At 62.5% G+C, this 115,343-nt stretch carries 90 protein-coding genes, 1 tRNA gene, 2 pseudogenes and 2 riboswitches (2 of these 95 cut by a window edge); of the genes and pseudogenes, 65 read left to right on the top strand and 28 right to left on the bottom strand.

Translation table 11 applies throughout. The annotated features are described in order from the left end of the window. A protein-coding gene (locus LZK81_RS21840; RefSeq protein WP_233954654.1) for a cysteine desulfurase-like protein crosses the window boundary here: on the bottom strand, nucleotides 1-770 show its 5' portion. It extends 508 nt beyond the left edge of the window; 770 of the gene's 1,278 nt are visible here — the first part of the coding sequence; it begins with the start codon at nucleotides 768-770; the stop codon falls past the left edge of the window. A 228-nt stretch (nucleotides 771-998) separates the two neighbouring features. Here LZK81_RS21840 and LZK81_RS21835 point away from each other — a divergent pair, with 228 nt between their 5' ends. Beyond that, the gene (locus tag LZK81_RS21835) at nucleotides 999-1,709 is read left to right on the top strand and encodes a GntR family transcriptional regulator (protein WP_233954653.1); all 711 of its coding nucleotides are present in this window, start codon (nucleotides 999-1,001) and stop codon (nucleotides 1,707-1,709) included. A 42-nt stretch (nucleotides 1,710-1,751) separates the two neighbouring features. Here LZK81_RS21835 and LZK81_RS21830 read toward each other — a convergent pair whose 3' ends face one another. Further along, nucleotides 1,752-2,570: a sugar phosphate isomerase/epimerase family protein gene (locus LZK81_RS21830; protein WP_233954652.1), complete on the bottom strand. Its 819-nt coding sequence runs from the start codon at nucleotides 2,568-2,570 to the stop codon at nucleotides 1,752-1,754. A 401-nt stretch (nucleotides 2,571-2,971) separates the two neighbouring features. Here LZK81_RS21830 and LZK81_RS21825 point away from each other — a divergent pair, with 401 nt between their 5' ends. From LZK81_RS21825 to LZK81_RS21745, 17 genes and pseudogenes are all read left to right on the top strand, one after another. Then, nucleotides 2,972-4,609 carry an ABC transporter substrate-binding protein gene (locus LZK81_RS21825; protein ID WP_233954651.1) on the top strand — a complete coding sequence of 546 codons (1,638 nt, stop codon included), beginning with the start codon at nucleotides 2,972-2,974 and terminating at the stop codon, nucleotides 4,607-4,609. Nucleotides 4,610-4,719: 110 nt separating this feature from the next. Next, nucleotides 4,720-5,733, top strand: a complete 1,014-nt coding sequence (locus LZK81_RS21820; protein WP_046626232.1) for an ABC transporter ATP-binding protein — start codon at nucleotides 4,720-4,722, stop codon at nucleotides 5,731-5,733. After that, nucleotides 5,730-6,713 (top strand): ABC transporter ATP-binding protein, encoded by a 984-nt coding sequence (locus LZK81_RS21815; RefSeq protein WP_046605113.1) that lies wholly within the window; start codon nucleotides 5,730-5,732, stop codon nucleotides 6,711-6,713. The genes LZK81_RS21820 and LZK81_RS21815 overlap by 4 nt, the downstream gene beginning before the upstream one ends. Before the next feature lie 10 nt (nucleotides 6,714-6,723). Next, nucleotides 6,724-7,650 carry an ABC transporter permease gene (locus LZK81_RS21810; protein ID WP_046605114.1) on the top strand — a complete coding sequence of 309 codons (927 nt, stop codon included), beginning with the start codon at nucleotides 6,724-6,726 and terminating at the stop codon, nucleotides 7,648-7,650. Between the two features lie 12 nt (nucleotides 7,651-7,662). Next, the gene (locus LZK81_RS21805; RefSeq protein ID WP_046626234.1) at nucleotides 7,663-8,544 is read left to right on the top strand and encodes an ABC transporter permease; all 882 of its coding nucleotides are present in this window, start codon (nucleotides 7,663-7,665) and stop codon (nucleotides 8,542-8,544) included. A 373-nt stretch (nucleotides 8,545-8,917) separates the two neighbouring features. Further along, a complete protein-coding gene (locus LZK81_RS21800) occupies nucleotides 8,918-9,571 on the top strand; it encodes a TerC family protein (protein WP_233954650.1) in 654 nt (217 codons plus the stop codon). 281 nt (nucleotides 9,572-9,852) lie between these two features. Further along, nucleotides 9,853-10,809 (top strand): VOC family protein, encoded by a 957-nt coding sequence (locus LZK81_RS21795; RefSeq protein WP_046626235.1) that lies wholly within the window; start codon nucleotides 9,853-9,855, stop codon nucleotides 10,807-10,809. A gap of 15 nt (nucleotides 10,810-10,824) precedes the next feature. Further along, nucleotides 10,825-11,553, top strand: coding sequence for a PIG-L deacetylase family protein (locus LZK81_RS21790; RefSeq protein WP_046605118.1), 729 nt, complete (start codon nucleotides 10,825-10,827; stop codon nucleotides 11,551-11,553). A gap of 16 nt (nucleotides 11,554-11,569) precedes the next feature. Next, nucleotides 11,570-12,241, top strand: a complete 672-nt coding sequence (locus LZK81_RS21785) for a 4-carboxy-4-hydroxy-2-oxoadipate aldolase/oxaloacetate decarboxylase (protein WP_233954649.1) — start codon at nucleotides 11,570-11,572, stop codon at nucleotides 12,239-12,241. Nucleotides 12,242-12,293: 52 nt separating this feature from the next. Further along, nucleotides 12,294-13,349, top strand: coding sequence for a 4-oxalomesaconate tautomerase (locus LZK81_RS21780; protein WP_233954648.1), 1,056 nt, complete (start codon nucleotides 12,294-12,296; stop codon nucleotides 13,347-13,349). Nucleotides 13,350-13,364: 15 nt separating this feature from the next. Further along, entirely contained in the window at nucleotides 13,365-14,237 is an 873-nt protein-coding gene (locus LZK81_RS21775; RefSeq protein WP_233954647.1) for an NAD(P)-dependent oxidoreductase, read from the top strand. 181 nt (nucleotides 14,238-14,418) lie between these two features. After that, on the top strand, nucleotides 14,419-15,153 hold the full coding sequence (locus tag LZK81_RS21770) for a GntR family transcriptional regulator (protein WP_370689391.1): 735 nt from the start codon (nucleotides 14,419-14,421) through the stop codon (nucleotides 15,151-15,153). 160 nt (nucleotides 15,154-15,313) lie between these two features. Next, nucleotides 15,314-16,726: a vanillate/3-O-methylgallate O-demethylase gene (gene ligM, locus LZK81_RS21765; RefSeq protein ID WP_046605122.1), complete on the top strand. Its 1,413-nt coding sequence runs from the start codon at nucleotides 15,314-15,316 to the stop codon at nucleotides 16,724-16,726. A gap of 92 nt (nucleotides 16,727-16,818) precedes the next feature. Beyond that, a complete protein-coding gene (locus LZK81_RS21760; RefSeq protein WP_046605123.1) occupies nucleotides 16,819-17,742 on the top strand; it encodes a methylenetetrahydrofolate reductase in 924 nt (307 codons plus the stop codon). 81 nt (nucleotides 17,743-17,823) lie between these two features. After that, on the top strand, nucleotides 17,824-19,074 hold the full coding sequence (locus LZK81_RS21755; RefSeq protein ID WP_233954646.1) for a LysR substrate-binding domain-containing protein: 1,251 nt from the start codon (nucleotides 17,824-17,826) through the stop codon (nucleotides 19,072-19,074). A gap of 96 nt (nucleotides 19,075-19,170) precedes the next feature. Continuing rightward, nucleotides 19,171-19,950: an IclR family transcriptional regulator gene (locus LZK81_RS21750; RefSeq protein WP_233954645.1), complete on the top strand. Its 780-nt coding sequence runs from the start codon at nucleotides 19,171-19,173 to the stop codon at nucleotides 19,948-19,950. 320 nt (nucleotides 19,951-20,270) lie between these two features. Then, nucleotides 20,271-21,137: pseudogene (locus LZK81_RS21745) on the top strand (amidohydrolase family protein); the annotation flags it as partial. Nucleotides 21,138-21,192: 55 nt separating this feature from the next. Here LZK81_RS21745 and LZK81_RS21740 read toward each other — a convergent pair. After that, nucleotides 21,193-21,987, bottom strand: coding sequence for an MBL fold metallo-hydrolase (locus tag LZK81_RS21740; protein WP_233954644.1), 795 nt, complete (start codon nucleotides 21,985-21,987; stop codon nucleotides 21,193-21,195). Between the two features lie 195 nt (nucleotides 21,988-22,182). On the opposite strand from LZK81_RS21740, the gene LZK81_RS21735 reads away from it, so the two are divergent. The 12 genes and pseudogenes from LZK81_RS21735 to pbpC all read left to right on the top strand — a co-directional run bounded on the left by LZK81_RS21735 (nucleotide 22,183) and on the right by pbpC (nucleotide 41,180). Beyond that, nucleotides 22,183-23,262 carry an acyltransferase family protein gene (locus LZK81_RS21735; RefSeq protein WP_233954643.1) on the top strand — a complete coding sequence of 360 codons (1,080 nt, stop codon included), beginning with the start codon at nucleotides 22,183-22,185 and terminating at the stop codon, nucleotides 23,260-23,262. Nucleotides 23,263-23,321: 59 nt separating this feature from the next. Beyond that, nucleotides 23,322-23,903, top strand: coding sequence for a DUF2239 family protein (locus LZK81_RS21730; RefSeq protein WP_233954642.1), 582 nt, complete (start codon nucleotides 23,322-23,324; stop codon nucleotides 23,901-23,903). Nucleotides 23,904-24,066: 163 nt separating this feature from the next. Further along, nucleotides 24,067-24,870, top strand: a complete 804-nt coding sequence (locus tag LZK81_RS21725; RefSeq protein ID WP_233954640.1) for an SDR family NAD(P)-dependent oxidoreductase — start codon at nucleotides 24,067-24,069, stop codon at nucleotides 24,868-24,870. A 325-nt stretch (nucleotides 24,871-25,195) separates the two neighbouring features. After that, nucleotides 25,196-27,052, top strand: coding sequence for a TRAP transporter large permease subunit (locus LZK81_RS21720; protein WP_233956658.1), 1,857 nt, complete (start codon nucleotides 25,196-25,198; stop codon nucleotides 27,050-27,052). A gap of 49 nt (nucleotides 27,053-27,101) precedes the next feature. Then, entirely contained in the window at nucleotides 27,102-28,121 is a 1,020-nt protein-coding gene (locus LZK81_RS21715) for a TRAP transporter substrate-binding protein (RefSeq protein WP_233954639.1), read from the top strand. Nucleotides 28,122-28,156: 35 nt separating this feature from the next. Then, nucleotides 28,157-29,068: an IclR family transcriptional regulator gene (locus LZK81_RS21710; RefSeq protein WP_233954638.1), complete on the top strand. Its 912-nt coding sequence runs from the start codon at nucleotides 28,157-28,159 to the stop codon at nucleotides 29,066-29,068. 16 nt (nucleotides 29,069-29,084) lie between these two features. Next, a complete protein-coding gene (locus LZK81_RS21705; protein ID WP_233954637.1) occupies nucleotides 29,085-30,254 on the top strand; it encodes an acetyl-CoA acetyltransferase in 1,170 nt (389 codons plus the stop codon). After that, nucleotides 30,251-31,879 (top strand): annotated as a pseudogene (locus LZK81_RS21700) (acyl-CoA synthetase); the annotation flags it as partial. The gene LZK81_RS21705 and the pseudogene LZK81_RS21700, both read left to right, overlap by 4 nt. A gap of 135 nt (nucleotides 31,880-32,014) precedes the next feature. Further along, complete coding sequence (locus LZK81_RS29345; protein ID WP_326491515.1) at nucleotides 32,015-32,755, top strand: PCC domain-containing protein; 741 nt, start codon at nucleotides 32,015-32,017, stop codon at nucleotides 32,753-32,755. A gap of 2 nt (nucleotides 32,756-32,757) precedes the next feature. Beyond that, on the top strand, nucleotides 32,758-33,507 hold the full coding sequence (locus LZK81_RS21690; protein ID WP_233954636.1) for an SDR family NAD(P)-dependent oxidoreductase: 750 nt from the start codon (nucleotides 32,758-32,760) through the stop codon (nucleotides 33,505-33,507). 127 nt (nucleotides 33,508-33,634) lie between these two features. Continuing rightward, nucleotides 33,635-39,082: an alpha-2-macroglobulin family protein gene (locus LZK81_RS21685; RefSeq protein WP_233954635.1), complete on the top strand. Its 5,448-nt coding sequence runs from the start codon at nucleotides 33,635-33,637 to the stop codon at nucleotides 39,080-39,082. A gap of 16 nt (nucleotides 39,083-39,098) precedes the next feature. Continuing rightward, nucleotides 39,099-41,180, top strand: a complete 2,082-nt coding sequence (gene pbpC, locus LZK81_RS21680; RefSeq protein ID WP_233954634.1) for a penicillin-binding protein 1C — start codon at nucleotides 39,099-39,101, stop codon at nucleotides 41,178-41,180. Nucleotides 41,181-42,204: 1,024 nt separating this feature from the next. Here the strand turns inward: pbpC and LZK81_RS21675 are convergent. From LZK81_RS21675 to LZK81_RS21655, 5 genes are all read right to left on the bottom strand, one after another. Beyond that, on the bottom strand, nucleotides 42,205-43,059 hold the full coding sequence (locus LZK81_RS21675; protein WP_233954633.1) for a dipeptide ABC transporter ATP-binding protein: 855 nt from the start codon (nucleotides 43,057-43,059) through the stop codon (nucleotides 42,205-42,207). Further along, nucleotides 43,056-43,913 (bottom strand): ABC transporter ATP-binding protein, encoded by an 858-nt coding sequence (locus tag LZK81_RS21670; RefSeq protein WP_233954632.1) that lies wholly within the window; start codon nucleotides 43,911-43,913, stop codon nucleotides 43,056-43,058. The genes LZK81_RS21675 and LZK81_RS21670 overlap by 4 nt, the downstream gene beginning before the upstream one ends. Before the next feature lie 2 nt (nucleotides 43,914-43,915). Further along, complete coding sequence (locus LZK81_RS21665) at nucleotides 43,916-44,782, bottom strand: ABC transporter permease subunit (RefSeq protein ID WP_233956654.1); 867 nt, start codon at nucleotides 44,780-44,782, stop codon at nucleotides 43,916-43,918. A gap of 77 nt (nucleotides 44,783-44,859) precedes the next feature. Further along, on the bottom strand, nucleotides 44,860-45,864 hold the full coding sequence (locus tag LZK81_RS21660; protein WP_233954631.1) for an ABC transporter permease subunit: 1,005 nt from the start codon (nucleotides 45,862-45,864) through the stop codon (nucleotides 44,860-44,862). 157 nt (nucleotides 45,865-46,021) lie between these two features. Further along, entirely contained in the window at nucleotides 46,022-47,617 is a 1,596-nt protein-coding gene (locus LZK81_RS21655; protein WP_233954630.1) for an ABC transporter substrate-binding protein, read from the bottom strand. Nucleotides 47,618-48,147: 530 nt separating this feature from the next. On the opposite strand from LZK81_RS21655, the gene LZK81_RS21650 reads away from it, so the two are divergent. The 6 genes from LZK81_RS21650 to LZK81_RS21625 all read left to right on the top strand — a co-directional run bounded on the left by LZK81_RS21650 (nucleotide 48,148) and on the right by LZK81_RS21625 (nucleotide 54,877). Next, nucleotides 48,148-49,581: a M20 family metallopeptidase gene (locus LZK81_RS21650; RefSeq protein WP_233954628.1), complete on the top strand. Its 1,434-nt coding sequence runs from the start codon at nucleotides 48,148-48,150 to the stop codon at nucleotides 49,579-49,581. Between the two features lie 132 nt (nucleotides 49,582-49,713). Further along, complete coding sequence (locus LZK81_RS21645) at nucleotides 49,714-51,069, top strand: aspartate aminotransferase family protein (protein WP_233954626.1); 1,356 nt, start codon at nucleotides 49,714-49,716, stop codon at nucleotides 51,067-51,069. A gap of 74 nt (nucleotides 51,070-51,143) precedes the next feature. Further along, on the top strand, nucleotides 51,144-52,604 hold the full coding sequence (gene cls, locus LZK81_RS21640) for a cardiolipin synthase (protein ID WP_233954624.1): 1,461 nt from the start codon (nucleotides 51,144-51,146) through the stop codon (nucleotides 52,602-52,604). 63 nt (nucleotides 52,605-52,667) lie between these two features. Next, a complete protein-coding gene (locus tag LZK81_RS21635; RefSeq protein WP_046637333.1) occupies nucleotides 52,668-53,498 on the top strand; it encodes an endonuclease/exonuclease/phosphatase family protein in 831 nt (276 codons plus the stop codon). 87 nt (nucleotides 53,499-53,585) lie between these two features. Next, the gene (locus LZK81_RS21630) at nucleotides 53,586-54,560 is read left to right on the top strand and encodes a threonine ammonia-lyase (RefSeq protein ID WP_046605140.1); all 975 of its coding nucleotides are present in this window, start codon (nucleotides 53,586-53,588) and stop codon (nucleotides 54,558-54,560) included. Between the two features lie 179 nt (nucleotides 54,561-54,739). Beyond that, nucleotides 54,740-54,877: a hypothetical protein gene (locus tag LZK81_RS21625; RefSeq protein WP_233954622.1), complete on the top strand. Its 138-nt coding sequence runs from the start codon at nucleotides 54,740-54,742 to the stop codon at nucleotides 54,875-54,877. Between the two features lie 99 nt (nucleotides 54,878-54,976). Here the strand turns inward: LZK81_RS21625 and LZK81_RS21620 are convergent, their stop codons facing one another. After that, a complete protein-coding gene (locus LZK81_RS21620) occupies nucleotides 54,977-56,140 on the bottom strand; it encodes a M20 aminoacylase family protein (RefSeq protein ID WP_046605141.1) in 1,164 nt (387 codons plus the stop codon). A 433-nt stretch (nucleotides 56,141-56,573) separates the two neighbouring features. Between LZK81_RS21620 and LZK81_RS21615 the strand changes: the two genes are divergently transcribed. Continuing rightward, a complete protein-coding gene (locus tag LZK81_RS21615; RefSeq protein WP_233954620.1) occupies nucleotides 56,574-65,078 on the top strand; it encodes a GH36-type glycosyl hydrolase domain-containing protein in 8,505 nt (2,834 codons plus the stop codon). 106 nt (nucleotides 65,079-65,184) lie between these two features. Here the strand turns inward: LZK81_RS21615 and LZK81_RS21610 are convergent, their stop codons facing one another. After that, the gene (locus LZK81_RS21610; RefSeq protein ID WP_233954618.1) at nucleotides 65,185-66,954 is read right to left on the bottom strand and encodes a glucan ABC transporter ATP-binding protein/ permease; all 1,770 of its coding nucleotides are present in this window, start codon (nucleotides 66,952-66,954) and stop codon (nucleotides 65,185-65,187) included. A gap of 311 nt (nucleotides 66,955-67,265) precedes the next feature. Here LZK81_RS21610 and LZK81_RS21605 point away from each other — a divergent pair, with 311 nt between their 5' ends. Continuing rightward, nucleotides 67,266-68,006 (top strand): helix-turn-helix transcriptional regulator, encoded by a 741-nt coding sequence (locus tag LZK81_RS21605; RefSeq protein ID WP_046605144.1) that lies wholly within the window; start codon nucleotides 67,266-67,268, stop codon nucleotides 68,004-68,006. Between the two features lie 119 nt (nucleotides 68,007-68,125). Further along, nucleotides 68,126-71,587, top strand: a complete 3,462-nt coding sequence (gene pyc / locus LZK81_RS21600; RefSeq protein ID WP_233954616.1) for a pyruvate carboxylase — start codon at nucleotides 68,126-68,128, stop codon at nucleotides 71,585-71,587. A gap of 2 nt (nucleotides 71,588-71,589) precedes the next feature. Here the strand turns inward: pyc and LZK81_RS21595 are convergent, their stop codons facing one another. After that, the gene (locus tag LZK81_RS21595; RefSeq protein WP_233954615.1) at nucleotides 71,590-71,784 is read right to left on the bottom strand and encodes a hypothetical protein; all 195 of its coding nucleotides are present in this window, start codon (nucleotides 71,782-71,784) and stop codon (nucleotides 71,590-71,592) included. 128 nt (nucleotides 71,785-71,912) lie between these two features. Between LZK81_RS21595 and LZK81_RS21590 the strand changes: the two genes are divergently transcribed. The 3 genes from LZK81_RS21590 to hisC all read left to right on the top strand — a co-directional run bounded on the left by LZK81_RS21590 (nucleotide 71,913) and on the right by hisC (nucleotide 75,550). Next, complete coding sequence (locus LZK81_RS21590; protein ID WP_046611086.1) at nucleotides 71,913-73,103, top strand: MFS transporter; 1,191 nt, start codon at nucleotides 71,913-71,915, stop codon at nucleotides 73,101-73,103. 127 nt (nucleotides 73,104-73,230) lie between these two features. Beyond that, the gene (gene ispG, locus LZK81_RS21585; protein ID WP_233954614.1) at nucleotides 73,231-74,481 is read left to right on the top strand and encodes a flavodoxin-dependent (E)-4-hydroxy-3-methylbut-2-enyl-diphosphate synthase; all 1,251 of its coding nucleotides are present in this window, start codon (nucleotides 73,231-73,233) and stop codon (nucleotides 74,479-74,481) included. A 4-nt stretch (nucleotides 74,482-74,485) separates the two neighbouring features. Further along, nucleotides 74,486-75,550 carry a histidinol-phosphate transaminase gene (hisC, locus tag LZK81_RS21580; protein ID WP_233954613.1) on the top strand — a complete coding sequence of 355 codons (1,065 nt, stop codon included), beginning with the start codon at nucleotides 74,486-74,488 and terminating at the stop codon, nucleotides 75,548-75,550. Nucleotides 75,551-75,556: 6 nt separating this feature from the next. Here the strand turns inward: hisC and LZK81_RS21575 are convergent, their stop codons facing one another. Continuing rightward, nucleotides 75,557-76,156, bottom strand: a complete 600-nt coding sequence (locus tag LZK81_RS21575; RefSeq protein ID WP_233954612.1) for a TetR/AcrR family transcriptional regulator — start codon at nucleotides 76,154-76,156, stop codon at nucleotides 75,557-75,559. 87 nt (nucleotides 76,157-76,243) lie between these two features. Between LZK81_RS21575 and LZK81_RS21570 the strand changes: the two genes are divergently transcribed. The 3 genes from LZK81_RS21570 to LZK81_RS21560 all read left to right on the top strand — a co-directional run bounded on the left by LZK81_RS21570 (nucleotide 76,244) and on the right by LZK81_RS21560 (nucleotide 77,930). After that, nucleotides 76,244-76,732 (top strand): cupin domain-containing protein, encoded by a 489-nt coding sequence (locus LZK81_RS21570; RefSeq protein WP_233954611.1) that lies wholly within the window; start codon nucleotides 76,244-76,246, stop codon nucleotides 76,730-76,732. Between the two features lie 10 nt (nucleotides 76,733-76,742). After that, nucleotides 76,743-77,177 carry a DoxX family protein gene (locus LZK81_RS21565; protein ID WP_233954610.1) on the top strand — a complete coding sequence of 145 codons (435 nt, stop codon included), beginning with the start codon at nucleotides 76,743-76,745 and terminating at the stop codon, nucleotides 77,175-77,177. 93 nt (nucleotides 77,178-77,270) lie between these two features. After that, nucleotides 77,271-77,930, top strand: coding sequence for an OmpA family protein (locus LZK81_RS21560; protein WP_233954609.1), 660 nt, complete (start codon nucleotides 77,271-77,273; stop codon nucleotides 77,928-77,930). A gap of 29 nt (nucleotides 77,931-77,959) precedes the next feature. On the opposite strand, the gene LZK81_RS21555 is transcribed toward LZK81_RS21560, so the two are convergent. Both LZK81_RS21555 and LZK81_RS21550 read right to left on the bottom strand, forming a co-directional pair. Further along, nucleotides 77,960-78,601, bottom strand: a complete 642-nt coding sequence (locus LZK81_RS21555) for a LysE family translocator (protein ID WP_046626278.1) — start codon at nucleotides 78,599-78,601, stop codon at nucleotides 77,960-77,962. Between the two features lie 19 nt (nucleotides 78,602-78,620). After that, nucleotides 78,621-79,535, bottom strand: coding sequence for a polyprenyl synthetase family protein (locus LZK81_RS21550; RefSeq protein ID WP_233954608.1), 915 nt, complete (start codon nucleotides 79,533-79,535; stop codon nucleotides 78,621-78,623). A 130-nt stretch (nucleotides 79,536-79,665) separates the two neighbouring features. Between LZK81_RS21550 and mtgA the strand changes: the two genes are divergently transcribed. From mtgA to LZK81_RS21525, 5 genes are all read left to right on the top strand, one after another. Beyond that, entirely contained in the window at nucleotides 79,666-80,412 is a 747-nt protein-coding gene (mtgA, locus tag LZK81_RS21545; protein ID WP_370689838.1) for a monofunctional biosynthetic peptidoglycan transglycosylase, read from the top strand. Between the two features lie 74 nt (nucleotides 80,413-80,486). Beyond that, nucleotides 80,487-81,134, top strand: coding sequence for a glutathione S-transferase family protein (locus tag LZK81_RS21540; RefSeq protein WP_233954605.1), 648 nt, complete (start codon nucleotides 80,487-80,489; stop codon nucleotides 81,132-81,134). Nucleotides 81,135-81,285: 151 nt separating this feature from the next. Continuing rightward, on the top strand, nucleotides 81,286-81,471 hold the full coding sequence (gene rpmF / locus LZK81_RS21535; protein WP_038546808.1) for a 50S ribosomal protein L32: 186 nt from the start codon (nucleotides 81,286-81,288) through the stop codon (nucleotides 81,469-81,471). Nucleotides 81,472-81,611: 140 nt separating this feature from the next. After that, nucleotides 81,612-82,019 (top strand): hypothetical protein, encoded by a 408-nt coding sequence (locus LZK81_RS21530; RefSeq protein WP_046605158.1) that lies wholly within the window; start codon nucleotides 81,612-81,614, stop codon nucleotides 82,017-82,019. A 78-nt stretch (nucleotides 82,020-82,097) separates the two neighbouring features. Further along, nucleotides 82,098-83,050 (top strand): IS630 family transposase gene (locus tag LZK81_RS21525; RefSeq protein WP_233954196.1). Its coding sequence is split into 2 segments (ribosomal slippage): nucleotides 82,098-82,433 and nucleotides 82,436-83,050, totalling 951 coding nucleotides; the frame shifts between segments, so codons are not numbered across the junction. Between the two features lie 30 nt (nucleotides 83,051-83,080). Here the strand turns inward: LZK81_RS21525 and phaR are convergent. Next, complete coding sequence (gene phaR / locus LZK81_RS21520) at nucleotides 83,081-83,656, bottom strand: polyhydroxyalkanoate synthesis repressor PhaR (protein WP_046605159.1); 576 nt, start codon at nucleotides 83,654-83,656, stop codon at nucleotides 83,081-83,083. A gap of 260 nt (nucleotides 83,657-83,916) precedes the next feature. Between phaR and LZK81_RS21515 the strand changes: the two genes are divergently transcribed. Both LZK81_RS21515 and LZK81_RS21510 read left to right on the top strand, forming a co-directional pair. Further along, entirely contained in the window at nucleotides 83,917-85,098 is a 1,182-nt protein-coding gene (locus LZK81_RS21515) for an acetyl-CoA C-acetyltransferase (RefSeq protein ID WP_233954604.1), read from the top strand. 140 nt (nucleotides 85,099-85,238) lie between these two features. After that, nucleotides 85,239-85,967 (top strand): beta-ketoacyl-ACP reductase, encoded by a 729-nt coding sequence (locus LZK81_RS21510; RefSeq protein WP_046612894.1) that lies wholly within the window; start codon nucleotides 85,239-85,241, stop codon nucleotides 85,965-85,967. A gap of 251 nt (nucleotides 85,968-86,218) precedes the next feature. Here LZK81_RS21510 and LZK81_RS21505 read toward each other — a convergent pair whose 3' ends face one another. Together LZK81_RS21505 and LZK81_RS21500 are read right to left on the bottom strand one after the other, a co-directional pair. After that, on the bottom strand, nucleotides 86,219-86,476 hold the full coding sequence (locus LZK81_RS21505) for a YMGG-like glycine zipper-containing protein (protein ID WP_037081355.1): 258 nt from the start codon (nucleotides 86,474-86,476) through the stop codon (nucleotides 86,219-86,221). 41 nt (nucleotides 86,477-86,517) lie between these two features. Continuing rightward, a complete protein-coding gene (locus tag LZK81_RS21500; RefSeq protein WP_007775119.1) occupies nucleotides 86,518-86,673 on the bottom strand; it encodes a DUF3309 family protein in 156 nt (51 codons plus the stop codon). A gap of 725 nt (nucleotides 86,674-87,398) precedes the next feature. Between LZK81_RS21500 and LZK81_RS21495 the strand changes: the two genes are divergently transcribed. From LZK81_RS21495 to LZK81_RS21475, 5 genes are all read left to right on the top strand, one after another. After that, the gene (locus tag LZK81_RS21495) at nucleotides 87,399-90,602 is read left to right on the top strand and encodes a helicase-related protein (protein WP_233956652.1); all 3,204 of its coding nucleotides are present in this window, start codon (nucleotides 87,399-87,401) and stop codon (nucleotides 90,600-90,602) included. Between the two features lie 5 nt (nucleotides 90,603-90,607). After that, nucleotides 90,608-91,021: an RNA-binding S4 domain-containing protein gene (locus LZK81_RS21490; protein WP_046605162.1), complete on the top strand. Its 414-nt coding sequence runs from the start codon at nucleotides 90,608-90,610 to the stop codon at nucleotides 91,019-91,021. 203 nt (nucleotides 91,022-91,224) lie between these two features. Next, complete coding sequence (fdxA, locus tag LZK81_RS21485; RefSeq protein ID WP_046612892.1) at nucleotides 91,225-91,563, top strand: ferredoxin FdxA; 339 nt, start codon at nucleotides 91,225-91,227, stop codon at nucleotides 91,561-91,563. Between the two features lie 387 nt (nucleotides 91,564-91,950). After that, nucleotides 91,951-92,523, top strand: a complete 573-nt coding sequence (locus LZK81_RS21480) for a CarD family transcriptional regulator (protein ID WP_046605164.1) — start codon at nucleotides 91,951-91,953, stop codon at nucleotides 92,521-92,523. A gap of 308 nt (nucleotides 92,524-92,831) precedes the next feature. Beyond that, nucleotides 92,832-93,698, top strand: coding sequence for an RNA polymerase factor sigma-32 (locus tag LZK81_RS21475; protein WP_037081362.1), 867 nt, complete (start codon nucleotides 92,832-92,834; stop codon nucleotides 93,696-93,698). Nucleotides 93,699-93,711: 13 nt separating this feature from the next. On the opposite strand, the gene LZK81_RS21470 is transcribed toward LZK81_RS21475, so the two are convergent. Beyond that, nucleotides 93,712-95,226 (bottom strand): M48 family metalloprotease, encoded by a 1,515-nt coding sequence (locus LZK81_RS21470; protein ID WP_233954603.1) that lies wholly within the window; start codon nucleotides 95,224-95,226, stop codon nucleotides 93,712-93,714. A gap of 324 nt (nucleotides 95,227-95,550) precedes the next feature. Between LZK81_RS21470 and LZK81_RS21465 the strand changes: the two genes are divergently transcribed. Together LZK81_RS21465 and LZK81_RS21460 are read left to right on the top strand one after the other, a co-directional pair. Beyond that, nucleotides 95,551-96,063: a winged helix-turn-helix transcriptional regulator gene (locus tag LZK81_RS21465; protein WP_233954602.1), complete on the top strand. Its 513-nt coding sequence runs from the start codon at nucleotides 95,551-95,553 to the stop codon at nucleotides 96,061-96,063. Continuing rightward, nucleotides 96,060-97,475: an MATE family efflux transporter gene (locus tag LZK81_RS21460; protein ID WP_233954601.1), complete on the top strand. Its 1,416-nt coding sequence runs from the start codon at nucleotides 96,060-96,062 to the stop codon at nucleotides 97,473-97,475. Before LZK81_RS21465 ends, LZK81_RS21460 begins: the two co-directional genes overlap by 4 nt. On the opposite strand, the gene LZK81_RS21455 is transcribed toward LZK81_RS21460, so the two are convergent. From LZK81_RS21455 to LZK81_RS21430, 6 genes are all read right to left on the bottom strand, one after another. Beyond that, nucleotides 97,476-98,183 (bottom strand): ATP-binding cassette domain-containing protein, encoded by a 708-nt coding sequence (locus LZK81_RS21455; protein ID WP_233954600.1) that lies wholly within the window; start codon nucleotides 98,181-98,183, stop codon nucleotides 97,476-97,478. It lies immediately after the preceding gene. Next, a complete protein-coding gene (thiP, locus tag LZK81_RS21450; RefSeq protein ID WP_233954599.1) occupies nucleotides 98,176-99,795 on the bottom strand; it encodes a thiamine/thiamine pyrophosphate ABC transporter permease ThiP in 1,620 nt (539 codons plus the stop codon). The genes LZK81_RS21455 and thiP overlap by 8 nt, the downstream gene beginning before the upstream one ends. 3 nt (nucleotides 99,796-99,798) lie before the next feature. Beyond that, complete coding sequence (gene thiB / locus LZK81_RS21445; RefSeq protein ID WP_233954598.1) at nucleotides 99,799-100,809, bottom strand: thiamine ABC transporter substrate binding subunit; 1,011 nt, start codon at nucleotides 100,807-100,809, stop codon at nucleotides 99,799-99,801. Nucleotides 100,810-100,850: 41 nt separating this feature from the next. Continuing rightward, nucleotides 100,851-100,958, bottom strand: a riboswitch (TPP riboswitch). Between the two features lie 62 nt (nucleotides 100,959-101,020). Next, entirely contained in the window at nucleotides 101,021-101,470 is a 450-nt protein-coding gene (locus LZK81_RS21440) for a response regulator (protein ID WP_038591020.1), read from the bottom strand. 158 nt (nucleotides 101,471-101,628) lie between these two features. Next, complete coding sequence (locus tag LZK81_RS21435; protein ID WP_233954597.1) at nucleotides 101,629-103,449, bottom strand: ABC-F family ATP-binding cassette domain-containing protein; 1,821 nt, start codon at nucleotides 103,447-103,449, stop codon at nucleotides 101,629-101,631. A 3-nt stretch (nucleotides 103,450-103,452) separates the two neighbouring features. After that, on the bottom strand, nucleotides 103,453-104,109 hold the full coding sequence (locus LZK81_RS21430) for a thiamine diphosphokinase (RefSeq protein WP_233956649.1): 657 nt from the start codon (nucleotides 104,107-104,109) through the stop codon (nucleotides 103,453-103,455). 94 nt (nucleotides 104,110-104,203) lie between these two features. Here LZK81_RS21430 and LZK81_RS21425 point away from each other — a divergent pair, with 94 nt between their 5' ends. From LZK81_RS21425 to LZK81_RS21400, 6 genes are all read left to right on the top strand, one after another. Beyond that, nucleotides 104,204-105,043 carry an AAA family ATPase gene (locus LZK81_RS21425; RefSeq protein ID WP_233954596.1) on the top strand — a complete coding sequence of 280 codons (840 nt, stop codon included), beginning with the start codon at nucleotides 104,204-104,206 and terminating at the stop codon, nucleotides 105,041-105,043. Then, nucleotides 105,040-105,480 carry an NUDIX hydrolase gene (locus LZK81_RS21420; RefSeq protein ID WP_046605172.1) on the top strand — a complete coding sequence of 147 codons (441 nt, stop codon included), beginning with the start codon at nucleotides 105,040-105,042 and terminating at the stop codon, nucleotides 105,478-105,480. The genes LZK81_RS21425 and LZK81_RS21420 overlap by 4 nt, the downstream gene beginning before the upstream one ends. 53 nt (nucleotides 105,481-105,533) lie before the next feature. After that, nucleotides 105,534-105,611: riboswitch (SAM riboswitch) on the top strand. A gap of 59 nt (nucleotides 105,612-105,670) precedes the next feature. After that, a complete protein-coding gene (gene metA, locus LZK81_RS21415) occupies nucleotides 105,671-106,591 on the top strand; it encodes a homoserine O-acetyltransferase MetA (RefSeq protein ID WP_046612266.1) in 921 nt (306 codons plus the stop codon). 12 nt (nucleotides 106,592-106,603) lie between these two features. Beyond that, nucleotides 106,604-107,785, top strand: coding sequence for a vWA domain-containing protein (locus LZK81_RS21410; protein WP_233954595.1), 1,182 nt, complete (start codon nucleotides 106,604-106,606; stop codon nucleotides 107,783-107,785). A gap of 84 nt (nucleotides 107,786-107,869) precedes the next feature. Then, a complete protein-coding gene (locus tag LZK81_RS21405; RefSeq protein ID WP_233954594.1) occupies nucleotides 107,870-108,892 on the top strand; it encodes an aldose epimerase family protein in 1,023 nt (340 codons plus the stop codon). Nucleotides 108,893-109,189: 297 nt separating this feature from the next. Continuing rightward, entirely contained in the window at nucleotides 109,190-111,316 is a 2,127-nt protein-coding gene (locus tag LZK81_RS21400) for a methyl-accepting chemotaxis protein (protein WP_233954593.1), read from the top strand. 57 nt (nucleotides 111,317-111,373) lie between these two features. Here the strand turns inward: LZK81_RS21400 and LZK81_RS21395 are convergent, their stop codons facing one another. The 4 genes from LZK81_RS21395 to LZK81_RS21380 all read right to left on the bottom strand — a co-directional run. Then, complete coding sequence (locus tag LZK81_RS21395) at nucleotides 111,374-113,179, bottom strand: PAS domain S-box protein (RefSeq protein ID WP_233954592.1); 1,806 nt, start codon at nucleotides 113,177-113,179, stop codon at nucleotides 111,374-111,376. Nucleotides 113,180-113,407: 228 nt separating this feature from the next. Then, nucleotides 113,408-113,482, bottom strand: a tRNA-Gly gene (locus tag LZK81_RS21390). 193 nt (nucleotides 113,483-113,675) lie between these two features. Then, on the bottom strand, nucleotides 113,676-114,329 hold the full coding sequence (locus LZK81_RS21385; RefSeq protein ID WP_233954591.1) for an Isoquinoline 1-oxidoreductase subunit: 654 nt from the start codon (nucleotides 114,327-114,329) through the stop codon (nucleotides 113,676-113,678). 13 nt (nucleotides 114,330-114,342) lie between these two features. Continuing rightward, nucleotides 114,343-115,343 carry the 3' end of a xanthine dehydrogenase family protein molybdopterin-binding subunit gene (locus LZK81_RS21380; protein WP_233954590.1) on the bottom strand. The gene runs 1,153 nt beyond the window's last position, so the window shows 1,001 of its 2,154 coding nt (coding positions 1,154-2,154); its start codon lies off the right edge, out of view; its stop codon occupies nucleotides 114,343-114,345.

Here is a 115,343-nt window from a genome sequence, read left to right as displayed (position 1 = left end):
TCTTCCTTGAAGGTGGGGAGCTTGACCAGCGCGTCATAGCGCCCCCAGAGGAAGCCCATATGCGGCGAAAAATTCTTGTAGCCGGAGCAGACGAGATAGTCGCAATCCCAGGCCTGCACGTCGATCAGCGCGTGCGGGCCGTAATGCACGCAGTCGAGGAAGACCTCGGCGCCGGCCGCATGCGCCAGCTTGCCGACGGTCGCCACATCGACGATCGTGCCGATCGAATGGGCGGTGACCGTGCAGGCGACGAGACGGGTCTTGTCGTTCAGGAGCGGCTTCAGGTCGTCGGTATGCAGCATGCCGTCTTCGCGCATCCTCCACCAGACGATCTTGGCACCGTCGGCTTCGAGCGCCATCCAGGTGGCGATGTCGGCGTCATGGTCCATGTCGGTGACGATGATCTCGTTGCGCTCCTGCAGCATCTTGGCGATGCCGAGGCTGACGAGGCGGATGAACGAGGTGGCGTTGAGGCCGAAGGAGATTTCCTCCGGACGGTAGGCATTGACCAGCAGGCCCACCGAGACGCGGGCCTCGGCGATCGTGCGGTCAACGCCCTGGCTGTGCAGATAGGGCGCCATGCGCTGCACGTTGCAATCGACGAGATGGGCTGCGACGGCATCAACGACGGCCTGGGGCACCTGAGCGCCGCCGGCATTTTCGAAGAAGATGAAGTCCTTGTATTTCTGGAGGGCCGGAAATTTCAGCCTGAGTTCATCGACCGGAAAGGCCTTGGCGAGGTTGTCGCCTGCCGTGACATGCGTGTTCATGGATTTCTCCCTGGGTGTCGTCGATCGATGAAGAGGGATACCCGTGACACAATAAGCCTCCCCCTATTTATGTTTGCTCACAGCCTAATGAGCATTTGATCAAACTTTCAAATGTTCTATTGTGTCATCGGCATTCGATCAAGGGGAACGCGTCGCGAACAGGAGATGGCCGGACGCCGGGAGACTTGAAGAGCGCGGCCCGTTATGCGAGGCCTGGTTGTGATATGAATGGATCAGAGGACAAGGATGGCGGATAGCGGGCTTTTGAAGGTCACGTCGCGCGTGACTGTTCAGGATACGGTCTACGAACAGTTGCGCCGGGCGCTGATGTGGGGTTCCTTTGCCCCGGCGCAGGCGATCACCATTTCGTCGCTGGCAACCGAGTTCGGCACCAGCCACATGCCGGTGCGCGAGGCGTTGAGACGGCTCGCGGCGGAGAACGGGCTGGAGATCGGCCATAACGGATCGGCGCGGGTGCCGGCGGTTTCCCGTGAGCGGCTCGACGATCTCTGCCAGGCACGCATCGCGCTTGAGGGTCTGGCGACGGAACTCGCCGCCGGGCATATGACCGACGAGGATATCGACCGTTCGGAAGCGCTCGCCCGCGAGCATGACGAGACCGGCAAGGCCGGCGACGTCTACGGCATGCTGCGCAAGAACCAGGAATTCCATTTCGGCATCTACGAGGCATCGCGCTCCGAAGTGCTGCCACAGCATATCGAAATGCTCTGGCTGCGGTTTGGCCCCTATATGCGGATGCTGACCAATTACGTGGAAAAGGAATTCGACAAGGGCGTCGTGTACCCGTTCTCGTCCTATCATTTCAAGATCGTTGCGGCGCTTCGAGAGCGCAATGGCGCGCTCGCGCGGGACATGATGGTAGGGGATATCCTCGCCACCCAGTCGCATCTGCGGGATATGTCCCCGGAACTACGGTAACCCCGGCGCGGTGCGCCGGGGCGTGAGCTTTTAAGGTCCGGCTTACTGGCCGAGGCCGAGCGAAGCGAGATACTCGACCGAAGCCGGGATCTTCGACTTGTCCTTGATCTCGACGATCAGGCGCGGATTGCTGGTGAGATCGGCAAGTGCCTGGAAGACCGACGGCCAGAGGATATTGCCTTCGCCGAGCGCCCAGTGGCGGTCCGCGTAACCGTCGGCATCCTGCAGGTGCACGTGCTGCAGGCGATTGCCGGCCGCCTTCACATAATAATCGACCGGCGGAGCGCCGGTGGAGCCGTGCGCGTAATGGGCATGGCCGGTATCGATCGAAACCGCGACGGCCGGCGAGTTGAAGCTGTCGGCAAGCGCCACGCGGATGTGCTGGTCGATATCCTCGATGTTTTCCAGAACGATCACTGCGCCGATATCCTCGGCCTGCTTGACGGCATCGCGCATCGTCAGATGCACGTGCTCGACGAGGCGCTCGCCCTCGCCCTTGTTGTTGTCGAGGTTGTTGTAGGACCAGGTGGTGTAGGGGCTGTGGGCCACCATCTGGGTTGCGCCGATCGCGGCGCAGACGTCGAGGCCCTGCTTCAGGCGCTTGGCGACGACGGCGCGGATATCCGGATCCTGGGAAGCGATGGTGAAGCCCCAGAACGGGCCGTGGATGCCGAGGCGGCCTTCAAAACCGTCGAGCAGCTTCCTGGCGCGCTCGGCCAGCGGCGCCCAGTCGCCGTTTAGAACGTCACCGGTGGTGAAATCCTGGAGTTCGAGATCGCGCTGTTTTTCGAAAAGCCAGTTGCGGTGAATTTCGAGCTCGCCAAGCGTCATGGCGGCGCCGATCACGGGGAGGGAGGACATGGAAAACTCCATTAAAACAAAGGAAATTTGGGGGAGGAATGCGCCGGAAGAAAATCTACGCGGAGGGTTCCATGCCAGAATTTTGTGTCGCCAATATTACATTTGTAACGCGCGATCATGAAATTTGCATCCGTGTTCAATTTCATCGAATCGCCAAGTTAGCGTCACGGAACTGATACACGGGCTGGCCAAATAGCCCCTGCAAATCAGGGGGTATTCGTGAGCGGCAGCAATACGCTTCTTAACGTTGTCAATCGGGGCGAGCGGCTTTCACGGCTGCAGCCCGAGCGGATGGCGTGCCGTTGGCGGGCCAAGCTCAGCGAACCCCTCAGCCGTCACCGCTCAAGCTCACAGGGGCTGATCGAGCTCGTCCATTAACCCGAAGCCAAAGGACTATTTCCATGGTCAACTTCACCCGCCGCAGCACGCTCGGCCTTGCCGGGGCCGCTGCCGGTTCGCTGATCCTGCCGCGTTTCTCGATCGCCCAGAGCGACAAGCGTCCGTCGATCACCATCGCCGTCCAGAAGATCACCAACAACAATTCGCTGGACGTCTGGCACGAACAGTCGAATGTCGGCGAGCGCGTTTTCTTCCCGAACCTCTGGGAAGGTCTCATCCTGCGCAACTGGATGGGCAACCAGGGTCCGCTTCCGGGTCTCGCAACCGAGTGGAAGCGCATCGACGACAAGACGCTGGAACTGAAGCTGCGCCAGGGCGTCAAGTTCCATAACGGTGACGAGCTGACGGCTGACGACGTCGTGTTCTCGTTCTCCAGGGAACGCGTGTTCGGCAATACGGAGCCGGCCGGCGGCAAGACGATCTTCGAAGCCGAGCACAAGCCGACCACCGTCAAGGAACTGCCGGCTTCCGTTCCCGGCGTTGGCCGCCGTCTGTGGCCGGCTCTTGCCGGCGTCGAGGCCGTCGACAAGTACACCGTCCGTTTCCACAACGCGACACCGGATGTCACGATGGAAGGCCGCCTTTATTCCGGCGGCAGCCAGATCACCAACCGCCGCGCCTGGGACGAAGCCAAGTCCTTTACCGAGTGGTCCCGCAAGCCGGTCACGACCGGCGCCTACATGGTTGCCGAATACAAGCCGGATGTCTCGCTGACGCTCGTCGCCTTCGATCAATACTGGGGTGGCCGTCCGCCGCTCGCCCAGATCCGCTTCGTCGAAGTTCCGGAAGTCGCCTCGCGCGTCAACGGCCTGCTCTCCGGCGAATACGACTTCGCCTGCGACCTGCCGCCGGACCAGATCGCCACGATCAAGGCTGCCAAGGGCTTTGAAGTTCAGAGCTCGACCATCTGGAACCACCGCGTTTCGGTCTTCAACACTCAGAACCAGATCCTTGCCAACCCGCTGATGCGCCGGGCGATGACGCACTCGATCGACCGCAAGGCGATCGTCGATGCGCTCTGGGCCGGCCAGACGGTCACCCCGGCCGGTCTGCAGTTCGAATCCTTCCGGACTTCGGACATGTTCATCGAAGGCTGGGCCGCTCCGGAATTCAATCCGCAGCTCGCCAAGGACCTCATCAAGCAGGCCGGCTACAAGGGTGACCCGATCCCGTATCGCCTACTCAACAACTACTACACGAACCAGACGGCCAACGGCCAGATCATGGTCGAGATGTGGAAGCAGGTCGGCATCAACGTGCAGATCGAAATGAAGGAAAACTGGGGCCAGATCCACGATCCGGCAGGCGTCAAGGGCGTCCGCGACTGGTCGGCTTCCAATACGATCAACGACCCGATCACCCCGCTTGTCGTGCAGTTCGGCCCGAACGGCGAAGTCCAGCAGAAGAAGGACTGGACGAACGCCGAAATGAACAAGCTTGCGCAGGTCATGGAAACCTCCACCGACCGCGCGCTGCGCAAGAAGGCGATCGCCCGCATGCTGGAAATCTGCGAGCGCGAAGACCCCGTCTATCAGGTCCTGCACCAGAACGCCGTGTTCACGGGCATGAAGTCGTCGCTCAAGTGGAAGGCCGCTCCGGCCTTCGCGATGGACTTCCGCTCCTCCAACTGGGCGATCTGACGGGATCGTTCTCCCCTGCTCCGGCGACCATGCGGCCGCCGGAGCATTTGTTTTCAAAAACGGCAATGTCTTCGGTCCGGAAGCGGCGGGAGGCAGGAGTATGGCGGGATATGGATAGGGCATCGTCCAATCTGGTGGAGCTGCGTGACCTGAAGGTCGCCTTCGACGGCGTCCAGGTTCTGCACGGCATCGATCTCAATGTGGGCCGGGGCGAAGCGCTCGGTCTCGTCGGAGAATCGGGGTGTGGAAAGTCGGTGACGTGGCTCGCGGCGCTGGGACTGCTTCCCGGCAAGGCGAGCGTTACCGGTTCCGTGCGGCTTGAGGGGCAGGAACTCGCCGGTGGCCCGCGCGAGGTCTACGAACAGGTGCGCGGCGGCCGGATCGCGATGATCTTCCAGGACCCGTCGAGCTCGCTCAATCCGGTGCTCAGGATCGGCCGCCAGATCGTCGAGGCGCTGTCGCTGCATCGCGGCCTCAGGGGTGACCCGGCTAGAAGGGAGGCGCTGCGGCTATTGGACATGGTCGGCATTCCCGATGCCCGCCGCCGTTTCGATCTTTATCCCCACGAATTTTCGGGCGGCCAGTGTCAGCGTCTGATGATCGCCATGGCGCTTGCCGGCGAACCGGACCTGCTGATCGCCGACGAGCCGACCACGGCGCTCGACGCGACGATCCAGGCGCAGATCCTCGACCTGCTGATCCAGCTCCGGGCCGAGACCGGCATGGCGACGGTGTTCATCAGCCACGATCTCGGCGCCGTTTCTCAGGTCTGCGAACGGGTCTGCGTCATGTATGCCGGCCGGATCGTCGAGGAGGGCAGCGTTGCGCAGCTCTTTTCCGAGCCGCGCCATCCCTATACGCGCGGTCTATTCGACGCGATCCCGCGGATCGACGGTCCCCGCCAGCGGCTGATCCCGATTCCCGGCACGGTTCCGAACCCGAAACATCTCCCCGAAGGCTGTTCCTTCCAGCCGCGCTGTTTTCGCGCGGTCGAAGCCTGTCGCGTCGAGCGCCCTCCGCTCGTCACATCGGCCGATGGCCGGCAGCTCGCCTGCTTCCGGCCGGTGCCGGCAAACGAGCCCGCCGAGCCAAGAACCAGAGTGACCGAGGATATGCTGCTATGACCGCGCTCATCGAAGCGGACAATCTCGTTCGCATCTACCAGATCCGTCGCGGGTTGTTTGCACAGGCGCATCCGGTGCGTGCCGTGGACGGCATCTCGCTGGCGCTGAAGCCCGGCGAGACGCTCGGCGTCGTCGGTGAGTCCGGCTCGGGCAAATCGACCCTCGGCCGGATGCTGCTCGGCATCGACGCCGCACAGGGCGGCGAAGTCAGGTTCGAAGGCAAGCCGATGCCGCAGCTGAAGACGCCGGAATGGCGCGCGCTGCGGGCGAAGATGCAGTTCGTCTACCAGGACCCGCTGGCGGCGCTCGATCGGCGCGTGACGATCGCCAGGCAGATCGGCGAACCGCTGGACATCCACAAGCTCATCCCGAAACAACACCAGCAAGCCCGCGTCGCCGAACTGATGACGGCCGTTGGCCTGCGTCCGGATCAGGCCGGGCGTTATCCGCATGAACTGTCAGGCGGCCAGCGGCAGCGTGCCGTGATCGCCCGCGCGCTTGCCGCACGCCCCAAGCTTCTGGTCTGCGACGAGCCGGTTTCCGCGCTCGACGTCTCCATCCAGGCGCAGGTCGTCAACATGCTGCGGGACCTGCAGGAGCAGAACGGCATCGCCATGGTGTTCATCAGCCACGACCTCAAGGTGGTGCGCAACATCGCCGACCGGGTGGCGGTGATGTATCTCGGCCGGATCGTCGAGGAAGCCTCATCCGACGTGATTTTCCACTCGCCGCAGCATCCCTATACCAAGGCGCTGGTTTCCAGCGTGCCGGTGCCGGGCAAGATCCTCGAAGGACGCGTCATTCTCCAGGGCGAGCCGCCGAACCCGGCCAATCGCCCGTCCGGCTGCGCTTTCCACCCCCGTTGCGCGCTGGCGCAGGACGTCTGCCGCGCTGTCGTTCCGCAGCTTCGCCCGATCGGCAATGGCCGCACGGCCGCCTGTCATGTCGTGGCCGGCGAAGCCGCCGCGATTGCGGCCTGAGGAGCCCCAGATGATCCGCTTCATAGCCGTCCGAATCCTCAGGGCAATGATCACCATCTTTGCCGTCGTCACCTTCGCCTTCGTCGTGCTGCGCATGTCGGGCGACCCGGCGCAGGTCATGCTCGGCCCGGACGTGCCCCAGGAGGCCGTCGATGCGTTCCGTCGCTCCTGGGGGCTCGACCAGCCGCTCTGGATTCAATATCTCGCCTACATCAAATCGATCTTCAGCGGCGATTTCGGCGTGTCGATGCGCGACAAGGCGTCGGCGCTCGATCTGGTTCTGCAGCGCGTGCCTGCGACGCTGCAGCTCACCCTGCCGGCGCTGCTCCTGAAACTGGTATTGGGCATCCCGGCCGGCGTCTATGCGGCGCTGCACCGCCAGAGTTTTGCCGATCGCGGCGTGATCTTGCTCGCGGTCCTCGGCTTCACGATCCCGTCCTTCGTCATGGGTCTCCTGCTGGTGCTGATCTTTGCGGTCACCCTCGGCGTGCTGCCGTCCGGCGGGCAGGACACCTGGGTGCATGGCATCCTGCCGACGGTGACCATGAGCATCGGCGGCATCGGCATCCTCGCCCGCTTTTCGCGTAGCGCGATGATCGAGGTGATGGGCCAGCCCTATATCCGCACCGCCTCCGCCAAGGGCCTGAAATGGCATGACGTCGTCTGGAACCACGCGCTGCCGAACGCGGCCGTGCCGATCGTGACGATCGTCGGCTTCATGGTCGGCTCGCTGATTGCCGGTGCCGTGGTGGTCGAGTCGATCTTCTCCTGGCCGGGCATCGGCCGCCTGCTGATCGTCTCGGTCAGCAACCGCGACCTCGCCGTCGTCCAGTGCATCCTGCTGATCATTGCCGCCGCGATGGTGGTTTCGAACCTCGTCGTCGACCTGCTCTACGGCTGGCTCGACCCCCGCCTTCGCTCCAACGCGGCGCATTGAGGATAAAGAGATATGGCTACGATCAATCTGTCGGAAAGCTCGCGGACGCCCGGCTGGTATGCGACCTTCATCACCCGCCTGCGCCGCAACGTGCCGTTCACCGTCGGTCTCGGCATTCTCTGGCTGGCGGCCGTGGTGGTGGTTGCGGTCTTCGCCGACCAGATCCGCCCCTACAACATCACGGCCATGGACCTGTCGAGCCGTCTTTCCCATCCGGGCGCTCTGAAACATCTGCTCGGCACCGATGAACTCGGCCGCGACGTGCTTTCGCGCCTGCTCCAGTCGGTCCGGGTGTCGCTGATCATCGCCTTCGGCGCGACGATCCTGTCTGCGGTGTTCGGCACGGCGCTCGGCTTCGCGGCGGCGCAATTCCGGGGTGCAGTCGAACATCTCGTGCTGGTGCTTGCCGATTTCCAGGCGGCGCTGCCGTTCCTGATCATGTCGCTCGCGGTGCTCGCCTTCTTCGGCTCGTCCATGGTGCTGCTCGTCTGCCTCATGGGGTTCTACGGCTGGGAGCGTTACGCCCGCATCGCCCGCGGCCTGGCGATCTCGGCGAGCTCGCAAGGGTATGCGGCCTCCGTCGTGCAGCTCGGCGCAACACCGGCGCGGGTCTATTTCCACCACATCCTGCCGAACGTCGCCTCGACGTTGATCGTCTCGATGACGCTGACCTTCCCGGAAATCATCCTGATGGAAAGCGGTCTTTCCTTCCTGGGGCTCGGCGTGCAGCCCCCGGAGACGAGCCTTGGCAACATGGTCGGTTTCGGCCGCGAATACCTGACCCGCGCGCCGTGGATCATGCTCGCTCCGTCGGTCGTGATCATGCTGACCACCCTGTCGATCAGCATTGTCGGTGACTGGCTGCGCGACAAGCTCGACCCCACGCTTTCGTAATCTCGGTGTGGTCGCCGCAAGCCCGGTGGCCACTTCCGTTGACGCAGCTCTTGGCGCTGTGGACGGATTACAACGGATCGTCAACGATCACGGGCGAAAACAGCCCAAAACCAGCTGTTTCATAAACTCGCCACTTGAGTTTCTGCGATCATGCCGCTAAATCTCACGCCACCAGGACCGGGCCCCTCTGACAGTTCATGCTTGAGCTGTGATGTCGGACTGGATTAGTCCAACTTGGGTGCCTGGTGTTCGTGGGAATCATGTGACGACAACGGCGGTGACCTACGACAGGCGGAAATGCAGGTCGTGAGCGTCTCAAGTTCGTCTCGGTCCACACGCGGGCACTCCCGCCTTTTAAGAGATTGGGTGCCAAATGATGGAAATTTTCAGCGCGGAGGCATTGTCCGCCCTCCTGCAGGTTATCATGATCGACCTCGTGCTGGCCGGCGACAATGCGATCGTCATCGGCCTTGCTGCTGCAGGCCTGCCGAAGGAACAGCGGTCCAAAGCCATTCTGGTCGGTATCATCGCAGCGACCGTGCTGCGTATCGGTTTCGCGCTTGCCACGACCCAGCTTCTGCAGATCGTCGGCCTGCTGCTGGCCGGTGGTGTCCTGCTTCTCTGGGTCTGCTGGAAGATGTGGCGCGAATTGCGCACGCCCCATCAGCATGAGGACGAAGCTAACGAAGCGCTGCAGAATGCAGACCTCAATGCCGACGGTACGGTCGCGGGCGGTGCGCCGCGCAAGACTTTCTCCCAGGCTGCCTGGCAGATCGTCATTGCCGACGTCTCCATGTCGCTCGACAACGTGCTCGCCGTTGCGGGTGCTGCTCATGAACATCCAGAAGTCCTGATCTTCGGCCTGGTCCTCTCGATCGCGCTGATGGGTATTGCGGCAAGCTTCATCGCCCGCCTGCTCAACAGGCATCGCTGGATTGCCTATGTCGGTCTTGCCGTCATCCTTTACGTGTCGCTCGAGATGATCTGGCGCGGCTATCACGAAATTGCGCCCTATATCGCCGGGTAATGTCGTCCGGCGCGGCGGTCCTGCCGCCGCGCCGTTTTCTTCGGGCCTTTAGCGTCCCGTCTTCGCTCGCCACGCGCCGAGCAGCTTTTTCCTGATCTCAACCAAAACTTATGCCGCGTCAGCAGAACCTATTCGTCAGGCTGCCGATCTGCTTTTATGTCTTCATGCCAAGCTGCGGCGCCCATGCGCCGGCCGTGTTGGAGTGGAGGACGCGGGCTCGATTTTTGGAGGAGAATGCGCCTGTCCGCCGGGCGCGATAGATCGACCATCTAGGAAAAGCCATGACCGAACCCTGTTATGATGTTGCCCATCTCGGCCACGTCGAGCTCTATTCAGACCGTTTCGACGAGTCGCTCGACTTTTTCACCCGTGTCTACGGGCTGACCGAAAGCGGCCGTGAAGGCGACAGCGTCTATCTGCGCGCCTATGACGACTACGAGTTCCACACGCTGAAGCTCACCAGGCATCACACGACCGGTGTCGGCCACATCGCCTATCGCACCTCGTCCGCCGAAGCGCTTGAGCGCCGCGTCAGGGTAATCGAGGAAAAGGGCTGGGGCGTCGGCTGGACCGAAGGTGATCTTGGTCACGGTCGGGCCTACCAGTTCAAGAGCCCTGACGGCCATCTGTTCGAGCTCTACTGGGACACCAGGGAATATGTGGCGCCGCCGGAAGAAAAGCCGGCGCTGAAGAACATCGCCCAGCGTTACCATGGCCGCGGTGCGAGCCCGCGCCGCCTCGACCACGTCAATCTGCTTGCCGCCGATGTCAGCCTGATCCGCGAATTCATGACCACGGCTCTGGGCAGCCGGGTTACCGAGATGATCCAGCTCGACAACGGCCGTCTCGGCGGCTGCTGGTTCACCATCAACAACAAGACCTATGATCTCGCCTGCTCCGAGGACCATACCGGTTCGCATGGCCGTTTCCACCATGTCACCTATGCCTGCGACCAGCGCGAGGACATCCTGCGCGCCGCAGACATCTTCCTGGAAAACGGCGTTCACATCGAATCAGGCCCCCACAAGCATGCGATCCAGGGCACGTTCTTCCTCTACGTCTGGGAGCCCGCCGGCAACCGCGTCGAGCTCGCCAATGCAGGCGCCCGCCTGATCCTGCGGCCGGACTGGAAGCCGGTCGTCTGGACCGAAGCCGACCGCAAGAAAGGCCAGGCCTGGGGCATGAAGACGATCGAAACCTTCCACACGCACGGCACGCCGCCGGTGGCGCACAAGTAAGTCAAGAGGCATCCCATGGCAAAGACAGCATTGGTCATCAGCGCCCATTCGGCGGATTTCGTCTGGCGTTGCGGCGGCGCGATCGCGCTTCACGAGGAAAAGGGCTACGACGTCACCGTCATCTGCCTGTCCTATGGCGAGCGCGGCGAAAGCGCCAAGCTCTGGAAGAACCCGGGCATGACGCTCGAAAAGGTGAAGACGGAGCGCCGCAGGGAAGCAGAAAATGCTGCCAAGGCGCTTAACGTCACCGACATCCAGTTCTTCGATCTCGGCGACTATCCGCTGGTCGTGGACCAGGAGGCCAAGTTCAAGCTGGTCGACGTGATCCGCAAGGTTCAGCCGGAATTCATGCTCTCCCATTCCAAGTGGGACCCTTACAATACCGACCACATGTATGCGACGCAGGTTGCGATCGAAGCCCGCATGATCGCCCAGGCCTGGGGCCACAATCCCGGCGAAAAGATTCTTGGCGCGCCGCAGCTCTACCTGTTCGAGCCGCATCAGACCGAACAGATGGAATGGAAGCCGGATGTCTTCCTCGACATCTCTCCCGTCTGGGAAAAGAAGTGGGCGGCCATCCAGTGCATGGAAGGCCAGGAACATCTCTGGCACTTCTACAAGAATGTCGCCGAGAACCGCGGCAACCACTTCATGCGCAATTCCGGCGGCCAGGCCAGCGGACGCAAGTCGACCCACGCGGAAGGCTTCCAATCGGTCTTCCCGCGCACTGTCGATGAACTTTGATGGGGGATGAACTCTGATGTCGGTCGTCGTCCAGAATATCGAACGCGCGGATCAGTCGGTCATCGACCGGCTGGCCGCCTGCGGTGTTGCCACGGTGCATGAAGCGCAGGGCCGCAAGGGCCTGCTCGCCAGCTACATGCGGCCGATCTATCCGGGTGCGCGCCTTGCGGCGAGCGCCGTCACCATCTCGGCGCCTCCGGGCGACAACTGGATGCTGCACGTGGCGATCGAGCAGTTGAGGGCCGGCGACATCCTGCTGCTCGCGCCGACCAGCCCCTGCGAAGACGGCTACTTTGGCGATCTGCTTGCCACCTCCGCCCAGGCGCGTGGCTGCAAGGGCCTGATCATCGATGCCGGCGTGCGTGACGTGGTCGATCTGACCCAGATGAAATTCCCGGTCTGGTCGAAGGCGGTCTATGCCCAGGGCACGGTCAAGGAAACGCTCGGGTCGGTCAACATTCCGGTCGTCTGCGCCGGCGCCTATGTCCGGCCGGGCGACGTGATCGTTGCCGATGACGATGGCGTCTGCGTGGTTGCCCGCGAGGAAGCCGAAGCGGTTGCCAAGAAGGCGGAAGCCCGTGTCGCTGCCGAAGAGGACAAGCGCAAGCGGCTCGCCGCCGGCGAACTCGGCCTCGATATCTACGACATGCGCGGCAAGCTCGCCGAAAAAGGCCTGAAGTATATCTGAGCGGTGGAGGCCGCTTTCTCTTCTCCCGGGCGGGAGAAGAAGGGAGATCGAGATGAGTGACACTGAAACCGGCGTCCGCTGCATGTGGATGCGGGGCGGCACCTCCAAGGGCGGGTATTTCCTCGCCTCGGACCTGCCGGCCGACCGTGACAATTTCCTGCTGCGGGTGATGGGATCGCCCGACCCCCGCCAGATCGACGGCATGGGCGGTGCCCACCCGCTGACCTCCAAGGTGGCGGTGGTCCGGAAGTCCGAGCGGGAAGGGGTCGATGTCGACTATCTTTTCCTGCAGGTCTTCGTCGACCAGCCGATCGTGACCGATGCGCAGAATTGCGGCAATATCCTCGCCGGCATCGGGCCTTTCGCCATCGAGCGCGGGCTGGTGGCCGCCAAGGGCGAAAAGACCGAAGTCTCGATCTTCATGGAAAATACCGGGCAGATCGCCATCGCGACGATCGAAACACCCGGCGGCCAGGTGACCTACAAGGGTGATGCCCGGATCGACGGCGTGCCGGGAACCTCCGCGCCGGTGCCGATCGTGTTTGCCGATACGGCCGGTTCCTCCTGCGGCGCGCTGCTGCCGACCGGGAATGCGGTCGACGTGATCGAAGGCGTCGCCTGCACGCTGATCGACAATGGCATGCCCTGTGTCGTCATGCGCGGCGACGTGCTCGGGATTGCCGGAACGGAAAGCCCGAAGGATCTCGAAGCGAACCAGGAACTGCGCGCCAAGCTGGAGGCGATCCGGTTGAAAGCCGGGCCGATGATGAATCTCGGTGACGTCGCCAAAAAATCCGTGCCGAAGATGACCATGGTCTCTGCGCCGGCGGCGGGCGGGGCGATCTCGACCCGCACCTTCATCCCGCATACGTGCCATGATGCGATCGGCGTGCTCGGCGCGGTCAGCGTTGCGACCGCCTGCCTTCTGCCGGAAGGTCCGGCTTCCGAACTGGCCGTCATTCCGGAAGGCGACGAGAAGCTGCTGTCGATCGAGCATCCGACCGGCGAGATGAGCGTCATCGTCACCATGAAGGATGGCGAGGTCTATCGTGCGGCGGTGTTGCGCACGGCGCGCAAGCTTTTCGACGGCGTGGTTTTCGGCGACTGAGAGTAGGACACGGGCATGAGGATCGCATTTCTGGGTTTTGGCGAAGCGGCACGCGCCTTCCATGACAGCCTGGCGCCGAAGCTCGAGAATGGCGAATTCCGTGCCTATGACCTGCTGCTCGACAATGCCGCCAAGGCGGGTGAGATGCAGGCAGCGATGACAAGCCGTGGCGTCAGGCCGGAAGCGTCGCCTGCGGGTCTTGCCGATGCCGAATGGATCTTCAGCGCGGTCACCGCCGACCAGAGCCTGATTGCCGCGAAGTCCATCGCGCCGCATCTCGGCCAGGGCGCGCTGCTGATCGACATCAATTCCGTCTCCCCGGGCCGCAAGCGCGAGACTGCCGCGCTTATCAACGAAACGGGTGCCGACTATCTCGACATGGCCGTCATGGCCCCGGTCCATCCGAAGGGCCATGCGACGCCGGTTCTGATTGCCGGCAAGAACGCGGCCGAACTTCTGGAGCGTTTTCGCGGTCTCGGCTTCAGCGCCGATGTCGCCGGAGAAGCAGTCGGCTCTGCGACAGCCATCAAGATGGTGCGTTCCGTGTTCGTGAAAGGTCTTGAAGCAATCACTGTCGAGGCGCTGCTCGCGGCAGAGGCCTCGGGCTGCTTCGAGGAAATTTTAACCTCGCTCTCCCAGAGCTTTCCGGGTCTCGATTGGTCGAAATTCCCGGATTACCAGTTCGAGCGCACCACCCGCCACGGCCGCCGCCGGGCCGCCGAGATGCGTGAAAGCGGCGTTACGCTGGATGCGCTGGGGCTGAACGGCGGTCTTGCCCGCGAGATTGCCGCCGTCCAGGACGAGATGGCGGCCAGCGGCGTGAAGCCGGCCGGCGATCTCAGGGAAACTGTTGCGCGGGTCCTTTCGGCTCGGCGTCAAGGCAAATAAGCTCGCCTCTTCAGCGCGTTGCCTTGTATACGCGGCATGCTTTTCCACTCCAAACCCGCACCGTCATCCACAGCCTTAGCCCTCTGTATACATGAGGCTTGGCCAATCCATCAGATGTGGCTAAGATTTGCAGATCGACAGGCGGAGGTTGCGCCGGCTTGTCTCAGGCAAAGGTGCGGATTTGGAAGAGACCTCGAGAACGACCCACACGATGCGCGCGCTGATGGAACTGCGCAAGAAAATCCTCAGCGGCGACTATCCCGGCGGCACCCGGCTGTTCGAAGTGTCGCTGGCCGAGACGCTGCAGATTTCCCGGACGCCGGTGCGCGAGGTGATGTCGCGCCTTGCGGAAGAGGGGCTGCTCGACCGGTTGGCGAATGGCGGTTTCGTGGTCCGAAGCTTCACCTATGCGGATGCCGTCGACGCGATCGAGCTGCGCGGCGTGCTGGAAGGGACCGCGGCGCGGCTTGCCGCCGAACGCGGCGTCTCCCAGGCAGGATTGGATCAGCTTCGGGAAATCCAGGCCCGGCTCGACGATTGTTTCGGTGAAGCTGCGGACGACGTGGATCTGGAAGCCTATTCGGAGGCGAACGCAAGGTTTCATGTGGTGCTGGTCGAGCTCTCCGGCAGCACGGTAATCCAGCGGGAGGTCGAGCGCGCGACACGGCTGCCGTTCGCGTCGCCATCGGCATTCCTGTCGGGCCGCGCCCACGTGGCAGCCTTCCGCCAATCGCTGCATATCGCGCAGGAACAGCATCGCACTTTGGTGTCGGCGATCGCCGGGCGCGAGGGCGCGCGGGCGGAATTCATCGCCCGCGAACATGCCCGCATCGCCCGCAAGAACCTCGAATACGCCGTGTTCGAGGATCCGGAACTGATGCTGACCGTTCCCGGCCTGGTGCTCCTCAACTCCTGAGACCCGACCGCCTGCCGCAGGTTTTGATGGTCGGAAGCCTTCGGTTTACTATCCGGAGGCGATCGTCAGCCTGCCGAATATTTCCCCTTGAATTTGTCTTCCGATGCCGTCATGTATACACGACATCTCAAGCCACAGACAAACCATAGGGAGGAATTCCGTGACTCAGGCCAATCTCACTCAAGTTTTGAAGGATGCGGGCAACACTGTCGAGCATCTGCGTAACTCCAAGACCGGCATCTATGTATACCCGGTCGTGGCTCCGGAATTCTCCAACTGGCGTTCTGAACAGGCTGCATGGCGTGAAGGCGCCGTTCTTTTCGACCAGTCGCATCACATGGACGAGCTGGTCGTCGAAGGCCCGGACGCCGCCAAGTTCCTGGAAAGCCTGTCGATCAACAGCTTCGCCAATTTCGGCGTCGATCGCGCCAAGCACTACGTTCCAGTCACGCCTGCCGGCCACGTCATCGGCGACATGATCATCTTCCGCGAAACGGAAGAGAAGTTCGTCCTCGTCGGCCGCGCGCCGACCGCCAACTGGCTGCTCTACAACGCGTCGCTCGGCAAATATAACGTCAAGCTGACCCACGACCCGCGTTCGCCTTCGCGTCCGGACGGCAAGCTCGTCACCCGCATCCATTACCGCTTCCAGATTCAGGGTCCGGATGCGCCGAAGGTCTTCGAAAAGATGAACGGCGGCCCGATCCCGGAAATCAAGTTCTTCCACGTCGACTGGATCAATGTCGGCGGCCGCAAGGTTCAGGCCCTGCGTCACGGCATGGCCGGCGCTCCGGGTCTCGAAATCTGGGGTCCGTATGCGGAGAAGGACGAAGTTCGCGCCGCCATCATCAAGGCCGCTGAAGAAGCCGGCGTCGATCTGCGCCCGGTCGGCAGCCGCGCCTATGCCACCAACACCCTGGAATCCGGCTGGATCCCGTCGCCGCTCCCGGCGATCTACACCGGTGACGAACTGCAGGCCTATCGCGACTGGCTTTCTGCCCAGAGCTACGAAGCCAGCGGCTCGATCGGCGGCAGCTACGTCTCCGACAAGATCGAAGACTATTACCTGAACCCCTACGAACTGGGTTACGGCGTCTACGTCAAGTTCGACCACGACTTCGTCGGCCGCGCCGCCGTCGAAAAGCAGAAGGCAACCCCGCAACGCCGCAAGGTTACCTTCGAGTGGAATTCCGACGACGTCGTCAAGGTCATCGCTTCGGCTTTCCAGCCAGGCGAGCAGGCCGCCAAGTGGATCGACTTCCCGCTCTCCAACTACGCTTCGTCGAGCTTCGACAAGGTGTTGAAGGACGGCAAGGTCGTCGGCCTGTCGATGTTCAACGGCTATAGCTACAACGAGCGTTCCATGCTGTCGCTCGGCGTCGTCGATGCCGACATCAAGGAAAACGATATCCTGACGCTCATTTGGGGCGAGCCGGATGGCGGTACCTCCAAGACCTCCGTCGAGCAGGGCCACAAACAGGCTGAGATCCGCGTTCGCGTCGCGGCGGTGCCTTACGCTCAGGAAGCTCGTGAAAATTACGCCGAAAGCTGGCGCACAAAGAAGGCCCTCTAATCGATGGGCGTGCGAGAACGGGTTGTTCTCGCACGCCGCTCCGTCCGTCTGACCGGACGTTTTTCATTGGCTAAACGGGGGGAGGATCAACAATGGCACTTTTGAATTTGTTCAGGGGCAAGCAGGAAGAAAAGTCCGTGGAGCCGGCCAGCTTCAGGGACCTTATTGACGGCTATTCCATCGAAGTCATGCCGCGCACCGCGGCCAAGATCGAAGATTTCAAGGCCCTGCTGCCGAAGGGCACGCGGGTCTATATCGCCCATATCGACGGGACGCCGATCGAGGACATGGTGCAGACCGCAAGGCGCCTGCACGAAGACGGTTTCCCCGTCATGCCGCATTTTCCCTCCCGTATCATTCCAAGCCATGCGATCCTGGAGGACTGGATCAAGCGCTACAGAAACGAGGCGGGCGTGGAGCAGGCGCTGCTGCTCGGCGGCGGCGTTTCGACGCCTGCCGGCGATTTCGACAGTTCCATCCAGCTGATCGAGACCGGCCTGTTCGACCGCTACGGCTTCAAGCGGCTGCATGTCGCCGGCCACCCGGAAGGCAATAAGGACATCGACAAGGACGGCGGTTACAGGATCGTCGACGAGGCGTTGAAGTTCAAGCAGGCCTATTCCGAGCGCACCGATGCGGAGATGGCGATCGCCACGCAGTTCGCCTTCGATGCCAAGCCGGTCATCGCCTGGGCGGAGCGCATCGCTGCCGCCGGGGTCAAACTACCAATCCATCTCGGGATTGCCGGCCCGACCAAGCTGCAGACGCTCATCAAGTTCGCCATCGCCTGCGGTGTCGGCCCCTCGCTCGGCGTGCTGCAGAAGCGCGCAATGGATCTCAGCAAGCTCCTGGTTCCCTACGAGCCGACCGAAGTGCTGACCGAGATCGCCGACTACAAGGCTTCCCATCCGGAAAGCCTGATCCAGCAGATCCATGTCTTCCCGCTCGGTGGCATCCGTGCCAGCGGGGAATGGATGAACGAACAGCTGACCGGCGAGCGCAACGTCGCACCGTGAATTAACCGAAGCGGGGCAAGTGCCGGACTTGCTCCGTTTCGACCCGCTGCCGGGAGGAGAAAGGCAGGGGAGGACAGACACGTGGACTATCCCAATCTGCGCCATATCCGTCTTTTCTGCGCCTGCCTGCGCACCGGCTCGCTGACGCGGGCGGCCGATATCGTCGGCGTGACCCAGCCGGCGGCCTCGCAGGCGATTTCGCGCCTCGAAGACCGCTTTGGAACGCGGCTTCTCGAGCGCGGGCCGGGGCATGCGATGGCGACGCCGGCAGGCCGGGTCGTCCAGACCCGGTCGCTCAGGGCACTCGATCTTATCCGGACCGGCTGCCAGAGGCTCCAGGCGGATTCGGGTTCGCGCGGCTCCGGTGCCGATGCAAGGCTGACGATCTCCCACCTGCGCGCCCTACAGGCCTTTGCCCAGACCGGAGGGTTTCCGGGTGCCGCGCGCATCCTCGACCAATCGGGCGCCGCGGTTCAGCGCACGGCGCGCAACGCGGAGGCAATCCTCGGCACAAGCCTTTTCGAGGCCGATGGCCGCGCGACGCGGTTCACCGGTGCCGGTCGCGCCGTTGCCCGCTGGGCCGGCCTTTCGTTGAAGGAACTCGGCAACGCCACCGAGGAAGTGCAGGAGCTGCGCGGCAAGTTCGATGGCCTGGTATCGATCGGCGCGCTGCCCATGGCGCGCACCACCATTGTGCCCGATGCCATTGCCTCGCTGGCCCTCACCCATCCGCTGGCGCGGTTCGAGATCCTCGAAGGCAGCTACGAGCAGCTTCTCAGCGATCTGGAAATGGGACATATCGATTTTCTGATCGGCGCGCTGCGCAGCCGCCTGACGCCGACACTGTGCCAAGAGCCGCTTTTCGATTTTCGGCTGGCAGTCGTCGCGGGTGCCGGCCATCCGCTTTCGAGCAAGGCGGATGTCTCGCTTGCCGAACTTGCCTCCTATCCATGGGTGGTGGCGCGCAAGGGGACGCCCAACCGCAGCACGTTCGATGCCCTGGCGGCGAAGTTTCCCGATGGACCGCAGATGCAAGGGACCGTCGAGACCGGCTCGCTGACGGCTCTGCGGGGTATCCTGATGCAGACGGATCGGCTGGCATTGCTTTCCCGCCATCAGCTCCGGCACGAGTTGAAGGCCGGGTTCCTCGCGCTTCTGAACTACGAAGTGCCGGGAAAGCCGCTGTCGATCGGCATCACCACCCGCCGCAACTGGCAGCCGACGGCTCTCCAGGCGGAATATCTGGCGGCGATCCGGCGTGTGGTCGCGACGGAGGCGGCAGTCAGCGCGCCTGGCGGTGCCCGCCTGCCTGCGCTGAAGGCGGCCGAGTAGCACCACTTGCCATTGCAGTTTTCGCAGTTATCGTTATTGCCGCTTAGGTCCGGCCGGTCTGATGTCGCGCGCCGTCAGGAAAGAGCGGGAGCACCTTTGAGAAAAAAGGCCGTCAACAGTCTCGAACGCCTTCAGGCGGTTCTTGAGGTTTTCACCGAGGACCGTCTGGAATGGACCCCGGAAGAGCTGATGGAGGAGCTGGGCTATAGCCGGCCGACGCTCTATCGCTATCTCAAGATCCTGAAGGACAGCGGTTTCCTCACGTCCATGCCGAATACCGGCTTCACGCTGGGCCCGAGGGTGGTGGAGATGGATTACCTGCTGCGGAAATCCGACAGTCTCATCCTTTCCGGCGCGCCCTACCTCCAGAAACTCACGGGGCGATACGAATGCACGGCGCTTCTGGTGCGCTGGTACGGCGAAAAGATCCTCTGCGTCGATTCGATCAGTTCCAGCCGCGAGGCGATCAGCAGCTATCCGCGCGGGAGGCCGATGCCGCTCAGCCGCGGCGCGATCGGCCGCTCCATCGTCGCCTTCCTGCCGCGCCGCAATCTGGTGCCGCTGATCAATCGCACGCTCGACGATTGGCAGGCAGCGGGCGCCGGCGATACCGTGGAAGCCGTCCTCGACGGGCTGAAGTCGGTGCGCAAGAAGGGTTATGCCGTGGCCCATGGCGAGGTGACACCCGGTGTCGTCGGTTTCGCGGCACCGATCTTCGATGCGGGCCAGAGCCCCATCGCCAGCTTCTCCGTAACGATCGCTCAAGAACACGTCCGCGGCTCCGCTGTGGAGGATATCGGGCGGGAGGTCTTGCTTGCAGCCGGTGAGATCACCGCCGCGCTGGCCTCGCATCGACACAGGATTTCCGGGCGATAATCTCATAATACAAGAAAATGTGTTGACTTTCGGCGACTGCCTTCGCATTTTGCCGCGACGGAGCATGGCCGAGATCTCGGCATCGCTCGGCTCGCGGATTTTTTAAACGCCTCGGGGCACTGGACTTCCCTTAAGTTCGCGGTGCCGCAGCAGGACAGACAGGAGGAGCATTCCATGAAGAAGATCGACGCTTTCAACCATATCTGGCCGAAGCCCTTTTTCGATAAGCTGATCGGCTATATCGGCACGATGACCGATGTCACCATGCGCAGTGGCGCGGTGCCGATGATGACGGACCTCGACCGCCGTTTCCAGGTGATGGACATGTTCGGCGGCGACTACCAGCAGGTCCTGTCGCTCGCTTCCCCCCGCTCGAAAAGCTGGCCGGGCCTGAGCGCGCCTATGACCTTGGTCGGATCGGCAACGACTCGCAGGCGGAACTCTGCGAAAAATATCCGGAACGCTTCCCGGCCTTCATCGCCACCGTGCCGATGGAAAACCAGGAATGGATGATGGCGGAAACCAAGCGGGTCGTCGAAGATCTCGGCGCCTGTGCGGTCCAGATCTTCACCAATTACAGCGGCAAGCCGCTTGACCTGCCGCAGTTCGAGCCCTTCTTCGAATATATGGCAAAGTCCGGCAAGCCGGTTTTTCTGCATCCGTCGCGCGGCGCCAACTTCCCGGATTACCTGACCGAAGACCGTTCGGAATACGAGATCTTCTGGACCTTCGGCTGGCCGTATGAAACCTCGGCGGCAATGGCGCGCCTCGTGTTCTCGCGCATCTTCGACAAGTACAAGGGTCTCAAGGTCGTCACCCACCATGCCGGCGGCATGGTGCCCTTCTTTGAAGGCCGCGTCGGTGCCGGCTGGGACCAGATGGGCAAGCGCACGTCAGACCGCGACCTCTCGGTCGTGCTGAAGGCCCTCGAGCGTCCGCATCTCGAATATTTCAAGGAATTTTATGCCGACACGGCGAGCTTCGGTTCGACCAAGGCAATCGAGCACGCCATCGAATTCTTCGGCGAAGACCGGGTGCTTTTCGCGTCCGACGCGCCGTTCGATCCGGAAGGCGGCCCGATGTACATTCGCGAGACCATCAAGGTTCTCGACAACATGGACATCTCCGACGCCACTCGCCAGAAGATCTACGAGGGCAATGCCAAGAAGCTGCTCGGCCTGAAATAAGCGATCAGGTTTTCGGGATTATCGGACGCGCGGGTGCACAAAGCCCGCGCGTTCTTCATTTGGAGAGCCGGTCGATATAACGCCTGGCGGAGCGGGCGACGATCGCCTGTCCGTCCTGACGGACATTCTGGTGCGAAAAGGCGCCGTAGATCCGCTCGAAAGGCCAAAGTGCCAGCCGCTCTGCGACATCGGCAACTTCAGCGGCGCTGAGCGGCAGCATGTTGGGGTAGCTCCACATGAAGGAGACGTGGTCGGTGCCCGGCGTGACCTGAACGATATCTCCGGCCAGCAGCACGCCCTTGTCGTCTTCGCCCGTCCAATGCAGGACGGTGCCGCCGGCAAAGTGTCCGCCGCCATGGACCAGCGTGACGGAGGATGAAAGCACGAGCGCGTCCTCGTCCCACAGCCGGACATGATCCGACGGACGGCAGATCCACTCCTTGTCCGCGGCATGCAGATAGATCGGCGCGTCGAAGGCGGCGGCCCAATCCTGCATGGTCGTGTAATAGTGCGGATGGGAGATCGCGATGGCGCTGAGGCCGCCCAGTGACTGGACGATCGCCCTGGTCGCGTCGTCGAGGAGCGCGATGCAATCCCAAAGGATGTTTCCCGCCGGTGTGCGAACCAGCAGGGCCCTCTGGTTGATGGCGAAGGCGGGAACGGTCTGGATCGCCAACAGTTCCGGTTCGAGCTGCGCCCAAGAATTTCGGTGCGTCTGTGCAAGCTTTTCCGTCGTCGTCCAGGCCTGGCCGGAAGGCGGTATATACTGCCGCTCGTCTGTGCAGATGGGGCACGCTTCCGGCGCTTCCTCGAAAGAAGTGCCGCAGGCGCCGCAGAGAAAAACCGACATCGAAACCTCCCTCGGGACTGTCCATGGGTCCCGTCATGAATTTGATAGGAAACGATATTCGTCAAGGAAAGGGAAGTCCTTGCGTCCCCTGAGGCTGGCCAGCCCGAACCGCTCATATTCTCGAGGAAGGATTCACCTTTTCCAAAGGCAGGTGCGATAGGGTCCGGCTTAAGCTATTTTACGCCCGAGGATCGGATGACGGCCCCGAAGATGCCAAGGCTGCTGAACCTGGATATCCTGCGCCTCGTCTCGGCGCTGATGGTGCTGACGTTCCATTACGGTTTCCGCATGCGGATTTCCGGGGAGGGCGGTGGCATCGGCTTTCCTGAACTCGCACCCCTTGCCATGTGGTTCGATACCGGCCTGCTGATCTTCTTCGCCATTTCCGGCTATGTCATCACCATGTCGGCCGAAGGCCGCTCGGCCTATGATTTCGCCGCCGGGCGTTTCGCGCGGCTCTGGCCGACCTTCATCGTCTGCGCGACGATTACCGCCGTCGTGCTCGCCGTCTGGCATGTGCCGACCCTCGATCCGCCAACGGTCAGGCAATGGCTCGCGCATGGGGTGATCATCTCACGCGGCCTCGGCCAGCCCTTCCTCGACGGCGCCTACTGGACGATCGCCTACGAGATCATCTTCTACGGCTGGGTTTTCCTGTTGATCGCCACCGGCCTTTTCGAGCGCGGCTGGCGCGTTGTCGTACTGGCGTGGCTGGCGATTTCGATCGTCAACGAGGCCTTGATCGGCAGCGGCGCAATCCAGAAACTGCTGATTACGGAATATTCCGGTTATTTCGCTTTCGGCCTGGCGCTCTACAAGGTGAGGCAGCATGCGTCCCTTTCGAGCCACTGCGTGCTCGCCGCCGCCGTCTGCTGGGCAATCGCCACACCCTTCCTGACCGAACCGGACTTCATCGCAACATACGGGCTGAGCCGCAGCGCCGTCGGGCTCGCGCTGATCGGGCCGCTGGCGCTTGCAGCGGTTGCGGTCTGCGCTACGGCCCCGTCGCTGCGCATTTCTCAGACCCTGGCGATCGGGCTCGGCGGTCTCACCTATCCGCTCTACCTGCTGCACCAGAATATCGGTTACGCGGTGTTTGCTCGTTTCGGTACGGAACAGAACCGCTGGCTCGTAGCCCTCGTCCTGGTTGCTGCCCTGCTCTTCGCCGCCTGGGTGATCGCAAGAACTGTCGAACCGGCGTCGCGGCGGGCGATCATCCGCGCGGCTGGTCATCTTCGCGACGGTTTGGGGCGCCTCAGACAGCGGACCGCCTGATCCGGATTGACGGGTTCATTTTACCCGGGTAAATCGGCTCCTCAATACAGAGGGAGCAGATGGCAGATTTTCATTGGACCGCTTTTCGAGGCGACAAGCGCATTGCGGGCGGTTCACCGGCCGAGGTCGTGACGGCGATCAGGGCCGGCGGCCGTGAAAGCGTTCTGGTCTTCGACGATGCGACCGGAAAGCCGGTCGATCTCGATCTCCGCGGCACACTCGAAGACTGTCTCGGCCGCCTTCCCACGGACAATGTGGAGCCTGTCGAGCCGGTGGAACGGCGGCCCGGACGGCCGAAGCTTGGCGTGGTGCCGCGCGAGGTGACACTGCTGCCGCGGCATTGGGAATGGCTCGGCCAGCAGCCGGGCGGGGCCTCGGTTGCTCTGCGCAAGCTCGTCGATGCGGCGCGTGCAGCCAGCAGTTCGGGAGATGACAGGCGCCGGGGTCAGGAGGCCGCCGACCGTTTCATGCGGGCACTCGGCGGGGATCAGCCGGGATATGAGGACGCGGCGAGGGCGCTTTATGCCGGGCAAGAGGATCGCTTCAAGGAGCTGACGGAGAGTTGGCCGACGGATGTCCGTGATCACGCCCGATATCTCGCTCGAGCCGCATTCGATGCGGGCCCAGCAGACGAGAAATAACTCTTTTCATTGCGCATCGCCAAAAAAAGCCGCGGATATCTCGCAATTCGGAGCAGTCCGGTACTTTTCGAACAGCTTCTGTCCGCGATTGAACATGGACCGGATGGAAACCGCACCGTAAGTTGTTTCGAGTCGCCGGGGAGGGTGGCTCGGAGGAGCAGTTATGGATCGCATGAAGAATAAGGTCGTTCTCGTGTTCGGCGCCGGTTCAGTCGGCCCGGGTTTCGGGAACGGCAAGGCCGCGGCCGTCGCCTATGCCCGCGAGGGCGGCAGCGTCGTCTGCGTCGACGTCGATCTCGATGCGGCGAGGAACACGGTCGACGTCATCGAATCCGAGGGCGGCACGGGCCTGGCGATTGCCGCCGACGTCACCAAGTCCGTTGATATTGCCGCCGTCGTCGAAACGACGATGGAACGCTTTGGCCGCATCGACGTGCTGCACAACAATGTCGGCATCAACCTGCCGGGCGGGGCGGCCGAGGCAACCGAAGAAAGCTGGCGCAAGGTGATGGACGTCAACCTGACCAGCGCGTTCCTCACCTGCAAGGCCGTTCTGCCGATCATGGAGAAGCAGGGCGGCGGCGCGATCATCAATATTTCGTCGCTCGCCTCCATCCGATGGACCGGCTACCCATACGTTTCATATTATGCATCGAAGGCGGCGCTGAACCACTTCACACGCGCGATTGCGATCGAATATGCGGCCAAGGGCATCCGCGCTAATGCCATTCTGCCGGGGGTGATGGACACGCCGCACATCCAGAAGCAGATCAGCGGTTACTATGGCTCCACCGAGGAGATGAAGGCCAAAAGAGACGCCCTTTCGCCAATGAAACGCCAGGGAGACGGCTGGGACATCGCCTGGGCCTCGGTTTTCCTCGCGTCCGACGAGGCAAAATACATCACCGGCGTCGAGCTCCCGATTGACGGCGGGCTGCATGTGACGGTGTCCGGCAGCTTGAACTGAGACAATTGCAGGTCCGCGGAAACGAGATCCATGATGTGGATCGGTTTTAAAGTTTTCTGCTTTGGCGGCAAATTTAGGCTTGCCTAATCTGCCGGTCTTCAGCAAACTCCGGCAACTTGAAGAAGAATAAGATCCAGATAATGGACCACTGCGGATGGCTGGAGGAGCCGGACGTCGGGAGGAGAAGCGGTCGCGCCGGAGAGGGGCGTGGTCCGCCCGGATTTGCGGCCTGGCTCGCGATTATCCGGAGCGTTTCTTCCGTTTGTCCGCTTCGCGGCACAGAGGAGGATGATGTGTGACGGCAGCCCATAATACGATCGAGCCCATGGACGAGGCTTCGCTGCTCGCCGGCCTCGAAGGCGTGGCGCCGCAGCAGAGCGGTTCCGTCTGGATGCGGCCGGTGGAGGCGGTTGCCGCAGCACTTCTCGTCGGCATCATCGCGCTTTTGCTGGCCGGGGTCATTTCCCGCTATGTTTTCTCGCTGCCGATCGTCTGGATCGACGAGGTGGCGTCGATCTCCTTCCTCTGGCTCGCCATGCTCGGCTCCGCCATGGCGGTCGACCGCAGCGAACACCTGCGGCTGACGCTTTTCGTCGGCATGCTGCCGGAGAAGCTCCACGGGTTGGCGAATACGCTGGCCCTGCTACTGATGGCGCTCTTCCTCGGCGTGATGCTGCGGCCGGCCTACGAATACGCGATCGAGGAATCCTACATCACCTCGGCGGCGCTCAATATTCCGATGAGCTTTCGAGCCGCGGCCCTGCCGGTCGGCGTCGGGCTGATGCTGATCCTCGCGGTGGTCAATGCGCTGAGGGGATCGAACCTCAGGCAGGTGGCGATATCCGTAGTCGTCATCGCCGCCGTGACGGCGCTCCTCTGGCTCGTCGGGCCGAGCCTGAAGCAGATCGGCAACTGGAACATTCCGATCTTCCTCGTCGGATTCGTGGCGCTGTTCCTGGTTCTCGGGGTGCCGATCGCTTTCTGCTTCGGCCTCGGGACGCTGGCATTTCTGACGTTCACGACTTCTGTTCCGGTCTTCGTGATGATCGGCCGCATGGACGAGGGCATGTCGAGCATCATCCTGCTCTCGGTGCCGATCTTCGTGCTGCTCGGCTGCGTGCTTGATGCGACCGGCATGGGCAGGGCGATCGTCGAGGTTCTGGCATCGCTGCTCGGCCATGTCCGGGCCGGCATGTCCTATGTCCTGCTCGGCTCGATGTTCCTGGTGTCCGGCATTTCCGGCTCCAAAGTCTCCGACATGGCGACGGTCGCGCCGGCGCTGTTTCCGGAGATGAAGCGTCGCGGTCACAAGCCGCCGGAAATGATTGCACTGCTTGCGACGGGCGCGGCGATGGCGGAAACCGTGCCGCCATCGATCGTGCTGATCGTGCTCGGGTCCGCGGCCGGCGTTTCGATCGCCGGGCTGTTCACCTCCGGTTTCGCGATTGCCATGGTTCTGCTTCTGGTGCTTGCGATCCTGGCGCGCTGGAAGGCGCGGCATGAATCCATGGCCGGCGTTCGCCGTGCGCCGCTCTCGGTGATCAAGAAGGCGTTTCTGGTCGCCGCCCCGGCGCTGGTGCTGCCCTTCCTGATCCGCACCGCCGTCGGCGAGGGGATTGCCACCGCGACCGAAGTTTCGACGATCGCCGTTCTCTACGCGATGATCATCGGTGCGACGCTTTATGGCGGCATCAGCCTGAAAAAGCTCTATTCCATGCTCGTGGAAACGGCGGCACTCTCCGGCGCGATCCTGATGATCCTGGGGGCCGCGTCCGCCATGGCCTGGGCACTGACCCAGACCGGGTTCGCGGCGCAGCTTGTGCAGGCGGTCCAGGGCCTGCCGGGTGGATGGATGACCTTCATGGGCGTCACCATCCTGATCTTCATGGTGCTCGGCTGCGTGCTGGAAGGCTTGCCGGCGATCGTGCTGATGGCGCCGATCATGTTTCCGGTCGCCCGTTCGCTCGGTATCAACGACATCCACTATTCGATGGTGGTGGTGACGGCGATGAATATCGGCCTGATGACGCCGCCGATCGGCATCGGTTTCTACATCGCCTGCAAGATCGGCAATGTCTCGCCGGATGACGCCATGAAGGCCATCTGGCCCTATATCGGCGCGCTGATGATCGGCCTCCTGGTGATCGCGGCCGTGCCCTATTTCTCGACGGTTTTCCTTTGAACGCCGTGAGACCAAAAAGACCTGGGAACTGAAATCGGAGGAGGATTTCATGAACGTCAATCGCAGAACGCTTCTTTTGGGCGCGGCCACGACCGGCATCGCCACCACCTTTTCGATCCGCACACGGCCGGCAAACGCCGCCGAATTCACCTACAAGTTCGCCAACAACCAGGCGCTGACGCATCCGATGAACGTCCGCGCGAAGGAGGCGGTCGCCAAGATCCAGGAGGAGAGCGGTGGCCGCATGGCGATCAACATCTTCCCGTCGAGCCAGCTCGGCGCCGATACCGACATGCTGAACCAGGTGCGCTCCGGCGGCGTCGAAATGTTCAGCCTGTCGCCGATCATCCTGTCGACGCTGGTGCCGAACGCCTCGCTCAACGGCGTCGGTTTTGCGTTCCCGAGCTATGACAAGGTCTGGCCGGCGATGGACGGCGAACTCGGCAAATATGTTCGCGCCGAGATCGAGAAGAAGGGCCTGCTGACGCTCGACAAGATCTGGGACAACGGTTTCCGGCAGATCACCTCGTCGAAGGGACCGATCGAAAAGCCGAAGGATCTCGAAGGCTTCAAGATCCGCGTGCCGGTGAGCCCGCTCTGGACCTCAATGTTCACCGCCTTCGGTTCGGCGCCTGCCAGCATCAACTTTGCGGAGACCTATACGGCTCTGCAGACCGGCATCGTCGACGGGCAGGAGAACCCGCTCGCCATCCTGACCACGGCAAAGCTGTTCGAGGTGCAGAAATACGTCTCGATGACCAACCACATGTGGGACGGTTTCTGGATCCTACTTAATCGCCGCTCCTGGCAGGCGCTGCCGGCAGATTTGCAGGGGATCGTTTCGAAGCACTTCAACGCCGCCGCCGAGCTGCAGCGCAAGGACGTGATGGGCCTCAACGCCACCGTCCAGGCAGAACTCGAAGGCAAGGGCATGAAGTTCAACAAGCCCGACGGCGCGCTTTTCCAGGAAAAGCTGCGCGCTGCCAATTTCTACAAGGACTGGAAAGCGAAATATGGCGACGAGGCCTGGGCCATTCTCGAAAAGGCCATCGGCAAGTCATTGAGCTGATCGGTGGCGGACATGCGTCGGGTAGGAAGCGGCATATGGAACAAGTGATCGAAAACCTGCCGGGTCTTCGGGAAGGTGCCGTTTCCGGCTCGCAGGCGGTGGAGCGGGCGCTGCAGCTTCTCTCCATCGTCGGCCGCCGCGCGGAAAAGGGTGTGGCGCTCGCCGATGTGGTTGCCGATAGCGGCCTCAACAAACCCACCGCCCGGCGGCTGCTGATGGCGTTGATGCGGTCCCGCCTCGTCGAGCAGGACGAGCTGAGCCGCCGGTATTATCTCGGCGGGGAGCTTTACGTACTCGGCATGCTGGCCTCTCGCCGGCACGGCCTTCTGGAAATGGCGGGCGAAAGCCTCAAGCGGCTTTCCAGCAAATCCGCCGACACGAGTTTCGTGTCGATGCGGCGGGACGACTATGCCGTCTGTCTGCATCGCGAAGAGGGCACCCATCCGGTGCGCACCCATGCGCTGCTCACCGGCGACCAGAACCCGCTCGGCGTCGGCGCCGGTTCGCTCGCCATGCTGGCGGCATTGCCGGATGCGGAGGTGGAGGCCATCCTCGGCCGGATCAAAGGCGTCATTACCGCCCAGTATCCCGGCTATTCGACGGATATCATCCGCGAGGACGTCGTCCGCACCCGCGAACTCGGCTACGCGCTCAATCCCGGGCGGGTGATAGCCAATTCCTGGGGGATCGGCATGGCGATCCTGCTACCCGACGGGCGGCTTGCAGGGGCCTTGTCGATTGCCGCGATCGACAGCCGCATGGGTGAGGCGCGCCAGAAGGAGCTTGCGGCCCAGCTCGGCCAGGAGGTCGAGCGGGTGCAGGGCAAGCTGAAGATGCTTTTCAATTCCGAGAAATCCACGGCGCGGAGCCCGTCGCAGCCGGCAAAGCCCCGAGCGCCGGCTCGATCGCCGGCCAGATCGCCGGCCAAATCGCCGGAACGTGTTTGAAACGAAGGAGAAGGTCATGGCAGGAGCACAGATCGTCGGTTGGGCCCATTCGAAATTCGGCAAGTCCGAAGCGGGCTCGACGCGGGAATTGATGGCCGAGGTGATCAATCCGGCCCTCGAACACGCCGGTATCACGGCCAAGGATGTCGACGGCATTTTCGTCGGCGTGTTCAATAACGGCTTTTCCAAGCAGGATTTTCAAGGCGCCCTGGTGGCGATGGCGGCCGACGGGTTCGATCATGTGCCGGCCGTGCGGATGGAGAATGCCTGCGCCACGGGCTCCGCGGCCCTTTATTCGGCGCTCGATTTCATCGCTGCCGGGCGCGGCAAGATCGCGCTGGTTGTCGGTGCCGAGAAGATGACGGCGCTGCCCACCAAGGAGACGGGCGATATCCTGCTGTCGGCCTCCTACCGCGAGGAGGAGGCGGATGTCGAAGGCGGTTTCGCCGGTCTCTTCGGACGCATCGCCAGCCATTATTTCCAGCGTTATGGCGACCGTTCGGAAGAGCTCGCCATGATCGCGGCGAAGAACCACGCGAACGGCATGAAGAACCCCTATGCCCATATGCAGAAGGATTTCGGCTTCGACTTCTGCAACACGGTGTCCGACAAGAACCCCTATGTGGCGGCGCCGCTGAGGCGCACCGACTGCTCGCTGGTTTCGGATGGTGCGGCCGCTCTGGTGATCGCCTCGCCCGAAGTCGCGGCCGGTATGAAGCGCGCCGTCGCCTTCAAGGCGCACAATCACGTCAACGATATCCTCGCGATGTCGCGGCGCGATCCGATCGCCTTTGAAGGCGCGCGCATGGCCTGGCAGAAATCGCTGGCGGAGGCGGGCGTTTCGCTCGACGATCTGAGCTTCGTCGAAACCCATGACTGCTTCACCATCGCCGAGCTCATCGAATACGAGGCGATGGGGCTTGCCGAACCCGGCAAGGGCTATCGCGTCATCCGCGAGGGCATCACCCGCAAGGATGGCCGGCTGCCGGTCAACCCGTCCGGTGGGCTGAAATCCAAGGGACACCCGATCGGCGCGACCGGCGTCTCCATGCACGTGATGGCGGCGATGCAGCTTTGCGGTGATGCAGGCGAGATGCAGCTGCCGAAGGCGACGATGGCCGGTGTCTTCAACATGGGCGGTGCTGCCGTCGCCAACTACGTGTCGATCCTGGAGCGGACGAAATGAATGCGACGACCTCGGTTGCCGTCGGCGATCAGGCCGAACCGAAGGGAGGCTTGAGCCCCCGTTCGACGCGGGTGATGAACCTTGCCCGTTTCGTCACGCAGGCGATGCGTCGCGAACCGCAGGGCATCGCGCTGGTCTGGGCCGAGAAGACGTGGACCTGGGAAGAGTTCGAGACACGCATCGACGCGATGGCTGCGGCGCTGCAGCAGCGTTTCGAGGTGAGCAAGGGCGACCGCATCCTGGTTCAGTCGCAGAACTGCAACCAGATGTTCGAGAGCATGTTCGCCTGTTTCCGGATCGGCGCCGTCTGGGTGCCGACCAATTTCCGGCAGACTCCTGAGGAGGTCGCCTATCTCGCCAAGGCGAGCGGCGCGACCGGCCTGATCTGCAACGCCTCGTTTCCGGATCACGCGCGGGTGGTGCGGGAGAACAATCCGGAGATCGGTTTCGTTATTGCCATAGGCGAATCGGATTTCGGGCCGTCCTATGATGCCGTTGTCGACGAATTCCATGGCAGGAAGCCGGCCGAAGCGCGCGTCGAACGGGATGATCCCTGCTGGTTCTTCTTCACGTCGGGCACGACGGGCCGGCCGAAGGCGGCGGTGCTGACCCACGGACAGATGGCTTTCGTGATCAACAACCATCTCTGCGACCTGATGCCGGGCGTGACCTCCGCCGATGCGGCGCTGGTCGTCGCCCCTCTGTCGCATGGCGCGGGAGTCCACCAGCTTACCCAGGTGGCGCATGGGGTGAAGACCATCCTGCTGCCGACGGAAAAGTTCGATATCGACGCTGCCTGGGCACTGATCGAAAAATGGCACGTCTCGACCATGTTCACCGTGCCGACCATCCTGAAACTGCTGGTGGAGCATCCGGCTGTCGAAAAATACGACCATTCCTCGCTGCGCTACGTCATCTATGCCGGCGCGCCGATGTATCGCGAGGACCAGAAGCGGGCGCTGAAAAGCCTCGGTCCGGTGATCGTGCAATATTTCGGGCTCGGCGAAGTGACCGGCGCGATCACGGTCCTGCCCCCGGTCTTGCATTCGGCTGAGGACGGCGAGGCGGCCAGGATCGGTACCTGCGGCATGGAACGCACCGGCATGCAGGTGTCGATCCAGAACGATGCGGGCGAGGAGGTCGGGCCTTACGAGACCGGCGAAATCTGCTGCATCGGCCCGGCGGTCTTTGCCGGGTATTACGACAATCCGGAGGCCAACGAGAAGGCGTTCCGCAACGGCTGGTTCCGCACCGGCGACCTCGGCCACATGGATGCGGAGGGTTTTCTCTACATCACCGGCCGCGCCTCCGACATGTATATTTCCGGCGGCTCGAACGTCTATCCGCGCGAGATCGAGGAAAAACTCCTCACCCATCCGGCAGTCAGCGAAGTGGCGGTGCTCGGTGTGCCGGATCCGCTCTGGGGCGAAGTCGGCGTGGCCGTCTGCGTCGCCAATCCTGGTTCGGCGGTGACCGAGAAGGACCTGTTCGCCTTCATCGACGGCCGGATGTCCCGCTACAAGATGCCGAAGCGTTTCATCTTCTGGGATGCGCTGCCGAAATCCGCCTATGGCAAGATCACCAAGAAGATGATCCGCGAAGAGCTGCAGGCGCGCGGCGAGCTCGACAATAAGCCGGCTAATGATCTACCGGCGTTGCGCCAGCTCAAGCATCCCGGTCCCATCGCGCCGATCAGGCGTGAGGCGGTGCGAACCGCGTTGAAGCCGGTCGAGGGCGTCCTGCGGCCCGGCGAGGTCTTCATGGCCGAGGTGGCGCGTATCTTCGCAGAGGCGGGCTGCAAGGGCGGTTTCCTCAATATCGAGGGCGGCGCCTGCGATCCGTTCCGGTATGTCCTGCCAGCCTTCTCTCCGGACGAGGACCATGCAGCCTGGTACAGCGCCACTTTCGCGCCGGAAGCGGGAGGGAGGTTCCTGACCGCGACCGCAATGGTCGGCGAACGGGATGGCGCGCCGTTCCTGCATTGCCACGGCATCTGGGATACGGGCGAAGGGGCTCTGCGCATGGGGCATGTGTTGCCCTTCGACAGCATTGTCAGCCGGCCGATCGCTGTCAAAGGGTATGGCAGCGCCACGGCGACCTTTTCGTCGATCCCCGATCCGGAAACGAATTTCACGCTGTTTTCCGCCAAGGGCGAGAGCGGCGAGGGCAACGGCATCCTGCTGCGGGTACGCCCGAACGAGGATGTCGGGATGGCGATCGAAGACGTCTGCCGGGCACACGGCATCGAGAGTGCCCGCATCTACGGCATCGGCAGCATCAACGAGCCCGTGTTCGAGGATGGGCGCCGGATTGTCTGCCTCGCGACCGAGATCGCCATCGAGAACGGCGTGCTCGAAAACACCCCGGACGGGATCCGGGCGTCGATCGATGCTGCGGTCGTCGATACGGACGGCGTGATCTATCACGGCCGGCTGGCGCGTGGCGACAACCCGGTCGGCGTCACCTTCGAACTGGTCATCATCGAAAACCGGGAGAGCTGAACATGCGAAGCGTCGTCGTCACGGGTGCGGGATCGGGTATCGGCCTTTCGACGACGGAGCTTCTGATCGAGGCCGGCTGGCATGTGCTGGCCGCGGACCGCGATGCCGAAGCGCTCGAACGGCTGACGGACCGGCTCGGCAATCGCGCCGGCCTCCTGACCACCGTTCTCCTCGATATTACCGACGAGAAGGCGATCGCGGATCTTGCCGAGCGGTGCCAGGCGCTCCACAGCCCGCTGCAGGCATTGGTCAACAGCGCCGGCATCGGTTCGAACGTGCGTTTTGCCGATACCACGACCGATCAGCTTCGCCGGATGTACGAGGTGAATGTCGTCGGCGCGTTTGCGCTGTCGCAAGCATTGGCGCCGATCATGCGGGAAAACGGCGGCGGCTCGATCGTCCACATTGCCTCGGTCTCCGGCATCAAGGGCAATCTCGGCCGTTCCGCCTATGGTGCATCGAAGGGCGCGCTGGTGACGCTCACCAAGATCATGGCCGTCGAACTCGCAGACGACCTGATCCGCGTCAACGCCATCGCGCCGGGACCGATCGAGACGCCGATGGTCAAGGAAAACCACACGGCCGCGACGCGCGAGGAGTGGAACCGCACCGTGCCTATGCGCCGCTACGGCCGGCCGGAGGAGATCGCCACGGCCATCGCCTTCCTCGTCGACGAGCGGCAGTCCTCCTACGTGACCGGCCAAATCCTTGCTGTAGACGGTGGATTTACCGCTGCCGGACTGATGGCCTGATCCTTTCCGGCACGACATTCGTCTTGTGACAATCTCTTCATGAAAAGAGGTTGCGAGGCTCGTTGACAAGTCACGGGATAGATTAGAAAACTGCCAACTTCCGACTGCAGCCACGGGGGGACTTTCAATGTCTAGGCGCGCGTTATTCGGCTTTCTCGCTCTCATCGTTTCCGCATTCGCTCTCGTCTCGCCGCTGACTGCGGCCGACCGGCGGATCGAAAGCACTCCGAACAGCGATTATCTCGGTTTCGATCTGAGAACCGTGAAAAATGTCAGCCAGCCCCAATGCGAAGCGGCCTGCATCGGCGACAATGCCTGCAAGGCTTTCACATATAACGAGAAGGCCAAATGGTGCTTCCTCAAGTCGGATTACAGCCAGCTCAACCCGTTCCAGGGCGCGACGGCCGGCAAGATCGTGGTAACGGCGGTTGAACCGGATATCGGCGCCCCGCCGAAACTGTCCTTCCTCTCGGAAGAAGTTCTCCAGCAGGCGCGCGATCAGAAGGATGGCCTGACGCTTGGCGACAACCAGAAGGGTTACGGCGTCGAGAACCTCAAGACGATCGCCCAGGGTCAGCTTCTGACCGGCAACGTCGATACGGCGATCTACAATTTCAAAGGTGCGCTTTCGATCATCCCCGAAGACGGTGCGCTGTGGATCGAGCTTGCCCGCGCCGCCGGCACCGCCAAGAATAACGGCACCGCCGATGGCGAAGGCACGCTTGCCGCAGTCAATGGCTACCAGCTTTCGCGCACCACGCAGACCCGTGCCGATGCGCTGGCGGTTCTCGGCGCTGCGCTCGCCAAGCAGCAGAATTACCGCGCCGCGCTCAACGCCTATAAGGCAAGCCTCGCGCTGGTGAATGCCCGCACCGTGCAGGCCGCCTATAACGACCTGCGCGAGCGCCAGGGCTTCCGCATGACCGGCAATACGGTCGATGCCGACAGCGCCAATCCGCGCGTCTGCGTGCAGTTCTCCGAACCGCTGGTGAAGATCGGCGTCGATTATGCGCCCTTCGTCGTGCTCAACGGCCAGGCGCCGAAGGCGATGGAAGCCAAGGACAACCAGATCTGCGTCGAAGGCCTGACCCATGGCCAGCGCTACAAGCTGTCGCTGCGCCGTGGCCTGCCGTCTTCCGTGGACGAGCCGCTTGTTGCTCAGGTCGATATCGATGTCTACGTCAAGGACCGCTCGGCGACCGTGCGTTTCACCGGCGACAGTTTCGTGCTGCCGTCGACCGCGCGCCGCGGCATTCCGATCGTCTCGGTCAATACCGAGAAGGCCAATCTGAAGCTTTACCGCGTCGGTGACCGCAGCATTGCCCCGCTGCTCGCCAATTCTCAGTTCCTGACCCAGATGGATGGCTACAACGCCACCCAGATCGAGGAGCAGAGCGGGGAACTGGTCTGGCAGGGCACGATCGATATCGCCCAGGACCTCAACAAGGACGTGGTGACCAGCTTCCCCGTTGACGAGGCTCTGCCGACCCGCAAGCCCGGCGTCTACATGCTGACGGCGGCTGCCGCCAATGCCACGAGCCAGGAATACGATACCAAGGCGACGCAATGGTTCGTGGTGTCCGATATCGGCCTCACCACCTATGCCGGCACCGACGGCCTCAACGTCTTTGCCCGCTCGCTCGGAAGCGCCAAGCCGATGGCCGGCGTCGATCTGCAGCTTCTCGCCAAGAACAACGAAATCCTCGGTACGGCGAAAACCGATGCGGATGGCCGCGCGGTGTTCACCGCCGGCCTGATGCGCGGCACGGCGGCGATGGTGCCGGCCGTGCTCGCCGCGCAGAACAACGGCCAGGACTATGTCTTCCTCGACATGGCCCGTGCCGGCTTCGACCTGTCCGACCGCGGCGTCACGGGGCGCCCGGCGCCGGGTGCGATCGACATCCTGCCCTGGACCGAACGCGGCATCTACCGGCCCGGCGAAACCGTGCATGCATCGGCGCTTGCCCGCAATATCGATGCGACGGCGATCGAGAACCTGCCGCTCACCTTCGTTTTCCTGCGGCCGGATGGCGTCGAGGATCGGCGTATGGTCAACAACGGTTTGCTCGGCGGTTACACGCTCGACCTGCCATTGCTGGCCACCTCGATGCGCGGCACCTGGACGATGCAGATCTTCACCGATCCCAAGGGTTCGGCGATCGGCGAAAAGACCTTTCTCGTTGATGACTTCGTGCCGGATCGCATCGAGTTCGACATGACCAGCGATGCCAAGCAGATCGCGGTCGGGGAGCCGGTGCCGGTCAACATCGACGGCCGATATCTTTATGGAGCGCCGGCGGCCGGCCTCAATCTCGAAGGCGAAATCGCGCTGAAGACGACGCGCGAAAATCCGGCCTTCCCGGGCTACCAGTTCGGCCTCGTCGATGAAGAGGCGAGCGAAGCGGTTCGCATTCCGCTGGAGGCGCTCGAACCGCTCGACGACGACGGCAAGGCAGTCTTCGACGCGACCGTTTCCGAAGCGCCCTCCACGACGCAGCTTGTCAACGCCGATATCGTGGTGCGCATGCAGGAGGCGGGCGGCCGCGCCATCGAGCGTTCGATCACCCTGCCGGTCAAGGCAGAAGGTGCGCGGATCGGCATCAAGCCTGAATTCTCCGGCGATCTCGGCGAGAATTCGGTCGGCAATTTCACCGTGATCATGGTGGACGCGGCCGGCAAGAAGCAGGCGGTGCAGAACCTGCCCTGGAAGCTGATCAAGATCGATCGCGATTACCAGTGGTATCGCGACGGTTCGTCCTGGCGATATGAGCCGGTGACCCGCACCAGCCAGGCTGCCAACGGCACGGTGAATGTCACCGCCGATGGCGGCAAGGTTTCCGTTCCGGTCAAGTGGGGCCGCTACCGGCTCGAGGTCGAAACTGCCGATATCGGCGGACCCACGTCCAGCGTCGAATTCGATGCCGGCTGGTTCGTGACCGCGACCTCGACCGAAACCCCGGATGCGCTGGAAATCGCACTGGACAAGCAGAGCTACAAGGTCGGCGAGACGGCCAAGCTCAAGATCTCGTCGCGATATGCCGGTGAGCTGATGATCACGTCGGGTTCCGAGAGCCTGATTGCGGTCAAGACCGCGAGCATCGGCGCAGATGGCGGTGAGGTGGAGATCCCCGTCACCGCGGCCTGGGGCGCCGGTTCCTATGTGACCGCGACGCTTTATCGTCCCGGCCAGGCGCAGGAAAGCCGCATGCCGATGCGCGCCATCGGCGTCACCTGGCTGAAGGTCGATCCCGAAAGCCGCGATCTACAGGTGTCGATCACCGCGCCGGAAAAGACGCTGCCGCGCCAGCCGCTCAACATCTCGCTGCAGGTTGCCGGAGCAGGCGCCAATGAGGACGCCTATGTGACCGTTGCCGCGGTGGATGTCGGCATTCTCAATCTGACGCGATACCAGCCTCCGGCGCCGGACGACTGGTATTTTGGCCAGCGCCGCCTCGGCCTCGAAATCCGTGACCTCTATGGCCGTCTGATCGACGGTTCGCTCGGAGCCACCGGGCGGTTGCGCACCGGCGGCGACGGCGGCAGCACGGCGCTGCAGAGCAGCCCGCCCAAGGAAAAGCTGATCGCCTTCTTCTCAGGTCCGGTGAAGCTCGATGCGCAGGGCAAGGCGAATGTCTCCTTCGACATTCCGCAGTTCAACGGCACGGCGCGCGTCATGGCGGTCGCCTGGTCGAAGACCGGCGTCGGGCATGGCGTCAAGGATGTGGTGATCCGCGATCCGGTCGTGGTGACTGCCAGCCTGCCGCGCTTCCTGGCGCCTGGCGACCAGACCAATCTCAGGCTCGACATCGCCAATACCGATGCGCCGGCTGGCGACTACCAGCTTGCCATCACCACCAACAGACCGGTCGCCGTCGATCAGAAGGGGACCGGGAAGATAACGCTCGCCGCCGGCGGCAAGTCGGATGTCACGCTTGCGCTTCGCGGTGTCGAACCGGGCGACGGGTCGATTTCGGTCCGCCTTTCGAATGCGTCTGGCATGTCGCTCGACCAGGTGCTCGATATTCCCGTGCGGCCGGCCGCGATGCCGATCACCCAACAGCGGCTCGTCGAGCTGAAACCGGGCGCCAGCGTGACGGTCGATGCCAACCTGCTCGCGGACAGCATCCTGCCGGGCGCCTCGATCAGCGTGAATGTCAGCCGCTCCACCGCCTTCGATATTCCGGCACTGCTGATGAGCCTCAGCCGGTATCCCTATGGATGCGCCGAACAGACGACCAGCCGCGCGTTGCCGCTCCTCTATCTCAGCCAGATGGCGGTGCAGAACGGCCTTGCCGACGATACGGAGGTCAAGAAGCGGGTCCAGGATGCGATCTATCGCGTGCTGTCCTACCAGTCCTCGGCCGGCAGTTTCGGCCTCTGGGGCCCGGGCGGCGGCGATCTTTGGCTCGATTCCTACGTGAGCGACTTCCTCAGCCGGGCCCGCGAGCAGGGCTACGACGTGCCGGAACAGGCGCTCGTCCAGGCCCTCGACAGCCTGCAGAACTCGCTCGGCTTCACCAACAACGTCAAGGATCAGGGCAACGAGATCGCCTATGCGTTCTATGTGCTCGCCCGCAACCGAAAGGCCGCGATCAGCGACCTGCGCTATTACGCCGATACAATGCTGAACGACTTCCCGACGCCGCTCGCCAAGGCGCATATTGCTGCGGCGCTGGCACTTTACGGCGATGCCCAGCGGTCGCGGAATATCTTCGCGGCCTCGCTGCAGATGTCGCAGGACGCGCAGATCCACCGGGTCAGCCTGTCGCGTTCGGATTATGGCTCGTCCTTGCGTGACGGTGCCGCGGTCCTGGCGCTTGCCGCCGAAAGCCGTCCGGTGCCGCCGATCGTTCCGGCGCTTGCCACCATCGTCGCCAAGGAATGGGGGCAGAAGAAATATACCAGCACCCAGGAACAGACCTGGATGCTGCTCGCCGCCCGCGCGCTGCAGAATGGTGACGACGGTCTGCGCCTGCAGGTCAACGGTGCCGATCATCGCGGCACGCTGATGTCGCAGATGACCGGCGATGCGCTGATCGGCCATCCGCTGACCGTCAAGAACAACAGCGCCGATCCGCTGTCGGCCTCGATCACCACGGTCGCGGCCCCGGCTCAGCCGCTGCCGGCCGGTGGCGACGGTTTCCAGATCACCCGCACCTACTATTCGATGGACGGCGAGGAGGCCAATGTCAGCGAAGCGCAGCAGAACCAGCGTTATGTCGCGGTGATCACGATCACCGAGAGCAATAGCTGGCCGTCGCGCATCGTCGTTACCGACCTTCTGCCGGCCGGTTTCGAGATCGACAATCCGAGCATCGTCAACAGCGCGAGCCTTACGAACTTCGATTGGATCGAGGAAGTGCAGGCGGCCCACACCGAGTTCCGCAACGACCGTTTCGTCGCGGCCTTCGACCGGAGCGCCGGCGACAACCGCGAGATCACGCTTGCCTATGTGGTCCGCGCCGTAACCCCCGGCGTCTACGATCATCCGGCTGCCCAGGTCGAGGACATGTACCGTCCGCAGTTCTCAGCCCGTACCGCAATGGGCAAGATGGAGGTGCTGGCCGCCCAGTAAGCGGCAGCTCGCCCAGATGAAGCTCAGGTGGAAACTTTCGATCGGTCTGGTGATCGGCCTCGTCACTGCGGCGGGGCTGATCGTCGGTCTTGAAGCGGCCGACAGGGCCTATCCGCCGCCGCTCGAAAGGGCGCGGGTGGTTTCCACCGAAGTGCTGGATGCGGATGGCGAGCTGCTGCGTGCGTTTGCGACGCCGGAAGGCCGCTGGCGGCTTCGCACGACGGTCGAGAATGTCGATCCGCGGTTCCTCAAAATGCTGGTCGCCTATGAGGACCAGCGTTTCTACGAGCATGCCGGCGTCGACCCTTGGGCACTCGGCCGTGCCGTGCTGCAACTCGTCACCAATGGCCATGTGGTCTCGGGTGCTTCGACGCTGTCGATGCAGGTGGCGCGGCTGATCGAACCGCGCGAGAGCCGGTCGGTCGCAGCCAAACTCCGCCAGCTCGTCCGCGCCGTGCAGATCGAGCGGCGGCTGTCCAAGCAGGAAATCCTCGAACTCTACCTGACCCATGCGCCCTATGGCGGCAATCTGGAGGGCGTGCGGGCTGCGAGCCTTGCCTATTTCGGCAAGGAACCCCGGCGGCTGACGGTGGCGGAAGCAGCCCTTCTCGTCGCCCTGCCGCAATCGCCGGAAGGCCGGCGGCCGGACCGGCATTTCAAGATTGCACAGGCGGCTCGCGAGCGGGTGCTGATGCGTTCGGCTGTCGCCGCCGTCACTGGCGATGGCGAGGCGGAGCGGGCGGTGGGCGAAGGTATCCCGAGGCGCCGCCTGCAATTGCCGGCCTATGCTGCGCATCTCGCCGAAGCGGCGATCCGCAAACAGCCGAAGATCGAGCAGCATAAGACGACGCTGAAACGCAACATCCAGCAGGGGCTGGAGCAGGTCGCGAGGGAAGCTTCGGTGAAGCTCAGCCCTAAGGTTTCCGTTGCCATGGTGATGGCAGACATCACCACCGGTGCGATCGTCGGCGAGGTCGGTTCGGCCGATTATTTCGATGCGAGCCGCTCCGGCTGGGTGGACATGACGCGGGTCAACCGCTCGCCGGGCTCGACGCTGAAGCCGTTCATCTATGGCCTCGCCTTCGAGCAGGGACTGGTTTCGCAGGAAACGATCATCGAGGATCGGCCGGCGGATTTCTTCGGTTATCGGCCGAAAAATTTCGACATGACCTATCAGGGCGATGTCAGCGTCCGGCAAGCGCTGCAGCTGTCGCTCAATGTGCCGGCGGTGCGGCTGCTGGATGCCGTCGGCCCGTCGCGGCTGATGATCCGTTTCCGCCGTGCCGATGTGCGGCCGGTCCTGCCGGCGAACGAGGCGCCGGGTCTTGCGATCGGTCTCGGCGGTGTCGGGATTACGCTCAAGGATCTGGTGCAGGCCTATGCGGCGCTCGCCAATCGCGGCAATCCGATGCGGATCGGCAATGGTATCGAGGATCAGCCCAGCATGATCGACGGCGAACCGCTGCTGGAGCCGCAGGCGGTGTGGAACGTCGCCGACATTCTCTCGGACGTCCTGCCGCCGCAAGGCAGCCGCCGGCTCGGCATCGCCTACAAGACCGGCACGAGCTACGGCTATCGTGATGCCTGGTCGGTCGGCTTCGACGGGCGCTACGTCCTGGGCGTCTGGGTTGGACGGCCGGATAACGGAGCAGTGCCGGGCATTGCGGGTTACCAGACGGCGGCACCGATCCTGTTCGAGGCCTTTTCGAAATCCGGCGTGCCGATCACGCCGCTGCCGTCGGCGCCATCGGGCGCCGTCCGCATTGCGCAGGCCGAGCTGCCGATCAGCCAGAGGCGTTTCTCGATGACCGCGAGCGGGCTTGTTTCCGCCTCGACGCGAGAGCCGGCGCCGCAGATCGTCTACCCGCCGGAAGGCGCGCGCGTCGATCTCGGCGCGCAATCGGGAGATATTTCGCCGCTTGTGTTGAAGCTTCAGGGCGGCCGTGCGCCGTTCCGGTGGCTTGCCAACGGCAAGCCGCTCAGCGAGCTGTCCCGTCGCCGCACCAGTGAATGGACGCCGGATGGCGCGGGTTATTCGACGCTGACCGTGATCGACGCCGCCGGTCGCGCCGCCAGTGTCAGGGTTTTCGTGGAATAGGGGCGGCGAAGATCTTGGCTGCTGCTGCCCCAAACTCTTTCGCGCCGCAGACGCGATGCCGGATCCCCGTGACGGATCTCCGGAGCCCGATGGTCTCGATTTCCGGCCTTCGGCCAACACTTTGGAGCCCGCGCAGTCTCCTGCCGTGGCTTTTCAAAGATCGGAGAGCCCACACGAATGCGGAACCTCGATTGATTTTTTAATGGTGGCTCCGCATTCGCGTGGCCTTCGGCGTTCTCTCGAGGCTTCCGGCCCCTACAGGTGATCATCTCGCCTCGCTGCGTGGCTTTGTTCGCGGCTTCCTTTCGGGAAACTTTGCCACTTGCACGGCCAATCCGAACCCGGCCCGGTGGCCAGGGGGAGGCTTGATAGGAAGGCTTGCCTTTCGACGAGCACTCCATGACTTTCACCTCTTCCACCGTCCCCGCACGTTACGGTTCCGATGAAAGCGCCGGCTCCCGCCTGCCCGCGAACGTCTCGCGAAACACTCCGGCGACGGAAGCGGGAGGATTGTAGGCATGAGTTGGGAGGGCGGGGATGATGACGCGGTTAAGTCGTTGGAGATGCTGGAAGGGGGACGATGAACTGTCCACGGGCAAACACCAAAAGACAGCATTGGACGGTATTCCCCGCCATACCCCCCTCTGCCCTGCCGGACGTTCGGCACTGCGATCGATCGCTCCGGCTTCGCTGGATCGGGCCTCATCCCCTAGAGCGGGGCAATCAGATAGGGGATACGAGGCGGCGCGTGGAGCCCCTCCCCCTTGTGGGGAGGGGTTGGGGAGGGGACTTCATTCCGCCTCAAGACCCCTCCCGCCTGCCGGCCACCCTCCCCACAAGGGGGAGGGTTAAGAAATGCCGCGCCGCCATACATCCTCATATGCGATTGCCCTGCCCCTTGAGGGGGAGATGCCCGGCAGGGCAGAGGGGGGTATGACGGGGCACGGCCTCTCTCAAATCGCCTCACGACCCCACCCGAAAATCAGCTTTTCGGAAAGCATGATGCGGTCGCTTCCAAGGGCGCTCAGGCTGCCGCAGCCGCCTTTTTCTTTTCGATGCGAGCCCGGATCGACTCGATGTCGGCCTTCGGCGTCGCCTTGAAAAGCGTGCGGGTATAGTCGTGCTTCGGGTCGGAAAACACCTCTTCGCGGGTGCCGTATTCCACCGCCTCGCCGAAATACATCACCATCACCTCGTCGGCGATGTAGCGCACCACCGACAGGTCGTGGCTGATGAAGACGTAGGTGAGGTTGAATTCGTCCTGCAGGTCGGCGAGCAGGTTCAGGACCTGGGCCTGCACCGAAAGGTCGAGGGCCGAAACCGGCTCGTCGAGCACGAGAAGCTTCGGGTTCATCATCAGCGCGCGGGCGATGGCGATGCGCTGGCGCTGGCCGCCCGAGAACATGTGCGGATAGCGGTTGTAGTGTTCCGGGCCGAGGCCGACCTTCGTCAGCATTTCGCTGGCGCGGTCGCGGCGTTCGCCGGCCGACATGTCGGTGTTGATCGCCAAGGGTTCGCCGAGCACGTCGCCGATCTTCTGGCGCGGGTTGAGCGAGCCGTAGGGGTTCTGGAAGACGATCTGCACCTTCTGGCGCATGTCCTGGGTCAGGTGGCCGGGGCGGGTATCGACCTTCTTGTTGTCGATCAGCAGGTCGCCGCCGGTCGGTTCGTCGATGAAGGTCAGCATGCGGGCAAGCGTGGACTTGCCGCAGCCGCTCTCGCCGACGATTGCCAGCGTCTTGCCGCGTTCGAGCTTGAAGGAGACACCCTTCACCGCATGGATGATCTTCTTCGGCTTGAAGAGGCCGCCCGGCAGTTCGTAATCGCGCTTGATGTCGCGCACTTCGAGCATGGTGTTGTCGGTCATATTATCGCTCATGCGCGTGCCTCCGGCGCGGGTTCCGGATTGCCGTCGAAGAAGGCGGAAACGGTGGTGAGGCGGTCGCCGGTTGCGTTTTCCGGCAGGGCCGCCAGCAGCGCCTTGGTGTAGTTGCTCTTCGGGTTTTCGAAGAGGGAGAGCACGTCGGCCTCCTCCATCTTGCGGCCCTTGTACTGCACGACGACGCGGTCGGCGGTCTCGGCGACGACGCCCATGTCATGGGTGATCATGATCAGGCCCATGCCGTTCTTCGCCTGCAGCGCCATGATCAGGTCGAGAATCTGCTTCTGGATCGTCACGTCGAGCGCGGTGGTCGGTTCGTCCGCGATCAGCAGTTTCGGATTGCAGGCGATCGCGATCGCGATCATCACGCGCTGGCACTGGCCGCCGGACATCTGGTGCGGGAAGTGGTTCAGCCGCTCTTCCGGGTTGGGCAGGCCGACCTGGTTGAACAGTTCGATGGCGCGGGCGCGACGAGCCTTGCCGTCAAGGCCGAGATGGATGCGCAGCACTTCCTCGATCTGGAAGCCGACCGTGAAGCACGGGTTGAGGCTGGCGACCGGCTCCTGGAAGATCATCGCGATATCCTTGCCGATCAGCTTGCGGCGCTCGGCCGGGCTGATGTTCTGGATGTCGCGACCCTCGAAGAGCATGCGGTCGGCGGTGATCTTGGCGGTCCAGGGAAGCAGGCCCATGACGGCCAGCATGGCGACGGACTTGCCGGAGCCGGATTCGCCGACGATTGCCAGGACCTCGCCCTTTTCGACCGAGATGGAAACGCCGTCGACGGCGCGGAACCAGCCGGTTGCGGTTTCGAATTCGACGGTGAGGTTGTCGATTTGCAAGAGCGCCATGATCAGGACCTCTTCAGTTTCGGGTCGAGCGCATCGCGCAGGCCGTCGCCCATCAGGTTGATGGCGAGAACGGTGACGAGAATGGCGACGCCGGGGAAGGTGACGACCCACCAGGCGCGCAGGATGAATTCACGCGCTTCGGCAAGCATCGTGCCCCATTCCGGTGCCGGCGGCTGGGCGCCCATGCCGAGGAAGCCGAGGGCGGCGGCATCGAGGATGGCGTTCGAGAAGGAGAGCGTTGCCTGGACGATCAGCGGCGCGGTGCAGTTCGGCAGGATGGTGCGGAACATCAGGCGCAGCGGGCCGGCGCCGGCAAGCCTTGCGGCGGTCACGTAGTCGCGGGTCTTTTCGGCCATCACGGCGGCGCGAGTGAGGCGCACGAAATGCGGCTGCAGGGTAAGCGCGATGGCGATCATGCCGTTGGTCAGGCTCGGGCCGAGGATCGCGACGAGCACGAGGGCGAGCAGCAGCGACGGGAAGGCGAGGATGATGTCCATCAGGCGCATGATGACCGTATCGATCCAGCCGCGGTAATAACCGGCGATCAGGCCGACGATGATGCCGCCGGTGAGCGACAGCGTCGTCACGAAGACGCCGATGAACAGCGAATACTGCGCGCCATAGATCAGGCGGGACAGGATATCGCGGCCGACAGGATCGGTGCCGAGCAGATAGGACGGGTTGCCGCCCTCGGCCCAGGCCGGCGGAAGCAGGGCGAAACCGCGATACTGTTCGAACGGCGAATGCGGGGCGATGAACGACGCGAAGATCGCCACGACGACGAGGCACACGAAAACGATGAGGCCCAGAACGGCGCCGCGATTTTCGGCAAAGTAGAACCAGAACTCGCGGAGCATCTGGCGGCGCATCGCGGCGCTGGAAACCGGTTCGGCAATCTTGGTAATAGTGGTATCGGCCACGGGATTTTCTCCTTCTTGATGCCGGATCAGTGTCGGATTCTGGGATTGATCAGGCCGTAGAGCAGATCAACGACGAGATTGACGAACATGATGATGGCCGCGATCAGGAGCAGGCCGCCCTGGATGACGGCGTAGTCGCGGCGGAAGACGCTGTCGACCATCCATTTGCCGATGCCCGGCCAGGAGAAGATCGTCTCGGTCAGAATGGCGCCGGCGAGCATGACGCCGATCTGCAGGCCGATCGTGGTGATGACCGGGATCATGGCGTTGCGGAGCGCATGGATGCCGACGACGCGGAAGGGCGAGAGGCCCTTGGCGCGGGCGGTGCGGACGTAGTCTTCCGAGAGCACTTCCAGCATGGCGGAACGCGTCTGGCGGGCGATGACCGCGAGCGGAATGGTCGCAAGCACGATCGACGGCAGGGCAAGATGGCTGATCGCCGAGGCGAAGGCGCCCTTCTGTCCCGACAGCAGCGAATCGATCAGCATGAAGCCGGTGACCGGCGGGAAGAAGAACATCAGCGAGATGCGGCCGGAAACCGGGAACCATTGCAGGGTGCCGGAAAAGAGGATGATGAGCAGCAGGCCCCACCAGAAGATCGGCATCGAATAACCGACAAGCGCAATGCCCATCAGCCCCTGGTCGAAGATCGAGCCGCGCTTGATCGCGGCGATCACGCCGGCCGGAATGCCGAGCGCGATGGCGATGACGATGGCACAGAAGGAAAGCTCCACGGTCGCCGGAAACAGCGCCCAGAACTGGTCGAGGATCGGCTTCTTGGACACGATCGACGACCCGAAATCGCCGGTCAGCACGCCGCCGAGATAATCGAAATACTGGACGACCAGCGGCCGATCCAAGCCGAGCTGGGCACTGATCTGGGCATGCCGCTCCGGCGACATGACGCGTTCGCCCGAGAGAAGTGCGACCGGATCACCCGGCAGAAGTCGGATAAATGAAAAGGCAATGATCGAGACCCCGATGAAAGTCGGGATCAACACGGCAATACGCCGTAAAAGGAAGCCAAACATTCGAAACCTTCAGTGGTTTTTGGTTCGTGGCCGGTTCACAGCTTTGTCAAGCCCTGAAGGCGGCAATCCTGGCGTCTGCGCCAAATTTTGGCGTCTCATAAGAAAATGCCGCGGGAAACGCAACGCGTCCCGCGGCAAAATCGTCGTTTATCGGCAATTACTGAGCGATATCGACTGCTTCGAAGGTGAAGTCGCCGAGCGGGCTCTGGGTAAAGCCGGTCACGCCCTTGCGCATCGGGACGACGGCGAGGGAGTGGTCGATGGTTGCCCAGGGAGCGTCCTTCTTGAAGATCGCCTGAGCCTGTTCGTAGAGCTTGGTGCGCTCTGCCTGGTCGGAGACGACCTTGGCCTTCTTCACGAGGTCGTCGAATTCCTTGTTGCACCACTGAGCGCGGTTGTTGCCGCCGACGGCGTCGCAGCCGAGCAGCGTATCAAGGAAGTTGTCCGGATCGCCGTTGTCGCCGGTCCAGCCCATGATGGCGGCGCCATCGCGGTTCTTGTCCTTCGAACGCTGCAGGTATTCAGCCCATTCGAAGGAGACGATCTCGACCTTGACGCCGATCTTGGCGAAATCGTCCTGGATGATTTCGGCCGCGCGGCGGGCGTTCAGCATGTAGGGACGCGACACCGGCATCGCCCAGACCTTCATGGAGAGGTCCTTGACGCCTGCATCGGCGAGCATCTTCTTGGCCGCGTCGAGGTCGTACGTGTCGTCCTGGGTGGCCTTGCTGTAGGACCACATGGTCGGCGGGATCGGGTTGACGGCAGGTGTCGCCATGCCCTGGAAGACGGCGTCGACGATCGCCTTCTTGTTGATCGCCTTGTTCAGCGCCTTGCGGACTTCGACCTTGTCGAACGGAGCCTTGGTCGTGTTGTAGGCGAGGTAGGCGACGTTCAGGCCTTCCTGCTCCAGAACCTGGAGGCTCGGATCAGCCTTCATGGCCTTCACGTCGGCAGCGTTCGGATACGGCATCAGGTGGCATTCGCCGGCCTTGAGCTTCTGGTAACGAACGGCGGCGTCGGTGGTGATGGCGAACACGAGGTCGTCGATCTTCGGAGCCGGGCCCCAGAAATCGGCGTTCTTCTTGTAGCGGATGACGGCGTCCTGCTGGTAGCCGACGAAGGTGAACGGGCCGGTGCCGACCGGCATCTGGTTCAGCTGTTCCTTCTTGCCGGCCTTGTCGAGGCCGTCGGCATATTCCTTCGACATGATCGAGGCGAACGGCATGGCGAGGTTGGCGAGGAACGGTGCTTCCGGGCGGTTGAGCGTGACCTTGACGGTCAGGTCATCGACCTTCTCGATCGACTTGATGAGCTTCGGGAAGCCCATGCCATCGGCATATTCCCAGGTCGCGCCGGAAATGTACTTGTTCCAGGCATTCTTTTCGTCGATCTGGCGGCCGATCGAGAAGACGACGTCGTCGGCGTTCAGGTTGCGGGTCGGCTTGAAGAAGTCGGTCGTCTGGAACTTGACGTTCGGACGCAGCTTGAAGGTGTAGACGGTGCCGTCAGCGGAAATCTCCCAGCTCTGGGCAAGGGCTGCTTCCGGCTGGGTCGTGCCCGGCTTGAACTCGAGCAGGCGGTTGTAGATCGGATGTGCCGAAGCGTCGAAGGTCGTGCCGGCGGTATAGATGCCGGGATCGAAGCCTTCCGGAGAACCTTCCGAGCAATATACGAAGGTCTTGGCGCTGGCTGCGCTTGCGAAGAACGTTGCCGACAGCAGCGCTGCGGCAAGGGCGAGTTTGTATTTCATATGGATCTCCCAATGACCTGTGGCCGGCTTATGTGCCGTGCCCGGTTGATGTCTTCAGTTGGAATGGTGCGCTTCGCGCCCAACGACTGGTATTTTTGTGTCCACCTCCTGGCCGGCGATATTTCGCTGCGGCCGGCCTTCAAAATGCGTTTCTCCTGGCGGGTCCGCTCCGGCCTTCAAGCCGCGCATGTCCCTATTGTTCTTTGATCCCGATCAACGGCCTCCCGCCGTATCGGATTTCACGCCCGCTTTGTTTTTTAGAAATTTGTCCACAAAATTGGCAAAATCCCGATGCATTTTTATTGTTTTCGGCTCCTACCGTAGATTTGCCTGCGGGCCGTGGGGCGCGAGCATAGCGATTATCATCCCGTTGTCGAGATGCGAAGATTCGCGCTCTGGTCACATTCTCATCCCTTCCGCCCATCTCTCCGTAGGTCCTATTTCCGTTGCAATGCCGCATTGCCATCGGCTCAGAATTGGGTACGGTTCGGGCCTTCCGACCAGCATAGATGTATCGAGGCAACGGTTTCATGACGACAGGCAATTCCAATCTCCCGCTCGTTTGGGATTTCATCGACCGCAAGAAAGAGGTCTTCACGGAACTCGCGGATCGCGTTTGGGAGACGCCGGAAACCTGCTACATGGAGACGCTTTCCGCTGCCGCGCATCGCGAGATGCTGGAAGCGCAGGGCTTCGAGATCACTGAAAACGTCGCCGGCATTCCGACCGCGCTGATCGGCGAGGCGGGCAATGGCGGTCCGGTGATCGCCTTCCTGGGCGAATACGATGCGCTGGCCGGCCTCAGCCAGAAGGCCGACGTCACCCGGCATGAACCGACGACCCCCGGCGCCAACGGCCATGGCTGCGGCCACAATCTTCTCGGCTCCGCATCGCTGCTTGCCGCCACCGCGGTGAAGGACTGGCTCGAAAAGACCGGCACCCCCGGCCGCGTGCGTTATTACGGCTGCCCGGCGGAAGAAGGCGGCGCCGCCAAGGCGTTCATGGTGCGGGCCGGGGCCTTCGAGGATGTCGATATCGCGATCAGCTGGCACCCGAGCAATTTCGCCGGCGTGCAGCGGGAGACCTCGCTTGCCAACTGCCGGATCGACTTCACCTTCACGGGCCGCGCCGCGCATGCGTCAGCCGTGCCCGAACTCGGCCGCAGCGCGCTCGATGCCGTCGAACTGATGAGCGTCGGTGTCAATTATATGCGCGAGCACATGCCATCCGAGAGCCGCATCCACTACGCGGTTCTGGATAGCGGAGGCATCTCGCCGAATGTCGTGCAGGCGCATGCCAAGGTGCGCTACGTCGTCCGCTCGGCTGATCTGCCGGGGCTTTTCACCCTGATCGAGCGGGTCAAGAAGGTTGCCGAGGGTGCGGCGCTGATGACAGAGACCAAGGTCGAGAGCACGATCCTGGCAGGCGTTTCCAACCTCGTCGTCAACACGCCGCTGATGGACGTCATGCAGGACGTCTGGGACAGCATGGGCCCGCCGCCGTTCGACGCCGCGGATATCGAGTTTGCTGACCAGATCCGTGCCACGCTGACGCCGGAAGACATTGCGGCAAGCTGGAGCCAGGAGCGCCTGGAACAGCGGGATGTTCCGCTTGCCGACTTCATTCTGCCGCCGCACACCGAAAACCGCCAGATGGGTGGTTCGACGGATGTCGGTGATGTCAGCTGGGTCGTGCCGACCGTGCAGGCCTATGGCGCGACGCTCGCCATAGGTACCCAACTCCATACCTGGCAGGTGGTGGCGCAGGGCAAGAGCCAGCTTGCCCACAAGGGCATGGTCTCGGTCGCCAAGGCCATGGCCGCGACCGGGCTTGCCGCCATGACAAGCGATCAGCTTCGCGAGGCGGCCTGGGCCGATCTCAAGAAGCGGCGCAAGGGACAGGACTACAAGAGCCCCATTCCGCCCGGCGCCGAACCTCCGGTCGCGGCAATGACGCTGAAATGACCAAATAAACTGATCGACGCGTCAACTATTTTGAACGGTCGGCCTCTCTGAAACGGCGATTTGGGCTGTCCAACATCGCCGTTTCCGCATATGAAATTTATGCGCCGTTGCGTGTCTCACAGGAGGTCCGTCGTGACTATTCAGCCCAATTCCATCGAAGCCCGGGACAAGGCTTACCAGCTCCACTCCTACACCAATGCCCGCGCGCTGGAGCGTGACGGATCGCTGGTGATAGACCGCGGCGAGGGCATCTATGTCTACGACGTGAACGGCAACAAATATATCGAGGGCATGGCCGGGCTCTGGAGCGTCGGCGTCGGTTTCGGCGAAAGCCGGCTCGTCGAAGCGGCCGCCAGGCAGATGGCGAAGCTCCCATATTACCATACCTTCACCCTCCGCAGTCACGGCCCGTCGATCGATCTTGCCGAAAAGCTGATCCAGATGGCGCCGGTGCCGATGTCGAAGGCCTATTTCACCAATTCCGGCTCCGAAGCCAACGACACGGCCATGAAGATGGTCTGGTATCGCTCGAACGCGCTCGGCAAGCCGGAAAAGAAGAAGATCATCTCGCGCATCAAGGGCTATCACGGCGTGACGATCGCCAGCGCCAGCCTGACCGGCCTGCCGAACAACCACCGCTCCTTCGACCTGCCGCTCGCCGGCGTCTTCCACACGACCTGCCCGCATTACCGTGCCTTCAAACAGGAAAACGAGACGGAATCGGCCTTCGTCGAGCGTTGTGCCAAGGACCTCGAAGACCTGATCCTCAAGGAAGGCCCGGAAACGGTTGCCGCCTTCATCGGCGAGCCGGTCATGGGTGCGGGCGGCGTCATCGTGCCGCCGGCCGGTTACTGGGATGCGATCCAGAAGGTGCTCAGGAAATACGACATCCTGCTGATCGCCGACGAGGTGATCTGCGGCTTCGGGCGCACCGGCGAGATGTTCGGCACCACGACCTATTCCCTGCAGCCGGACATCATGACGCTGTCGAAGCAGATTTCGTCGTCCTACCAGCCGATCTCGGCGCTGCTGATCAACGAGAACGTCTACGGGCCGCTTGCCGACGAATCGGCGAAGATCGGCACGTTCGGCCATGGCGTGACCGCGGCCGGCCATCCGGTCGCCGCCGCCGTTGCGCTGGAAAACCTGGCGATCATCGAAGAACGCGACCTCGTCGGCAATGTACGGGCGCTGGCGCCGAAGTTCCAGAGCCGGCTGAAGGCGCTGGAAAGCCATCCGCTTGCGATCGAAGCCCGTGGCGTCGGCCTCATCGGCGCCCTGGAACTGAAGCCACGCGACGGTTTCGCTGCCGGCCAGCTCGGTCCCAAGCTGCTGGCGATCATGCTCGAAAAAGGCCTGATCTCACGGGCGATCGGCGACTCGCTGGCGCTCTGCCCGCCAATGATCATCAACGAACAACAGATCGACACGATCTTCGACACGTTCGAAGCCTCGCTCGAAGTCTTCGCGAAGCAACTCGCTGCCTGATACCTCCGGAGCCGCGCTAACCTATTGGTGCGGCTCCGATTGCTCTTCACGCGAGCGCGCCTATATTGCTCGCTATGCTGGATCTCATCGAACCCTATTGGCCGCATATCCTCTTCGTTTTGTCGGTCCTGATGGGGGCCGCAGCTGCGATTCACGCGGCGATGACCAAGGAAGAAGTCCGCTCGGCGATCGGCTGGGTCGGCGTCATCGTTCTGTCTCCGATCGTCGGCGCGCTGCTTTACCTTGTGGCGGGGGTAAACCGTATCCGCCGCGCCGTCATCAGCGATCGACGGGCGCTGCTGCAGGGAGAAATCCGTGCGCACGTCGTTTCCTACGACGCGACCAACGACATGGTCATCGGGGAATTCGGGCATCGCTTCCGGGCGATGAAGACGCTCGGCGACCGGGTGACGCGCCACCGGCTGACGACCGGCAATACGATCGTCGCGCTCGATACCGGCGACGAAGCCTATGGGGCGATGCTGAAGGCGATCACCAAGGCGAAACGCAGCCTCATCCTCGAGACCTATATCTTCGACCGGGACAGGATCGGCATCCGGTTTGCGGAAGCTCTGATTGCTGCGGTCAAGCGCGGCGTCGAGGTGCGCGTGCTGATCGATGCGGTCGGAGCCCGATATTCGGTGCCGAGCGTGCTCGGCATGCTCAGAGACGGCGGCGTCACCGCCGATGTCTTCAACGGCAATGTCATCATGGGGCTGCGTCTCCCTTACGCGAACCTGCGCACCCACCGGAAGATCCTGGTCATCGACGGCCGGGTGGCGTTTACCGGCGGCATGAATATCCGGGAAGGTTTTTCAAGCGAATTCAGCGGCGACAAATGTTCGTTCGACACGCATTTCAAGGTAACCGGGCCGGTCGTCGCCGACCTGTTTGCAATTGCCGCCGCCGACTGGCGATATGCGGCCGACGAGGCGTTGGAGGGCGCGGCCTGGGCGCTGCAGGCGCCGGAGACCGAGCCCGGTTCGCCGGTCATCATGCGCGCCGTGTCTTCCGGACCCGACCGGAGCGTCGAGACGAACCACAAGATGCTGATGGGTGCGTTTTCCGTGGCGCGTTCCTCGATCCGCATCGTATCGCCCTATTTCCTGCCGGACCGCGAACTGATCACCGCGCTCGTCACGGCTGCCCGGCGCGGGGTGGAGGTCGATATCGTCGTGCCGACCGCCAACAATCTCGTTCTGGTCGATCGGGCGATGACCGCGCAGTTCGACCAGATGCTGAAGAACTACTGCCGGATCTGGCGGGCATCCGGCCCGTTCAACCACTCCAAGCTTCTGGTGATCGATGGGCGCTGGGCCTATGTCGGGTCCTCGAACCTCGACCCCCGATCGCTGCGGCTCAATTTCGAGGTCGATCTCGAAGTTCTGGACTGCCCTTTCGCGGAAGCTTTGGAACGAAGGATAGATCTGGCGATTTCTTCCGCAACCGAAGTGACGCTCGATGGGTTGATGGCAAGGCCCTTCCTCGTGCGGCTCATCGAGCGCGTGTTTTGGCTGGGGTCGCCCTATCTCTAGTTGCTGGATAGATGGGCCGCTTGCCCTATAAATTTCATTGATCGGCGAATAGTCAAAAGAACCATGCGGGAAAAACGTCCCAATCTTCCGAAAAGCATTCTGGCTTCCATCCGGGCTCGAAGGAACCGCGGCGCCGGAACGCATGAGGGGCGCGAACGCGGGCACGGCATGCTGATCGCCTCCTACAACGTGCACAAATGCGTGGGTATCGACGGCAGGTTCGATCCCGCCCGCACCAGCCATGTGATCCGCGAGATCGGCGCCGATGTGATCGCGCTGCAGGAAGCGGATTCCCGGTTCGGCGAGCGACGTGGTCTGCTCGACCTCGCGTGGATGGAGCGGGAGACGGGGCTTTTTCCGGTGCCTGTTTCCGGTGTCGCCAAGGCGCATGGCTGGCATGGCAATGTGATCCTCTTTCGCGAAGGCCTGGTGCGCGACGTTCATCAGGTCAAGCTGCCGGGGCTCGAGCCGCGCGGTGCCTTGATCACCGAACTGGAGCTCAAGGACGGCAGCGCATTTCGGATCATCGCGGCCCATCTCGGCCTGCTCAACCGTTCGCGTCAGCAGCAGGCCCGCATGATCCTCGACATTCTGCGTTCGCGTGACGAGCAGCCGACCGTGCTCATGGGCGATCTCAACGAATGGCGGCTTGGCGACCGCTCTTCCCTGAACACGCTTGCGACCGTCTTCGGTCTCCCGGCTGCGGTGCCGAGTTTTCCGTCGCGCCTGCCTGTCCTGGCGCTCGACCGCATCATGGCGAACCAGCCCGGGCTGATCGATGCCGTCGAAACCCATGACAGCCCGCTTGCGCGGCTTGCTTCCGATCACCTGCCCATCAAGGCGGTGGTAAAGCTCGGTTCCCTGCCGCTGTCTCAAGGAGCGGAAGCCGGCTGAACCGATCCTTTTCCGGCCTTTACCGAAATGGAAACCGCCGATAGGTTTGCGGCCTCACTGCCTCGCCCTCCGAACGGAATTTCCCGCATGACCGATATCGCCATGATCGAAGCCGCCCGTGTCCGTCTCGATGGCCACGTGCGCCGCACCCCGCTGCTATCCTCGCCCTTCCTCGACGACATTGCCGGGCGGCGCGTCTTCGTGAAGCCGGAATGCCTGCAGCACACCGGTTCGTTCAAGTTTCGCGGCGCCTGGTCGGCGATCTCGGCGCTGTCGCCCGACGTCCGTGCCAAGGGCGTGATCGCCTTCTCGTCGGGCAACCATGCCCAGGGTGTGGCGCTGGCGGCGAGGATGCACGGCATTCCGAGCGTGATCATCATGCCGTCCGACGCGCCGCGCATCAAGATCGAGAATACCCGTGCCTATGGCGCCGACGTCGTGCTCTATGACCGCCTCAACGAGGATCGCGATGTGATCGGCGCGCGGCTGTCGCAGGAGCGCGGCCTGACGCTGATCAAGCCGTTCGACGAGCCGCTGGTGATCGCCGGCCAGGGCACGACCGGGCTCGAAATCGCCGAACAGGCCAAGGAGGAAGGCATCGAGAAGGCCGACGTGCTGGTACCGACAGGCGGCGGCGGCTTCATTTCCGGCGTCGCGCTGGCATTAAGCGCCAAGGCGCCCAGTTTTGTCGTCCACCCGTGCGAGCCGCAAGGCTTTGACGATGTCACGCGTTCGCTGGCCTCTGGACAGATCGAGCGCAATGCGACCCAGGGCGGCTCGCTCTGCGATGCGATCGTCACGCCGCAGCCCGGCAACATCACCTTCCCGATCATGTCGAAGCTCTGCGGCGCAGGTCTCGTGGTGACCGACGACGAAGCGTTGCATGCGGTGGCGCTTGCCTTCAGCCGGCTGAAGATCGTCGTCGAACCCGGTGGGGCGGTGGCATTGGCGGCCGCTCTTTTCCATGGCGAGACGCTAGGCGATACGGTGATTGCGGTCTGCTCGGGCGGCAATATCGACCCGGATATCTTCCGTTTGGCGCTGGATCGTTTTGGCGTCTAAAGGGCCGGCAAAGGGCAGGGGTATAATAAACCGTTAAACACCCGGATGGGCCGTTAAGAAAAAAGGATTTTCTACGGAACTGGTGGCAGGTTGGAACATTATCTCTATCGGGTTGGTAGAGATAAGCTAGCATAAGGACAACGCTCGAAAAGGGCGGAACCAGAACCCGGGAGACATCCATGCGTCACATCGAGCATCAGACACGGTCTTTCCCAGCTCGCGGCTTTGCGGGCAAATGGCAATGGGCGGCGAATACGGTCCTGGTAACGGCAGCCTTCATCTTTGTCGGTGCCGTGACACTCGGCCTCTTTCCCTGAGGCTTTCAGGTTTCGCCTTTTCAAATTCGGGCTTGGTCCTCCCAAGACCGAAAACACCTCCCGCGCTTTGCTGCTCGGGAGGTGTTTTCGTTTAAGGGCCTATTTCGCGGGGAGATAGGCTTCGGCAAGCTCCACCCAGAAGCTCGTTCCGATTGGCAGCGCGTCGTCGTTGAAATCGAAACGCGGGTGGTGCAGCGGCGGGTCGTTGTTGGTGCGCCTGGTGCCGAGCAGGAAATAGGTGCCCGGCCGCTCCGCCAGCATATAGGCGAAATCCTCGGCGCCCATGGACGGGCGGGGCAAGTCGACGACCTTGTCCTCGCCGACGACACGACGGGCGAGATCGCGGACGAAATCCGTTTCCGCCTTGTGGTTGATGGTCGCCTCGTAACCGCGCTTGTAGTCGAGCGTGACGCCCATGCCGTAGCTGGCGGCCTGGCCCTCGGCGACCATGCGGATGCGCCTTTCCAGCTCGTTGCGGACGTCCGGGTCGAAGGAGCGGATGGTGAGCAGCATTTCCGCCCGCTCCGGAATGACGTTGCTCGCCATGCCGGCATGGAAGGCGCCGACGGTGATGACCATCTGGTCGAGCGGGTGGATGTTGCGCGAGGCGATCGTCTGCAGCGCCATGATGATGCTCGCGCCGCAGACGATCGGATCCGATGCGTCCTGGGGCTCGGCGCCATGGCCGCCGCGGCCATTGACCGTGATGCGGCATTCGTCGACGGCCGCCATCATCGGGCCTTCCTTGACGCCGATCTGGCCGAAGGGCAGGCTGGGATCGTTGTGCAGGCCGAAGACGGCATCGCATGGGAAGCGCTCGAACAGGCCGTCCTCGATCATCAGTCTGGCGCCGCCGAAATTCTCCTCCGCCGGCTGAAAGATCAGGTGGATCGTGCCGTCGAAATTCCTCCGTTCGGCTAGGATTCTGGCGGCACCGAGCAGCATCGCTGTGTGGCCGTCATGGCCGCATGCATGCATCAACCCCTTGTTCCTGCTGGCATATTCCGCACCTGTTTCTTCCTCGATCGGGAGCGCGTCCATATCGGCGCGGATGCCGATCGACCGGCCGCCGGTGCCGTTCTTCAAAGTGGCGACAACGCCCGTCTTGCCGAGGCCGCGGGTGACTTCATATCCGAGATCGGTGAGCTGCCTGGCGACGAAATCGGATGTGTTGAACTCCGACAGGCCGAGTTCCGGATATTGATGAAGGTAACGGCGGGTGGCCACCACGTCGGCCATGTCATTGGAAAACTGGATCGTCATTGCTCAAAACACCGAAAGTTCGATTGGATTGGTTGCGGGGCACGACGAGATCGCCCTTGCGTCTGAGATGAATAGCAGCGCGGCCTTTGGAAGGTAACCCTCGGTGTTAAAATTTCACTCTGTTCGGCTGCCGCAAGACGTTCAGGCGTGCCTGTTACACAAGTGCGGAATTCCTCGAATTATCAAGGGCCTGCTTCCGTTCAGGTTCCATTCAGGCTAGGCTCGATAGAGCCGGAACATGTGTCAATCCGCAGGAAGTGAGCAATAGATTCCAGTCAGTCATTTGCAATATCCGGACTGCTCTCTATTTCCCATCCTCGCGGGTCTGCATCCGGCCGGTCACCATAATCCAAATGATGACTGGCGCTTCCGATGCAGGCCGAGTAAGGCGAGGCCGACAAACCCTTAGAGTTTTCAGCAGAAGCCCGTATCCATGTCATTTCACACTCCGCCGTCAGCTTCCTCGCGCGAAACCGAAGCCAAGCAGATCGATCACAACGATTCGATCCGCTCGACCTATTTCAACATCGATGCATTGTGGGAATGCGGCGAGAAACTCGGCAAGGAGGGCACGCCCAGCTTGCCGGGCCTGATGGAGTTCGAGTTCTTCAAGCGGCATCATGAAAACGAGAAGGAAATCCTGCGGGTCTATCGGGCGACCGCTACCGACGTCGATGCCGGCGCGTCGATCACGCCCGCCGCCGAATGGCTGCTCGACAATTATTACATCGTCGAAGAGGCGATCCAGGAGGTCCGCCGCGACTTCCCGAAAAAGTTCTTCCGCCAGTTGCCCACGATGACGGTCGGCGGCCAGGAATTGCCGCGTGTGCTGGTGCTCGCCTGGCTCTATGTCGCCCATACGCACAGCAGCATTTCCCGCGAGGCGCTGGCCTCCATGGTCCAGGGTTTCCAGGTCAAGGAGCCGCTCGAGATCGGCGAACTCTGGGCGCTGCCCTCGTTCATCCGTTTCGTGCTGATCGAGAACCTGCGCCGCATCGCGACCCGTGTCGATCGTTCGCGCAACATGCGCCGCCGCGCCAACGAGACGGCCGACGAGATCATCCGACTCAACAACGAGGAGGCGAGCGCCGATGTCCTGAAGGGCATCGAGAACCTGACGAACGACAATACGTTCACGGCACAGTTCCTCTACCGCCTTCGCAACGCCTCGCAGACATCGGGGTTTGCGGTCGCCTGGCTCGAGCAGCGGCTCGAACAGGCGGGCACCGACGTCGAAGAGGTGATGCTCGCCGAGCAGAACCGTCTTTCGTCCGGCAACGTGACGATGGGCAACATCATCAAGAGCCTGCGCGAGATCGACGATACGGAATGGAGCGTCTGGTTCGAAGACGTTTCGCAGATCGACAAGATCTTCCGCGAGCGCACCGATTATCAGGCGCTCGATTTCGGCTCGCGTAACGCCTATCGCAACCGTATCGAGCAGATTGCCCGCCGTTCCCGCAAGAGCGAGGCTGAGGTTGCGGAAGCTGCCATCCAGCTCGCCGAAAAGGCGTCGGCGGAAGAAAATGCCGATCCGCGCGAGACCAATGTCGGCGCCTTCGTCGTCGGCCGCCGCCGCCGCGAGCTGGAAGCGGCAGTCGGGTACAATCTGCTGTTCGTCCAGAGGGTTGTCCGTCTTGTCCGCCGCCTCAACTGGTTTGCGATCGCAGGCCCGGTAATCCTGATTACCGTTCTCGCCATGGCGATTGCCGGCTGGTTCCTGGTGCAGGCGGATATTCCGCTGCCGGTCGTTTTCTTCTTCCTGCTGATGTTTGCGCTGCCGGCTTCCGAAGGCGCGACCGGCCTGTTCAATACGCTGGTGACCTACGTGGTGAGGCCAGCCCGGCTGGTCGGCTACGAATTCAAGGAAGGCATTCCGGAAGCGGCAAGAACTCTGGTTGCCGTGCCCTGCCTGATCACCGACCGGGATACCGTGGACGAGCTCGTCCGAAACCTCGAGGTCCACTATCTCGCCAATCCGCATGGCGAGATCTATTTCTCGCTGCTCAGCGACTGGCGCGACAGCAAGTTCGAGGAGACCGATACCGACCTCGAAATCCTCGATTATGCGAAGCGCGAGATCGCAGCGCTCAACGCCAAGTATGGAGAAGACGGCAAGGCGCGCTTCTATCTGCTGCATCGCCGCCGTCTGTTTAATCCCGCCGAAGGCGCATGGATGGGCTGGGAGCGCAAGCGCGGCAAGCTGCATGAGCTCAACATGCTGCTGCGCGGTGATCGCGACACCAGCTATCTTCCGGGTGCCAATATCGTTCCGCCGAACGTCCAATACGTCATGACGCTCGATGCCGATACGCGCCTGATGCGCGATGCGGTGACCAAGCTCGTCGGCAAGATGCACCACCCGATCAATCAGCCGGTGCTCGATCCGAAGACCAATCGCGTCATCCACGGCTATGGCCTGATGCAGCCGCGCGTGACGCCGTCGCTGACGACCGGCAAGGAAGCCTCGGTCTTCCAGCGCGTCTTCTCCGTCGGCCGCGGTCTCGACCCTTACGTCTTCACCGTCTCGGACGTCTATCAGGACCTGACCGGCGAAGGCAGCTTCACCGGCAAGGGCCTCTATCACGTCGATGCGTTCGAGGCTTCGCTCAAGGGCCGAATCGACGAGAATTCGGTCCTCTCGCACGACCTTCTCGAAGGTTCGTTCGCACGCTGCGCCCTCGTCACCGACGTGGAACTGGTCGAGGACTTTCCGGTCCGCTACGAGGTCGAAGTCTCGCGTCAGCATCGCTGGGCTCGTGGCGACTGGCAGCTCCTGCCTTACATCCTCGATCCGAAGCGGGGCGTGACTGCGCTTGGCCGCTGGAAGATGGTCGACAACCTGCGCCGGTCGCTGACCCCGATCGCCTGGTTCTTCGCTTCCGTGCTCGGCTGGTACTTCATGGATCCGCTCGGCGCGCTGATCTGGCAGATCCTGCTGATCTTCTCGCTGTTCGTCGCGCCGACCCTCAGCCTGGTCACCGGCCTCCTGCCGGGCTCTACTGACATCGTCCCGGGCGCGCATTTCTATTCCGTCTGGTCCGACATGCGTTCGGCCAATGCGCAGGTCGCGCTCCGCGTCGTCTTCATCGCGGATTCCGCCTGCATCATGACCGATGCGATCGCCCGGTCTCTTTACCGCCTGTTCTTCAGCCGCAAGCTGATGCTGGAATGGCGCACGGCCGCCTCGATCCAGTCGAGCGCGCAAGGGAGCCCGCAGGATTACTACAAGACGATGTGGCATGCGCCGGCGATTGCCGTGCTCAGCATCATCCTGTCGGCCATGCCGGGCGACAACGCGTTCCTGGTCGGCATCCCGTTCGCCGTGCTGTGGATATTCTCGCCGCTCGTCGCCTGGTATGTCAGCCAGTCGGCGGAGACCGAAGACCGGCTGTTCGTGCCGGAGCCCGTGTCGGTCGAACTGCGCAAGATCGCCCGCCGCACGTGGCGGTATTTCGAGACCTTCGTGACCGCGGAGCAGAACTACCTGCCACCGGACAATTTCCAGGAGAAGCCGAACCCGGTCATCGCCAAGCGCACGTCGCCGACCAATATCGGCGTCTACCTGCTGTCGACGATCTCGGCGCGGCATTTCGGCTGGATCAGCTTCACCGACACGGTCGAGCGCATCGAGCAGACGATCTCGGCGGTTGAAAGAGCCGACAAGTTCCGCGGCCACATGTACAACTGGTATCATACCGACACGCTGCAGCCGCTGATGCCTCGCTACGTCTCGTCGGTCGACAGCGGCAACTTCGCCGGCCATCTGATCGCCATCTCGTCGGCCTTACGCATCTGGGCCGAGGCTCCTTCCGCGCACCTTCAGGGCAATCTCGACGGTATCGGCGACGTTTCCGGCATTCTGGCCGAGACGCTGAAAGCTCTGCCGGACGACCGCAAGACGGTGCGCCCGCTGCGTCGCCGTCTGGAAGAGCGTATCGTCGGCTTCGGCAACGCGCTTGCCGCGGTGAAGCGCGAGCATGAATTCGCATCGATCCGGATCATCAACCTCGCCGTGCTCGCCCGCGACATCCAGAAGCTCGCGGTCAACCTCGACCAGGAAGTCCGTTCGGCGCAGAGCGACGAAGTTACCCGCTGGACCGCGTCTCTCGTCGCCGCCTGCGAGGCGCATATCGCCGATAGCGTCTTCGACAATGCCAATATCGAATCGCTGCGGGAGCGGCTCGGCGTGTTGCGCGACCGAACCCGCCGCCTCGCCTTCGCGATGGATTTCAGCTTCCTGTTCCGCAAGGAACGCCGCCTTCTGTCGATTGGCTATCGTGTCGAAACCAACGAGATCGACGAAGCCTGCTATGACCTGCTCGCATCCGAAGCGCGCCTGACCAGCCTGTTCGGGATTGCCAAGGGCGACCTGCCGACCGAGCACTGGTACAAGCTCGGCCGCCAGGTGGTGCCGATCGGTGCGCGAGGCGCCCTGGTCTCCTGGTCCGGCTCGATGTTCGAATACCTCATGCCGCCGCTCGTCATGCAGGAGCGCCAGGGGGGCATCCTCAACCAGACCAACAATCTGATCGTGAAGGAACAGATGAACCATGGCCGCCGCCTCGGCACGCCATGGGGCATCTCGGAAGCGGCGTTCAACGCTCTCGACCATCAGATGTATTATCAATATTCGAACTTCGGGGTGCCGACGCTCGGTCTCAAGCGCGGTCTCGGGCAAAACGCCGTCATCGCTCCCTATGCGTCGATCCTGGCCAGCCAGTACGACCCGATCGCTGCCTCTGAAAACCTCGCCGAACTGCGCTCGCTCGGAGCGCTCGGGGTGTTCGGCTTCTACGACGCGGTGGACTTCACGCCGACCCGCGTACCGGAAGGCAAGCGCTACGCGGTGGTGTTCAACTATTATGCCCACCACCATGGCATGTCGATCGCAGCGATCGCCAACGTCGTGATGAACGGCCTGCTGCGCGAGCTCTTCCATTCCGACCCGACCATCGAGGCTGCCGAACTGTTGCTGCAGGAAAAGGCACCGCGCGACATTCCGGTGATGAGCGCCAAGCACGAAGAAACCCCCGGCAAGGGCCAGGGCGAGCTGTTGCGTTCGGAAATCCGCACCATCACCAACCCGGCCACCAAGGACCGGGAGCTGGTGCTACTCTCCAACGGCCACTACTCGGTCATGCTTACCGCGACCGGCTCGGGATATTCCCGCTGGAACGGACTGTCTGTCGCCCGCTGGAAGCCCGACCCGACCGAAGATCGCTGGGGCCAGTTCCTGTTCCTGCGCGACACCACGACCGGCGAATGGTGGTCTGCCACCGCCGAGCCACGTCGCATCGAAGGCGAAAAGACCAGGGCGATCTTCTCCGACGAACGGGCGGAATTCCACAAGACGGTCGGCGACCTCACGAGCACGGTCGAATGCATCGTCGCCAGCGAACACGATGCCGAAGGCCGCCGCCTGACGCTGCTCAACATGGGTACCGAGGATCGCTTCATCGAAGTGACCTCCTATATGGAGCCCGTGCTGACCACCGAGGACGACGACAACGCCCACCCGGTTTTCCAGCGGATGTTCGTCCGCACCGAAATCGGCCGCCGCGGCGACGTCATCCGCGCCTGGCGCAACAAGCGCGCGCCGAACGAGCCGGACATGGTGATCGCCCATCTGGCAGCCGACAATGCCGGTTCGGCTCGCCCGACCGAATTCGAGACCGACCGCCGCAAGTTCCTCGGCCGCGGCCGCACGCTTTCGGAAGCTGCCGCCTTCGATCCCGGCGCGACGCTGTCGGGCACCGACGGCTTCACGCTCGATCCGATCCTGTCGCTGCGCCGCGTCGTGCGTGTGCCGGCCGGCAAGAAGGTGAGCGTCATCTTCTGGACGATCGCCGCACCGAGGCGCGAAGAGCTCGACCAGGCGATCGAACGTTATCGCCATCCGGATGCCTTCCAGACGGAGCTCACGCAGGCCTGGACGCGCACGCAGGTACAGATGCGCCATCTCGGCGTCTCGTCGCAGGATGCCGCGGCGTTCCAGCACCTGGCGCGCTATCTCATCTATCCGGACATGCAGCTGCGCGCCGACCAGGCAACCATACACGCCGGCATGCAGCAGCAGTCGTCGCTCTGGCCGTCGTCTGTGTCGGGAGACTTCCCGATCTTCACGCTGCGCATCAACGACGACAACGACATGCCGGTCGCCAAGGAAGCGATGAGCGCCCAGGAATACCTGCGCTCGCGCGGCGTCGTCACCGATCTCGTGATCTTCAACGAGCGGGCGGCCTCCTACGCGCAGGAAATGCAGCAGGCGCTGGAACATCTCTCCGAGAGCGCCCGCCGCCTCAGCCAGCAGGAAGGCCAGCGCCAGCACGTCTTCTCGCTGCGCCGCGACATCATGGACGACGAGGGTTCGGAAGGCCTGATCGCTGCATCCCGCGTGGTTCTGCACGCCCGCAACGGCAAGATCAGCGACCAGCTCAACCGCACGGCAACGATCTTCGCGCCGCCGAAGGACCAGCAGATCGAGGTCGACCGCCGCCCGCTGCTGAACGGCGAGATCTTCCAGCCTCCGGCTCCGATCGAGGCACCGGCGGATCTCGACTTCTGGAACGGTTTCGGCGGTTTCACCAAGGACGGCAGCGAATATGTGGTGCGCCTGCACGGCGGCCAATCGACGCCGCAGCCGTGGATCAACATCATCTCCAACGACAAGTTCGGCTTCCACATTTCGGCGGAAGGTTCGGGCTTCACCTGGGCCAGGAACTCCCGCGACTATCAGCTGACGGCCTGGACCAACGACATGGTCATCAACCGTCCCGGCGAGGCATTCTACATCGCCGACCGGGATAGCGGCGCTGTCATGACGCCGTTCGCGGTGCTGTCGCGCAAGCCGGAGGTCAAGTTCGAAACCCGGCACGGCCTTGGTTACTCGGTCTTCTCGAGCGAAGAAGAAGGCCTGAAGATCAGGCTGACCCAGACGGTCGACAGGACACGGGCGGCAAAGGTCTCGTCCATCCTCCTCCACAACGGCGGTTCGGAAACCCGCAGGCTGCGCGTCTACGGTTATGTGGAATGGCTGCTCGGCGCCAATCCGGCCCGGTCCATCCCGTTCATCCTCTCAAGCCGAGACGAGGAGACGGGGACGCTCTTCGCCACCAACTCCTACAGCATCGACTACCGCCGCTTTGCCTTCATGGGCATGAAGGAGACGCCGGTCGGCTTCACGGCGAGCCGCCGTGAATTCATCGGCCGCTTCGGTTCGGTCCAGATGCCGGCGGCGGTGATGTCCGCTTCGGCGCTCGGCAATGCTCTCGATCTCGACGGCGACCCCTGCGCGGCGCTCGCCTACGACATCGAGCTCGCGCCGGGCGAAGAGCGGACGGTGACCTTCTATCTCGGCGATGCCGATACGAAGGAAGAGGCTCAGGCGCTGGCGGCCCAGCTGCGCGGCGAGGAGTTCGCTCCGATCCTCGCGGCGAACCGCGACTTCTGGACCGGCTTTACCGGCCGCCTGAAGATCTCGACGCCGGACAAGTCGCTCGACAACATGGTCAACCACTGGCTGCCCTACCAGGCGCTCGGCTGCCGCATCATGGCCCGCACCGCCTTCTACCAGGCATCCGGCGCCTTCGGCTTCCGCGATCAGCTGCAGGATACCTTGGCCTTCCTGGTGCACGAGCCGTCGCTCGCCCGCCGCCAGATCGTCAACGCGGCTTCGCGGCAGTTCAAGGAAGGCGATGTGCTGCATTGGTGGCTGCCCGGCTCCGGCGCCGGCGTCCGGACGATGATCTCCGACGACGTCGTCTGGCTCGCCTATGGTATCCACCAGTATGTCTCGGTAACCGGCGATGCATCGCTGCTCGACGAAGAGCTGGCGTTCATCGACGGGCCGGTGCTCGAAAAGAACAAGCACGACTCCTTCTTCCAGCCGACCGTGTCGACCGATACAGCAACTGTCTACGAGCATGCGGCAAGGGCGCTGGACCTGGCGATCACGCGCACCGGCGACAAGGGCCTGCCGCTCATCCTCGGTGGCGACTGGAATGACGGCATGAACCGCGTCGGCATCGGCGGCCGCGGCATGAGCGTCTGGCTCGGCTGGTTCCTGGCCGCGGCACTGCGCAACTTCCTGCCCTATGCGGAGGCCCGCAAGGACAAGAAGCGCATTCAGCGCTGGACGGATCATATCGAGACGCTCAAGCAGGCGCTCGAAAAGGCCGGCTGGGACGGCACCTACTATCGCCGTGGCTATTTCGACGATGGCTCTCCGCTCGGCTCGAGCACCAGCGACGAATGCCGTATCGACTCGCTCGCCCAGTCCTGGAGCGTGCTCTCGGGCGAAGGCGATCCGGAACGTGCCGCCCAGGCCATGGATGCGGTGCTCGAAAAGCTCGTCGACAGCCAAGCCGGCATTATCCGCCTCTTCACGCCGCCGTTCCAGGATACCCGCAAGGACCCGGGCTATATCAAGGCCTATCCACCGGGTATTCGTGAAAACGGCGGCCAGTATACCCATGCGGCGATCTGGGTCGTGCTGGCGCTGACAGCGCTGAAGCGGGGCGACGATGCCTGGAAGTGCTTCCAGATGCTGAACCCGATCAACCATGCGCTGGACCGCGATGCGGCCGAGACCTATCGCGTCGAACCCTATGTGGTCGCGGCCGATGTCTATGGTCACGGTTCCCATACCGGGCGCGGCGGCTGGACCTGGTATACGGGTTCTGCGGGCTGGCTCTACCGTGCGGCGACCGAGGGCATCCTCGGCATCCGCCGCCAGGGCGACCGGCTGTTCGTCAATCCGGCGCTGCCGACCGACTGGGATGGCTTCACCGCCGAACTGACCATCGACGACACGGTGCACAAGATCACCGTCGAGGGCGACAAGGTCACGATCGACGGTCAGGCGGTCAATGAAACGGAAGGTTTCCTTCTTGCCGGAGCCGCCGCGAAGCGTCTGCCGGAACCGGCCAATAGCTGAGACCTCGGCCGGCCGGGAAGCTGAATCTGTCAAAAGAAAACCCGCCGCCATGCGAATGGCGGCGGGTTTTTCATTGAAGTTCCCTTAGCGATCAGGCGGGTAGCGATCAGGCGGGCTGTGCCACCGATCCGCCAGGGTCCGCCGCTTCGTCGTCGGTCAGGATGCCGCTTGCCTTCAGCAGCGCGGCGAAGCGTCCGCCGCTCTCGCTGAGTTCCTCATAACTGCCCATTTCGGCGACGCGTCCGTTCTCGAGGAAGATCACCTTGCTCGCATCGCGAACGGTCGACAGCCGGTGGGCGATGATGAAGGTGGTGCGGTTTTCGCGGAGGCGGTCTATGGCCGTCTTGACGCGAGCCTCGGTCTCGACGTCCAGCGCGCTGGTCGCCTCGTCGAGCACAAGGATCGGCGCGTTCTTGAGGATGGCGCGGGCAATGGCGATACGCTGGCGTTCGCCGCCGGACAACCGGTTGCCGCGCTCGCCGACCGGAGTCTCGTAGCCGTTCAACCGCGTTTCGATGAACTCGGCAGCGGCGGCGGCTTCTGCCGCCCTGGCGATTTCCTCCTCGCTCGCGCCCTCGCGGCCGAGGCGGATGTTCTCGCTGATCGACCGGTTCAGGAGGCCTGCATCCTGGAAGACGGTGGCGATGGAATGGCGCAGCGATTTCCGCGTCACCGTGCCGATATCGATGCCATCGATCAGGATCTTGCCTTCCTGCGGGTCGTAGACACGCTGCAGGAGGTTGATGAGCGTGGTCTTGCCGGCGCCGGTCGGACCGACGATGGCGACCGTCTCACCGGCTTTCGCCGTGAAGGAGACGTTGTGGACGCCTTGGCTCGTGCTGGCAAAGCCAAAGGAGACATCGCGGAATTCCACTTCGCCGCGAACCTCGCCGAGGTCGGCGGCATCTGCCGGCTCGGCGCGCTCTTCGACGGAATCCTCGAGGAGGAAGAAATCCTCGAGCTTGGCGCGCGCCTCGAAGATCTGGGTGGCGAACTGGCGCAGGAGGTCCAGACGGCCGATCAGCAGGTTGGCGAAGCCGATGAAGGCCACGACGTCGCCGACCCGGATTTCGCCGCGCTGAACCAGAAGCGTGCCGATGACCAGGATGACACCCATGGACACCGTCGAGGCCGTGCGGTTGAGGGCACCGGCCAGAGCCCACCAGTCGAGCACCGGATACTGGGCGGCAAGCAGGTCCTTGGTATAGTCCTTGAGCGCTAGGGTCTCGGCCTCGATGCGATTGTAGCTGTGCAGCACCGATACGTTGCTGATCGCGTCGCTCACGTGGGAGAAGACCGTGTGGTAGTGGTTTTCGACCGACGCCTGCCCCTCCTTTGTGCGGTTCATCACTGTCACGCCGATGATCCAGTAGAGGATGCTCAGCACCAAAAGGACGAGGCTCAGGCGCCAATCCATCGCGATCGCAGTGGGGACCAGCAGGACGAGCGCCACTGCGGTGGCTAGATGAGTACGCATGAATTCGAGCCAGAGGCCGAACAGGCTCTCTGCCGCACGCAGTAGGGTGTGCAGCGCGTGGGAGGTGCCACGGGTGTGGTGCCAGGCGAGCGGCATGGAGATGATTCGTCCGAAAGCCTCTGTCAGCAGCGATGCGCGTCGGCCATGGGCGAGCCTGTCGGCCTCACGGGCGACAAGCACATAGGCAACGGTATTGAAGACACCGAAGCCAGCCCATAACATCAGCACGGGCGTGACGGTACTGCCGGACGAAATGGCGTCGATGATCCGGCCGAAAAGGATCGGTTCGGCAATGGTGATGACGGCAAGCACGATATTGGCGACGACGACGGCGGCGACGCGCCACTTGTTCTTCGCCAGATATTGGAGGGCTCGTGCGTAAACCTGGAACAGCGTCAACTGGCGCAACCTCTTTCAAGTGGAGCCGCCATCGGGGCGGCGCCGGTAATCTAGTGATCGGAAACGGCAATTCCGCGACGGAAGCCGGAGATAATACTCTTCTGCCAGAAATGTTTCATGGAGGGCAAGGCTTCCCGCATTCAGTGTCTTGAACCAGCCCACGGCTTATTGCACAAAACCGTCAAGGGCTAGATTTCGCGGTATACCTTCAAAGAATGATAACTATGCTAATCGATTGTGAATAAGGGAAGTTACTGAAATCTAACATAAAGACAAGAATCGCCCGGAAAGAACGCGGCGGGGAGCAAGCCTTGAATATTCAGCTGGTCGTGCAACTCTTGGTACTCGTTGGGGAAATCAAGACCGAGGCGGAACTGACGGCCCAGCTCGAATCCCTGCTGAAGGCCTATGGATTCGAATATTACGGACTGGTCATCCGGCCGCGTTCCCTTCAGAATCCGGGCGGTCTTGTGCTGGCCGGCCGCTGGCCGGAAGGCTGGCAGGAAATCTACGAAGCCCGCAAATATGCCCTGGTCGATCCGACTGTTCGTATGCTCGGCATCGCGCAAAGGCCGTTCCGCTGGCGGGATGCGGTGCTCAGGCTCCGGAACGATCCGCATCGGCAGCGCATGCAGCGGATGATGCAGGAGGGGACACGTCACGGCCTTCAGGACGGCTACCTGTTTCCGGTCCATGGCCGCAACGGCTTGCTCGGGAACATGACGCTCGGCGGCCGCCCGGTGGATCTCTCGCCCGCCGAAATGGCGCTGTTCGATGCCGCCGCCAAGAAGGTGTTCTGGCGCTTTCTGGACCTGCGCGGACAGGCCGACGAGCTGGAGGCCGTCGCCAAGGTGGACACCCAGCTTACCCGCCGCGAGATGGAGGTCATCGTGCTGCTCGCCGACGGCCTGACCTCCAACGAGGTCGCGAAGTCGCTGGATATATCGAGCCATACGGTCGACTGGTACATCAACGGGCTTCAGGAGAAGCTGCGCGCCAAGAACCGCCAGCATGTGGTCGCTTCGGCATTTCGCCTCGGCCTCATCGCCTGAGCGATTGGTCTTCTTGCGACACATCCGGTCTCCCCAAGAAATTGCGCTTGCCTGATTAAGGCAATACTGATTTCTTTGCAGTGCAGCATTATTCTCGATGGCGCCTGAGGAGATTCGTCTTGCCCATTTCCAAGATCTTAGTTGCCAACCGCTCTGAAATAGCGATCCGGGTCTTCCGTGCGGCCAATGAGCTCGGCATCAAGACTGTCGCGATCTGGGCGGAAGAGGACAAGCTTTCGCTGCATCGGTTCAAGGCCGACGAGAGCTATCAGGTCGGCCGCGGCCCGCATCTTTCCAAGGACATGGGGCCGATCGAAAGCTATCTGTCCATTCCCGAAGTGATCCGCGTCGCCAAGCTTTCCGGTGCCGACGCCATTCATCCGGGCTACGGCCTGCTGTCGGAAAGCCCGGAATTCGTCGAGGCCTGCAACGATGCAGGTATCATTTTCATCGGCCCGCGGCCGGATACGATGCGCCAGCTCGGCAACAAGGTCGCCGCCCGCAACCTGGCCATCTCGGTCGGCGTGCCGGTGGTTCCGGCGACCGAGCCGCTGCCGGACGACATGGCGGTCGTTGCGAAAATGGCCGAGGACATCGGCTACCCGGTGATGCTGAAAGCCTCCTGGGGCGGCGGCGGGCGCGGCATGCGCGCCATTCGCGATCCCAAGGATTTGGCCAGGGAAGTCGTGGAAGCCAAGCGCGAGGCTATGGCTGCCTTCGGCAAGGACGAGGTCTATCTCGAAAAGCTGGTCGAGCGCGCCCGCCACGTGGAAAGCCAGATCCTCGGCGATACCCATGGCAATGTCGTGCATCTGTTCGAGCGCGACTGTTCGATCCAGCGACGCAACCAGAAGGTCGTCGAGCGCGCCCCGGCGCCTTATCTGTCGGAAGCCCAGCGGCAGGAGCTGGCGGGTTATTCGCTGAAGATCGCCGCGGCGACCAATTATGTCGGCGCCGGCACGGTCGAGTACCTGATGGATGCCGATACCCAGAAGTTCTATTTCATCGAGGTGAACCCGCGCATCCAGGTCGAGCATACGGTGACCGAGGTCGTCACCGGCATCGATATCGTCAAGGCGCAGATCCATATCCTCGAGGGTTTTGCGATCGGCACGCCTGAATCCGGTGTGCCGGCCCAGGAAAATATCCGCCTGCACGGCCACGCGCTGCAATGCCGTATCACCACGGAAGATCCGGAGCACAACTTCATCCCGGATTACGGCCGCATCACCGCCTATCGCTCGGCCGGCGGTTTCGGCATCCGTCTGGACGGCGGCACGGCCTATTCGGGCGCGATCATCACCCGGTATTACGATCCGCTGCTGGTCAAGGTAACGGCTGCCGGCACCACGCCGCAGGAAGCCATCGATCGCATGGACCGGGCGCTGCGCGAATTCCGTATCCGGGGCGTGGCCACCAACCTCACCTTCCTCGAAGCGATCATCGGCCACCAGAAATTCCGCGATAACACCTATACGACGCGGTTCATCGATACGACGCCGGAACTGTTCGAGCAGGTAAAGCGCCAGGACCGCGCCACCAAGCTGCTCACCTATCTCGCCGACGTCACCGTCAACGGTCATCCGGAAACCAAGGGTCGGCCGGCACCGTCCGAGCATATCGCCAAGCCTGTCCTGCCCTATATAAACGGCCCGGTCCCGGACGGAACCAAGCAGCTGCTCGACACGCTCGGTCCGAAAAAGTTCGGGGAATGGATGCGCAACGAAAAGCGCGTGCTGATGACCGATACGACGATGCGCGACGGCCATCAGTCGCTGCTGGCCACCCGCATGCGCACCTATGACATCGCCCGCGTGGCGGGCGTCTATGCGCGGGCTCTGCCGAACCTGTTCTCGCTGGAATGCTGGGGCGGGGCGACCTTCGACGTTTCCATGCGGTTCCTCACCGAAGACCCGTGGGAGCGTCTGGCGATGATCCGCGAGGATGCGCCGAACCTGCTGTTGCAGATGCTGCTGCGCGGTGCCAACGGGGTCGGTTACAAGAACTATCCCGACAACGTGGTGAAGTATTTCGTCTCCCAGGCCGCCAGGGGCGGCATCGACCTCTTCCGTGTCTTCGACTGCCTCAACTGGGTCGAGAACATGCGTGTGTCGATGGATGCGATCAACGAAGAGAACAAGCTCTGCGAGGCGGCGATCTGCTATACCGGCGACCTGCTCAACTCCGCACGCCCGAAATACGACCTCAAATATTACGTTTCTCTCGCCGAAGAGCTGGAGAAGGCGGGTGCGCATATCATCGCGCTGAAGGACATGGCCGGCCTCCTGAAGCCGGCCGCGGCGCGGGTACTGTTCAAGGCGCTGCGCGAGGCGACCTCGTTGCCGATCCATTTCCACACCCATGACACGTCCGGCATCTCGGCCGCGACCGTGCTTGCCGCAGTGGACGCGGGCGTCGACGCGGTCGATGCGGCGATGGATGCTGTTTCCGGCAATACCTCGCAGCCCTGCCTCGGCTCGATCGTCGAAGCGCTGTCGGGCACCGAACGGGACCCGGGCCTCGATCCGGAATGGATCCGCCGCATCTCCTTCTATTGGGAAGCGGTGCGTGGCCAGTATGCCGCCTTCGAAAGCGACCTCAAGGGGCCTGCCTCGGAAGTCTATCTGCACGAGATGCCGGGCGGCCAGTTCACCAACCTCAAGGAACAGGCCCGCTCGCTCGGGCTTGAAACCCGCTGGCACAAGGTCGCCCAGACCTATGCGGACGTGAACCAGATGTTCGGCGACATCGTCAAGGTGACGCCGTCTTCCAAGGTGGTCGGCGACATGGCGCTGATGATGGTCTCCCAGGACCTGACGGTTGCCGATGTCGAGAACCCGGCGAAGGACATCGCGTTTCCGGATTCGGTCGTATCGATGCTGAAGGGCGATCTCGGCCAGCCTCCCGGCGGCTGGCCGGAAGCGCTGCAGAAAAAGGCGCTGAAGGGCGAGCAGCCCTATACCGCGGTGCCCGGCTCGCTTTTAGCCCCCGCTGACCTTGCTGCGGAGCGCAAGGCGATCGAGGACAAGCTGGAGCGCAAGGTCAACGATTTCGAGTTCGCTTCCTACCTGATGTATCCGAAGGTGTTCACCGACTTCGCGCTGGCGTCCGATACCTATGGCCCGGTCTCGGTGCTGCCGACGCATGCCTATTTCTACGGGCTTGGCGATGGCGAGGAAATGTTCGCCGACATCGAGCGCGGCAAGACGCTTGTCGTCGTCAACCAGGCGATGAGCGGCACCGATGCGCAAGGCCTGGTCACCGTCTTCTTCGAGCTGAACGGCCAGCCGCGCCGCATCAAGGTGCCGGACAGGGCGCATGGTGCCTCCGGCAGTGCGGTGCGCCGCAAGGCGGACACTAGCAATGTCGCCCATCTCGGCGCGCCGATGCCCGGTGTCATCAGCCGCGTCTTTGCGACAACCGGCCAGGCGGTCAAGGCCGGCGATGTGCTGCTGTCGATCGAGGCGATGAAGATGGAAACGGCGCTGCATGCCGAAAAGGACGGCACGGTGGCCGAGGTCCTCGTCAAGGCAGGCGACCAGATCGACGCCAAGGATCTGCTGATCGTCTATGGCGGCTGAGTTCAGCCGCCATCCCTCAGGGCCCGGACTTTTCGGCCGAGCCCTTCGCCAAAAATAGCTATCAGGCCGGCGCCCCCGACCAGGGGTGCGTCGGCCCTGTCGTTCGCGGCCGGCAGATCGCCCAGATCATGAAAACGAGCGCCGTATATGATGCGGATTGTTGACCGATCGGAACCAAAGTTTTCGAGCGTGGTCAATTGCCGCGAACTTTTCTTTCCGTTGCGGGTTTCGCCTCGATACAATTTGTGAGAGGCAGGACGTCTTCGCAGCGTTGCAAATTCAATCGATTTAAATATGTTCGCGGCGATTGAAAAGGAACCTACCCATGGATAGTCGCGCGCCCTCCAACGCTTCCTCCGGCTCCCGAACTTTCATCACCCGCGAACGGGCAGGCGTGTCGCTGCTCTTCCTGATGAACGGCTTCATGGTCGGCGCCTGGGCGCCCAAAATCCCGGAATTTGCGAGCCGGCTGGGCTTGAGCGAGAGCTCGCTCGGGCTGATGATCCTGACCTTCGGCCTCGGATCGCTGGTGATGATGCCGCTTGCGGGAAGCCAGATCGCCCGTTTCGGATCGAGCCAGGTTTCCAAATATATCGCGGTTCTGCTGACACCGACATTGCTGCTCCTCACCTGGGTCGGCAGCATCTGGGCCGGTGCGTTGGCGATCTTCCTGTTCGGTGGGCTGATCGGAGCCATGGACGTGGCGATGAATGCCAATGCGGTCTCGGTCGAGAAAAACATGCGCCGGGCGATCATGTCGTCCTGCCATGCCTTCTGGAGCCTTGGCGGATTGCTGGGCTCTTCGACGGGCGGTTTCCTGATCGAACATATCGGCGTCTCCGCGCATGCCATCCTGGTGACAGTGCTTGCTGCGGTGATGATCATTGCTGCCTGGCGGATCGTTCTGCACGATGCACCCCATCCGGACGAAGCCAAGCATGGAGCAAGCCGCCTGCCGCGTTCGCCGCTGCCCTGGCTGATCGGCATCATGGCACTGTTCTGCATGATCCCGGAAGGCGCGATCCTCGATTGGGGTGCGCTTTACCTCCGCAACGAGCTTGCGGCTTCCGTCACGCTGTCCGGCTTCGCCTTCGCAGCCTTCTCGCTCACCATGGCGACGATGCGCTTTGCCGGCGACCTGATCCGCGACCGTTTTGGCGCGGTGAAGACGCTGCGCGTCTGTGCCGTCATCTCGATCTTCGGCCTGCTGCTGATCGGCTTTGCCCAGAACGCGCCGATGGCGATCGCCGGCTTTGCACTGACAGGCATCGGCATTTCCAACATCGTGCCGATCGCCTTTTCGGCCGCCGGCAACCTGCCGGGCATGGCGGCCGGCGTCGGCCTCTCGGTGGTCACGACCATGGGTTATTCCGGCATCCTGGTTGCGCCATCCGCCATCGGCTTCATTGCCGAGCATACCGGCCTCGCGATCATCTTCGCCGGCCTTTCGGCGCTGATCGTCGTGGTGCTCATGCTCTCGCCTTTGGCCAAACATGCGGACACGGCGCATCACTAGGCTGCGTCAGCCTGCCGGGCTGGAACGGGAAGGGCCGGTGCGATAAAGTGTGTGTTGCGGCGGTTGACAAGCCGCAAGCCATACGCCACCTGAAAGGCGCTTCATTCCCAAGGCGACGAGACTTCCGATGACCGCACCCGTCGATTATGATCCGAAACCGCGCCGCGCCACAGTCGCAGTCGATGTCGGCGGCGTCATCGTCGGCGGAGGCGCACCTGTTGTCGTGCAGTCGATGACCAATACCGATACCGCCGATATCGACGGAACGGTCGCCCAGGTCGCGGCACTCTACAAGGCCGGCTCGGAACTCGTCCGCATTACCGTCGATCGTGACGAGAGTGCTGCCGCCGTTCCAAAAATCCGCGAGCGCCTGCTGCGGCTCGGCATGGACGTGCCGCTGATCGGCGATTTCCATTATATCGGCCATAAGCTGCTGGCGGACCATCCGGCCTGCGCCGAGGCGTTGGCGAAATACCGCATCAATCCGGGCAATGTTGGCTTCAAGGACAAGAAGGACAAGCAGTTCGCCGACATCATCGAGATGGCGATCCGTTACGACAAGCCTGTCCGTATCGGCGTCAACTGGGGTTCGCTCGACCAGGATCTCCTGACCACGCTGATGGACCGCAATGCCGCAGATGGTTCGCCGCTGTCGGCCCGCCAGGTCATGCACGAGGCAATCGTCCAGTCGGCGCTGATCTCCGCCGAGCTTGCCGAGCAGATCGGCCTGCCGCGCAACCGCATCATCCTGTCGGCCAAGGTGAGCCAGGTTCAGGACCTGATCGCCGTCTATTCCATGCTCACAGAGCGCTCCGACCACGCGCTGCATCTCGGCCTCACCGAGGCCGGCATGGGCTCCAAGGGCATCGTCGCCTCGTCGGCAGCCATGGGCTACGTGCTGCAGCATGGGATCGGCGACACGATCCGCGTTTCGCTGACGCCGGAACCGAACGGCGACCGTACCCGCGAAGTGCAGGTGGCGCAGGAACTGCTGCAGGTCATGGGCTTCCGCCAGTTCGTTCCGGTCGTCGCCGCCTGTCCCGGATGTGGCCGCACCACTTCGACGGTGTTCCAGGAACTCGCCCAGAACATCCAGAACGACCTTCGCAAGAACATGCCGGTCTGGCGCGAGAAATATCCGGGCGTTGAGGCGCTCAATGTCGCGGTCATGGGCTGCATCGTCAACGGTCCGGGCGAGAGCAAGCACGCCGATATCGGCATTTCGCTGCCGGGTACCGGTGAAACGCCGGCAGCACCCGTGTTCATCGACGGCAAGAAGGCGCTGACTTTGCGGGGCGTAAACATCGCCGCCGATTTCGAGAAGCTCGTCATCGACTATATCGAGCAGCGCTTCGGCCAGCGCACGGCCGCAGAATAATTCCATGAGCCAATACTGGTCGCCGATCGTCAGCCGGCTTACGCCCTATGTCGCGGGCGAGCAGCCGCGTATCCAGAATCTCGTCAAGCTCAACACAAACGAAAACCCCTACGGGCCGTCTGCAAAGGCGGTTGCCGCGATCCAGGCGGCGGCGGACGATGCGTTGCGGCTTTATCCGGATCCGTCGGCGAGGGCGTTGCGCGAAGCGATTGCTGCGCGTTTCGGCGTGCAAGCGGATCAAGTGTTCGTCGGCAACGGTTCGGACGAGGTGCTGGCGCACACGTTCCAGGCCTTGCTGAAGCACGACAGGCCGCTGCTTTATCCGGATATCACCTACAGCTTCTATCCGACCTATAGCCGGCTCTACGATATCGACGTGGTCGAAATCCCCCTCGATGAAGGTTTCCGGATCCGACTTTCCGACTACGACCGGCCCTGCGGCGCGATCATCATTCCAAATCCGAATGCGCCGACCGGCATCGGCCTGGCGCTCCCGGAGATCGAGGCGCTGGTTGCCGCCCATCCCGAGGCACCGGTCGTGGTGGACGAGGCCTATATCGATTTCGGTGGCGACACCGCCGCGAGCCTGATTGCCCGCTATCCGAACCTTCTGGTCATCCAGACGCTGTCGAAATCCCGTTCGCTTGCCGGCATGCGCATTGGTTTCGCCCTCGGTCAGCGGCATCTGATCGATGCTTTGGAGCGCGTGAAAGACAGTTTCAATTCCTATCCGCTCGACCGGCTGGCGCAGGTTGCCGCCACTGCCGCGATCGAAGATGTGGAATGGTTCGAGACCTGCCGGCAGAAGATCATCGCGACGCGCAACCGCGTCAGCGATGAATTGCTTGCGATGGGTTTCGAGGTTCTGCCGTCACAGGCGAATTTCGTTTTCGCCGGGCATCCTGCTCTGTCGGGCGCCGAAGTCTATTCAGCCTTGCGGGCCGAGGGCGTGCTTGTTCGCCACTGGAACAAGCCGCGCATAGCCGACCATCTGCGCATCTCGATCGGCACGGATGCCGAATGCGACCGGCTGCTCGAAGTCCTGAAGAACCTGCCGGCCGCGGGCTAACAGCGGCTATTTTCTTCCCGTGGACGTTTCCTCAGCCAGAGCCTTCGCCAGCATGGCTTGGGCGGACCAGCGCACGATCCGTTCGCCCTCCTGCGGATCGACATCGCAGATATCGCGGAGCACGACGAGGGATTCGATACCCGTCAGCATCGACAATCCGTAAAGCAGCCGGTCGAAGACATCCTTGGCGAGCCTGGGGCGCAACGGTTCCAGCGCTTCCGTCAGCCATGGAATGCGCCGGCCGCCACGCCGCGGCTGGGTATCGCTGGTGATGGACGTGGCGAGAAAGGTGCGGAAGACACTTTCGTTCGCTGCCACCATGCGAAAGATCTGGCCGACGATCTCGTCCAGCCGTTCCTCCACGGTGCCGCTCACGGCTATACTGTCTGGCAGGCGAACCCCGTCGGCCACCGCATCGAGCACCGCTTCATGCACCATTTCGTCCGGCGTCGAGAAATAGCGATAGGCCGTGGCACGGGAAATGCCCGCCGCATCGGCGACTTCCGCCACGGAGGGATGCCCTCCGGCCTCGATCAATTGCCTAGCGGTGCGCAGCAATTCGGCACGCGTCCGCTTCTTCTGGTTTACCCGTTCTGTTTTCTTCACGTCACTCACTTGACATCTCATTCTCGTTATGAGATTTTAGTCTCATTAAGATTTAAGTGTATCACAAACCCTCCAAGGTACAAGACCATGAACACGGCTTCCACATCTCCAGTCGGCATTTCCGCCGCGCCCCTGACGGTGCATTTCCTCGGCAATATCTTGACATTCCGCGCTCGCTTCGCGGATACGAAAGAAAATTTCACCGTCATCGACGTGCTGACCGCGCCCAATGCCGGCCCACCGCCGCATACGCAGACCGATCAGGAAGCGTTCCTCATTCTCGAGGGCCGCTACGAGATCATCGTCGGCGATGAGGTCAAGCATTGCGGCCCCGGCGATTTCGTCCATGTCGCGCCGGGCACGATGCATTCCTTCCGCAATATCGCCGAGACGACCTCGCGGCTGCTCCTGATCAATTTCCCGGGTGACCTTCACGAGGAATTTTTCGTCGCGATCGGCGACCCGCTGCCATCCGGCTCGACCACGTTTCCGGACATGCTGCCGCCGGATGTTCCGAAGATCGTGGCGACCGCCGCGCGTTTCGGCATCGATATCCCGGTTCCCGCCAACGCCTGAGGAGACGACAATGACGCCCTCTATGATCAACGGTCTTCTGGCCTCCCGGTCCTTCGGCATTCTGGCCCGCGTGCTTCTCACATTCGTCTTCTGGTCGAGCGGTCTTGCCAAGGTCATCGACTTCGGCGGTGCGGTGGCGGAAATGGAACGATATGGCGTGATGCCGGCGGTTCCGATGGCCATCGCCGTCATCATCGTTCAGCTCGGCGGTTGCGCCTTGGTGATTTCAGGCCGCTGGGCCTGGCTCGGCGCCGGAGCGCTGGGCGTCTTTACAGCGCTGACCATCCCGATCGCTCACGCGTTCTGGACAATGACCGGCGAGGCAGCGTTCATCGAGATGATGTTCACCTTCGAACATGTCAGCCTTATCGGCGGGCTGGTGATGGTTGCCATCCTCCACCGCGAGGCCCGTGTGGCGGGCGCGCCAGCCCTTGCAGGCTTCTGACGAGGAGGACGTCGTCACTGCGGCGTCCTCCTCGCTATTGCCGCAATTCATGGTAAATGAGGATCACCACTGACGACGGGGATATCCATCTACATGCTGAAGAAAATCGCAATCGTCGCACTTTGCGCGACCTATCTTTCCGCCTGCACCACGACCGACCCTTATACGGGCGAGCAGAAGGTTTCCAACACAGCCGGCGGCGCCGCCATCGGTGCCGGCCTCGGCGCGCTTGCCGGCGGCTTGACCGGCGGACGCCATGCGGGCCGCAACGCACTGATCGGTGCCAGTATCGGCGCGCTCGCCGGCGGCGGTATCGGCGCCTATATGGACAACCAGGAAGCGGAACTGCGCGCCCAGCTGCAGGGCACCGGCGTTTCGGTGACCCGCGTCGGCGACCGCATCATCCTCAACATGCCGTCGAACATCACGTTCGCCACCGACCAGGACCAGGTGATCCCGCCCTTCTACCGGACGCTGGATTCTGTCGCGATCGTGCTGAACAAGTTCAACAAGACACTCATCGACGTCAACGGCCACACGGATTCGACCGGCAGCCTGCAGCATAACCAGGCTCTTTCCGAGCGTCGCGCCGGTTCCGTCGCGAATTATCTCGGCAGCCGTGGTGTGGACCAGCGCCGCATGTCGACGATGGGCTTTGGGCCGTCGCAGCCGGTTGCTTCCAACGCGACCTCGGACGGCCGCGCGCAGAACCGCCGCGTCGAAGTGGCGATCGCGCCGATCACCCAGGGCTGATCATAAAAGTCTGAGGGAAGGCGAGCCGCTCAGATGCGGCTCGTCAGCAGCTTCAAGCCGGCGACGCTGTAGAATACCGCCATCGTACCTTCGACCCAGCGCCGCGCGGCCTTGTAGCCCCGCAGTGCGTGGGATGTCGAAAAGACCATCGCATAGGTGGTGAAGATCAGCATGCTCGAGCTCATGCAGACGCAGATGATCAGCAGGATCGCCGAGGTCGGCGCATTTTCCGGCAGGCCGAGCGAAATGATCGCCAGCCAGGCAAAGATCGCCTTCGGATTGGTGACGTGGATCGCGTAACCGCGCAGCCAGAGCTGGCGGGCGGTATAGTTCGTCCGGGCATTGCCGAGGGCGACCTTGGAATCCGGCAGGCGCGCGGATTTGTAGGCCTTCCAGGCTAGGTAGATCAGGTAGATCCCGCCGAGCACCTTCATGATCTCCAGAGCGATCGCATAATTGCGGAGCAGCGCCGCAAGACCGAGCGCTGCGGCGCAAGCCCAGGTGAAAGAACCGCAGGCGATGCCGAGCGCCGTGATCAGACCGGCGCGGCGCCCTTGCGAGATCGAGGTGCCGATGATGGCGAAATTGGCCGGGCCCGGGCTCGCGACATTGATGACATAGGCCACATAGGCCGGCCACATGTAGGGCAGATAGCTCAGGACGTCCGGCATTCTCGTTTCCTATCCCTGTCTAGTTTTCCCGGCTGGCGATGAAGCGCGCGGTCTCCTGCAGAATGGACGCCTTTTCGCCGTAGGGCGCAAGCAGTTCTACCGCCTCGGCCGTCAAAGCGTCCAGCCGGTCCTCGGCCCAGGTTACGCCGTGTAGTGCCACGAGCGTGCCCTTGCCGCGTCCGGCGTCCTTGCCGGTCGCCTTGCCCAGGGTGGCGGCATCCGAGGTCAGGTCGAGCAGATCGTCGGCGAGCTGGAAGGCAAGGCCGATCTTCTGGCCGAAGAGCCGCAGCCTTTCGCGATGCTGCGGCTCAGAGCCGGCGATGATTGCGCCCGCCTCGCAGGCAAAGCGCAGCAGCGCACCGGTCTTCATCGCCTGCAATATGGTGATGCCGGCCTCGTCGGGCGGTGATCTTTCGGCGGCGAGATCGAGCGCCTGGCCACCCGCCATGCCGCCGGGTCCTGCCGCGCGGGCAAGCGACAGAACGAGTTCCGTCTTCAACCGGTCGGCGAGCGCGGTTTCCGGCGCGGCAATGATGTCGAAGGCATAGGTCAGCAGGCTGTCGCCGGCAAGGATCGCGGTCGCCTCGTCGAAGGCCTTGTGGACGGTCGGCTGGCCGCGGCGCAGGTCGTCGTCGTCCATCGCCGGCAGGTCGTCGTGGATCAGCGAATAACAATGCAGGCATTCGAGCGCGACGCCGACCCGAAGTGCTGCATCCGCCGGCCCGCCGAGCAGGGCGGCGCTCTCGCGGACGAGGAAGGGCCTCAGCCGCTTCCCGCCGTTCAGCGATCCATGCCGCATGGCGGCCATCAGATGCGCCGGGCGGGTCGTCTCGTCGGAAAGAGGGGTATCGGACAGGAGAGACGAAAGCAGGGCTCCCGTCTCGGCGGCGCTCTGCCGCAGGCGTGTTTCGAATGCCGTTTTCGCGTCCGTCATGGCCGCTGTTTGGCATGCCGATGGTTGGCTGGCAACGGCGATTCACCAGGACACGCGAAGTTTTCGGCACCAGACTCGCCTTGGCCACGTTGAGCGGTTATGAAACTCAAAACGAGGAACGAGTGCGATATTGGACATCACACCCGAACAGCAGGTGCAGGAGGAGGAGCCCGTGAGGCCCCGCTGGCGACGGCGCCCGGTTTCCGGAACTCTGATCCGCCGGATCGTGTTGATCGCGATCGCGCTGGTGCTGCTGCCCTATCTGCTGATCCTGGTTTATGCGCTGCCGTTCACCCGTCCCGTCTCGACGCTGATGCTGTCGGAACTGGCGCTGTTTCGTGGATACGACCGGCGCTGGGTGGGCCTCGACGACATCTCGCCCAACCTCGTCCGATCGGTGATGATGTCCGAGGACGGCCAGTTCTGCTTCCATGGCGGCGTCGACTGGAACCAGATGCGCGGCGTGGTCGAGGATGCCCTCGACGGCGAGGCGACGCGGGGCGCGAGCACCATTCCGATGCAGACCGCCAAGAACCTGTTCCTCTGGAACGGCCGTTCCTTCATCCGCAAGGGGCTGGAGCTGCCGTTGGCACTTGGCGCGGACCTCGTGTGGTCGAAGCGGCGGATGATGGAGATCTATCTGAACATCGCCGAGTGGGGACCGGGCATCTATGGCGCGGAAGCGGCGGCGCAATATCATTTCAAGGTGCCGGCTTCGAAGCTGAGCGCCCGGCAGGCCGCACTTCTGGCTGTGGCGCTTCCCAATCCTATCACGCGCGTCGCGGGCAAACCGAGCCGCGGCGTTCAGCAGCTGGCGGGGCTCGTCGAGCGCCGGGCGCGCGGGTCCGGCGATTACATCAAATGCATTTATGATTGAGGTCTATCGATTTCATTGGTCGCGTCCGGATAAGGCCATTATGAGGCTGAGTGAACCAACCGGAGATGTGGCCCATGGAAAAGCTTACCCTTTATATCGGTAACAAGAATTACTCCTCCTGGTCCCTCCGCCCCTGGATCGCGCTGACGGCGGCGGGCATTGCCTTCGAGGAAGTGCTGATACCCTTCGATTTTCCGGCCGGCAATCCGGAATTCAGGCCGATCTCGCCGACCGGCAAGGTGCCGGTGCTGCACCACGGCGATGTGCGGGTGTGGGAATCGCTTGCGATCATCGAATATGCCGCCGAGCTTTTCCCGGACAAAGGCATCTGGCCGAAAGCCGCTGCCGATCGCGCTGTCGCGCGTTCTATCTCGATGGAGATGATTTCCGGCTTCCGGGCGCTGCGCAATGCCTGCCCGATGAACATGCGCCGGCCGAAGGGCAGGATCGCACTTGCCGACGGGGTGATGGACGACGTGGCGCGCATCGAGACGATCTGGCGCGAGCTGCGGGCCAGATCCGGCGGGCCTTTCCTGTTCGGCGAATTTTCCGGAGCGGATGCGATGTTTGCGCCCGTCGTCAGCCGTTTCGACGTCTACGATCTGACGAGCGACGCGGAGACGCTCGCCTATATGACGGCAATGAAATCTCATCCGGCCTGGCTCAAGTGGCAGGAGGCGGCACTTGCCGAAACCTGGGTGGTCCCGGAGGACGAGGTTTAAGTCGCATATTTCTCAAAAAATCCAGGCAGGGACTGGTCAAAGCCCGGTAGGGCATGTATAAGCCGCCCAAATTTCCGAGATCGAGACATGTCCAATCGGCCTCAGTTCCGGCCGGGGATGATGTTTTTGACGCCCAAGTGGAGTAACGAAAATGGCTGTACCGAAGAGAAAAACGAGCCCGTCGAAGCGCGGTATGCGCCGCTCCGCAGACGCACTCAAGGCTCCGACCTATATCGAAGACAAGAACTCCGGCGAACTGCGCCGTCCGCACCATGTCGATCTGAAGACCGGCATGTATCGCGGCCGTCAGGTTCTGACGCCGAAGGAAAGCGCATAAGCGTTTTCTGACTTCTATTGCATCGAAGGCCGGCTCTGCCGGCCTTTTTTGTTGCGCGAAGACTTGTTTTGCAGCGCCCAAGACTTGCGAAAGCAGGGCAAGCACGTACAGTCCGGCCATATCGACTGGAGTCCGAGACCATGCTTGCCGCATTGCCGCTGATGATCATCCCGTTCATTCTCTATAACCTGGGCATGCTCGGCATTCTGGGCAGCGGCGGGGTCACGTCGCTCGGCAACGTCATCAGCTCGCTTCAGATGCTGTCGGGTGCCGTCTGGACCATGACGCTCGGCGACGTGATCATCGTCATCTCGCTGGTCTTCCTGTTCGTGGAAATCCTGAAAGCCAGCCGCAACGGCCGCGGTTCGCTGATCAACCACATGCTGTCCATGCTGGTCTTCATCGCCTATCTGGTCGAATTCCTGCTGGTGCGGGATGCCGCGACGCAGATCTTCTTCATCCTGATGACGATCACTTTCGTCGACGTAATCGGCGGCTTTGCGGTGGCAATCCGCGCAGCCGGCCGTGACGTGTCGATCGGGCTCTAAAGCGTGTCGCTGTTTTTGCGATTCATGGTTCTCAAATCAGTCCATCCGTGATTCCCTTTGATGTGAAGGGAGATCGCCATGGGCAAGTCACATCCGATTGCGTTGCGTGAGCGTGTCGTAGCGTTAGTGGAAGAAGGCCATGGGCATCGGGAGGCCGCCCGGCATTTTCGGGTGTCGCCGCGTTTCGTGAACGATCTGGTGATCCTGAAGCGCGAGACAGGTTCGCTTTCGCCGCGCCGGCAGGGGCACCTTGGCGGCGGTAAGCTTTCGGCACAGCACGCGTGGGTTGGAGAGCGGCTGGCACAGAATGGCGAACTGACGCTGGACGAGCTTTGCGTGGAACTTTGCGGACGTGGCGTCATCGTCCATCGCTCCAGTGTCGGACGGCTTCTGCATCGGCTTGGGTTGAGCCATAAAAAAAAAGCCTGCAGGCCGCCGAGCAGTTGCGCCCGGAGATCGCGCGGGCGCGTGAACTGTGGACCGCACGGCGCAAGCCTTTCTTCAACAAAGGATTGGCCCGGCTGGTTTTTATCGACGAGACATCGACGAACACAAAGCTGACGAAGCGGTCGGGATGGTCTGCGCGAGGGCAGCGCTATCGAACGCATTCACCCTTCGGTTCGTGGAAATCCCAAACCTTCATCGCCGGGCTGCGATCCCATGGCATGGTTGCCCCCTGGATCGTTGACAGGCCGATGAACGCCCGCATCTTCGAGGCGTGGATAGAGACCCAACTCGCGCCGAACCTGTCGCCTGGAGACGTCGTCATTCTCGACAATGTCGCCTTTCATAAGAGCGAACGGGCCGAAGAACTGGTCAGGGCAAAGGGAGCCTGGCTGCTGTTTCTGCCGCCCTATAGTCCCGACCTCAATCCCATAGAGATGGCCTTCTCAAAACTCAAGACGCTGCTGCGAAAGCGGGCTGCCCGCAGCTTCGATGCCATCACGCAAGCCCTCGGCGAAATCTGCAATCTCTTCTCCGTCACAGAATGCAGAAACTACTTCAAAGCCGCAGGATACGAGGCAGATTAAACGCGACACGCTTTAGGCGCCCTTCAGGTCTTAGAGATTATCGAGGCGGCTCTGCAGGTTGCGGAGCTGTTCCTTCAACTCGTCGATATCCTTGGCGTCGGTCTTCTTGGCGGCAGGCGCCTGGGGCTGTCCCGTAAACGGCGAGAACATCTGCATGGCCTGGCGGAACATGTCCGTGTTGCGGCGTACATGCTCTTCCATCATCTGGATCGGCATCTGCAGGTTCTTGCTGAGCGGCGTATCGCCGAAGGCGCGCGTCATCTGTTCGCGCATCTGAACCTGCTGGTCGGTGAAGGCCTTCATCGAGTGTTCGAGGAAGGTCGGAACCACCATCTGCATCTGGTCGCCGTAGTAGGAAATCAGCTGCCGCAGGAAGGAAATCGGCAGCAGCGTGTTGCCGGTCTTCGATTCCTGCTCGAAGATGATCTGGGTCAGGACCGAATGGGTGATGTCGTCACCGCTCTTGGCGTCCTGAACGGTGAAGTCCTCGCCCTTCTTCACCATCTTCGCCAGGTCTTCCAGCGTCACATAGGTGCTGGTGCCCGTGTTGTAGAGGCGCCTGTTGGCATATTTCTTGATTATGATTTCGCCTTCGGTCTTTGCCATGATTGCCTCCTGCTCCCGTCAATATGGTTTGGTCATTATCGATTGGCATTCTTCTCCCGACAGGAATGTAAGCCTAAATGACGAGGACTTACAATCGATTTGTGCGGCGCGGCGACTGCTTTGTTGCGCAGCAAACCCGTGAAATCTAACGGGCATTTTGGAGAGATCCGGCGGCTGCGCCCCGGCATCCGACTGGCGTTTGACTCTCGGCCCAAGCTTTGCCAGTCTCGTGTATAAATATCTAATAAGAGGAAACGTCCATGACCACTCCATCCATCGTGATCGCAGCCGCTGGCCGTACTGCGGTCGGCTCCTTCAATGGCGCCTTCGCCAATGTTCCGGCGCATGAACTGGGCGCCGCGGCGATCAAGGGCGCATTGTCACGTGCCGGCGTCGAGGCGGCTGAGGTGGACGAGGTCATCCTCGGTCAGGTCCTGCCGGCGGGCGAGGGCCAGAACCCGGCCCGACAGGCGGCCATGAAGGCCGGTGTGCCGAAGGAAGCCACCGCCTGGGGCGTCAACCAGCTCTGCGGCTCGGGCCTGCGCGCCGTTGCACTCGGCATGCAGCAGATCGCGCTCGGCGACGCCAAGATCATCGTTGCCGGCGGCCAGGAATCGATGTCCATGGCGCCGCATTGCGCGCACCTTCGCGGCGGCGTGAAGATGGGCGATTTCAAGATGATCGACACGATGGTCAAGGACGGCCTGACCGACGCGTTCTACGGCTATCACATGGGCATCACCGCGGAGAATATCGCCCGCCAGTGGCAGCTCTCCCGCGAGGAGCAGGACCAGTTCGCCGTGTCTTCCCAGAACAAGGCGGAAGCCGCGCAGAACGCCGGCCGCTTCAAGGACGAGATCATCCCCTATATCATCCAGACGCGGAAGGGGGACGTGACCGTCGAGAACGACGAATACATCCGCGCCGGCGCGACGCTCGATTCGATGACCAAGCTGCGCCCCGCCTTCGACAAGGAAGGCACCGTGACCGCCGGCAATGCGTCCGGCCTCAATGACGGCGCGGCCGCTGCCGTGCTGATGACGGAAGCGGAAGCCGCCCGCCGCGGCATCACGCCGATGGTTCGCATCGTTTCCTGGGCGACTGCCGGCGTCGATCCGCAGATCATGGGCACCGGCCCGATCCCGGCTTCCCGCAAGGCGCTGGAAAAGGCGGGCTGGAAGGTCGGCGATCTCGATCTCATCGAGGCCAACGAAGCCTTTGCCGCGCAATCCTGTGCCGTCGTCAAGGATCTCGGTTTCGATTCGTCGATCGTCAACGTCAATGGTGGCGCGATCGCCATCGGCCATCCGATCGGCGCGTCGGGCGCCCGCATCCTCAACACGCTCCTCTTCGAGATGAAGCGCCGCGGCGCCAAGAAGGGTCTTGCCACGCTGTGCATCGGCGGCGGCATGGGCGTCGCCATGTGCCTGGAGGCCATGTAATACCATTGGATGACTGTGGATGATCCCGCCCAGGTTGCAAAACTTCGCGGCGGGACTATCTCCTCGCTGAAAGCATGTCAAAATAGGTAAGTATCCAGTCACACAGAAGGACCGGATCAAATCGAAGAGGGGAAGATCGCATGAGCAGGGTTGCATTGGTTTCGGGAGGAACGCGTGGGATCGGGGCAGCCATCTCCGTCGCGTTGAAGGCGGCAGGTTATCGTGTCGCGGCAAATTTTGCGGGCAATGAGGAAAAGGCGAAAGCCTTCCACGACGAGACCGGGATTCCGGTCTTCAAGTGGGATGTCTCCAGCTATCAGGCCTGCGTCGACGGAATAGCAAAAGTGGAGGCAGAGCTCGGCCCGATCGAGGTGCTCGTCAACAATGCGGGCATCACCCGTGACGGCATGTTCCACAAGATGACGCCTGAACAGTGGAACGAGGTGGTCGGCACCAACCTGACCGGCCTCTTCAACATGACACATCCGATCTGGAACGGCATGCGCGAGCGCGAATTCGGCCGGGTCGTCAACATCTCGTCGATCAACGGCCAGAAGGGCCAGATGGGCCAGGTGAATTATTCGGCAGCCAAGGCCGGCGATCTCGGCTTTACCAAGGCGCTGGCCCAGGAAGGCGCTGCAAAGAACATCACCGTCAACGCCATCTGCCCCGGCTACATCGCCACCGAAATGGTGCGGGCGGTGCCGGAGAAGGTGCTGAACGAGCGGATTCTTCCGCTGATCCCGGTCGGGCGCCTCGGCGAACCGGAAGAGATTGCCCGTTGCGTCGTATTCCTCGCCTCCGACGATGCCGGCTTCATCACCGGTTCGACGCTGACGGCGAATGGCGGCCAGTTCTTCGCGAGCTGATCTCCGCCATTAACCTTTGAGCGGGTTTCGGCGCATGGTGGTGCGCCGAAACGGTCGGTCTCTATGGTTAACAAATTGTTTTAACACGACATATTGCGGTGAACAAACCGCGAAACGGGTGATGTCGCCGATTCGTCGGCGATTCGTTCCGGCTTTGGCCAAGTGTTAATGCCGGCGGTCTCTCAGGGCAAAACAAAACCGGCGCCGATTGCTCGGGCGCCGGTCCTGAGGGACTGGATTGTTGCTCGCGATTAGCGGCAACGGGCCTCGTAACGACGGCCGTAACGGTCGCGATAGATGCAGTAGCCGCGGCGTTCCGAGGACTGGCCGATCGCAGCGCCGACCAGGCCGCCTGCAACTGCGCCAACTGCCGCGCCACCCCAGCTGTTCGTCACGGCGCCGCCGATAACGGCACCCGTGCCGGCGCCGATTGCGGTGCCGCGTTCAGTTGCAGTACAGGAGGCGAGCGTGCCGATCATGCAGCCCGCAATCAGAATCTTCTTCATCATGTTAGTTTCCCTTCCCTTTGGTACACACGGCTACGCCGCTTTTAAATCCTGCCCATCAGCAGCAGGATAATGATAATAAGCACGACAAGGCCCAATCCGCCCGACGGACCATAGCCCCAGCCTCGGCTATAGCCCCAATTCGGCAAGGCGCCAATGAGTAGCAGAATGAGGATGACGAGCAACACGGTTCCGAGCATGATTTTTCTACTCCGCTAGACAATCCGGTATGGATTTGGCGAGGAAACGTAGCGCCGCGATTTTTGTTCCATCGGCTTGCAAGCGTGTGCTCTCACGTGTGGTTAAAGTGCGTTAGCCAATGTTAATGGCAGCTGAACGATTTGCTTCCGAGGTCTTTACCGCGACGATTTTCTTGCGGTTCTCTCCTGATGGCACCTACCATATCTTGTGAGAACAAATAGCGAAGACATGGATGTCTGTGATTCGTCGGCGATTCGTTCCGCCTTTGGCCTGAATCTTAATTCCGTGCTCAAACGAGGGTGGAGCAGCCTAAATGGATTGATGAAACATTAACCATATCAATGGATTGACTCTTCCGATTCTTCGTGAAAGCGCAGCTTTGGGATGAGTCCTGCGGTTGTATGCACCCAATCTTGATGTAGATTCAGGATGTCGTGGGGAAGTCTGGAGTCGCATCAACATATAGCGGTGAACAAAAGCTGAATCGTCTTGAGTCTGCGATTCGTCTCCGATTCGTTCGCGTCTGTTCCTTTACGTTTAAAATTCGAATCGCCGAGCGTTGATGGGCTGCCTTCAGCGATCACTCTTCGGCCGCAAAACTATTCTTCAGGCTTGCGTTTGCCGGCCTAGATCGCCATGTGTTGCGTGGCTTTTGGTTTTTGGGCGCAGGCGCGAGACCCAAGCCGTATGTGATGCGCGGAACCAGGCTTTGAATTTCCAGCCCATGATGCTCAGCGGGCGCGGCGTCACCGCCGTCCTCGGACCCACCAATACCGGCAAGACCCATTATGCCATCGAGCGCATGGTGGCGCATGGCACCGGCGTGATCGGCCTGCCGCTCCGGCTGCTGGCGCGCGAGGTCTATACGCGCCTTGTTGAGAAGGTCGGTGCTTCGCAGGTGGCGCTCGTCACCGGCGAGGAAAAGATCACCCCGCCGAACGCCCGCTTTTCCGTCTGCACCGTCGAGGCCATGCCACGCGAGACGAAAGCCTCGTTCGTCGCGATCGACGAGGTGCAGCTCGCGGGGGATCTCGAGCGCGGCCATATCTTTACCGACCGCATCCTGCATTTGCGCGGGCGCGACGAAACGCTGCTCCTGGGTGCGGCAACCATGCGGCCGATCCTCGAGCGGCTTCTGCCGGGAATAACCATCGTCGAGCGGCCGCGCCTCTCGCAGCTCTTTTATGCGGGCCAGAAAAAGATCACCCGCCTGCCGCAGCGTTCTGCGATCGTGGCGTTTTCAGCCGACGAGGTCTATGCGATCGCCGAGCTTATTCGCCGCCAGCGCGGCGGCGCGGCGGTGGTGCTGGGCGCACTCAGCCCACGTACCCGCAATGCGCAGGTCGGCCTCTACCAGTCCGGCGACGTCGAATATCTCGTTGCGACCGATGCGATCGGCATGGGACTCAATCTCGATGTCGATCACGTGGCATTCGCCCAGGACCGGAAATTCGACGGTTATCAATTCCGCAGCCTCAATCCGGCAGAACTGGCGCAGATCGCCGGCCGCGCCGGGCGGCATGTGAGGGACGGGACGTTCGGCGTTACCGGGCAGGTCGCGCCTTTCGAGGACGAATTGGTCGAGCGAATCGAAAGCCACCACTTCGATCATGTCAAAGTGCTGCAATGGCGGTCGAAGAACCTCGATTTTTCGTCGCTCAAGGCTCTGCGGGAAAGCCTGGACGCGTCGCCGACGCTGCAAGGATTGACAAGGGCGCTTCCCGCGACCGACAGCCAAGCCTTTGATTATCTTTCGCGTTATCCCGAAATCAAGGACGTTGCGACGACGCCACAGCGGGTCGAGAAGCTCTGGGAGGCCTGTGCCCTGCCGGACTATCGGCGAATTGCGCCGGCACAGCACGCCGACCTTATTTCGACTCTTTTTTCCGATCTTGTACGCTTCGGGACGGTGAATGAAGAATTCATGGCGGAACAGGTCCGCCGCGCCGACCGCACCGATGGTGAAATCGACACATTATCGGCCCGCATAGCGCAGATCCGGACATGGACCTACGTCTCTAATCGCCCTGGTTGGCTTGCCGATCCGACACACTGGCAAGAAAAGACACGGGAAATAGAGGATAGGTTATCGGACGCGCTACATGAAAGGTTGACGAAACGCTTTGTTGATCGCAGGACATCTGTGCTCATGAAGCGCCTGAGAGAGAATGCGATGCTGGAAGCTGAAATCAGTGTGAATGGCGATGTCTTTGTAGAGGGACATCACGTCGGGCAATTGGCCGGTTTCCGGTTCACGCCCGTTTCGGGAACCGAGGGACCCGACGCCAAGGCGGTGCAGGGTGCCGCTCAGAAAGCGCTGGCGCTCGAATTCGAGGCGCGGGCCGCGAGGCTTTATGCCTCCGGCAATAGCGATCTGGCGGTCGGCTCCGACGGGTCCGTTCGCTGGCTCGGCGAGCCCATCGCCCGTCTTGCGCCGACCGAGCATGTCATGCGGCCGCGCGTCATCCTGCTCTCCGACGAGCAGCTGACCGGCAATGCGCGCGAACATGTGCTCGCCCGCCTCGAGCGCTTCGTCAACCATCACATCGCCACGGTTCTGAAGCCGCTCGACGATCTGTCGCGCGCCGAAGACCTGCAGGGCCTCGCCAAGGGCCTCGCCTTCCAGCTCGTCGAAAGTCTCGGCGTGCTGTTCAGGCGCGACGTCGCGGACGACGTGAAGTCGCTCGATCAGGATGCGCGCGCCTCGATGCGTCGCTACGGCATCCGTTTCGGCGCCTATCACGTCTTCATGCCGATGCTTCTGAAGCCGGCGCCGGCTGAACTCATCACGCTCCTCTGGGCGCTGAAGAACGACGGCCTCGACAAGCCCGGTTACGGCGATCTCATCCCGGCGCTTGCCGCAGGACGCACTTCGGTGGTCGCCGATCCGACGTTCGAACGGATGTTCTACAAGCTTGCGGGTTTCCGCTTCCTCGGCAAGCGTGCCGTGCGGATCGACATCCTGGAGCGACTTGCCGATCTCATCCGTCCGCTTCTGCAGTGGAAGCCGGGCTCGACGCCGCGTCCGGAAGGGGCATATGACGGCCGCCGCTTCACGGCCACGACCGCGATGCTCTCCATTCTCGGCGCGACGCCGGACGATATGGAAGAAATCCTCAAGGGCCTCGGATATCGTGCCGACGCCGTGAAGGCGGAAGAGGCGCAGGCATTCCTGGCAGGCCACGATGCAAGTCCCGTGAACGCTGCGGCTGCTCCAGCCTCGGCAGGAGATGCACCGGAAGTCTCCGAGACAGATGACGCCGATGCGAGTGACGCTCCGGTCGAGACTGCAACGGAAACCGCTCCGGCCGAGACTGCGACGGAAGCAGCTCCCGCCGAGGCCGTGGCTGATGCTGCACCGGCTGAGACGGCGACTGCAGACCCGGTTGCTTCGGAAGAAGCTCCCGCCGAGCAGGCTGCGGCTGGAGACGTCACCGACGAGGCAAAGGCTGCCGAGGCTGGAGAGCCGAAGCCGGTCCTGCTGTGGCGTCCGGGCGGCGGTCGTGAAAACAACCAGCGCGGCGGACGGCCTCAGCATGGCGATCGTCGTGGCCATGGCGGCCAGCGCAACAATGCCGGTGGCGAAGCCGGCCAGCCGGCCCAGGGCCGTCGTGATGAGCGTCGCGACGGTGGCGAGCGGCGTGATGCGCGCCCTGCCGGCGAACGTGGTGGCGAACGCAAGGACGGCGGCAAGCCGAACCGCGACAACAACCGCCGGCCAGATAACAACAATACCAACAACCGCGGGGGCGATCGCCCGAACCGCGGGGAGCGCCACGAAGGTGGTCCGCGTCCGGACCGCAACGACCGCGGCAAAGGGCCGCAGCCTGCTCGCTTCGAGGCCAAGCCGCCCCGCAAGGAAAAGCCGATCGATCCGGACTCGCCCTTTGCAAAGCTTGCAGCTCTCAAGGAGCAGATGAAGAAGTAAGGCCCATGGCGGAAAAACAGCCACAATCCGGTTCGCGTCAGCGCATCGACAAGTGGCTGTTTTTTGCCCGCATGGCGAAGTCGCGGTCGATCGCCCAGGATATGATCCGCTCCAACCACGTGCGGGTGAACGGCGATCTGGTGTCCCAGCCGAGCTCCCAGGTGAAGCCGGGCGACCGTATCAACCTCACGCTGGAGCGTCGCGATCTCGTGCTGATGGTCAAGGCCGGCGGCGAAAGGCGAGGACCTTTCGAAGAGGCCCGGATGCTCTATGAAGATCTCAGCCCTTCTCCGGAAGAAACCAAGAGGCTGACGTCGTTCGAACAGGCGCAACGCGCGCAGGGAAGCGGCCGACCGACCAAGAAGGAGCGCCGCGAGACCGATCGGCTGCTTCCGGGTATCGACGCGGACCTAGATTAGAAAAAACGACCCGCTGCGCCCAGGTTTTCAGCACGGATATCCTTGCTAAGCAAAGCCAAAGGCTTTACCTGACTGTCGAAAAGCCGGATCGCCTACCTCCTGTCATTTTTGCAGTTGGGTTTTCGCCTCTCCCGGCTTTCCGGCGTGCCGGCGCTTCCCATCCGTCGACGTGCCGCTGATCCGCGAGAGTCCTGGAGTGCCGCATGACGTATGTCGTGACCGACAATTGTATCCGCTGCAAATATACCGACTGCGTCGAGGTCTGCCCGGTCGACTGTTTTTATGAAGGCGAAAACTTCCTCGTCATCCATCCCGACGAGTGCATCGATTGTGGCGTCTGCGAACCGGAATGTCCCGCCGAGGCGATCAAGCCGGACACGGAGCCAGGCCTCGACAAGTGGCTCAAGATAAACACCGAATTCGCTCAGATCTGGCCCAACATCACGGTCAAGCGCGAGGCGCTGCCCGAAGCCAAGGAGATGGACGGCGTCACCAACAAGTACGAGCAGTATTTCTCCGCCGAACCCGGTAAGGGCGATTGAGATTTGCCGCGACGGAATGGCTCGGAAGCTGTTTCGAATCACTTTGCCTTTTTGTTGGGCAGAGCGCGGGTGCGGCGCTCTGTGCACCTGCAAAAGCAAATTATTGATTTCCGCACTTTTTTGTGGTAGACAATAAGAACTGTTCCACAAGGCGGCACGTGTGTGCCCAAAAAACATCACGAAAGCAACAGACCACCCAAAGCGCGGTTTCCGTGACATTGCAACGCTCGAATGTTGTCGGTCGCAGTTCCCCGATGGGTGTTTTTTCGCTCGCGTTGGTCGGACCAGTATGGAGTGACCCGACGGTTTCCCCCGTCTCATCCGGGCCTGACAGACCCGGTTCCCCCGACCCGGCAATGGGTGAGTAACAGGGAGTTTGTGAAACGAATGACGACTCAGCAGAAAAAGACTTCTCCCGCACGCCAGGGCTTCAAGACTGGTGAATCGATCGTATATCCCGCTCATGGTGTAGGCACTATCTCTGCGATTGAAGAGCAGGAAGTTGCCGGCATGAAGCTTGAGCTTTTCGTAATCGATTTCGAAAAGGACAAGATGCGCCTCAAGGTGCCAGTCGCAAAGGCCGTCAGCATCGGCATGCGCAAGCTGTCCGAAACGGATTTTGTCGAGCGCGCGCTCAAGGTTGTTCAAGGCAAGGCCCGCGTGAAGCGCACCATGTGGTCGCGCCGCGCCCAGGAATATGATGCAAAGATCAATTCCGGCGATCTGATCTCGATCGCGGAAGTGGTTCGCGACCTCTATCGCGCCGACAACCAGCCGGAACAATCCTATTCCGAGCGTCAGCTTTACGAAGCCGCTCTCGACCGCATGGCTCGTGAAATCGCTGCCGTGAACAAGATGTCCGAAACCGAAGCCGTCCGCCTTGTCGAGGTCAATCTCGCCAAGGGTCCCAAGCGCGGCAAGAACGTCGAGGAAGATGAGGCGCAGGAAGAAGCGGCCTGATCATCCATCCATAGTTCTCTCAAAAACCCGGCCTTCGAGCCGGGTTTTTTATTGGAACTTTTTGCCCGCCTCCGCGTTAACCCGCCGGAACGGCGAACTGATGTGCGTCGGTTTGCGTTCGGGACAGCTAAGTGCGGGGCGGAAGATCGGTCTCTTGAGCCGGTTGTGAATCCCCCGCGGAACTCAAGACGAGGGGAGCAAAAGCGGCAGGATATTCACTCCATCATCGTTCGGGCTTGTCGCGTGCACGGTGTCCTTGGTTTGTGCCTCGCTGTTTTTGTCGGATCAGACCGTTCACGGAGAACACGATGACAGCCATGTCCGCAGACCGCACGATGATCAAGATAGCAATGTCCGCTCCATATCTCGCCCGCGAGGAGGAGCGCGATCTGGCGGTTCGCTGGAAGGACGATCAGGACCAGGATGCCCGCAACCAGATTGCCCTTGCGCATATGCGTCTCGTGATCGCCATGGCCTCGAAGTTCCGTGGCTTCGGATTGCCGATGAGCGACCTCGTACAAGAGGGCTATGTAGGGCTGCTCGAAGCGGCGGCAAGGTTTGAGCCGGCCCGCGACGTGCGTTTTTCCACTTATGCCAGCTGGTGGATTCGTGCCTCGATGCAGGATTACATTCTTCGAAACTGGTCGATCGTGCGGGGCGGCACCAGTTCGGCGCAGAAGGCGCTGTTCTTCAACCTTCGCCGGCTGCGCGCCAAGCTCGCCCGCGGCGATTCCAACCTCACCGCCCGGGCAATTCACGAGGAGATCGCAGTGGCGCTCGGCGTCAGCGTCTCCGATGTCCAGACCATGGATGCCCGGCTTTCCGGCAACGATTCCTCGCTGCAGGCGCCGTCGATCGCCGGCGATGCGGATAGCGGCGAACGGCTCGACATGCTGGCGAGTGCCGAACCGCTGCCGGATGAGCAGGTTTCCGGGATGATCGACGGCGAGCGGCGGCTGAAATGGCTGCAGGGCGCGCTCACCAAGCTCAACGACCGGGAAAAGAAGATTATTCGCGCCCGCCGCCTGACGGACGATGGCGCGACGCTCGAAGCGCTCGGCGCCGAACTCGGCATTTCAAAGGAACGTGTGCGGCAGATCGAAAGCCGGGCGATCGAAAAGCTCAAGTCGGCGCTGGTGTCGGCCAATCCGCAGATGGCTGCGGCCGCCTGCTGAGGCGGCCCCGATCTCATTCGGAAATGATCTTGAACTTCTGGCCCGGGGAGATCGTCGCCCCGGCCGGCAGGGCGTTGATCAGTTTGAAGAGATCAAGCTTGCGATCCGTTCCCATCACGCGCGCCGATAGCGATGCGATGGTGTCGTCCTTTGTCGCTGTGACGATACGTACCCGTAGCGGCTTCAGCGTCGCGATTTCCTGAGGGGTCATCCGGCGGAAAGTCGAACGCAGGATTTCGGCAGTCGTATCGAGCGCCGGACTGCCCTTCGGCACTGCCGTCAGGAAACGGAAAATCTGATTGTCGACGCGGATGACGGTCACATCGAAATCCCAGCGTTCGGCGGAAGCCCGTGCGGTTGCCGCAGGCATGCCGTTCACCTGGATCTCCCGCACCGTCTCCGGCTGCAGGCCCGCGACCCAGCCGCTCGTCAGATAGTTCGGCAGATTGTCGTTATCGCCCGCGGCAACACCGTCGAAGCGGATCGCCGTTTCGCCGGGGCCGGTCGCCAGCACCGCTTCCACCTTGTTGTCGATCCGGAAGTCCGGCGGCACGTCGAAACGGATGCCGAGGCCGCCATGCAGAAAAGTCTGGCCGCGGACGTAGCCCTCCTGCGGGCTGTCGCCGTAGAGCAGGCCATCGATGCCGGCGATGTAATAATCACGGCCCTTGTCGCCGACGGTGCCTTCCTGGCCGAAATTGCGGGCATGGCGGCGGGCAAGATCGACGCGCTGGGCGGAGTTCGGATGGCTCGACAGGAAGTCGAGGCTCTGGTCGCTGTCCGGATCGACCGCCGAATAGCGGGCATAGGCGGCCATCGAATCCAGGAAGCGCGCCGCCGCGTAGGGGTCGTAGCCCGCTTCGCCGAGCATCCGTACGCCGATCACGTCGGCCTGCAGTTCCTGCTGGCGCGAGAAGGCGGCGAGCCTGAGCTTGCCGCGGGCCAGCGCCTGCTTGCCGGCAAGATCGCTGGAGAGGACTTCGGCGACGACGCGGCTCGCGATCACTTCCGCCTCTTCGCGGCGCTGGCGTTCGATGCCGTGGTTGGCGGTGACGTGGCCCATCTCGTGGGAGAGCACGGCTGCGACTTCCGATGCGTCATTGGCAAGCGCCAGAAGGCCGCGCGTCACGTAAAGATAACCGCCCGGCAGCGCGAAGGCGTTGATCGCCGGCGAGTTCAGGATGGTGATGCGGAAGGACTGGTTGGGATTTTCGGAGACGGCCGTCAGCGCGCCGGCGATGCGGGCGACCAGCCGCTCGGTCTTCGCGTCGCGATATTCGCCGCCGTAGCTTGCAACGATGCGCGGATGCTCGCGCGCGCCCATCTGCGCCCGCGGATCGTTCTTCTGCACCTCGTCGACGATCTGCGGCGAGTCGGAGGGAGAGACATTCGGGGTATAGGCCTGGTCGAAGAGCGACTGGCAGCCGGAAAGGACCGCACCGCTGAACAGCAGAGCGCCCAAGGCCCGCCGACCGGGCAGGGCACGAACAATCGTCCAGACAGCCTGGATCGCGGTGTCGCGCCTCATCGTCCTCGTCTTCCGCACCATCATTCCCAAGGTCCGCCATCCAGCTTGGCAGAGGTCCTCTCGATCCAAGCCGGCTCCTTCTCTATGTCGCTTAGCGATTTTCGCGTCGAATGCACAGATGCTCTTATTGAAATATGTCTTGCTGGTGCGTTTGCAATGAAAATCCCCGCTGCCTTTCCGCGATGCCATCGCGGCACGTCCAAATTGTGGCGAGTTCCATAACGGTCCGGCCGCCCTCGTCGCCAAACGTGATCACGCAGATAGTAACTTGCAAATTGCAAGTTACTTGTGCCACAAGGCAATGTCTTGCCGGAGAAGAAACCCATGAAACGGACAGGTCCCATCGACACCGGATGCCCGGTGTTGCGCAGTCTCAAACATGTCGGCGAGGGTTGGAGCTTCCTGATCCTGCGCGATGCGCTGGGAGGTGCGACACGTTTCGACGAATTCCAGCGCAACCTCGATATCGCCCCGAACATCCTGACCAGCCGGTTGAACTCGCTTGTCGAATCCGGGCTGATGGAACGACGGCGCTACTCCGAACGGCCGCCGCGCGACGAATACCACCTCACGCAGCGCGGCTGCGACTTCAAGCCTGTGGTGCAGGCGCTGCTTGCCTTCGGCAACCAGCATTTCGCGCCGGAGGGCGAAAGCGTCGTGATCGTCAACAAGGAGACCGGCGAGCAGGCCGAACCGGTGATGATCGACCGCCGTAGCGGCAAACTGCTGAGCGATCCGGTTTTCACCAGCGCGGCCGGTCCGGCGGCGAGCGAACGCATCCGCCGCCGCTATCCATCCATGAACGAGCTGGTGCAGCAGAGAGAGGCAGATCGATGAGTGCCGTGACCACCGAAGCCGTCGAGGCGGCGCCTACCTGCGATGACGCCAGCGCGGCGACGATCAATCCGCGGACCCGGCAGCTGCTGCAGGATCCGATCCTGCCGATGCTGATCCGGCTCGCATGGCCAAATATCCTGATCATGCTCGCCCAGGCGTCGACAGGCCTCATCGAAACCTGGTGGATCTCGCATATGGGCACCGCGGCGCTGGCGGGCATGGCCCTGGTCTTTCCGGCCGTGATGCTGATGCAGATGATGTCTGCCGGCGGTTTCGGCGGAGCTATTTCCTCGGCAATCGCCCGCGCGCTCGGCGGCGGCCGGCGTGACGATGCCGACCTGCTTGCCTGGCATGCCGTCGTCGTCAATGTCGTGATCGGGCTGTTGTTTTCGGCGGTCATGCTCGCCTATGGCCGGCCGATCTATCGGGCGCTCGGCGGCGAGGGCGCGGAACTCGAGGCTGCGCTCGTCTATTCCAACGTGGTGTTCGGCGGCATGGTCTTCGTCTGGCTGATGAACGGCCTGGCGAGCGTCGTGCGCGGCACGGGCAACATGCTGTTCCCGGCGCTGGTTACCTGCGTCGGTGCTGCACTCCTCGTGCCCGTATCGCCGCTTCTGATCTTCGGCTTCGGCCCGTTCCAGGGGCTCGGCATTGCCGGTGGCGGCCTGGCCCTGGCGCTCTACAGTTTCGGCGGCACGGCGGTTCTCGCCTGGTATATCCTCTCCGGCCGCAATCTCGTGCGCTTCGGCGTCGGACCGCTTCGTTGGGCGATGTTTCGGGATATCGTCCGCCTCGGCGCTGCCGCGGCGATCAATTCCGTTCTCACCAATGTGACCATCGGCATTGCCACGGCTCTGGTGGCCACCAAAGCGGGTGTCTCTGCCGTCGCCGGTTTCGGTACCGGCGCGAGGCTCGAATATCTGCTGATCCCGGTGATCTTCGGCATCGGCGCGCCGATGGTGGCGCTTGTTGGCACCAACATGGGCGCGGGCCAGAAAGATCGCGCAATGCGCATCGCCTTCACCGGCGCCGCGATTGCCTTCGTCATCACCGAGACAATCGGCCTGATCGCGGCAATCTTCCCGGTCGCCTGGATCTCACTGTTCAGCGAGGAGCATGGCGCCATCGATGCGGGCGTCGCCTATCTGCAGATCGTCGGGCCGGTTTATGGTTTCTTCGGCGGGGGGCTGGCGCTCTATTTTGCCTGTCAAGGGGCGGGCCAGCTGCTCTGGCCGCTTGCCTGTGGTTTCCTGAGACTTGCCATTGCCGGTCTCGGGGGCTGGCTGGCGCTGGAATTCACCGGTTCGCTGAACGGATTGTTCTTCGCGCTGGCGGCCGGCCTGGTCGCCTACGGCGGGATACTGTTCCTCGCCATCCGCTCGGGCGCCTGGTTCCGCGGAAAGGTGGCCTGATCAGCCGGATAGAAATTCGGCGAGCGCCGGAATATCGCGCCGGGCGAGGAATTCCTCGGCCGGCGCCTGCAGCAGGATCTGGCCGTGGTCGATGAAGATCGCATGGTCGGCCAATCGGCCGACCTCATCCGGATCGTGGGTCACGATCAACACCGCATTGCCCGTCTCGCGATGCAGGTCGATGAGCAAATTGGCCATCGAAAGCCGGAGGCCGGGATCGAGCGCCGCAAATGGCTCATCCATCAGCAGAACCGGTTTTTTGCGCACCAGAGCCCGCGCGAACGCGGCACGCTGCCTTTCGCCGCCGGAAAGCGTCCCCGGCATCCGTTTCTCAAAGCCGCCCAACCCGACGCGTTCCAGCGCCTGCGATATCGCGGCCCGGTCACCGCTGGAAAGTTTCAGCGAAGGGCTGATGCCGAGCCCGATATTGGTGGCCATATCCAGATGGGCGAAGAGGTTGTTGTCCTGAAAGACCAGCGATACGGGACGCTCGGAGGGATGTTTTTCCGTCACGTCCCCGCCCGCGATCAGGATACGGCCGCGGTCCGGCGTCTCGAAGCCGGCAACGAGGTTGAGGAAAGTGGACTTGCCGGAGCCGGATGGGCCGGTGACCGCCGTCACGGCGCCGGCCGGGAGTAAGCAATCGAAGCGGAATTCCTTCGTGCCAAGCCTTAGCTCGACCTTTTCCAGCACGATCCCGTCAGCCATGCTTTGCTTCCCTCTGGCCGGTGGTGCCGATCATCGTCAGCCCCAGGCAGATGATGCCGAGGATGAGCGCCAGCCCGTCGGCATCGTTGGCGCGATAGCTAGATAGCCGGCTATAGACAAGCCAGGGCAGGGTGGTGAGGTCGCTGGAGCCGAACAGCGCGACCGCTCCCAGATCCCCGAGCGACAGCGCCATGGCGAAGGACAGCGCCGTCAGCAGCGGCTTTGCCAGAACCGGCAGATCGATCCTCCATGCCCGCGAAAAGCCTGAAAGGCCGAGGCTTGCCGACAGCCTGGCGGTCCGCTTGCGATGCGTTTCCACCGCCGGCGCCAGGACGCGCATCGCGAAGGGAAGCGCCATCAGCATGTTGATGATCGCGACCAGCGCCGGAGCGAAGCGTGCCACATCGCCGAACGGGCGCAGCATCAGGAACCAACCCGTCCCGAGCACGACCGGCGGCACGAGCAGCACCAGCGAGGACGTTCCACCCAAGGACACGGAAAATGCCCTGGCCGTTCCGCCGGGTCTCTTCATGTCTGCAATCGCCCCGCGCCCGGCAATGATAGCCAGGGAAGTCAGAACGGCCAGCAGGCCGGCGGAAAGCGCGATCGTGAAACTGGTCCAGGCGGCGCGCAGGAAGGCGGGGCTGTTGACGAGGCTCCAGAGATTGGCCTGGACGCCCGCGCCGACGATCGAGGCGAGCGGCAGGATCAGGAATGTCGTGGCAAGCAGGATAGCCAGCACATCCCAAAGCCGTGCGGGCAGCGTTCGGCCATCGAACCGGCGTGTCGCCCGGCCAGCCGTGATGCCAGCGTCGTCAGGCGCCGGCAAAAGCGAAATCGCGATCAGGATCAGCGCCGTGATGCCGATCTGCAGCAGCGACAGCGCTATGGCACGCGGCGGATCGAAATCGAAACGCAGCGACTGGTAAATCGCAACTTCGAGCGTGGTCGCGGCCGGCCCGCCGCCGAGCACCAGGACGAGCGTGAAACTCGTGGCACAAAGCATGAAGATCAGGCCGGCAATGCCGGGGATGACGTGGCGCGCCGCGGGCCATTCGATGAAACGGAAGACGGAAAACGGTTTCATTCCGAGGCTGGAGGAGAGGAGCCAATATTCCGCAGGCAACCGTTCCAGCGCCGCAAGCAGCAGCCTTGCCGCGAGCGGAAGGTTGAAGAACACATGCGCGAGCAGGATGCCGGAAAGGCCGTAAATGCTGACCGGTTGCTCCAGGCCGAGCTTCAACAGCAGGCTGTTCATCACCCCTTGCCGGCCCCAGATGCCGATCAGACCGAGCGCGCCGATCAGCACCGGCAGGCCCATGGGCAATGCCATCAGCCGGACGATCCAGAGACGGCCCGGAAAGCTTGGGCGGCGTGCAAGCGCAAGAGCTACGGGAAGCGCGAAGAGAACCGACAGCAGCGTCGAAAGAACCGCCTGCAGCAGGGTGAAGCGCAGAATTCGCCAGGTATAGGGGGTGAACAGCCGGCTTTGGGCGTTGCCCGCATCCCAGGACAGAAGGGCAACGATAGCGACGCCAACGAAGAGGGCGATGCCGGTCAGGCTGAGCAGCCCCCAGCCTATCCCGCGTCTCCGCTCGGCACGCGTCAGCATGGATCAGTTCATGCTCATGGCGGTCAGCCATTCATCGATCCAGGCCTGGCGATTCCTGGCGACTTCGTCCGACCCCATCAGGAACGTCTTGGCCGGCTGCACTAGCTTGTTGAAGGCGTCGGGCAAGGGTTCGGAAGTCTTGGCGGCCGGCATCATCCAGTTGGTGGTCGGGATGACGTCCTGGAAGGCCGGCGACACCATGAATTTCAGGAACTGTTTCGCCAGATCCTTGTCTCCGGTGCCCTTCAGCATGCCGGCAACCTCGATCTGGATGTAGTGGCCCTCCGTAAAGGAGGCGGCCTGATAGCGGTCGGTCTTTTCCTCGACCATGTGATAGGCGGGAGAGGTCGTGTAGGAAAACACCATCGGCACTTCGCCCTTAGTGAAAAGACCATAGGCTTCCGACCAGCCGGGCGTGACGGTCAGCACGCGCTTGCGAAGCTTTGCCCAGGCCTCCGGCGCCTTGTCGCCATAGACCGATTTCACCCACAGCAGCAGGCCGAGGCCCGGTGTCGAGGTCCGAGGATCCTCGATGGCGATCTTCTGCGCCGGGTCGCCTTCCACCAGTTCCTTCAGGCTCTTCGGCGGGTTCTTGATCGCCTGGGTATCGTAGACGACGGCGAAATGGCCATAGTCGTAGGGGATGAACGTGTCGTCGCTGTAATTGCCGGGGACCTTGGCCGCCGAGGCGTCGAGCCCATGCGGTTCGAACAGACCGGTTGCCTTGGCCTCGGAGATGAGGTTGGTATCGAGGCCGAGCGCGATATCGGCGTCGGTGCTTTTGCCTTCCAGTTTCAGCCGCGTGAGAAGCGCCACGCCATCGGCGACGCCGACGAAATTGAGCTTGCAGGCACAGGTCTTTTCGAAAGTTTCCTTGACCTTAGGCCCTGGACCCCAATCGGAGATGAAGCTCTCGTAGGTGTAGACGGTCAGCGTCTTTTCCTGCGCTTCGGCCGGCGCGGAAAGGGAAAGGGCGGCAGCGGCCGCCAATATCGAAAGAATGGTGCTGCGCATCAGCGTCTCCTCGTTTTGGTGAACAAAAGGGAACAGGCGCTGATGAAGAGCCGTCTAATCCCTCCGCCGGTGTTAACCGGATCAGGTTCCGCGGGTTGGCCAGAAGCCTCTCAGCCGCGCGAAAACGCGCGGCACCCCGTTAGAGCGAGATCAGATTTAGCGGTGAGGCGAATGGCTGGCAAGAGGCGCACTCGGCAGGAGCAACATTGGCTCAGTGGTTCTGCGGAAACACCTTCAGTTCACGCGGAACGATCGCCATGCCGCCGAGCCGGTTGGCAACGGCGTAGTCGATCGTCTTCTCGACTACGTCAGGCATGACCGGTTTGGTGAGAACGCCGAGCGAGCCCTTGACGCCGGCTTCCACATCGTCCGGATTACCCGTCATGAAGACGACGGTGATGCCATATTGCTCGGCAAGCTCTCGGCCGATCTCCGGACCGGTCCGGCCGTCCGAGAGATTGACGTCGACCAGGGCGATATCGGCATAGGCGGCGAGAGCCAGGGCGTGTTTGCGGGCATTGGCAAAACCGGCGACTTTCAGGCCCATGGCTTCGATCGTCTCGGCAACATCGAGCGCGATCAGAAACTCGTCTTCGACAATCATAACTCTCTGATTCATCGCCTCAGCGGCCAGCCGACGACGCGTAACATTTGTCAGCATTGGATGTCCCTATTCGGTTGATCGGTTCCGTGATGGCCGAGGACTCCCAAGAGATTTCGACCGCTATTGATCCACCGAACGTCTCGGGAAGAGATATGTTCCGGTCCGCGACAAATATTTTTTCAGCTAACTATCTGTTAAGATTAATAAATCGCAAATTAGCCTTCAATTTCCTCACGCAGCATTTCGAGTTCCAGCCATTCCTCTTCCATTTTGCTGATGCTTTGGCGCAGCTTTTCCATCTCCGCAGCCAACTTGTTGAAGGCGGCGGGATCCTTGGTGAAGAGGTTGGGATCGCCCATCTTCTTCTCGCGGGCGGCGATCTCGGCCTCGGCTTTCGCCATTTCCTTCGGAAGGTTCTCGAGCGCGAATTTCTGCTTGAAGGAAAGCTTGCCTTTGCCCTTGTTGGTGCCGGAAGCCGGTGCCGCAGTATCGGTTTTTGCCCTGTCGGCTTTCTCCGTGCGACGCCGTTCCTCGAGCGCTCCCTTCCGTTGCGCCAGCATATCCGTGTAGCCGCCGGCATATTCGATCCAGCGGCCGTCCGGTGCGTCCGGATTGGCGGGGGCGATGGTCGAGGTCACGGTCCGGTCGAGGAAGTCGCGGTCGTGGCTGACGAGGATGACCGTGCCGGTGTAACCGGCGACGATTTCCTGCAGCAGGTCCAGCGTCTCGATATCGAGGTCATTGGTCGGCTCGTCCAATATCAGCAGGTTGGACGGCCGCGCCATGATGCGGGCCAGCATCAGCCGGGCGCGCTCGCCGCCCGACAGGTTCTTGATCGGTGTCCTGATCTGCTCCGGCTGGAACAGGAAGTCCTTCATGTAGCCCGCGACATGCCGCTGCTCGCCGTTCACCAGCAGCGTCTCGCCGCGCCCGTCCGTCAGATAATGGGACAGAGTGTCCTCGGGGTCCAGATCCTCGCGTTTCTGGTCGAGTGTCGCGATTTCCAGGTTTGTACCGAGCTTGACGGTACCGGTGTCGGGCGCCAGCTGGCCGGTCAGCATTTTCAGGAGCGTGGTCTTGCCGGCGCCGTTCGGGCCGACGAGACCGATGCAGTCGCCGCGATGCACGCGGATCGAGAAGGGAGCGACGATCGGCCGGTCATAGCTCTTGGTGATGTTCTCGGCTTCGATGACCAGCTTGCCGGACTCGCGGCCCTCGCTGACACTCGCCTGCACCGTGCCTTGCGGACCCTTGTGGCCGCGGTAATTGCCGCGCATCGTCTGCAACTCGCCGAGGCGGCGCATGTTGCGCTTGCGGCGCGCGGTGACGCCGTAACGCAGCCAGTGTTCCTCGCGCTCGATCGCCTTGCCGAGCTTGTGCTGTTCCAGCTCTTCCGCCTCCAGCACTTCGTCACGCCAGGCTTCGAACTCGCCGAAACCGCGGTTGAGACGTCGTGATGTGCCGCGGTCGAGCCAGACCGTGGCGTTCGAGACCTTTTCGAGGAAGCGACGGTCATGCGAGATCACCACCAGCGCGCTTCTCGTCTTGCGCAGCTCCTCTTCCAGCCATTCGATGGTCGGCAGGTCGAGATGGTTGGTCGGCTCGTCGAGCATCAGGATGTCGGGTTCGGGCGCCATGACACGGGCAAGTGCTGCGCGTCGGGCTTCTCCGCCGGAGAGCGTGTTCGGATGTTCCTGGCCGGTGAGGCCCAGATGTTCGAGCAGGTAGGTGACGCGATAGGGGTCGTCGCCCGGGCCGAGGCCCGCTTCGGCATAGGCCTGCACGGTCGAGTAATCGGCGAAATCCGGCGCCTGTTCGAGATAGCGGATGGTCGAGGAGGGGTGGCGGAACACCTCTCCCGACTGGGGCTCGACCATGCCGGCGGCGATCTTCATCAGCGTCGACTTGCCGGAACCGTTGCGGCCGACGAGGCAGATGCGGTCGCCCGGCTCCACCTGCATGCCGGCGCCGGCGAGAAGCGGCGCTCCGCCGAAGCTCAGGAAAATATCGTCAAGTTTCAGAATTGGGGGCGCCAACAGTCAGGCTCCTGTAAAGTCGTGGGGGCGGGCAAGGATCATCGCCCTGCCGCTCTTTAGATGGAATTCCACAGGGCCTTCCGCAACGTTCGAGACGGTGCGCGAGGAGCCGAAGGGGAGTGAGAAGTTGTCGAGCGGATAACGTGCGCCGATGATATCGAGCCCTTCCAGGTCGGAAAAACCGATGACCGAAAACAGCGAACCCTTCGGCAGGTCCAGTGTCTTCGTGCCCGCCAGCAGCGGCACGGCCTCCTCGTCGCCCGACGTCAGCAGGATGTCTAGGTCGCGTTCGGCCAGGCTCATGGCGTGAAAGAGATGCTGAAGCGCATGGTCGCTGCGCTCGCCGCCGAGCGCGCCGGCAAAGATCAGCCTTGTCGCGCCCCGTTTGACGGCTTCAGCCGTCGCGATCTCGCCGTCCGTCTCGTTCTTGGCCGGCGGAAAGGCCTGCCGCTCGACGTGCGGGAACTGCGCGATCAACGCGGCGTCGGAGGAATCGAAATCGCCGACCCAGAGTTCCGGCTTCGCGCCGAGCGCTGCCGCATGGCGCATGCCGCTATCGGCCGCGATGAAGCGGCTACCGGCGATCGTGTCCCGCAGGCGGTCGGTGACGGTGAGATTGCCGCCGAGCAGAATGGTGAAGGTCGAATGGGTCATGCGCATTGCCCATAGCGCAAAGCCGATGGAAAGGGAAAGCTGTTGCACCCCCACGGGTGAGCTTTTAGTTTGCGGCGCGTTCACCGATCAGGATCACGAGATGCAGTTTCAGGGTACAGCGGACTATATTGCCGACAAGGATCTGATGGTGGCGGTCAACGCCGCGATCCGGCTCGAACGTCCGCTGCTGGTGAAAGGCGAGCCCGGCACCGGCAAGACCGAGCTTGCGCGGCAGGTGGCCGCGGCCCTCGGGCTTGATCTGATCGAGTGGAACATCAAGTCCACCACCAAGGCGCAGCAGGGGCTTTACGAATACGACGCCGTCTCGCGGCTGCGCGACAGCCAGCTTGGCGACGAGCGCGTTCATGACGTCGCCAACTATATCCGCCGCGGCAAGCTGTGGCAGGCTTTCGCCTCGGACAGGAAGCTCGTCCTGTTGATCGACGAGATCGACAAGGCGGATATCGAATTCCCGAACGACCTCTTGCAGGAACTCGACCGCATGGAATTCCATGTCTACGAGACGGGTGAGATGGTCCGCGCCAAGGTCCGGCCGATCGTCATCATCACCTCCAATAACGAGAAAGAACTGCCGGACGCCTTCCTGCGCCGCTGTTTCTTCCACTATATCCGCTTCCCGGATGTCGATACGCTCGCCCGCATCGTCGAGGTCCACTATCCCGGCATCAAGCAGACGCTGGTGCGCAATGCGCTCACCCAATTCTACGACATCCGCGAGATGCCGGGGCTGAAGAAGAAGCCATCGACCTCCGAAGCGCTCGACTGGATCCGGCTGCTGGTCTCGGACGATGTCGATCCGTCGGACCTGCGCGGCGACGTCAAGAACGCGCTGCCGAAGCTGCACGGCGCTCTCCTCAAGAACGAGCAGGACGTGCATCTCTTCGAGCGGCTGGCCTTCCTGGCGCGGCGGGAAAGATGATGCCCGATGCGTTCAAGGTGCTGATCTACGCGGTCTGGCAGAATCGGTTGCTGGTTTTCGACGAGCCGGACTTTCCCGATCAGTGGTTGCAGGTGCCGGGCGGTACGATCGAGCCTGGGGAAGCGGCGGATATCGCCGCCGCTCGTGAATTTCACGAGGAGACAGGTCTTGCTGTCGATGTTCCGCTGCATCCGCTCATGGTTCACGATTACCGTTTCCAGAAGGATGGCAGCGAGATCTGCCATCGCCGGCATTATTTCCTGCTTCGGCTGATGGGGGATTATGCCGACACGTGGATTCATATTGAGGAACATCGCTTCGATGGCGGCGACCCCATCCGCTTTCGCTTTTCCTGGATGCCGCTGGTCGACGCGGCGCGCCAGCTCGGCGGCGGGCTGGCAGACGCGCTTCCGCTCGTTCTCATGGACGCGCCATAGGAGCAAGATCGTGCTCCCATTGACGCCGGTCATAGCAAGGCGTATTTGAGCTCTTGAGAATTCGTGGTGATTTGGCCGGCCGGCTTGCAGCCACGTTAAAAAAGTCGCTAAAGGGCCGCGAGAAGATGTCTTCCCACGGACCGGTTGCGATTTTTGTCGTTGCCGGTTTTTATTTTTGTTGGGTTGAGACATGCCGATCAAGATTCCCGATACGCTGCCCGCATTCAGCACGCTCGTTTCCGAAGGCGTGCGGGTGATGACCGAAACCATGGCGGTGCGGCAGGACATTCGTCCGCTGCAGATCGGGCTCTTGAACCTCATGCCGAACAAGATCAAGACCGAGTTGCAGATGGCGCGCCTCGTCGGCGCCTCGCCGCTGCAGGTCGAGTTCTCGCTGATCCGCGTCGGCGGCCACAAGGCCAAGAACACGTCGGAGGATCATCTCCTCTCCTTCTACGAGACCTGGGAGGAAGTGAAGCACCGCAAATTCGACGGTTTCATCATCACCGGCGCGCCGATCGAGACACTTCCCTTCGAGGACGTTACCTATTGGGACGAGATGAGACAAATCCTCGACTGGACGGCGACCAACGTACATTCGACCATGAATGTCTGCTGGGGCGCGATGGCGGCGATCTACCATTTCCATGGCGTGCCGAAATACGAGCTCAAGGAAAAGGCGTTCGGCGTCTATCGCCACCGCAACCTCGTGCCGTCCTCGATCTATCTCAACGGCTTTTCGGACGATTTTCAGGTTCCGGTGTCGCGCTGGACGGAAGTCCGCCGCGCCGATATCGAGAAGAACCCGAATCTCGAAATCCTGATGGAATCCGAGGAAATGGGTATCTGCCTGGTGCACGAGAAGGCGGGCAAGCGGCTCTATATGTTCAACCATGTGGAATACGACTCCACCTCGCTGGCCGACGAGTATTTCCGGGACGTCAATGCCGGCGTGCCGATCAGGATGCCGCATAACTACTTCCCGCATAACGACGATACGCTGACGCCCTTGAACCGTTGGCGCAGCCATGCCCATCTTCTGTTCGGCAACTGGATCAACGAGATCTACCAGACGACCCCCTATGATCCGGAGAAGATCGGTACGGAGTAGGTTTTCGACGCGATGTTCATTCCCTTCTTCCTTCACCTCAAAGAAGCGAAGATCCCGGTGACACTCCGGGAATTCCTCGACCTTCTTGAAGGCATGGAGGAAGGGATCGCGGATTTCGATGTAGAGGCCTTCTATTTCCTCGCCCGAACCGCGCTGGTGAAGGACGAGCGGCATATCGACAAGTTCGACCGGGTCTTTTCGTCCTATTTCCGCGGGCTCGAAATGGTCTCCGGGCAGCCTGGCCTGGATGTAGCCAGCATCCCCGAAGAATGGCTGCGCAAGCTCACCGAAAAGCATCTGACCGACGAGGAAAAGAAGCTCGTCGAGTCGCTCGGCGGTTTCGAGAAGCTGATGGAGACGCTGCGCCAGCGGCTGGAGGAGCAAAAGGGCCGGCATCAGGGCGGCTCGAAATGGATCGGCACCGGCGGCACCTCCCCTTTCGGTGCCTATGGATATAACCCGGAAGGCGTGCGGATCGGCCAGGACCAGTCCCGCCACCGCCGGGCGGTAAAAGTCTGGGACAAACGCGAGTTTGCCGATTTCGACGACAAGGTGGAGCTCGGCACCCGCAACATCAAGCTGGCCCTGAAGCGGCTGCGCCGCTGGGTGCGGGAAGGGGCGGTCGAGGAATTTGACCTGCCGGGCACGATCCGCTCCACCGCCGAGCATGGTTATCTCGACGTGCAGACCCGGCCGGAGCGGCGCAATGCGGTCAAGCTCCTGATGTTCTTCGATGTCGGCGGCTCGATGGACGACCATATCCGGGTGGTCGAAGAACTATTCTCGGCCGCCCGCGCAGAGTTCAAGCATATGGAGCATTTCTACTTCCATAACTGCCTTTATGAAGGCGTGTGGAAGGAGAACGGCCGCCGCTCGGAGCGGACGCCGACGCTCGACCTGATCCGCAGTTATGGCGCCGACTACAAGGTGATCTTTGTCGGGGATGCCTCGATGAGCCCCTATGAGATCACCCATGCGGGCGGTTCGGTGGAGCACTGGAACCAGGAGCCGGGCGAGGCCTGGATCAGGCGCGTCACCGAGCATTTCCACCGCTGCGTCTGGCTCAACCCGGTGCCGCAGGACCATTGGAGCCATACGACCTCGATCGGGGTGATGCGGCAGCTGATGACCGAGCGGATGTTCCCGCTGACGCTCGGCGGATTGGAGCAGGCGACGCGTGCGCTCACCCGCTAGAGCCCTTTTTTCTTCTCCACGGCGTTGCGGGTCGCCGCCAAATCGCGCAGGTTGCCGCAAACATATCGGTGGAGGAGCAATCTCATGGCGGACCAGAATTTCGAAGTTTTCGGCACCACGGAAAAGGGCGAAACCGTCTATCGCGCCAGGATCTCCGGCGGCGGGCTCACCGCCAGCGTCATCACCTGGGGCGCGGTGATCCAGGATCTCAGGCTCGACGGCCATCAGCCGCCGCTCGTGCTCGGTTTCGAACGGTTTGAGGATTACCTGAACCATTCTCCTTATTTCGGCGCGACGCCCGGCCGTTCGTCCAACCGTATCGGCGGTGGCCGCTTTGTGCTGGACGGGAAGCAATATCAGCTGGAGTTGAACGAGCGGGGTGTGACCCATCTCCATGGCGGTTCGGATGGCATCGGCCGCAGCAACTGGATGGTCGTCGAACATGCTGCCGACAAGGTCGTGCTGCGGATCACCGATCCCGACGGCCGTGCCGGTTATCCGGGAAACTGCACGGTCACGGCGACTTACCAACTCAAGAGTGACGGCGTTCTTTCCGTCGTCTATCAATCCACCACGGATCAGCCGACGCTCGCCAATATCTGCCAGCATACCTATTTCAATCTCGACGGCCGCGAGGATGCGCTCGATCACGACATCATGATCGCCGCCGACCATGTGCTCGCCTTTGACGACAAGCAGGTGCCGACCGGCGAACTGATGGCGGTCGCGGGCACGCCTTTCGACCTGCGCGACATGGGGCCGATGAAGCGGTTCGATGGCGATGCCCAGGTCCTGTTCGATCATAACTTCTGCCTGTCGCCGGAGCGTACCCTCAAGCGTTCCGTGGCTTTGGCGCGCAGCATCCATTCCGGCGTGTCGATGGAAGTTCGCACCACCGAGCCCGGCGTGCAGCTTTATGCCGCCTTCAAACTGCAGCAGATCCCCGCAGAGGGCCTCGATGGCCGCCACTATGGTCCGTTCGCCGGGTTCTGCCTCGAAACCCAGGTCTGGCCGGACGCCATCAACCATGCCGATTTCCCAAATGCCGTGCTGCGCCCGGGCGAGGTGCTGCTGCAGGAAACCGACTATGTCTTTTCAAAGCAATGATCGCCGGCCTCGTCCGGTTCGGATTATCTGTGCCTCGGCAAACAACCGTTATCTCGCAAGCCCGGCTTGCTTCGGCGTCCATGTAAAATTGGTAAGCCGCAGATTCCATTTGCAATTTTATCGTGGCGCGAGGTTTCCGAAACCAAGTTACCGCTCGCCGTTCTACATTGTGGAACGCAGTAAGATTTTGACATTAGTTAAATTTCAACCGATTTCAGCATAGTTTTCTTCAGTATTGGCATTGCCGCCCGCCGGGCCGCTGCCCTCTGCTTTTGCGGAGCACAATTCGAGGGATATATGAACGAGATCAGCATCCGGAAGCCACTGTCGAGAAGGCTTACCGTCTTCGGTTTCGTAGCCGTGCTTTTCGCGAGCGTGGTGATCGGCGGGCTTGCCTGGGAACGGCAGTCGAGCATGACCGAGCAGGCGCTGCAGACGGAGCTCGACAGCGATCTCGCGGTCATCCAGGACGACATGGCCGCCCAGGGGCGTGCCGCATCCGCGCTGGCGCTGACGATCGCATCCCTGCCGGAAACCTCCCCGCTCATCCTTGCCAACGATCGGCAGGGCCTGCTCTCGCGCTACTCCAATATGAAGACCGTGAAGGAAGCGAGCGGCCTCGAAATGATCACCTTCGTCGCGGCGACGGCCGACGTCGTTGCCCGCGTTCACGATCAGGATGTCTTTGGCGACAACGTCAAGGCGCGCCGCAAGATGGTGGCGACCTCGCTCAGCGACAAGAAACTGGTTGTCGGCATCGAGACCGGCCGCACCGCGGTCAGCCTGTTCGCAACCGCGCCGGTCGTCAGTGACGGCAAGGTCATCGGTGTCGTGGACGTCGGGCTGAAGCTCGTCGATGCCTATTTCTCCCGGCTGACCAAGGAAGTGAACGCCCATGTCACCCTCTATACCAAGGGTGCCGACAAGTTCGACAAACAAGCCTCCACCCACGGCGGCAATCCGATCCTGACGGCGCCGGAGCTGCAGGAGGCCTATGACAAGGGCGCCGTGCGGCGCTACGCCGATATCGGCGGCAAGCATTATGCTGTCGAGGCCGTGCCGCTCCTCGATTTCTCCGGAACCAAGGTCGGCGTTCTCGAAATCGCATCGGATATCACGCCGCTGGTCGCCGCCAGCGAAGCCGCATTGTGGATGACCGCACTCGGCACTGTCGTCGTTTCGATCCTGTCGCTGATCGGATTCCTCGTATTTGCCCGGTCGCTCGGCGGCACCGTCCGTCGCCTGACCACGACGATGACGAAACTTGCCGCCGGCGATCTCAGCGTCGGCGTGGGCGGCCAGGAACGCCAGGACGAACTCGGTGCGATGGCGAGGGCTGTCCAGGTCTTCAAGGCATCCGCCGAGGAGAATATCCGGCTCGAACAGCAGGCATCGGAGGCCCGCGAGGCGCAGGAACACCAGCGTCGGCGTCAGTCGGCGATCGACAATGCCAAGGGCGAGGACCTGCGCGCCTTCGTGCATGCGATCGAGGAAGGCTTCAACCGGCTTGCCGGCGGCGATCTGACCGTCCGCATGGACGGTGCCGTTGCAGTGGAATTCGAGCCGATCCGCGCCAAGTTCAACGGCTCGGTCGGCAATCTCGAAGAGGCGATCGGCTCGGTCGTCGGAGCCGTCGGCACGATCCGCGCGGGGCTGCAGGAAATCTCGATTGCCTCCAACGATCTCGCCAAGCGGACGGAACAGCAGGCCGCGAGCCTCGAAGAGACGGTAGCAGCCCTCGGCCAGGTGACGTCGGCCGTCAATGACAGCGCCAGCGGCGCAAGCCTCGCCCAGGGCGTCGCGTCGCTTGCCCAGCAGAAGGCTCAGCGCGGTGGCGAGATCGTCGCCAGCGCGGTCGCTGCCATGGCGGCGATCGAAGGCTCGGCGGAGCAGATCAACCGCATTATCGGCGTGATCGACGACATCGCCTTCCAGACCAACCTTCTGGCCCTCAATGCAGGCGTCGAAGCCGCCCGTGCTGGCGAAGCCGGCCGCGGGTTCGCGGTCGTCGCCCAGGAAGTCCGCGGGCTCGCGCAGCGCTCGGCCGATGCCGCCAAGGAGATCAAGGCACTGATCTCGACATCGTCGGCCCAGGTCAAGCAGGGCGTCGAGCTCGTCACCGCTTCCGGCAAATCGCTCGACGACATCGTCGGCGAAGTCGCGCAGATGAGCGCGTTCGTCAACACGATCACCTCGAGCACCAGCGAACAGGCGATGAGCCTGCGCGAAGTGGCGGCCTCCGCCGACCAGATGGACAAGGTGACCCAGCAGAACGCCGCGATGGTGGAAGAAACCACCGCCGCCGCTCAGAGCCTGACGCAGGAAACCGACAGTCTTGCCGACATGATGGCCCGCTTCAAGACCAATGCGGGCGCACCTTCCCAAGGATATGCCTCCGGCGGCTATCGCGCGCGCGCGGCCTGATTGGGGCTCATTGCGAACTGACGGCGCCGTCGGCCGAAAGCCGGCGGCGTTTTCCAGTCATGTCAGGTGGAGCATGCGGCGCAGTTCGCCTTCCAGCAGCGTCATGTTCACGGGTTTTCGAATTGTCGTACGGCTTCTGAAGCTGTGGTGATCATCGAGCTGCTCGTATCCGGTGCAGAACAGGAAGGGCACGCCATGGGTCTGCAGCCATTCCGCAAAGGGATAGACCGGCTTTCCGCCAAGATTGACGTCGAGAACAGCGACGTCGGGGAGCTGCGAGCCGCCGACCAGACGCATGGCTTCGTCGGTTGTCGCCGCCGGTCCAACGATTTCCCAGCCGCGCGATTCAAGCTCATTGCAGAGCTCCATGGCGATCAGGGTCTCGTCCTCGACGACGAGTATCCGTCCTGCCGAGCCGGTCTCCGACGATTTGGGCGCGGCCCCCTGTCCGGGAACCGAGCCGGCTGAAATGTCGGGACGGTAGACGGCCTGCGGCAGCATCGCGACAAGGCACATGCCGGTTGCGGGCCAGCTGATATCGAGCTTGCCAGCCAATTGACGGGTGGCGACTTCGGTCACCAGAGTGGAGCCGAAACCCCTGGATACGGGCTTCTGCACCAGCGGGCCACCGGTCTCGATCCAGCGAAGCTCCAGTTCGAACGACGGCAGGATGCGCCATGAGACGTCAACCCGCCCCTCTGCAACCGACAATGCCCCGTATTTGACGGCATTGGTGGCAAGTTCGTGGATGAGGAGGCTGATCGGCTGCACGGCGTTCGGGGTGAGGGTGACGGCGGGGCCGCCGATCATCAACTGGTTGACGCTCTGATAGGCCCGGGTTTCCTCGGTGAGGACCGCCGCAAGGTCCCCGCCCTCCCACCGGTTCTGGGCGAGCAGGGAATGGGCGCGGCTCAGCGTCGAAACGCGGCCCCGTACCGCGACGATGAACTCCTCCTTGGTTTCTGCACGTGTGAGGGAGACCAGGGCCTGCACGACCGCCAGGGCATTCTTGGCCCGGTGATCGACTTCCCGGGCCAATAACTGGCGGGAATCCTCGTTGGCCTTGCGTTCGGTAATGTCGCGCAGGATGACCGTGGCAAGTTTCCCCCCACCGATCTCTACCTGGGAGATCGACGCCTCGACCGGGAATTCCTCGCCATTGGCGCGCAGGCCGCTGATGGCCCCCAAGGCGCCCATCCGGCGGTTGGTGACCCCGGCCTCCTTGAAGAAGCGGATATGTTCGGCATGTCCGTGCCGAAACCGCTCGGGGATGAAGCGTTCGATCGGCGAGCCGATCGCATCTTTGCCCGCAACGCCGAACATGCGCTCGGCGGCCGGGTTGAACAGCACGATCCGTTGACCTTCGTCGACGGTGATCAGCGCGTCCATCGCCGATTCCACGATCCCCTCCATTCGCCGCCGGCTTTCCAGCAAAGCATCCTCGGCGGCCTTGCGCTCGGTGATATCGCGCAGGATGACGGTGGCGAGGCGCTCGCCTCCGACCTCGACCTGCGAGATGGAAGCCTCGATCGGAAACTCCTTGCCGTCCGCGCGCAAACCGCTGATCGCGCCGAGCGAGCCCATCTGTCTCGTGGTCACGCCGGTCTCGGCGAAACGGTGAATGTGCGCTGCGTGGGTCGGACGATAGCGCTCCGGCATGAAACGGGAGATGTGCTGGCCAAGCGCCTCGTTGGCCGGCAGGCCGAACATGCGCTCCGCGGCTGGATTGAACAGGATCACCCGTTGCTCGTCATCAATGGTGATGATGCCGTCCATTGCCGAGGCAACGATGCCCTCGAGCCGCTGCATGATTTCAACAGCGGTTTTCTGATTGAGTTTCTGTTGGTGCGGGCGAGATTCCATGATGGCACATCCCCAGTTCAACCCCCGAATCACTGGTGCGATTTCGCGTAGGCGGTTGCAATTAATATGCCATCTCGCGCATTCGGTGAACATGCGGGAATCATTAAATTGATGGGGGAAAGAGTGATGGAGGGGAAACGCCCGCGTCGCATCTGCATCGAGGCGACGCTGTCGAGCGTCCTGGCCCCGTGGCCGGCCTGGTAGAGTATAGTCTCAAGAATGGGAATTTGGAGCGGGCGAAGGGATTCGAACCCTCGACCCCAACCTTGGCAAGGTTGTGCTCTACCACTGAGCTACACCCGCTCATCAATCCATCGGTCCGTGGTAGTAAAGCTTGACCGTGGCGTCGTGGCTCGTTGCCGGCGACGGGCGCTATATGGCCCAGTCCTTTTTCAAATGCAACAGGGAAATGACGATTGGCGCCAAGAAAAATTGCGATCCCGCCAAAGCCCCTGCAAACCGCCGGTTCCGGCCGGAACCGGCGGCCGCTTCATTCTCAGGAAGCCGGACAGGCCGCTCCGGATTTCACCCAGGCGGTGATGAGCTCGCCGAATTCGGCCTGCGTGCCCGGCACCGGTTCGCGGCCGGCGCCCGGGTTCCAGCCCCAGCCGACCAGTTCGTCATGCGCCATGTGCTCGACGATCTGATCCATGGTCTTGCCGCCGTTGCGGGCGGGGTCCTTGATCTGCTGGCAGATTGCCCCGAGCGATTTGCCGACCCAGGCCATTTCGATCGGCGCGAGATGCCAGGCGGGATTGCCCGGTATGCTCTTGATCGTATCGGCCTGGCCGACAACGGGCGTGTTTTCCGCGCTGTGGCAGGTGGTGCATTGCATGCCGGGCAGGCCCATTCCGCCGTCGCCGCGGAAGACGGGCGGCTGGTGCGGGTGCATGTTGGCACCCTGCAGCGGCCGGTCGGTCGCCGGGTGACAGTTGACGCAGCGCGGGTGCTGGATGACCTTGCCCGCCTCCTGGAAGAGCGCCACGGAGCGTTCCCGCTCGTTGGCGATCGACTGGAAGGAGGCGGCAGGCTTCAGCGTCTTGGCGTTTGCCTGGGCATCCTGCGCCACCGAGGCGGGCGACAGCAGCGTGCCGGCGCCCACGAACAGACAGAGGGTAGCGACGCCGGTTATAGCGAGTTTCCAATTCATCGGGGTTTGATCCTCAGGCCGAAACGATGTTGACGATGGGCAGCTGCCGGACCGGGGCTCCGGTCAGCCGCCGCCAGGCATTGGCAACCGCCGGGCCGACGGGCGGCACGCCGGGTTCGCCGACGCCACTCGGCTTTTCGCTCGACTTGATGATCTCGACGGCCACATCCGGCATCTCGTTGATGCGGATGGAGCGGTAGTCGTGGAAGTTCGACTGCACGATCTTGCCGCCCTTGGCCAACGTCACAGCGTCGAAGAGAACCGCGCCGAGGCCGTAGCCGATGCCGCCTTCCATCTGCGCCTTGATGACGTTCGGATTGACGGCGACGCCGCAATCGACCGCACACCAGACCTTGTGAACGCGCGGCGCGCCTTCCGGGCCGATCGAGACTTCGACGATCTGGCCGACGAAGCTGCCGAAGCTTTCAACCACCGCGACGCCGCGGACGCGGCCTTCCGGGGCCGGCGAACCCCAGTTCGCCATTTCCGCAGCCTTCCTCAGCACGCCTGCATGACGCGGCTTTTCGCCAAGCAGCGCAAGGCGTCCCTCAACGGGATCCTTGCCGATCTTCTGGAAGAGCTCGTCCACGAAGGTCTCGACCGCAAAACCCGTATGGGTATGGCCGACCGACCGCCACCAGAGCGGTGGTACGGAGAGCTGGACGTTGTGGGCGCTGACTTTCAGGTTGGGGATCGTGTAGGGCAGGTTGGAGGCGCCTTCGACCGAGGTCGGATCGAGATCGGCCTTGCCCATGATCGACTGGCCGACGATCACCTGTTCCCAGGCGGTGATCTGGCCTTGCGCGTTGATCGCGCCGCGCATCTTGTGGGCATACATCGGGCGGTAATAGCCGCCGCGGATGTCGTCCTCGCGGGTCCACATGTGCTTCAGGGGACGGCTGCGATCGGTTGCGGCATAGACGGCTGCCGCTTCCTGTATGTAGGGCGAGCCGAACTGTGCCTTGCGGCCGAAACTGCCGCCGGCGAGCTGGGTGTTCACCCGCACCTTCGCTT

Origin of the sequence: Neorhizobium galegae (assembly GCF_021391675.1) — a bacterium.
GTDB classification, from domain to species: domain Bacteria; phylum Pseudomonadota; class Alphaproteobacteria; order Rhizobiales; family Rhizobiaceae; genus Neorhizobium; species Neorhizobium galegae_B.
The sequence above is the reverse complement of the archived record's forward strand: the minus strand, read 5'-3'. Positions and strand labels throughout refer to the sequence as shown.

Excerpts from the sequence above, each read along its gene's own strand:
- LZK81_RS21835 (WP_233954653.1), top strand. The coding sequence starts at position 999 with ATGGATCAGAGGACAAGGATGGCGGATAGCGGGCTTTTGAAGGTCACG.
- LZK81_RS21830 (WP_233954652.1), bottom strand. The coding sequence starts at position 2,570 with ATGTCCTCCCTCCCCGTGATCGGCGCCGCCATGACGCTTGGCGAGCTC.
- LZK81_RS21825 (WP_233954651.1), top strand. The coding sequence starts at position 2,972 with ATGGTCAACTTCACCCGCCGCAGCACGCTCGGCCTTGCCGGGGCCGCT.
- LZK81_RS21820 (WP_046626232.1), top strand. The coding sequence starts at position 4,720 with ATGGATAGGGCATCGTCCAATCTGGTGGAGCTGCGTGACCTGAAGGTC.
- LZK81_RS21815 (WP_046605113.1), top strand. The coding sequence starts at position 5,730 with ATGACCGCGCTCATCGAAGCGGACAATCTCGTTCGCATCTACCAGATC.
- LZK81_RS21810 (WP_046605114.1), top strand. The coding sequence starts at position 6,724 with ATGATCCGCTTCATAGCCGTCCGAATCCTCAGGGCAATGATCACCATC.
- LZK81_RS21805 (WP_046626234.1), top strand. The coding sequence starts at position 7,663 with ATGGCTACGATCAATCTGTCGGAAAGCTCGCGGACGCCCGGCTGGTAT.
- LZK81_RS21800 (WP_233954650.1), top strand. The coding sequence starts at position 8,918 with ATGATGGAAATTTTCAGCGCGGAGGCATTGTCCGCCCTCCTGCAGGTT.
- LZK81_RS21795 (WP_046626235.1), top strand. The coding sequence starts at position 9,853 with ATGACCGAACCCTGTTATGATGTTGCCCATCTCGGCCACGTCGAGCTC.
- LZK81_RS21790 (WP_046605118.1), top strand. The coding sequence starts at position 10,825 with ATGGCAAAGACAGCATTGGTCATCAGCGCCCATTCGGCGGATTTCGTC.
- LZK81_RS21785 (WP_233954649.1), top strand. The coding sequence starts at position 11,570 with ATGTCGGTCGTCGTCCAGAATATCGAACGCGCGGATCAGTCGGTCATC.
- LZK81_RS21780 (WP_233954648.1), top strand. The coding sequence starts at position 12,294 with ATGAGTGACACTGAAACCGGCGTCCGCTGCATGTGGATGCGGGGCGGC.
- LZK81_RS21775 (WP_233954647.1), top strand. The coding sequence starts at position 13,365 with ATGAGGATCGCATTTCTGGGTTTTGGCGAAGCGGCACGCGCCTTCCAT.
- LZK81_RS21760 (WP_046605123.1), top strand. The coding sequence starts at position 16,819 with ATGGCACTTTTGAATTTGTTCAGGGGCAAGCAGGAAGAAAAGTCCGTG.
- LZK81_RS21740 (WP_233954644.1), bottom strand. The coding sequence starts at position 21,987 with ATGTCGGTTTTTCTCTGCGGCGCCTGCGGCACTTCTTTCGAGGAAGCG.
- LZK81_RS21735 (WP_233954643.1), top strand. The coding sequence starts at position 22,183 with ATGACGGCCCCGAAGATGCCAAGGCTGCTGAACCTGGATATCCTGCGC.
- LZK81_RS21730 (WP_233954642.1), top strand. The coding sequence starts at position 23,322 with ATGGCAGATTTTCATTGGACCGCTTTTCGAGGCGACAAGCGCATTGCG.
- LZK81_RS21725 (WP_233954640.1), top strand. The coding sequence starts at position 24,067 with ATGGATCGCATGAAGAATAAGGTCGTTCTCGTGTTCGGCGCCGGTTCA.
- LZK81_RS21720 (WP_233956658.1), top strand. The coding sequence starts at position 25,196 with ATGGACGAGGCTTCGCTGCTCGCCGGCCTCGAAGGCGTGGCGCCGCAG.
- LZK81_RS21715 (WP_233954639.1), top strand. The coding sequence starts at position 27,102 with ATGAACGTCAATCGCAGAACGCTTCTTTTGGGCGCGGCCACGACCGGC.
- LZK81_RS21710 (WP_233954638.1), top strand. The coding sequence starts at position 28,157 with ATGGAACAAGTGATCGAAAACCTGCCGGGTCTTCGGGAAGGTGCCGTT.
- LZK81_RS21705 (WP_233954637.1), top strand. The coding sequence starts at position 29,085 with ATGGCAGGAGCACAGATCGTCGGTTGGGCCCATTCGAAATTCGGCAAG.
- LZK81_RS29345 (WP_326491515.1), top strand. The coding sequence starts at position 32,015 with ATGGCCGAGGTGGCGCGTATCTTCGCAGAGGCGGGCTGCAAGGGCGGT.
- LZK81_RS21690 (WP_233954636.1), top strand. The coding sequence starts at position 32,758 with ATGCGAAGCGTCGTCGTCACGGGTGCGGGATCGGGTATCGGCCTTTCG.
- LZK81_RS21685 (WP_233954635.1), top strand. The coding sequence starts at position 33,635 with ATGTCTAGGCGCGCGTTATTCGGCTTTCTCGCTCTCATCGTTTCCGCA.
- pbpC (WP_233954634.1), top strand. The coding sequence starts at position 39,099 with ATGAAGCTCAGGTGGAAACTTTCGATCGGTCTGGTGATCGGCCTCGTC.
- LZK81_RS21675 (WP_233954633.1), bottom strand. The coding sequence starts at position 43,059 with ATGAGCGATAATATGACCGACAACACCATGCTCGAAGTGCGCGACATC.
- LZK81_RS21670 (WP_233954632.1), bottom strand. The coding sequence starts at position 43,913 with ATGGCGCTCTTGCAAATCGACAACCTCACCGTCGAATTCGAAACCGCA.
- LZK81_RS21665 (WP_233956654.1), bottom strand. The coding sequence starts at position 44,782 with ATGCGCCGCCAGATGCTCCGCGAGTTCTGGTTCTACTTTGCCGAAAAT.
- LZK81_RS21660 (WP_233954631.1), bottom strand. The coding sequence starts at position 45,864 with ATGTTTGGCTTCCTTTTACGGCGTATTGCCGTGTTGATCCCGACTTTC.
- LZK81_RS21655 (WP_233954630.1), bottom strand. The coding sequence starts at position 47,617 with ATGAAATACAAACTCGCCCTTGCCGCAGCGCTGCTGTCGGCAACGTTC.
- LZK81_RS21650 (WP_233954628.1), top strand. The coding sequence starts at position 48,148 with ATGACGACAGGCAATTCCAATCTCCCGCTCGTTTGGGATTTCATCGAC.
- cls (WP_233954624.1), top strand. The coding sequence starts at position 51,144 with ATGCTGGATCTCATCGAACCCTATTGGCCGCATATCCTCTTCGTTTTG.
- LZK81_RS21635 (WP_046637333.1), top strand. The coding sequence starts at position 52,668 with ATGCGGGAAAAACGTCCCAATCTTCCGAAAAGCATTCTGGCTTCCATC.
- LZK81_RS21630 (WP_046605140.1), top strand. The coding sequence starts at position 53,586 with ATGACCGATATCGCCATGATCGAAGCCGCCCGTGTCCGTCTCGATGGC.
- LZK81_RS21625 (WP_233954622.1), top strand. The coding sequence starts at position 54,740 with ATGCGTCACATCGAGCATCAGACACGGTCTTTCCCAGCTCGCGGCTTT.
- LZK81_RS21620 (WP_046605141.1), bottom strand. The coding sequence starts at position 56,140 with ATGACGATCCAGTTTTCCAATGACATGGCCGACGTGGTGGCCACCCGC.
- LZK81_RS21615 (WP_233954620.1), top strand. The coding sequence starts at position 56,574 with ATGTCATTTCACACTCCGCCGTCAGCTTCCTCGCGCGAAACCGAAGCC.
- LZK81_RS21590 (WP_046611086.1), top strand. The coding sequence starts at position 71,913 with ATGGATAGTCGCGCGCCCTCCAACGCTTCCTCCGGCTCCCGAACTTTC.
- ispG (WP_233954614.1), top strand. The coding sequence starts at position 73,231 with ATGACCGCACCCGTCGATTATGATCCGAAACCGCGCCGCGCCACAGTC.
- hisC (WP_233954613.1), top strand. The coding sequence starts at position 74,486 with ATGAGCCAATACTGGTCGCCGATCGTCAGCCGGCTTACGCCCTATGTC.
- LZK81_RS21570 (WP_233954611.1), top strand. The coding sequence starts at position 76,244 with ATGAACACGGCTTCCACATCTCCAGTCGGCATTTCCGCCGCGCCCCTG.
- LZK81_RS21565 (WP_233954610.1), top strand. The coding sequence starts at position 76,743 with ATGACGCCCTCTATGATCAACGGTCTTCTGGCCTCCCGGTCCTTCGGC.
- LZK81_RS21560 (WP_233954609.1), top strand. The coding sequence starts at position 77,271 with ATGCTGAAGAAAATCGCAATCGTCGCACTTTGCGCGACCTATCTTTCC.
- LZK81_RS21555 (WP_046626278.1), bottom strand. The coding sequence starts at position 78,601 with ATGCCGGACGTCCTGAGCTATCTGCCCTACATGTGGCCGGCCTATGTG.
- LZK81_RS21550 (WP_233954608.1), bottom strand. The coding sequence starts at position 79,535 with ATGACGGACGCGAAAACGGCATTCGAAACACGCCTGCGGCAGAGCGCC.
- LZK81_RS21540 (WP_233954605.1), top strand. The coding sequence starts at position 80,487 with ATGGAAAAGCTTACCCTTTATATCGGTAACAAGAATTACTCCTCCTGG.
- rpmF (WP_038546808.1), top strand. The coding sequence starts at position 81,286 with ATGGCTGTACCGAAGAGAAAAACGAGCCCGTCGAAGCGCGGTATGCGC.
- LZK81_RS21530 (WP_046605158.1), top strand. The coding sequence starts at position 81,612 with ATGCTTGCCGCATTGCCGCTGATGATCATCCCGTTCATTCTCTATAAC.
- phaR (WP_046605159.1), bottom strand. The coding sequence starts at position 83,656 with ATGGCAAAGACCGAAGGCGAAATCATAATCAAGAAATATGCCAACAGG.
- LZK81_RS21515 (WP_233954604.1), top strand. The coding sequence starts at position 83,917 with ATGACCACTCCATCCATCGTGATCGCAGCCGCTGGCCGTACTGCGGTC.
- LZK81_RS21510 (WP_046612894.1), top strand. The coding sequence starts at position 85,239 with ATGAGCAGGGTTGCATTGGTTTCGGGAGGAACGCGTGGGATCGGGGCA.
- LZK81_RS21505 (WP_037081355.1), bottom strand. The coding sequence starts at position 86,476 with ATGATGAAGAAGATTCTGATTGCGGGCTGCATGATCGGCACGCTCGCC.
- LZK81_RS21500 (WP_007775119.1), bottom strand. The coding sequence starts at position 86,673 with ATGCTCGGAACCGTGTTGCTCGTCATCCTCATTCTGCTACTCATTGGC.
- LZK81_RS21495 (WP_233956652.1), top strand. The coding sequence starts at position 87,399 with ATGATGCTCAGCGGGCGCGGCGTCACCGCCGTCCTCGGACCCACCAAT.
- LZK81_RS21490 (WP_046605162.1), top strand. The coding sequence starts at position 90,608 with ATGGCGGAAAAACAGCCACAATCCGGTTCGCGTCAGCGCATCGACAAG.
- fdxA (WP_046612892.1), top strand. The coding sequence starts at position 91,225 with ATGACGTATGTCGTGACCGACAATTGTATCCGCTGCAAATATACCGAC.
- LZK81_RS21480 (WP_046605164.1), top strand. The coding sequence starts at position 91,951 with ATGACGACTCAGCAGAAAAAGACTTCTCCCGCACGCCAGGGCTTCAAG.
- LZK81_RS21475 (WP_037081362.1), top strand. The coding sequence starts at position 92,832 with ATGACAGCCATGTCCGCAGACCGCACGATGATCAAGATAGCAATGTCC.
- LZK81_RS21470 (WP_233954603.1), bottom strand. The coding sequence starts at position 95,226 with ATGAGGCGCGACACCGCGATCCAGGCTGTCTGGACGATTGTTCGTGCC.
- LZK81_RS21465 (WP_233954602.1), top strand. The coding sequence starts at position 95,551 with ATGAAACGGACAGGTCCCATCGACACCGGATGCCCGGTGTTGCGCAGT.
- LZK81_RS21460 (WP_233954601.1), top strand. The coding sequence starts at position 96,060 with ATGAGTGCCGTGACCACCGAAGCCGTCGAGGCGGCGCCTACCTGCGAT.
- LZK81_RS21455 (WP_233954600.1), bottom strand. The coding sequence starts at position 98,183 with ATGGCTGACGGGATCGTGCTGGAAAAGGTCGAGCTAAGGCTTGGCACG.
- thiP (WP_233954599.1), bottom strand. The coding sequence starts at position 99,795 with ATGCTGACGCGTGCCGAGCGGAGACGCGGGATAGGCTGGGGGCTGCTC.
- thiB (WP_233954598.1), bottom strand. The coding sequence starts at position 100,809 with ATGCGCAGCACCATTCTTTCGATATTGGCGGCCGCTGCCGCCCTTTCC.
- LZK81_RS21440 (WP_038591020.1), bottom strand. The coding sequence starts at position 101,470 with ATGCTGACAAATGTTACGCGTCGTCGGCTGGCCGCTGAGGCGATGAAT.
- LZK81_RS21430 (WP_233956649.1), bottom strand. The coding sequence starts at position 104,109 with ATGCGCATGACCCATTCGACCTTCACCATTCTGCTCGGCGGCAATCTC.
- LZK81_RS21425 (WP_233954596.1), top strand. The coding sequence starts at position 104,204 with ATGCAGTTTCAGGGTACAGCGGACTATATTGCCGACAAGGATCTGATG.
- LZK81_RS21420 (WP_046605172.1), top strand. The coding sequence starts at position 105,040 with ATGATGCCCGATGCGTTCAAGGTGCTGATCTACGCGGTCTGGCAGAAT.
- metA (WP_046612266.1), top strand. The coding sequence starts at position 105,671 with ATGCCGATCAAGATTCCCGATACGCTGCCCGCATTCAGCACGCTCGTT.
- LZK81_RS21410 (WP_233954595.1), top strand. The coding sequence starts at position 106,604 with ATGTTCATTCCCTTCTTCCTTCACCTCAAAGAAGCGAAGATCCCGGTG.
- LZK81_RS21405 (WP_233954594.1), top strand. The coding sequence starts at position 107,870 with ATGGCGGACCAGAATTTCGAAGTTTTCGGCACCACGGAAAAGGGCGAA.
- LZK81_RS21400 (WP_233954593.1), top strand. The coding sequence starts at position 109,190 with ATGAACGAGATCAGCATCCGGAAGCCACTGTCGAGAAGGCTTACCGTC.
- LZK81_RS21395 (WP_233954592.1), bottom strand. The coding sequence starts at position 113,179 with ATGGAATCTCGCCCGCACCAACAGAAACTCAATCAGAAAACCGCTGTT.
- LZK81_RS21385 (WP_233954591.1), bottom strand. The coding sequence starts at position 114,329 with ATGAATTGGAAACTCGCTATAACCGGCGTCGCTACCCTCTGTCTGTTC.